82 protein-coding genes and 26 pseudogenes (1 of these 108 running past the window's edge) are annotated in these 115,343 nt (G+C 75.6%); 81 read left to right on the top strand and 27 right to left on the bottom strand.

Annotated elements, in window-relative coordinates:
- The 9 genes and pseudogenes from trmD to BJF88_RS16100 form a co-directional block, all read left to right on the top strand.
- Positions 1–294 (top strand): annotated as a pseudogene (gene trmD, locus BJF88_RS16140) (tRNA (guanosine(37)-N1)-methyltransferase TrmD); it begins 569 nt to the left of the window's first position.
- Between the two features lie 227 nt (positions 295–521).
- Positions 522–881, top strand: a complete 360-nt coding sequence (rplS, locus tag BJF88_RS16135; protein WP_069387031.1) for a 50S ribosomal protein L19 — start codon at positions 522–524, stop codon at positions 879–881.
- 136 nt (positions 882–1,017) lie between these two features.
- Entirely contained in the window at positions 1,018–1,845 is an 828-nt protein-coding gene (gene lepB, locus BJF88_RS16130; protein WP_255372102.1) for a signal peptidase I, read from the top strand.
- Positions 1,842–2,867, top strand: coding sequence for a ribonuclease HII (locus BJF88_RS23890; RefSeq protein ID WP_369824649.1), 1,026 nt, complete (start codon positions 1,842–1,844; stop codon positions 2,865–2,867). The genes lepB and BJF88_RS23890 overlap by 4 nt, the downstream gene beginning before the upstream one ends.
- A 37-nt stretch (positions 2,868–2,904) precedes the next feature.
- Positions 2,905–3,204, top strand: coding sequence for a DUF2469 domain-containing protein (locus tag BJF88_RS16120; protein ID WP_024840525.1), 300 nt, complete (start codon positions 2,905–2,907; stop codon positions 3,202–3,204).
- A gap of 148 nt (positions 3,205–3,352) precedes the next feature.
- Positions 3,353–3,712 (top strand): YraN family protein, encoded by a 360-nt coding sequence (locus BJF88_RS16115; protein ID WP_075829526.1) that lies wholly within the window; start codon positions 3,353–3,355, stop codon positions 3,710–3,712.
- Positions 3,712–5,247: a YifB family Mg chelatase-like AAA ATPase gene (locus BJF88_RS16110; RefSeq protein ID WP_075829525.1), complete on the top strand. Its 1,536-nt coding sequence runs from the start codon at positions 3,712–3,714 to the stop codon at positions 5,245–5,247. Before BJF88_RS16115 ends, BJF88_RS16110 begins: the two co-directional genes overlap by 1 nt.
- On the top strand, positions 5,240–6,580 hold the full coding sequence (gene dprA / locus BJF88_RS16105) for a DNA-processing protein DprA (RefSeq protein WP_075829524.1): 1,341 nt from the start codon (positions 5,240–5,242) through the stop codon (positions 6,578–6,580). Before BJF88_RS16110 ends, dprA begins: the two co-directional genes overlap by 8 nt.
- Positions 6,581–6,785: 205 nt before the next feature.
- A complete protein-coding gene (locus tag BJF88_RS16100) occupies positions 6,786–7,682 on the top strand; it encodes a tyrosine-type recombinase/integrase (RefSeq protein WP_075829554.1) in 897 nt (298 codons plus the stop codon).
- A gap of 62 nt (positions 7,683–7,744) precedes the next feature.
- Here BJF88_RS16100 and BJF88_RS16095 read toward each other — a convergent pair whose 3' ends face one another.
- Positions 7,745–8,407: a murein hydrolase activator EnvC gene (locus BJF88_RS16095; protein WP_083649214.1), complete on the bottom strand. Its 663-nt coding sequence runs from the start codon at positions 8,405–8,407 to the stop codon at positions 7,745–7,747.
- Positions 8,408–8,903: 496 nt separating this feature from the next.
- On the opposite strand from BJF88_RS16095, the gene rpsB reads away from it, so the two are divergent.
- From rpsB to BJF88_RS16040, 12 genes and pseudogenes are all read left to right on the top strand, one after another.
- The gene (gene rpsB, locus BJF88_RS16090; protein ID WP_075829523.1) at positions 8,904–9,863 is read left to right on the top strand and encodes a 30S ribosomal protein S2; all 960 of its coding nucleotides are present in this window, start codon (positions 8,904–8,906) and stop codon (positions 9,861–9,863) included.
- A gap of 122 nt (positions 9,864–9,985) precedes the next feature.
- The gene (gene tsf / locus BJF88_RS16085) at positions 9,986–10,825 is read left to right on the top strand and encodes a translation elongation factor Ts (RefSeq protein WP_075829522.1); all 840 of its coding nucleotides are present in this window, start codon (positions 9,986–9,988) and stop codon (positions 10,823–10,825) included.
- A gap of 169 nt (positions 10,826–10,994) precedes the next feature.
- A complete protein-coding gene (gene pyrH / locus BJF88_RS16080) occupies positions 10,995–11,750 on the top strand; it encodes a UMP kinase (protein WP_075829521.1) in 756 nt (251 codons plus the stop codon).
- A gap of 40 nt (positions 11,751–11,790) precedes the next feature.
- A complete protein-coding gene (gene frr, locus BJF88_RS16075; RefSeq protein ID WP_075829520.1) occupies positions 11,791–12,348 on the top strand; it encodes a ribosome recycling factor in 558 nt (185 codons plus the stop codon).
- A 109-nt stretch (positions 12,349–12,457) separates the two neighbouring features.
- Positions 12,458–13,270, top strand: coding sequence for a phosphatidate cytidylyltransferase (locus tag BJF88_RS16070; RefSeq protein WP_075829519.1), 813 nt, complete (start codon positions 12,458–12,460; stop codon positions 13,268–13,270).
- A 160-nt stretch (positions 13,271–13,430) separates the two neighbouring features.
- A pseudogene (gene rlmN, locus BJF88_RS16065) lies at positions 13,431–14,521 on the top strand (23S rRNA (adenine(2503)-C(2))-methyltransferase RlmN).
- The gene (locus tag BJF88_RS16060; RefSeq protein WP_075829518.1) at positions 14,518–15,069 is read left to right on the top strand and encodes a DivIVA domain-containing protein; all 552 of its coding nucleotides are present in this window, start codon (positions 14,518–14,520) and stop codon (positions 15,067–15,069) included. The pseudogene rlmN and the gene BJF88_RS16060 overlap by 4 nt, the downstream one beginning before the upstream one ends.
- Before the next feature lie 40 nt (positions 15,070–15,109).
- Positions 15,110–16,309, top strand: a pseudogene (dxr, locus tag BJF88_RS16055) (1-deoxy-D-xylulose-5-phosphate reductoisomerase).
- An 84-nt stretch (positions 16,310–16,393) separates the two neighbouring features.
- The gene (locus BJF88_RS16050) at positions 16,394–17,263 is read left to right on the top strand and encodes an RIP metalloprotease (RefSeq protein ID WP_369824648.1); all 870 of its coding nucleotides are present in this window, start codon (positions 16,394–16,396) and stop codon (positions 17,261–17,263) included.
- Entirely contained in the window at positions 17,260–17,700 is a 441-nt protein-coding gene (locus tag BJF88_RS23885) for a site-2 protease family protein (protein ID WP_369824647.1), read from the top strand. Before BJF88_RS16050 ends, BJF88_RS23885 begins: the two co-directional genes overlap by 4 nt.
- Before the next feature lie 162 nt (positions 17,701–17,862).
- A complete protein-coding gene (gene ispG, locus BJF88_RS16045) occupies positions 17,863–19,002 on the top strand; it encodes a flavodoxin-dependent (E)-4-hydroxy-3-methylbut-2-enyl-diphosphate synthase (protein ID WP_187346240.1) in 1,140 nt (379 codons plus the stop codon).
- A 5-nt stretch (positions 19,003–19,007) separates the two neighbouring features.
- A complete protein-coding gene (locus BJF88_RS16040) occupies positions 19,008–19,934 on the top strand; it encodes a DUF4081 domain-containing GNAT family N-acetyltransferase (protein ID WP_222844029.1) in 927 nt (308 codons plus the stop codon).
- A gap of 48 nt (positions 19,935–19,982) precedes the next feature.
- On the opposite strand, the gene BJF88_RS16035 is transcribed toward BJF88_RS16040, so the two are convergent.
- Positions 19,983–20,897, bottom strand: coding sequence for an Fpg/Nei family DNA glycosylase (locus tag BJF88_RS16035; RefSeq protein ID WP_075829516.1), 915 nt, complete (start codon positions 20,895–20,897; stop codon positions 19,983–19,985).
- Positions 20,898–20,930: 33 nt separating this feature from the next.
- Between BJF88_RS16035 and BJF88_RS16030 the strand changes: the two genes are divergently transcribed.
- Entirely contained in the window at positions 20,931–22,814 is a 1,884-nt protein-coding gene (locus BJF88_RS16030) for a proline--tRNA ligase (RefSeq protein WP_075829515.1), read from the top strand.
- Between the two features lie 13 nt (positions 22,815–22,827).
- On the opposite strand, the gene BJF88_RS16025 is transcribed toward BJF88_RS16030, so the two are convergent.
- The gene (locus BJF88_RS16025; protein WP_075829514.1) at positions 22,828–23,949 is read right to left on the bottom strand and encodes a DUF4439 domain-containing protein; all 1,122 of its coding nucleotides are present in this window, start codon (positions 23,947–23,949) and stop codon (positions 22,828–22,830) included.
- Positions 23,950–23,965: 16 nt separating this feature from the next.
- Between BJF88_RS16025 and rimP the strand changes: the two are divergent.
- The 15 genes and pseudogenes from rimP to BJF88_RS15955 form a co-directional block, all read left to right on the top strand.
- Positions 23,966–24,370, top strand: a pseudogene (gene rimP / locus BJF88_RS23880) (ribosome maturation factor RimP); the annotation flags it as partial.
- Between the two features lie 169 nt (positions 24,371–24,539).
- Positions 24,540–24,662 (top strand): hypothetical protein, encoded by a 123-nt coding sequence (locus tag BJF88_RS22535; protein ID WP_255372101.1) that lies wholly within the window; start codon positions 24,540–24,542, stop codon positions 24,660–24,662.
- A gap of 2 nt (positions 24,663–24,664) precedes the next feature.
- Positions 24,665–25,743, top strand: a pseudogene (gene nusA, locus BJF88_RS16015) (transcription termination factor NusA).
- 80 nt (positions 25,744–25,823) lie between these two features.
- The gene (locus BJF88_RS16010; RefSeq protein WP_075829513.1) at positions 25,824–26,141 is read left to right on the top strand and encodes a YlxR family protein; all 318 of its coding nucleotides are present in this window, start codon (positions 25,824–25,826) and stop codon (positions 26,139–26,141) included.
- A gap of 171 nt (positions 26,142–26,312) precedes the next feature.
- Positions 26,313–29,146 (top strand): annotated as a pseudogene (gene infB / locus BJF88_RS16005) (translation initiation factor IF-2).
- Between the two features lie 271 nt (positions 29,147–29,417).
- The gene (gene rbfA / locus BJF88_RS16000; protein WP_075829512.1) at positions 29,418–29,858 is read left to right on the top strand and encodes a 30S ribosome-binding factor RbfA; all 441 of its coding nucleotides are present in this window, start codon (positions 29,418–29,420) and stop codon (positions 29,856–29,858) included.
- Positions 29,842–30,827, top strand: a pseudogene (gene truB / locus BJF88_RS15995) (tRNA pseudouridine(55) synthase TruB). The gene rbfA and the pseudogene truB overlap by 17 nt, the downstream one beginning before the upstream one ends.
- A gap of 90 nt (positions 30,828–30,917) precedes the next feature.
- Entirely contained in the window at positions 30,918–31,928 is a 1,011-nt protein-coding gene (locus tag BJF88_RS15990; RefSeq protein WP_075829551.1) for a bifunctional riboflavin kinase/FAD synthetase, read from the top strand.
- Positions 31,925–32,632, top strand: coding sequence for an ABC transporter ATP-binding protein (locus tag BJF88_RS15985; RefSeq protein ID WP_075829511.1), 708 nt, complete (start codon positions 31,925–31,927; stop codon positions 32,630–32,632). Before BJF88_RS15990 ends, BJF88_RS15985 begins: the two co-directional genes overlap by 4 nt.
- Positions 32,629–34,209, top strand: coding sequence for a DUF6297 family protein (locus tag BJF88_RS15980; protein ID WP_075829510.1), 1,581 nt, complete (start codon positions 32,629–32,631; stop codon positions 34,207–34,209). Before BJF88_RS15985 ends, BJF88_RS15980 begins: the two co-directional genes overlap by 4 nt.
- A gap of 124 nt (positions 34,210–34,333) precedes the next feature.
- Positions 34,334–34,603, top strand: a complete 270-nt coding sequence (gene rpsO, locus BJF88_RS15975; RefSeq protein WP_075829509.1) for a 30S ribosomal protein S15 — start codon at positions 34,334–34,336, stop codon at positions 34,601–34,603.
- A 268-nt stretch (positions 34,604–34,871) separates the two neighbouring features.
- Positions 34,872–37,115 carry a polyribonucleotide nucleotidyltransferase gene (locus BJF88_RS15970; protein ID WP_075829508.1) on the top strand — a complete coding sequence of 748 codons (2,244 nt, stop codon included), beginning with the start codon at positions 34,872–34,874 and terminating at the stop codon, positions 37,113–37,115.
- Position 37,116: 1 nt separating this feature from the next.
- Positions 37,117–38,448, top strand: a complete 1,332-nt coding sequence (locus BJF88_RS15965) for a pitrilysin family protein (protein ID WP_075829550.1) — start codon at positions 37,117–37,119, stop codon at positions 38,446–38,448.
- Positions 38,449–38,622: 174 nt separating this feature from the next.
- Positions 38,623–39,378, top strand: coding sequence for a 4-hydroxy-tetrahydrodipicolinate reductase (gene dapB, locus BJF88_RS15960; RefSeq protein WP_369824652.1), 756 nt, complete (start codon positions 38,623–38,625; stop codon positions 39,376–39,378).
- Between the two features lie 82 nt (positions 39,379–39,460).
- On the top strand, positions 39,461–39,898 hold the full coding sequence (locus BJF88_RS15955; protein ID WP_255372100.1) for a tetratricopeptide repeat protein: 438 nt from the start codon (positions 39,461–39,463) through the stop codon (positions 39,896–39,898).
- 54 nt (positions 39,899–39,952) lie between these two features.
- Here BJF88_RS15955 and BJF88_RS15950 read toward each other — a convergent pair whose 3' ends face one another.
- The 4 genes and pseudogenes from BJF88_RS15950 to BJF88_RS15935 all read right to left on the bottom strand — a co-directional run bounded on the left by BJF88_RS15950 (position 39,953) and on the right by BJF88_RS15935 (position 43,140).
- Positions 39,953–40,462, bottom strand: coding sequence for a GNAT family N-acetyltransferase (locus BJF88_RS15950; RefSeq protein WP_075829548.1), 510 nt, complete (start codon positions 40,460–40,462; stop codon positions 39,953–39,955).
- A 29-nt stretch (positions 40,463–40,491) separates the two neighbouring features.
- A complete protein-coding gene (locus tag BJF88_RS15945) occupies positions 40,492–40,812 on the bottom strand; it encodes an AzlD domain-containing protein (RefSeq protein ID WP_075829547.1) in 321 nt (106 codons plus the stop codon).
- A 28-nt stretch (positions 40,813–40,840) separates the two neighbouring features.
- Positions 40,841–41,504: pseudogene (locus BJF88_RS15940) on the bottom strand (AzlC family ABC transporter permease); the annotation flags it as partial.
- 153 nt (positions 41,505–41,657) lie between these two features.
- Positions 41,658–43,140, bottom strand: a pseudogene (locus BJF88_RS15935) (NAD-dependent succinate-semialdehyde dehydrogenase).
- A gap of 107 nt (positions 43,141–43,247) precedes the next feature.
- On the opposite strand from BJF88_RS15935, the gene dapA reads away from it, so the two are divergent.
- The 3 genes from dapA to BJF88_RS15920 are packed head-to-tail and all read left to right on the top strand — an operon-like array spanning position 43,248 to position 46,716.
- Entirely contained in the window at positions 43,248–44,183 is a 936-nt protein-coding gene (dapA, locus tag BJF88_RS15930) for a 4-hydroxy-tetrahydrodipicolinate synthase (RefSeq protein ID WP_075829506.1), read from the top strand.
- Between the two features lie 50 nt (positions 44,184–44,233).
- Positions 44,234–45,919 carry a ribonuclease J gene (locus tag BJF88_RS15925; RefSeq protein WP_075829505.1) on the top strand — a complete coding sequence of 562 codons (1,686 nt, stop codon included), beginning with the start codon at positions 44,234–44,236 and terminating at the stop codon, positions 45,917–45,919.
- 8 nt (positions 45,920–45,927) lie between these two features.
- Entirely contained in the window at positions 45,928–46,716 is a 789-nt protein-coding gene (locus BJF88_RS15920; RefSeq protein WP_075829504.1) for a DUF4328 domain-containing protein, read from the top strand.
- On the opposite strand, the gene BJF88_RS15915 is transcribed toward BJF88_RS15920, so the two are convergent.
- Together BJF88_RS15915 and BJF88_RS23875 are read right to left on the bottom strand one after the other, a co-directional pair.
- Positions 46,697–47,290 (bottom strand): TetR/AcrR family transcriptional regulator, encoded by a 594-nt coding sequence (locus BJF88_RS15915; protein WP_075829503.1) that lies wholly within the window; start codon positions 47,288–47,290, stop codon positions 46,697–46,699. The genes BJF88_RS15920 and BJF88_RS15915 overlap by 20 nt on opposite strands.
- A gap of 72 nt (positions 47,291–47,362) precedes the next feature.
- Positions 47,363–47,551, bottom strand: coding sequence for a hypothetical protein (locus BJF88_RS23875; protein WP_369824645.1), 189 nt, complete (start codon positions 47,549–47,551; stop codon positions 47,363–47,365).
- A 92-nt stretch (positions 47,552–47,643) separates the two neighbouring features.
- On the opposite strand from BJF88_RS23875, the gene BJF88_RS23870 reads away from it, so the two are divergent.
- Positions 47,644–47,802: a hypothetical protein gene (locus BJF88_RS23870; RefSeq protein WP_369824644.1), complete on the top strand. Its 159-nt coding sequence runs from the start codon at positions 47,644–47,646 to the stop codon at positions 47,800–47,802.
- On the opposite strand, the gene BJF88_RS15905 is transcribed toward BJF88_RS23870, so the two are convergent.
- Positions 47,771–48,646, bottom strand: coding sequence for an MBL fold metallo-hydrolase (locus tag BJF88_RS15905; protein ID WP_075829546.1), 876 nt, complete (start codon positions 48,644–48,646; stop codon positions 47,771–47,773). The genes BJF88_RS23870 and BJF88_RS15905 overlap by 32 nt on opposite strands.
- Positions 48,647–48,770: 124 nt before the next feature.
- On the opposite strand from BJF88_RS15905, the pseudogene BJF88_RS15900 reads away from it, so the two are divergent.
- From BJF88_RS15900 to BJF88_RS15885, 4 genes and pseudogenes are all read left to right on the top strand, one after another.
- A pseudogene (locus BJF88_RS15900) lies at positions 48,771–51,633 on the top strand (DNA translocase FtsK 4TM domain-containing protein).
- Between the two features lie 81 nt (positions 51,634–51,714).
- A complete protein-coding gene (pgsA, locus tag BJF88_RS15895; RefSeq protein WP_075829502.1) occupies positions 51,715–52,329 on the top strand; it encodes a CDP-diacylglycerol--glycerol-3-phosphate 3-phosphatidyltransferase in 615 nt (204 codons plus the stop codon).
- A complete protein-coding gene (locus BJF88_RS15890) occupies positions 52,326–52,838 on the top strand; it encodes a CinA family protein (RefSeq protein WP_075829501.1) in 513 nt (170 codons plus the stop codon). The genes pgsA and BJF88_RS15890 overlap by 4 nt, the downstream gene beginning before the upstream one ends.
- A gap of 364 nt (positions 52,839–53,202) precedes the next feature.
- On the top strand, positions 53,203–53,544 hold the full coding sequence (locus BJF88_RS15885) for a helix-turn-helix domain-containing protein (RefSeq protein ID WP_075829500.1): 342 nt from the start codon (positions 53,203–53,205) through the stop codon (positions 53,542–53,544).
- Between the two features lie 6 nt (positions 53,545–53,550).
- Here the strand turns inward: BJF88_RS15885 and BJF88_RS15880 are convergent, their stop codons facing one another.
- Positions 53,551–54,384 carry a DNA-formamidopyrimidine glycosylase family protein gene (locus BJF88_RS15880; protein WP_075829499.1) on the bottom strand — a complete coding sequence of 278 codons (834 nt, stop codon included), beginning with the start codon at positions 54,382–54,384 and terminating at the stop codon, positions 53,551–53,553.
- Between the two features lie 65 nt (positions 54,385–54,449).
- Positions 54,450–59,443: pseudogene (locus BJF88_RS15875) on the bottom strand (DEAD/DEAH box helicase); the annotation flags it as partial.
- Between the two features lie 224 nt (positions 59,444–59,667).
- Between BJF88_RS15875 and BJF88_RS15870 the strand changes: the two are divergent.
- The 5 genes and pseudogenes from BJF88_RS15870 (at position 59,668) to BJF88_RS22530 (ending at position 65,136) form a co-directional block, all read left to right on the top strand.
- A complete protein-coding gene (locus BJF88_RS15870) occupies positions 59,668–59,901 on the top strand; it encodes a DUF3046 domain-containing protein (RefSeq protein ID WP_075829498.1) in 234 nt (77 codons plus the stop codon).
- A gap of 53 nt (positions 59,902–59,954) precedes the next feature.
- On the top strand, positions 59,955–62,294 hold the full coding sequence (locus tag BJF88_RS15865) for an alkaline phosphatase family protein (RefSeq protein WP_075829497.1): 2,340 nt from the start codon (positions 59,955–59,957) through the stop codon (positions 62,292–62,294).
- 8 nt (positions 62,295–62,302) lie between these two features.
- Positions 62,303–63,118: an MBL fold metallo-hydrolase gene (locus BJF88_RS15860; RefSeq protein WP_369824643.1), complete on the top strand. Its 816-nt coding sequence runs from the start codon at positions 62,303–62,305 to the stop codon at positions 63,116–63,118.
- 299 nt (positions 63,119–63,417) lie between these two features.
- Positions 63,418–64,535 (top strand): annotated as a pseudogene (gene recA, locus BJF88_RS15855) (recombinase RecA).
- The gene (locus BJF88_RS22530) at positions 64,477–65,136 is read left to right on the top strand and encodes a regulatory protein RecX (RefSeq protein ID WP_255372104.1); all 660 of its coding nucleotides are present in this window, start codon (positions 64,477–64,479) and stop codon (positions 65,134–65,136) included. The pseudogene recA and the gene BJF88_RS22530 overlap by 59 nt, the downstream one beginning before the upstream one ends.
- A 28-nt stretch (positions 65,137–65,164) precedes the next feature.
- Here BJF88_RS22530 and BJF88_RS15845 read toward each other — a convergent pair.
- The 4 genes and pseudogenes from BJF88_RS15845 to BJF88_RS15830 all read right to left on the bottom strand — a co-directional run bounded on the left by BJF88_RS15845 (position 65,165) and on the right by BJF88_RS15830 (position 68,629).
- Positions 65,165–66,074 (bottom strand): annotated as a pseudogene (locus BJF88_RS15845) (amino acid ABC transporter permease).
- Positions 66,071–66,760 (bottom strand): amino acid ABC transporter permease, encoded by a 690-nt coding sequence (locus tag BJF88_RS15840; protein WP_075829494.1) that lies wholly within the window; start codon positions 66,758–66,760, stop codon positions 66,071–66,073. The pseudogene BJF88_RS15845 and the gene BJF88_RS15840 overlap by 4 nt, the downstream one beginning before the upstream one ends.
- Positions 66,761–66,855: 95 nt before the next feature.
- A complete protein-coding gene (locus tag BJF88_RS15835; RefSeq protein WP_075829493.1) occupies positions 66,856–67,725 on the bottom strand; it encodes a glutamate ABC transporter substrate-binding protein in 870 nt (289 codons plus the stop codon).
- Between the two features lie 79 nt (positions 67,726–67,804).
- Positions 67,805–68,629, bottom strand: coding sequence for an amino acid ABC transporter ATP-binding protein (locus tag BJF88_RS15830; RefSeq protein WP_083649209.1), 825 nt, complete (start codon positions 68,627–68,629; stop codon positions 67,805–67,807).
- Between the two features lie 102 nt (positions 68,630–68,731).
- Here BJF88_RS15830 and miaB point away from each other — a divergent pair.
- Positions 68,732–70,403 (top strand): annotated as a pseudogene (miaB, locus tag BJF88_RS15825) (tRNA (N6-isopentenyl adenosine(37)-C2)-methylthiotransferase MiaB).
- A gap of 41 nt (positions 70,404–70,444) precedes the next feature.
- Here miaB and BJF88_RS15820 read toward each other — a convergent pair.
- Together BJF88_RS15820 and BJF88_RS15815 are read right to left on the bottom strand one after the other, a co-directional pair.
- Positions 70,445–70,957 carry a YbjN domain-containing protein gene (locus BJF88_RS15820; protein WP_075829492.1) on the bottom strand — a complete coding sequence of 171 codons (513 nt, stop codon included), beginning with the start codon at positions 70,955–70,957 and terminating at the stop codon, positions 70,445–70,447.
- Entirely contained in the window at positions 70,954–71,541 is a 588-nt protein-coding gene (locus tag BJF88_RS15815) for a YbjN domain-containing protein (protein ID WP_083649208.1), read from the bottom strand. Before BJF88_RS15815 ends, BJF88_RS15820 begins: the two co-directional genes overlap by 4 nt.
- Before the next feature lie 247 nt (positions 71,542–71,788).
- On the opposite strand from BJF88_RS15815, the gene BJF88_RS15810 reads away from it, so the two are divergent.
- From BJF88_RS15810 to dapF, 3 genes are read left to right on the top strand one after another with little or no spacing between them, the layout of a single operon-like run.
- Positions 71,789–72,274: a hypothetical protein gene (locus BJF88_RS15810; protein ID WP_075829491.1), complete on the top strand. Its 486-nt coding sequence runs from the start codon at positions 71,789–71,791 to the stop codon at positions 72,272–72,274.
- A 10-nt stretch (positions 72,275–72,284) separates the two neighbouring features.
- Positions 72,285–73,313 (top strand): tRNA (adenosine(37)-N6)-dimethylallyltransferase MiaA, encoded by a 1,029-nt coding sequence (gene miaA, locus BJF88_RS15805; RefSeq protein WP_075829490.1) that lies wholly within the window; start codon positions 72,285–72,287, stop codon positions 73,311–73,313.
- Positions 73,310–74,359 carry a diaminopimelate epimerase gene (gene dapF / locus BJF88_RS15800; RefSeq protein ID WP_083649207.1) on the top strand — a complete coding sequence of 350 codons (1,050 nt, stop codon included), beginning with the start codon at positions 73,310–73,312 and terminating at the stop codon, positions 74,357–74,359. Before miaA ends, dapF begins: the two co-directional genes overlap by 4 nt.
- A 47-nt stretch (positions 74,360–74,406) precedes the next feature.
- On the opposite strand, the pseudogene BJF88_RS15795 reads toward dapF, so the two are convergent.
- Positions 74,407–75,064, bottom strand: a pseudogene (locus BJF88_RS15795) (class I SAM-dependent methyltransferase).
- Between the two features lie 128 nt (positions 75,065–75,192).
- Between BJF88_RS15795 and hflX the strand changes: the two are divergent.
- From hflX to BJF88_RS15780, 3 genes and pseudogenes are all read left to right on the top strand, one after another.
- A pseudogene (hflX, locus tag BJF88_RS15790) lies at positions 75,193–76,739 on the top strand (GTPase HflX).
- A 119-nt stretch (positions 76,740–76,858) separates the two neighbouring features.
- Positions 76,859–78,981, top strand: a pseudogene (locus BJF88_RS15785) (ATP-dependent DNA helicase).
- Between the two features lie 26 nt (positions 78,982–79,007).
- Positions 79,008–80,030, top strand: a complete 1,023-nt coding sequence (locus BJF88_RS15780) for an L-lactate dehydrogenase (protein WP_083649206.1) — start codon at positions 79,008–79,010, stop codon at positions 80,028–80,030.
- Positions 80,031–80,147: 117 nt separating this feature from the next.
- Here the strand turns inward: BJF88_RS15780 and lexA are convergent, their stop codons facing one another.
- Positions 80,148–80,888 (bottom strand): transcriptional repressor LexA, encoded by a 741-nt coding sequence (gene lexA / locus BJF88_RS15775; RefSeq protein WP_075829542.1) that lies wholly within the window; start codon positions 80,886–80,888, stop codon positions 80,148–80,150.
- A gap of 356 nt (positions 80,889–81,244) precedes the next feature.
- On the opposite strand from lexA, the gene BJF88_RS15770 reads away from it, so the two are divergent.
- Together BJF88_RS15770 and nrdR are read left to right on the top strand one after the other, a co-directional pair.
- On the top strand, positions 81,245–81,610 hold the full coding sequence (locus BJF88_RS15770) for a LysM peptidoglycan-binding domain-containing protein (RefSeq protein WP_083649205.1): 366 nt from the start codon (positions 81,245–81,247) through the stop codon (positions 81,608–81,610).
- 417 nt (positions 81,611–82,027) lie between these two features.
- Complete coding sequence (nrdR, locus tag BJF88_RS15765; protein WP_075829489.1) at positions 82,028–82,627, top strand: transcriptional regulator NrdR; 600 nt, start codon at positions 82,028–82,030, stop codon at positions 82,625–82,627.
- Between the two features lie 102 nt (positions 82,628–82,729).
- Here nrdR and BJF88_RS15760 read toward each other — a convergent pair whose 3' ends face one another.
- A complete protein-coding gene (locus BJF88_RS15760) occupies positions 82,730–83,704 on the bottom strand; it encodes an aldo/keto reductase (protein ID WP_369824651.1) in 975 nt (324 codons plus the stop codon).
- Positions 83,705–83,837: 133 nt separating this feature from the next.
- Here BJF88_RS15760 and BJF88_RS15755 point away from each other — a divergent pair, with 133 nt between their 5' ends.
- A complete protein-coding gene (locus tag BJF88_RS15755; protein ID WP_369824641.1) occupies positions 83,838–84,101 on the top strand; it encodes a DUF5302 domain-containing protein in 264 nt (87 codons plus the stop codon).
- Positions 84,102–84,171: 70 nt separating this feature from the next.
- Here BJF88_RS15755 and serA read toward each other — a convergent pair whose 3' ends face one another.
- Together serA and BJF88_RS15745 are read right to left on the bottom strand one after the other, a co-directional pair.
- Positions 84,172–85,371 carry a phosphoglycerate dehydrogenase gene (gene serA, locus BJF88_RS15750; RefSeq protein ID WP_075829486.1) on the bottom strand — a complete coding sequence of 400 codons (1,200 nt, stop codon included), beginning with the start codon at positions 85,369–85,371 and terminating at the stop codon, positions 84,172–84,174.
- A gap of 81 nt (positions 85,372–85,452) precedes the next feature.
- A complete protein-coding gene (locus BJF88_RS15745) occupies positions 85,453–87,756 on the bottom strand; it encodes an AAA family ATPase (RefSeq protein WP_083649204.1) in 2,304 nt (767 codons plus the stop codon).
- Between the two features lie 181 nt (positions 87,757–87,937).
- On the opposite strand from BJF88_RS15745, the gene BJF88_RS15740 reads away from it, so the two are divergent.
- From BJF88_RS15740 to BJF88_RS15705, 6 genes and pseudogenes are all read left to right on the top strand, one after another.
- Positions 87,938–89,188 (top strand): PP2C family protein-serine/threonine phosphatase, encoded by a 1,251-nt coding sequence (locus tag BJF88_RS15740; RefSeq protein WP_075829540.1) that lies wholly within the window; start codon positions 87,938–87,940, stop codon positions 89,186–89,188.
- A pseudogene (locus BJF88_RS23865) lies at positions 89,176–90,546 on the top strand (histidine kinase dimerization/phospho-acceptor domain-containing protein); the annotation flags it as partial. The gene BJF88_RS15740 and the pseudogene BJF88_RS23865, both read left to right, overlap by 13 nt.
- A complete protein-coding gene (locus BJF88_RS22520; RefSeq protein WP_255372103.1) occupies positions 90,528–90,836 on the top strand; it encodes an ATP-binding protein in 309 nt (102 codons plus the stop codon). The pseudogene BJF88_RS23865 and the gene BJF88_RS22520, both read left to right, overlap by 19 nt.
- Complete coding sequence (locus BJF88_RS15715; RefSeq protein WP_069387933.1) at positions 90,833–91,273, top strand: response regulator; 441 nt, start codon at positions 90,833–90,835, stop codon at positions 91,271–91,273. Before BJF88_RS22520 ends, BJF88_RS15715 begins: the two co-directional genes overlap by 4 nt.
- 132 nt (positions 91,274–91,405) lie before the next feature.
- Positions 91,406–92,331: pseudogene (locus tag BJF88_RS15710) on the top strand (PAC2 family protein).
- A gap of 348 nt (positions 92,332–92,679) precedes the next feature.
- Positions 92,680–92,883 carry a cold-shock protein gene (locus tag BJF88_RS15705; protein WP_069387931.1) on the top strand — a complete coding sequence of 68 codons (204 nt, stop codon included), beginning with the start codon at positions 92,680–92,682 and terminating at the stop codon, positions 92,881–92,883.
- 135 nt (positions 92,884–93,018) lie between these two features.
- On the opposite strand, the gene BJF88_RS15700 is transcribed toward BJF88_RS15705, so the two are convergent.
- Entirely contained in the window at positions 93,019–93,846 is an 828-nt protein-coding gene (locus BJF88_RS15700) for a spermidine synthase (protein ID WP_369824640.1), read from the bottom strand.
- 249 nt (positions 93,847–94,095) lie between these two features.
- On the opposite strand from BJF88_RS15700, the gene BJF88_RS15695 reads away from it, so the two are divergent.
- The 3 genes and pseudogenes from BJF88_RS15695 (at position 94,096) to BJF88_RS15685 (ending at position 96,298) form a co-directional block, all read left to right on the top strand.
- A complete protein-coding gene (locus tag BJF88_RS15695; RefSeq protein ID WP_158068961.1) occupies positions 94,096–94,569 on the top strand; it encodes an SAV_6107 family HEPN domain-containing protein in 474 nt (157 codons plus the stop codon).
- Between the two features lie 37 nt (positions 94,570–94,606).
- Positions 94,607–95,862: pseudogene (locus BJF88_RS15690) on the top strand (DNA polymerase IV).
- Between the two features lie 37 nt (positions 95,863–95,899).
- Positions 95,900–96,298 (top strand): DUF3040 domain-containing protein, encoded by a 399-nt coding sequence (locus BJF88_RS15685; protein WP_075829538.1) that lies wholly within the window; start codon positions 95,900–95,902, stop codon positions 96,296–96,298.
- A gap of 216 nt (positions 96,299–96,514) precedes the next feature.
- Here the strand turns inward: BJF88_RS15685 and BJF88_RS15680 are convergent, their stop codons facing one another.
- From BJF88_RS15680 to BJF88_RS15670, 3 genes and pseudogenes are all read right to left on the bottom strand, one after another.
- Complete coding sequence (locus BJF88_RS15680; RefSeq protein ID WP_139316111.1) at positions 96,515–98,545, bottom strand: DUF3488 and transglutaminase-like domain-containing protein; 2,031 nt, start codon at positions 98,543–98,545, stop codon at positions 96,515–96,517.
- The gene (locus BJF88_RS15675) at positions 98,542–99,876 is read right to left on the bottom strand and encodes a DUF58 domain-containing protein (RefSeq protein ID WP_255372099.1); all 1,335 of its coding nucleotides are present in this window, start codon (positions 99,874–99,876) and stop codon (positions 98,542–98,544) included. Before BJF88_RS15675 ends, BJF88_RS15680 begins: the two co-directional genes overlap by 4 nt.
- A 1-nt stretch (position 99,877) precedes the next feature.
- Positions 99,878–100,803 (bottom strand): annotated as a pseudogene (locus tag BJF88_RS15670) (AAA family ATPase).
- 448 nt (positions 100,804–101,251) lie between these two features.
- Between BJF88_RS15670 and mraZ the strand changes: the two are divergent.
- From mraZ to murC, 12 genes and pseudogenes are all read left to right on the top strand, one after another.
- Complete coding sequence (gene mraZ / locus BJF88_RS15665; protein ID WP_075829536.1) at positions 101,252–101,686, top strand: division/cell wall cluster transcriptional repressor MraZ; 435 nt, start codon at positions 101,252–101,254, stop codon at positions 101,684–101,686.
- 186 nt (positions 101,687–101,872) lie between these two features.
- On the top strand, positions 101,873–102,907 hold the full coding sequence (rsmH, locus tag BJF88_RS15660; protein WP_075829482.1) for a 16S rRNA (cytosine(1402)-N(4))-methyltransferase RsmH: 1,035 nt from the start codon (positions 101,873–101,875) through the stop codon (positions 102,905–102,907).
- On the top strand, positions 102,904–103,362 hold the full coding sequence (locus tag BJF88_RS19285; protein ID WP_075829481.1) for a hypothetical protein: 459 nt from the start codon (positions 102,904–102,906) through the stop codon (positions 103,360–103,362). The genes rsmH and BJF88_RS19285 overlap by 4 nt, the downstream gene beginning before the upstream one ends.
- A gap of 374 nt (positions 103,363–103,736) precedes the next feature.
- A complete protein-coding gene (locus BJF88_RS15650; RefSeq protein WP_255372098.1) occupies positions 103,737–105,458 on the top strand; it encodes a penicillin-binding protein 2 in 1,722 nt (573 codons plus the stop codon).
- Between the two features lie 103 nt (positions 105,459–105,561).
- A pseudogene (locus tag BJF88_RS15645) lies at positions 105,562–107,243 on the top strand (UDP-N-acetylmuramoyl-L-alanyl-D-glutamate--2,6-diaminopimelate ligase).
- A pseudogene (gene murF, locus BJF88_RS15640) lies at positions 107,240–108,678 on the top strand (UDP-N-acetylmuramoyl-tripeptide--D-alanyl-D-alanine ligase). Before BJF88_RS15645 ends, murF begins: the two co-directional pseudogenes overlap by 4 nt.
- Positions 108,675–109,757, top strand: a complete 1,083-nt coding sequence (gene mraY, locus BJF88_RS15635; RefSeq protein ID WP_075829535.1) for a phospho-N-acetylmuramoyl-pentapeptide-transferase — start codon at positions 108,675–108,677, stop codon at positions 109,755–109,757. Before murF ends, mraY begins: the two are co-directional and overlap by 4 nt.
- Positions 109,757–111,204: pseudogene (gene murD, locus BJF88_RS15630) on the top strand (UDP-N-acetylmuramoyl-L-alanine--D-glutamate ligase). Before mraY ends, murD begins: the two are co-directional and overlap by 1 nt.
- A 208-nt stretch (positions 111,205–111,412) precedes the next feature.
- Positions 111,413–112,368: pseudogene (locus BJF88_RS15625) on the top strand (FtsW/RodA/SpoVE family cell cycle protein); the annotation flags it as partial.
- A gap of 15 nt (positions 112,369–112,383) precedes the next feature.
- Positions 112,384–112,533, top strand: coding sequence for a hypothetical protein (locus tag BJF88_RS23860; RefSeq protein ID WP_369824653.1), 150 nt, complete (start codon positions 112,384–112,386; stop codon positions 112,531–112,533).
- A 172-nt stretch (positions 112,534–112,705) separates the two neighbouring features.
- A pseudogene (gene murG, locus BJF88_RS15620) lies at positions 112,706–113,838 on the top strand (undecaprenyldiphospho-muramoylpentapeptide beta-N-acetylglucosaminyltransferase).
- Entirely contained in the window at positions 113,835–115,217 is a 1,383-nt protein-coding gene (gene murC, locus BJF88_RS15615) for a UDP-N-acetylmuramate--L-alanine ligase (protein ID WP_075829479.1), read from the top strand. The pseudogene murG and the gene murC overlap by 4 nt, the downstream one beginning before the upstream one ends.
- The last annotated feature ends 126 nt before the right edge of the window (positions 115,218–115,343 follow it).

Genomic DNA, 115,343 nt, shown 5'->3' with positions numbered 1-115,343 from the left:
CCGGAGTCCCTCGTCGAGGAGTCGCACGGCGCGGCCGGGCTGCTGGAGTACCCCGTCTACACGAAGCCGCCCGCCTGGGCGGACCTCGAGGTGCCGGACGTGCTGCTGTCCGGCCACCACGCGCGGATCCACCGCTGGCGCCGCGACGAGGCCCTGCGTCGCACGGCCGCCCGCCGCCCGGACATGGTCCGCGCGCTCGACGCCGCGACGCTCGACGCGCACGACGTCGACGTGCTCGCGGAGGCGGGGTGGCAGGTCCGCGACGGGCGCCTGGAGCTCGCCGACCGCGACTGACGCCGTGCGCCGGCGCCGCCGGGAGGGCCGCCGCGCCGGTGTGGCAGAATGAGTCCTCGGTGTGCGCCGATTCCCGGTCTCTGCCACAGGGGACGACCGGGAGCCGTAGGCGCGCCGACCGGCCCGGCGCGACGCGCCGGCAGGGTCGTGCACCGTCCTGACGAGAACCGCCCGGCACGACCGGGCACGAGCACGCGTCCGACCTGTGGCGGGCGAGGAGAAGCACCATGCACACGCTGGACAGCGTCGACGCGGCATCGCTGCGCACCGACGTCCCGGACTTCCGCCCCGGTGACACGCTGAAGGTCAACGTCAAGGTCGTCGAGGGCAACCGCTCCCGCGTCCAGGCCTTCCAGGGCGTCGTCATCGCGCGCCAGGGCCACGGCGTCCGCGAGACCTTCACGGTCCGCAAGATCAGCTTCGGCGTCGGCGTCGAGCGCACGTTCCCGGTGCACTCGCCCACGATCGAGTCCGTCGAGGTCGTCACCCGCGGCGACGTCCGCCGGGCGAAGCTGTACTACCTGCGCGCGCTGCGCGGCAAGAAGGCGAAGATCAAGGAGAAGCGCGAGACCGCGCCCGCTCGCTGATCGACCCTGTGCGCACGGGCGGCCGTCCCCTCCGGGGCGGCCGCCCGTCGTCGTCCGGGCGGGCCGCCGCCGACGGCCCGCCCGACACCCGTCCCTCGTTTTCCCGGATGCACCTCGAAGATGGCATGGTGAACGCGTGACCGACAGCGCCTCCTCCAGCGGCTCGCGACCCGACGCCCGCCCCCCGCGCGCGTCCGCGGCAGCCGTCGACGCCTCCGCGGGGGACGACGTCCCCGGCGAGGAGCGTCCGGCGGGGCCGCCCGAGCGCCCCGCCGGGCGGACGTCGCGCGCCCGCAAGCCGTCGCTGCTGCGCGAGACGGCGATCATCGTCGTGAGCGCGCTGGTCCTGTCGCTGCTCATCAAGACCTTCCTCGTGCAGGCCTTCTTCATCCCGAGCGCCTCGATGGAGGACACGCTCGTCGAGGGGGACCGCGTCATGGTGTCCCGGCTCGTCCCCGGCGCGTTCGACGTCCACCGTGGTGACGTCGTCGTCTTCAAGGACCCGGGAGGCTGGCTGCCGCCCGCTCCGCCGCAGGACCAGAGCCCGTTCGCCGAGGCGGTCCGCACCGCCCTGACGTTCGTGGGCCTGCTCCCGCAGGACACCGGCGAGCACCTCATCAAGCGCGTCGTCGGGGTCCCCGGCGACCACGTCGTGTGCTGCGACGCCGAAGGACGCGTGAGCGTCAACGGCGAGCCCGTCGACGAGACGTACATCAAGCCCGGCTCGGTCCCGAGCCAGGACCCGTTCGACCGGACCGTGCCGGACGACATGCTGTTCGTCATGGGCGACAACCGGCAGAACTCGCAGGACTCGCGCTACAACACCGGCAAGCCCGGGGGCGGCTACGTCCCGATGGGCAACGTGGTCGGCACCGCCTTCGTCAAGGTCTGGCCGCTCTCGCACGCCGAGCTTCTGCGCAACCCCGGTGACGTGTTCGCCGACGTGCCCGCGGACGAGCCGTGACCCTCCCGGTCGTGGACGCCGGCGGTGCCGGGGACCGCGACGCTCCGCGGCGTGCCGGGCGTGACGCCCGCGCGGCGGCGCGCACGCCGGTCCGGCGACGGCGTCCCGACCTGCGCCAGGAGCGTGCGCTGCTGCGCGGGGGCGCACGCGTGGTCGCCGGGATGGACGAGGTCGGCCGCGGCGCGCTCGCGGGCCCCGTGTCGGTGGGGGTGGTCGTCGTCGACCTGACCACGAGGCCGTGCCCGCCCGGCCTGACCGACTCCAAGCTGCTCACCGCCGCGGCGCGCGAGGCGCTCGTCCCGCTCGCCCGGTCCTGGTGCCTCGCCTGGGCGGTCGGGCACGCGGGGCCCGCCGAGATCGACGCGCACGGCATCGTCGGCGCCCTCCGCCTCGCGGGCAGACGAGCCCTCGCGCAGGTACGACGCACCGTCGGGGACGTCGACGCGGTGCTGCTCGACGGCAAGCACGACTGGCTGAGCCGCCCGGCCGCCGTCGACCTCTTCGAGGCGTTCGACCTCGACCCGCACGGCGACGACCGCCTGCTCGAACCGCACGTGCGGACCCTGGTCAAGGCCGACCTGCAGTGCGCGTCCGTCGCCGCGGCGAGCGTGCTCGCGAAGACCGAGCGCGACGGGCTGATGACCAACCTGGCGCGGCAGTACTCCGCGTTCGGCTGGGACCAGAACAAGGGCTACGGCGCGGCGAACCACGTCGCGGCGCTGCGCGAGCACGGCCCCACGCCGCAGCACCGGCGCAGCTGGCGGCTGCCCGGCAGCCACGACGGTGCCGACGGTGCCGACGGCACTCTCGGCGACGGGGGCGCGCCCGACCGGCGCGACGTCCTGGTGCTCCAGGACGCGGTGGCGATGACGGCGCTCGACGAGGCCGCGCTCGACGAGGCCGCGCTGGACGAGGCCGCGCTGGACGAGGCCGCGCCGGACGAGGTCGGGCACGACGGGTCGGCCTCGTCCGAGGTGGCCCTCGACCTCAGGCTCGACGCCGTGGCGGCGCACCGCGGCTGAGCCACGGCTCGCGGCCTCGATGGTCCATGATGGGAGCGTGAGTGCCGAAGACCTCGAGAACTACGAGACCGAGATGGAGCTCGCGCTGTACCGCGAGTACCGCGACGTGGTGGGTCTGTTCTCGTACGTGGTGGAGACCGAACGCCGCTTCTACCTGGCGAACCAGGTCGACCTCCAGGTGCGCTCGGCCGCGGGCGAAGTCTACTTCGAGCTGCGCCTCGCGGACGCGTGGGTCTGGGACGTCTACCGGTCGGCACGGTTCGTGAAGTCGGTGCGTGTGGTGACGTTCAAGGACGTCAACGTCGAGGAGCTCGCGAAGGCCGAGCTCCAGCTCTGAGGCCGCGGCGCCTCTGAGGCTCTGCGCCGCCGCACGGGTGCGCTGGCCGTGCACAGGCACGGCCGCCGGGGGTCTCGTCCCCAGCCGCGCGACGGCGCGTGGCGGGAGCGTCCGGCGTGGGCGCACCGTGGGCCGCGGAGGTGAGCCCATGGGAGCGAAGGACGCCGTCGGGCGGTACGGGGAGAGGGTGGCCGCGGCCCACCTGGTCGAGGCGGGGTGGACCGTGCTCGACCGCAACTGGCGCGGGCACGACGGCGAGCTCGACGTCGTCGCGCTCGACGGGGACGTGCTCGTCGCCGTCGAGGTCAAGACGCGCCGAGGCACCGCCTACGGGCACCCGGCGCAGGCCGTGACGCCGGCGAAGCTGGCGCGGCTGCGCCGGCTCACCGGCCAGTGGCTCGCGACGCACGACGTGGGCGCGCGCTCGGTGCGCATCGACGTGGTGGCGGTCGTCGTGCCGCGTGCCGGCGCCGCGCAGGTCGAGCACCTCGCGGGGGTGAGCGCCTGATGGCCCTCGGTACCACGCGCGCCGTCGCGCTCGTCGGCCTGACCGGTCACGTCGTCGAGGTCCAGGCGCACATCGCGGCCTCCGTCCCGGGGTTCGTCCTCGTGGGTCTGCCGGACACGGCGCTCAGCGAGTCGCGCGACCGCGTGCGCGCGGCCGTCGCGTCGTCGGGCCTGACGTGGCCGCAGCGCAAGATCACCGTCAACCTCTCACCCGCCGCGCTGCCGAAGTCCGGGACGACGTTCGACCTCGCGATCGCGGTCGCGACGCTCGCCGGCGCCGGGATCCTCGGCACCTCCGACGTCGAGCGCGTCGTGCACCTGGGGGAGCTCGGTCTCGACGGCAGGCTGCAGCCGGTGCGAGGGGTCCTCCCGGCGGTGGCGGCGGCGGTCGACGCGGGGTTCCCCGACGTCGTGGTGCCGGCGGCCGACGAGCCGGAGGCGCGGCTGGTGCCCGGCGCGCGGGTCGTCGGGGCCGTCGACCTCGCCGACGTCGCGCGGCTCCACGGGGCCGACCTCGAGCGACCTGCGGGGCACGTGGCGGTCCCGGCCGCGCGGCCGTCCGCCGTCGTGCGTCGCGACGGCGACCTCGTCGACGTGCTCGGCCAGGACGAGGCGCGCCACGCGCTCGAGGTGGCGGCGGCCGGCGGCCACCACCTCCTCCTCGTCGGGGCACCTGGTGCCGGGAAGACGATGCTCGCCTCCCGCCTGCCCGGGATCCTGCCCGACCTCACGGAGAGCGAGGCCGTCGAGGTCACGGCGGTGCACTCGGTCGCCGGCGTCTTCGACCCCGGGGCGGGGCTGGTGCGCCGCCCTCCGTTCGAGGACCCGCACCACACCGCCACGCCCGCGGCCATCGTCGGGGGCGGCAGCGGTCTGCCGAGGCCGGGAGCGGCGTCGCGCGCGCACCGGGGCGTGCTGTTCCTCGACGAGGCGCCCGAGTTCGGGGCGCGCGTGCTGCAGACGCTGCGCCAGCCGCTCGAGCACGGCGAGCTGGTGATCCACCGCGCCGGAGGCACCGCGCGGTACCCGGCCCGCTTCCAGCTCGTCCTCGCCGCGAACCCGTGCCCCTGCGGCAGGGCCGTGGGCAAGGGGCTGGACTGCACGTGCAGCGCCGTCGCGCAGCGGCGGTACTTCGGCCGCCTCTCGGGGCCGCTGCTCGACCGCGTCGACGTCCAGGTCGAGGTGCGTCCGGTCTCGCGGGTCGAGCGCGCGAACGGTGCGCGCCCCGAGTCGAGCGCCGCCGTGGCCGCACGCGTCCGCGCCGCGCGGGAGGCGGCCGCCGCCCGCCTCGCCGGGACGGGCTGGCGCACGAACGCCGAGGTCCCGGGCACGTGGCTGCGGGACCGGCTGGGGCCGGACCCCGCGCTGCTGCGCGACGTCGACACCGCGCTCGACCGTGGGTCCCTGAGCCTGCGCGGCGCCGACCGCGTGCTGCGCCTCGCCTGGACGGTCGCGGACCTCGCCGGTCGCGCGGCGCCGTCACGGGCCGACATCGGCCAGGGTCTCGCGCTGCGCACGCGGGGTCACCGTGGCTGACCGGGTGGTCGCCCCGGGGTCCCACCCGGAGCCGGTCTTCGACGTCGCCGACGACCGGCTCGCCCGCGCGGCGTGGTGCCGGATCGCCGAGCCCGGGGACGAGGTCGCCGGCGCACTGGTGCGCGCCCTCGGGGCGGCGGAGGCGCTCGCGTGGGTCTACGACGCCGTGCGGGAACCGGCGGCGGCGCGCAGCACGCTCGCCCACCTCGGGGAGCAGGCCCGGCCGCCCGGCGCGCCGGCGGAGCGCCCCGCACCGGGCCGACGCGCGGTGCTCGCCGGCGTCCTCCCGATGGAGCCGGAGCGCGAGCGGCAGGGTCCGGTGCCGCGGGTCCTGCGCGCCCTCGGCCGGTGGGCGCCGCGCCTCGAGGGCCTGGATCCCCGGCGCGAGCTGCACGTGCTCGAGCGGCTCGGTGGCGCCTTCCTCGTGCCCGGCGACCCGGGATGGCCGGCACGGGTCGACGACCTCGGCCCGGCGGCACCGCTCGGGCTCTGGGTCCGGGGAGCGCCCGACCTCGCGGCCGCGTCCCGTCGGTCGGTCGCCGTGGTCGGTGCCCGCGCCTGCACCGACTACGGGCGGCACGTCACCGGCGAGCTCGCGACCGGGCTCGCCGGACGCGGCTTCACGGTCGTGTCCGGCGGGGCGTACGGGATCGACGCCATGGCGCACCGGGGTGCGCTCGCCGCCGACGGTCCCACCGTCGCGTTCCTCGCCGGGGGCGTCGACCGCCTGTACCCCGCCGGGAACGTCGAGCTGCTGCGTACGGTGACGGCGTCCGGCGGTGCCGTGGTGTCCGAGGTGCCGCCGGGATCCGTGCCCAGCCGCGTCCGGTTCCTGCTGCGCAACCGGCTCATCGCGGCGTTCTCCGGGGCGACGGTCGTCGTGGAGGCGGCGTGGCGGTCGGGGTCCCTGAGCACGGCGGCGCGCGCAGCGGAGCTCTCGCGGCCCGTCGGCGTCGTGCCCGGCCCGGTGACGTCGATGGCGTCGTCAGGCTGCCACCGGCTGCTGCGCGACGGGACCGCCGTCTGCGTGACGGACGCGGCCGAGGTCGCGGAGCTCGCGGGAGAGCTGGGGCGGGACGCGCTCCAGCCCGGGCCGCCGCCCGACGGGGAACGGGCAGCGCCGCACGACGGCCTCGACGAGGTCGAGACGAGGGCGTGGGACGCGTTGCCGCTGCGCGTCGGCCGGCCGGTCGGGTCGGTCGCGCGCACCGCCGGTCTCGCCGTGCCCGAGACGCTCGGAGCGCTCGGCCGGCTCGAGCTGTCGGGCCACGCCGAGCGCGTGGCGGGCGGATGGCGCCGGGTCGTCCCCCCGGAGGGGGCCGGCAGTGCGTGACGGGGCGGGTCGGCCACCGGGCCGCCCCGCGCCCGGAGCGCCTGCGGGGGCCCGCGGGCCGTGCACGGCACACTGGGACGTGGACCACCGGAGGCGACCTGCGACGCAGGGGAGGACGGACCCGCAGGACGCGGCCACGGGCGGGGCCACGGCCCCGGGCGGGGCCACGACGGAGGCCGAGGCCGCGCCGGGGGTGCCGGCGCCGCTGGCCGTCGCCCTGGACGACTTCGCCGCCCACCTCGCGGTGGACCGGGGGGTGTCGGAGCACACCGTGCGCGCCTATGCCGGTGACGTCGCCGACCTGCTCCGGCACGCGGCCGCCGAGGGCGCTGCGACGCTCGACGCCGTCCGGCTCTCCACGCTCCGCTCGTGGCTCACCGAGCTCTCCGAGCGGGGGCTCGCCCGCGCCACGCTCGCGCGCCGCGGCGCTGCGGCGCGCGCCTTCTTCGACTGGGCCCGCACCACGGGGCGCGTCGCGGCCGACCCGTCGGCGCGCCTCGCGAGCCCCCGGGTGCCACGGACGCTGCCGACCGTCCTCGCCGTCGACGCGGCCGCACGGCTGCTGGACGCCGCGCGCGCCGCCGCCGACGACGGGACGCCCGCGCGCCTGCGGGAGTGGGCCGCGGCCGAGCTGCTGTACGGGGCGGGGATCCGCGTCGGAGAGCTCTCGGGGGTCGACGTGGACGACGTCGACCTCGACGGGCGGACCGTGCGGGTGCTCGGCAAGGGGGACAAGGACCGCGTCGTGCCGTTCGGGGTCCCCGCCGCGCGCGCGGTGCGGAGGTGGCTCGAGGCGGGCCGCCCCGCCGTCGTCACCGCTCGGTCCGGCGCGGCGCTGCTCGTCGGCGACCGCGGTGGCCGCTGGGGGCCGCGGCAGGTGCGCGACGCGGTGCACCGGCTCGCGGCGGCGGCGGGGGTCGAGGACGTCGCGCCCCACGACCTGCGCCACAGCGCCGCCACGCACCTGCTCGCCGGCGGGTCCGACCTGCGCAGCGTCCAGGAGATCCTCGGGCACTCCTCGCTCGCGACGACGCAGCGCTACACGCACGTGACCGCGGAGCGGTTGCGCAGCTCGTTCGAGCAGGCGTTCCCGCGCGCCTGAGCCGGACGGCGCGCCTGCGCCGGTGGTCCCGGGCGCGCGGTCGGCACGGGTCAGGGCGCCCCTCAGCCGAGGGGCAGGAGCACGATCGGGGACCGGTCACCGAGCAGCCCGAGCGGGTCGAGGTAGCGCTCGCCGCGACGCACGCCCCAGTGGACGCACGTGCGCGCGCAGTGCCCGCCGCGGTGGGACGACGTCGGCCCGCCCGGCACCACCTCGACGGTCCCGACCGGCGTCCCGCGGCCCACGCGCGCTCCCGGGCCGACGGTCCCCGTGACGGGTTCCACCGAGGTGCGCAGCCCGTCGTCGTGCAGCACCACGAGCACGTCGCGCCCGGCGACCGGGCCGGCGAACGTGACGACGCCGGGCGCGGGGGAGCGCACGACCTCGCCCGGGGTCGCGGCGAGGTCGACGCCGCGGTGTCCCGCGAGCCAGTCCTGCGCCGGGGGGTCGAACGGGGCGAGGACGCCGAGGGCGTCGTCCGGGCGTTCCAGCGGCGGGACCCAGCCCGCGGGGTCCTCGCGCAGCCGGCCGGGGGAGAACCCGTCCGCCGGTGCCCGCAGGGGGCGGTCGCCGTGCGCCGGTGGTCCGGCCGCGCCGGCGGCCGTGGCGGGAGGGCCCGCGTGGACGCCGACCAGGGCCGGGACCACGACGCAGAGCGCGAGCGCGGTCGACCGGACGGAGGGGCGTGCCGAGCTGCGGTCGGCCACGGCGGCGGGCGTCGTCATGCCCGGCAGCGTGCCGTGCGGGCGGCCGAGCGTGCACGCGCCGACGACCCGGCTGTGGACGACGGGAGGAGCCGACGGACGTCGGCCCGAGGCTGTGGTCGAGGGTGTCGCCGCGAGGCACGCCGTCCCGCGCCTCGCAGCGTCGGCCGTGCCCCGGCGGTCGGGTAGACTGGTCGACGCGATCGGCACGGCCACCAGCCGCCTCGTTCGTCGCTCGGCGCTCCGGCGTCCGGAGGCGGCGGGACGACGGGCCGGACCGGTCGACTTCGCGCGCCACGCTCCCGCTTCCCGTCCCGGTCCGCCGGGATCCTGCGGGCCGCGTCCGGCGTCGGTCCCGCCCGCACCCCGTGCGAGCGGGCGTCGGCACGGGTGGCGCCAGGGGTGCGTTCCGCCGTGGACCGCACCGACAACCGCAGTCGCGGCCCGCCTCGCGAGGGGGCCGCCGGAGCGCGCGTGCACCGGGAGGATCCCGGGCCGCGCGGTGAAAGGACGTGTCATGGCCGTCGTGACCATGCGCCAGCTCCTCGAGAGCGGTGTCCACTTCGGGCACCAGACCCGCCGTTGGAACCCGAAGATGAAGCGCTTCATCTTCACGGAGCGCAACGGCATCTACATCGTCGACCTCCAGCAGTCGCTGTCCTACATCGACCGCGCCTACGACTTCGTCAAGGAGACCGTCGCGCACGGCGGCACGATCCTGTTCGTCGGCACGAAGAAGCAGGCCCAGGAGCCCGTGGCCGAGCAGGCGTCGCGCGTCGGCATGCCGTACGTGAACCACCGCTGGCTCGGCGGCATGCTCACCAACTTCACGACGGTCCACAAGCGCCTGCAGCGCCTCAAGGAGCTCGAGGAGATCGACTTCGACGACGTCGCCGGCTCGGGGCTCACCAAGAAGGAGCTCCTCGTCCTGCGCCGCGAGAAGGACAAGCTCGCGCGCACGCTCGGCGGCATCCGCGACATGGCGAAGGTGCCCTCCGCCGTGTGGATCGTCGACACGAACAAGGAGCACCTCGCGGTCGACGAGGCGCGCAAGCTCAACATCCCGATCGTCGCGATCCTGGACACCAACTGCGACCCCGACGTCGTGGACTACAAGATCCCCGGCAACGACGACGCCATCCGCTCCGTCACGCTGCTGACGCGCGTGATCGCCGACGCCGCCGCCGAGGGCCTCATGCAGCGCCACTCGGGCCGTTCGGGCGCCGAGGCCGGTGCCGCGACCGACGCCGAGCCGCTCGCCGAGTGGGAGCGCGAGCTCCTCGAGGGCGCCGAGCAGCAGCTCGAGACGCAGGAGCAGCCGGCGGAGGCCGCGCCGACCCAGGGCGCGACCGGCGCCGAGGAGGCCGTCGCCCCCGGTGCGGACGCGGCCCCCGCGGTCGACGCCGCGGCCGAGGCGGCCGGCGAGCCGACGACCGAGCAGGCGGAGACGGCCGAGAAGACCGAGCAGGCCGAGTGAGGACGTGGGGTGCGCGGCGGGCGAGCCCGCCGCGCACCCCACGCCGCGCCCGGGTCCCCGGAGGGGCCCGGAGCCCGCACCCAGCACGACCCGTGACGAACCACGAGTGAGGATCCTCCACCATGGCGAACTACACCGCCGCTGACATCAAGGCGCTGCGCGAGCGCACCGGCGCCGGCATGCTCGACGTCAAGAAGGCGCTCGACGAGGCCAACGGCGACTCCGACAAGGCGCTCGAGATCATCCGCGTCAAGGGCCTGAAGGGCGTCGCCAAGCGCGAGGGCCGTTCCACGTCCGAGGGCCTCGTGGCCGTGGACATCCGCGACGCCGAGGGCGGTCAGGTCGCCACGCTCGTCGAGCTCAACTCCGAGACCGACTTCGTGGCGAAGAACGAGACCTTCATCAACCTGGCCGACCGCGTGCTCAAGGCGGCCGCCGCCGCCGGTGCGCGCGACGCCGACGCCGCGCTCGCCGCGGACGCCGACGGCGAGACCGTCCAGGAGGTCATCGACAACACCGCCGCGACGCTCGGCGAGAAGATCGTCCTGCGCCGCGTGACGCGCGTCGCGGGCGAGCGCGTCACCGCCTACCTGCACCGCACCGCGCGCGACCTGCCGCCGTCGATCGGCGTCGTCGTCGCGACCGACGCGGCCGGCGAGGCCGTCGCGAAGGACGTCGCGCAGCACGTGGCCGCGATGTCGCCGCAGTACCTGTCGCGCGACGACGTCCCGGCCGAGACGGTGGAGAACGAGCGCCGCATCGCCGAGGAGACCTCGCGCAACGAGGGCAAGCCGGAGGCCGCGCTGCCGAAGATCATCGAGGGCCGGCTCGGGGGCTTCTTCAAGGACGTCGTCCTCGTCGACCAGCCGCTCGCGAAGGACCCGAAGAAGACGGTCGGCCAGGTCGTGTCCGAGGCCGGTGGCTCGATCACCGAGTTCGTGCGCTTCCGCGTCGGAGCCTGACGCTCGTCCGGCCCGGCCCTCCCGCCGTCAGGCGGGACGGCCGGGCCGAGCCGCACCCGGGCGCCCTCGCGCCCGGGTGCGGACCAGGACCCCAGGAGCAGTCGGCCCCGCGAGCGCGGGGCGCTGCGCACCGGCCGTGGCCGGGTGACGACGAAGGACAGGTGGCGACATGACGACAGGCGAGCCGACCAGCACGACGGTGACCGGTGCGGGCGCGCCCGCGCGCCGCGTGCTCCTCAAGCTGTCCGGGGAGACGTTCGGCGGCGGCCAGATCGGGCTCGCGCCCGACGTCGTGCAGCGTGTCGCCCAGGAGATCGCCGCGGCCGTCGAGCAGGGCGTGCAGGTCGCCATCGTCGTCGGGGGAGGGAACTTCTTCCGCGGCGCCGAGCTCTCCCAGCGCGGCCTGGACCGGGCGCGCGCGGACTACATGGGCATGCTCGGCACGGTCATGAACTGCCTCGCCCTCCAGGACTTCCTCGAGCAGGCCGGCGTGACGACGCGGGTGCAGACCGCCATCACCATGGGCCAGGTCGCGGAGCCGTACATCCCGCTGCGGGCGATCCGCCACCTCGAGAAGGGGCGCGTCGTCATCTTCGGCGCGGGCGCCGGCATGCCGTACTTCTCGACGGACACGGTCTCCGTGCAGCGCGCCCTCGAGACGCACTGCCAGGAGGTCCTCATGGGCAAGAACGGCGTGGACGGCGTCTACACGGCGGATCCCCGCAAGGACCCGGCCGCCGTGCGGCTCGACCACCTCACGTACACCGACGCCCTCGTCAACGACCTCGGCGTCATGGACGCCACCGCCATGAGCCTGTGCCGGGACAACGACGTGCGCATGCGCGTCTTCGGCATGGGCGAGCCGGGGAACGTCACCCGCGCCCTCGTCGGCGAGAATATTGGCACACTGGTCACCGCGGACTGACGAGCAGCTCGCAGGACCGACGAGACGTAAGGAGCACTGGGTGATCGACGAGACCCTCCTCGAGGCCGAGGAGAAGATGGACAAGGCGGTCGAGGTGGCCAAGGAGGACTTCGCCGCCATCCGCACCGGCCGGGCCAACCCCGCGATGTTCAACAAGATCACGGTCGACTACTACGGTGCCCCGACCCCGCTCCAGCAGCTGGCGTCCTTCCAGACGCCCGAGGCGCGGACGGTCATCGTCGCGCCGTTCGACAAGAGCGCGATGACGGCCATCGAGAAGGCGCTGCGCGACTCCGACCTGGGCGTGAACCCGTCGAACGACGGCAACATCATCCGCGTCGTGCTGCCCGCGCTGACGGAGGAGCGTCGCCGCGACTTCGTCAAGCTCGCCAAGCAGAAGGCCGAGGACTCCCGCGTGTCGATCCGCAACGTGCGGCGCCGGGCCAAGGAGGAGCTCGACCGCATCGTGCGCGACGGAGAGGCCGGCGAGGACGAGGTCACACGCGCCGAGAAGGAGCTCGAGGGCCTGACGAAGCAGCACGTGGACCAGGTGGACGCCCTCCTGGCCGGCAAGGAGAGCGAGCTGCTCGAGGTCTGAGGCTCTCTCGGACCCGGGCGCACCAGCCGATGTCAGAACTCCACCCCGCCGCCGGCGACCCCGCGGACGGCCGCGCGGTCGGCCCGGAGCCCGACGGCACGCCGGTCCCGTGCGCACGGCGCGCGCCGGGCGCAACCTGCCCGTCGCGATCGCCGTGGGTCTCGGCCTGCTCGTCGTCGTGGCCGCGAGCCTGGCCTTCCGGCCCGAGCCGTTCGTCGCCCTCGCGGTGCTCGCCGTGGGAGCCGCGGTGTGGGAGCTGGGCAAGGCCCTGCAGCGCCGCGACCTGCACGTCCCGGTGCTCCCTCTGCTCGTCGGTACCGCGGGCATCCTCGTCTCGTCGTACTACTCCGGTCCCGAGGCGCTGCTCGTCTCGTTCATGCTCACGGTCGCCGGCGTCGTCGTGTGGCGCGTCATCGACGGCTCGGGCACGGCCGCGGTGCGCGACGCCGCGGCCGGCACGTTCGCCGCGGCCTACCTGCCGTTCATGGCCGGGTTCGTCATGCTCCTGCTCGCGCAGGACGACGGGCGCGTGCGCGTCCTGCTCTTCATCCTCCTCGCGGTCGCCAACGACGTCGGCGGGTACGTCGCCGGCGTCCTCTTCGGCCGCCACCCGCTCGCGCCGTCGGTCAGCCCGAAGAAGTCGTGGGAGGGCCTCGCCGGCTCGTTCGTCCTCGCCACGGCCGTGGGCGTCGTCGGCGTCGTGATCGGCCTCGGGGCGAGCCCGCTCCTGGGTGTCGCGCTCGGCGTGCTCACGCCGCTCACGGCGACCGTCGGCGACCTCGCCGAGTCCATGATCAAGCGGGACCTAGAATTGAAGGACATGGGGTCGCTCCTGCCGGGCCACGGGGGCATCCTCGACCGGCTCGACTCCATGCTCCTCACCGCGCCGTTCGTCTACGTGCTGCTCACCGTGGCAGCGTGACGGCGCCCCGCCCCCCCCACGCTTGGACCCTCCCATGACCGTGCGACCGACCGTCCGACAGAACGCCCCCGCGGCAGACCGCCCGGCAGACCGCCCGGGTGCGACGCAGGCCGCGCGCTCCGTGCGCCCGTCGGTGGAGTCGACCCCGCTCCCGCTCGTCATGTCGGCGCCGCGCCGCGGGAAGCCCCCGCGCCACTTCGCCGACCTCGCGCCCGACGAGGTGCGCGACGCGGTCGTCGAGCTCGGCGAGAAGCCGTTCCGCGCGAAGCAGCTCGCGACGCACTACTACGCGCACCTCACGCGCGACCCCGAGGCGATGACCGACCTGCCGAAGGCGTCGCGGGACGCGCTCGCGCAGGCGCTCTTCCCGCCGCTGCTCACGCCGGCCCGGCGCATGGAGGCCGACGGCGGCACGACCGTCAAGACGCTGTGGCACCTGTTCGACGGCGCGAAGGTCGAGTCGGTGCTCATGCGCTACCCGCAGCGCACGACGCTGTGCGTCTCGAGCCAGGCGGGCTGCGGCATGGCGTGCCCGTTCTGCGCGACGGGGCAGCTCGGGCTCACCCGCAACCTCTCCGTGGCGGAGATCGTCGAGCAGGTGCGCGCCGCCGCGCGCTCCCTCGCCGACGGTGAGGTCCCCGGCGGCCCGGCGCGCCTGAACAACCTCGTGTTCATGGGCATGGGGGAGCCGCTCGCCAACTACAAGGCGGTCATGGGGACCGTGCGCCGTCTCGTCGCGCCCGCCCCCGACGGCCTCGGCATGTCCGCGCGCAACATCACCGTGTCGACGGTCGGGCTCGTCCCCGCGATGCGCAAGCTCGCCGACGAGGGCATCCCGGTGACGCTCGCCCTGTCCCTGCACGCACCGGACGACGACCTGCGCGGCGAGCTGGTGCCGATCAACACGCGCTGGAGCGTCGACGAGGCGCTCGACGCGGCCCGGCACTACTCGAGGTCACGGGCCGGCGCGTGAGCATCGAGTACGCCCTGATCAAGGACATGAACGACCACGCGTGGCGGGCGGACCTCCTGGGCGAGAAGCTCAATGCACGCGGCCACGGCTGGGTGCACGTCAACCCGATCCCGCTCAACCCGACGCCCGGGTCGATCTGGACCGCCAGCGACCCTGCCGTCGAGGCGGAGTTCGTGGCACGATTGCGCGGGCACGGCATCCCGACGACGGTCCGTGACACCCGCGGCAGCGACATCGACGGCGCCTGCGGGCAGCTCGCTGCAGAGGAGGACGAGTGAGTTCGCTGTTCACGACGGTCTCGAGGACCCGCAACGGGTACGACCCCGAGGAGGTCGACGACTTCTTCGAGCACGCGCGCGACGTCTACGAGGGTCGCGCCTCGGACCGCCTGACGAGCACGGAGATCCAGACGTCCGTGTTCGACCTGGTGCGCGGCGGCTACGACACGCACGAGGTGGACGCCGCGCTCGACCGGCTCGAGGGGGCGTTCATCGCCCGGCAGCGCGCCGAGTACGTCGCGGCCCACGGACAGCAGGCCTGGATGAACGCGCTCGCCGAGCGGGCCCGCACGCTGTACGGGCGGCTCGGCCGGCCGGACGGCGAGAAGTTCGCCCCGGCGGAGCGGGGCAGGCCCGCGTACGACATGGACGACGTCGACGACCTGTGCGACCGGCTCGTCGCCTACTTCGACAGGCAGGTGCCGATCACCGCCGCCGAGATCCGCGCCGCCACGTTCAAGCGGGTGCGCGGCCGCGACGGGTACGCCGAGGGTCCGGTGGACGCCTTCTTCTCGCGCGCCGTCGAGGTGCTGCTCGGCGTCGAGTGAGGCTCCCGACAGGTCTGGCACGCACGGCGCACCTGGGATGATGGGACCCGTGCACGACCACCCCGAACCTCGCACCCTGACGATCCTCGGCTCGACCGGGTCGATCGGCACGCAGGCGATCGACGTCGTCCGTGCGCACCCCGGGCGGTTCCGGGTCGAGGCGCTGTCCGCGGGAGGCGGTGACGTCGACCTCCTCGCGCGGCAGGCGGCCGATCTCGGCGTCCACGCGGTCGCCGTCGCGGACGCCGGCCGGGCGCGCGCCCTCGAGCGGGCGCTCGCCGACGCGTGCGCCGGGCGGTCCGGCGCCCGGCCGTGCTCGCGGGACCGGACGCCGCCACGGAGCTCGCCGGGCGGGGGAGCGACGTCGTGCTCAACGGCATCACGGGCTCCGTCGGCCTCGGCCCGACGCTCGCGGCGCTGCGCGGCGGCTCGACGCTCGCGCTCGCGAACAAGGAGTCGCTCGTGGCGGGCGGCGCGCTCGTGCGCGCCGCGCAGCAGCGCGCCGACCAGATCGTGCCGGTCGACTCCGAGCACTCGGCCATCGCGCAGTGCCTGCGCTCGGCGCGCGCGCGAGGTGCGCCGCCTGGTGCTCACCGCGTCCGGGGGCCCGTTCCGCGGCTGGGCGCCCGACGCCGTGAAGGCCGCGACGGTCGACCAGGCGCTCGCCCACCCCACGTGGGCGATGGGGCCGGTGGTGACGGTCAACTCGGCGAGCCTCATGAACAAGGGCCTCGAGCTCGTCGAGGCGCACCTGCTGTTCGACGTCCCGGTCGACGACATCGTCGTCGTGGTGCACCCGCAGTCCGTCGTGCACTCGATGGTCGAGTTCGTCGACGGCTCGACGATCGCGCAGGCGTCGCCCCCGGACATGCGCCTGCCCATCGCGCTCGGCCTGAGCTGGCCGGACCGCCTCGACGTCGTGACCCCGCCGTGCGACTGGACGCAGGCCGCGTCGTGGACCTTCGAGCCGCTCGACGACGCCGCGTTCCCGGCCGTCGGGCTCGCGCGGGCCGCGGTCGCCGCGAGCGCGACGCACCCCGCGGTCTACAACGCCGCCAACGAGCAGGCCGTCGCGGCGTTCCTCAGCGGACGCGCAGGTTTCGGTGACATCGTCAGCACCGTCGAGAGCGTGCTGGGCGCCCACGAGGGAACGCACCGCGACGCCGTCACGTTGGACGACGTGTCGGGGGCGGAGCAGTGGGCGCGCACGCGCGCCGACGAGCTGCTCGTCCGGCGCTGACCGGCAGGCACGGTCCACCGACCGCTCCGGCGACCGCACCGCACCACCTGACCGCACCACCCGTGACACTGTGAGGACGGAACCATGGCGACGCTGATCGGGATCCTCGTGGTCGTGCTCGGCATCATCGTCTCGATCGCGCTGCACGAGGTGGGCCACATGGTCCCCGCGAAGCGGTTCGGCGTGCGCGTCAGCCAGTACATGGTCGGCTTCGGGCCGACCCTGTGGTCGCGCCGCAAGGGCGAGACGGAGTACGGCCTCAAGGCGATCCCGCTCGGCGGGTACGTCCGGCTCGTGGGCATGTTCCCGCCCGCTCCGGCCGGCGCGCGGCCCCGCGGCAACGGGTTCTTCGCCCAGGTCGTCGCGGACGCGCGCGACGCGAGCGCCGAGGAGGTCCGGCCGGGGGAGGAGCACCGCGCCTTCTACAACCTCTCGGCGCCCAAGAAGGTCGTCGTGATGCTCGGCGGCCCGTTCATGAACCTCCTCATCGCGTTCGTGCTCATGCTCGTGGTGTTCGTCGGCATCGGGCTCCCCGCCGCCACGACGACGGTCGCGAGCGTCACGCCGTGCGTCACGGACACCGTGACGGCGCAGGCCGGGTGCGAGAGCGGGGACCCCGAGTCGCCCGCGGCGGCCGCCGGCTTGCAGCCCGGTGACGAGGTGGTCGCGTTCGACGGTGCCCCGGTCACGTCCTGGGACCAGCTCTCCGGCACGATCCGCGGCGCCGCGGGCACCACGGTCCCGCTCGTCGTCGAGCGCGACGGCGAGCAGGTCGACCTGCAGGTGACGCCGGTCGAGGTCGAGCGGCAGGTGGTCGCCGAGGACGGCACGGCCGTCGTCGACGAGGCGGGCGACCCGGTCACCGAGCCGGTGGGCTACCTGGGCTTCTCACCGACGGTCGAGCGCCGGTCGGTCGGCGCCGGCACCGCCGTCGAGCGACGTGGCAGCAGGTGAGCGGCACGGCCGGGATCATCGTCACGCTCCCCGTCAAGGTCGCCGAGGCGGCCCAGGCGGCGTTCACCGACGCGCCTCGCGAGCAGGACTCCGTGATGAGCGTCGTGGGCGTGGGTCGCGTCGCCGTCGACGTGGCGGGGGCCGACAACCCGGTGCTCGACCGCGTCGTCACGATGCTCCTGCTGCTCGCCGCGCTCAACGTCGCGCTGTTCGTCTTCAACCTCATCCCGCTGCTGCCGCTCGACGGCGGCCACGTCGTCAACGCCGTGTACGAGGGCGCGAAGCGCACCGTCGCGCGCGTGCGCGGCCTGCCGCGGCCGGGGCCGGCGGACGTCGCGCGCATGATGCCCGTGGCGTACGTGATGTTCGTCGTGCTGGTCGGCGTCGGCGCGCTGCTCATCCTCGCCGACATCGTCGACCCCGTCCGTCTCACCTAGCGGCACGCCTGCGCGAGCCTGCCGCGGCGCGCCGTGCTCGTGGAGGCACCGCGAAGATGTGCCGGACCCACGGGGAAGGTGACGCCTCCGACGGTCTCGACGTGCGGTACCCGGGGTCGTGCAGGGGATACTGGTGACGTGAGCGTACCCATCAGCCTCGGAATGCCCGCCGCCCCGCCGCCGGTCCTCGCGCCGCGCCGCACGACCCGCAAGATCAAGGTCGGGAAGGTCGAGGTCGGCGGCGACGCCCCGATCAGCGTCCAGTCGATGACGACGACGCCGACCACCGACATCAACGCGACCCTGCAGCAGATCGCCGAGCTCACGGCCTCCGGCTGCGACATCGTGCGGGTCGCGGTGCCGAGCGCGGACGACGCCGAGGCGCTGCCGGCCATCGCGAAGAAGTCCCAGATCCCCGTCATCGCGGACATCCACTTCCAGCCCAAGTACGTCTACGCGGCGATCGACGCCGGCTGCGCCGCCGTGCGCGTCAACCCCGGCAACATCCGCAAGTTCGACGACCAGGTCAAGCAGATCGCGCGCGCCGCGTCCGACGCGGGCGTCTCCCTGCGCATCGGCGTCAACGCCGGCTCGCTCGACCCGCGCCTGCTCGCGAAGTACGGCAAGGCCACGCCCGAGGCGCTCGTCGAGTCGGCGGTGTGGGAGGCGTCGCTGTTCGAGGAGCACGACTTCCACGACTTCAAGATCTCCGTCAAGCACAACGACCCCGTCGTCATGGTGCGCGCCTACGAGCTGCTCTCCCAGGCGGGCGACTGGCCCCTGCACCTCGGCGTGACCGAGGCCGGGCCGGCGTTCCAGGGCACCATCAAGTCGGCGACCGCGTTCGGCGCGCTGCTGAGCCAGGGCATCGGCGACACGATCCGCGTCTCCCTCTCGGCGCCGCCGGTCGAGGAGGTCAAGGTCGGCAACCAGATCCTCCAGTCGCTCAACCTGCGCCCGCGCAAGCTCGAGATCGTCTCGTGCCCCTCGTGCGGCCGCGCGCAGGTCGACGTCTACTCGCTGGCCGACAAGGTGACCGCGGGCCTCGAGGGCATGGAGGTCCCGCTGCGCGTCGCCGTCATGGGCTGCGTCGTCAACGGCCCGGGCGAGGCCCGCGAGGCCGATCTCGGCGTGGCCTCCGGCAACGGCAAGGGCCAGATCTTCGTCAAGGGCGAGGTCGTCAAGACGGTGCCCGAGGCGCTCATCGTGGAGACGCTCATCGAGGAGGCCATGCGCATCGCCGAGACGATGACGCCCGAGAACGACGCGCAGGCCGGGTCCCCGGTCGTCACCGTCGGCTGACGGGCGTGTCCCGCTGGCGCCGCTCGGTCCCGGCCCTGCGGACGTGGGCCGAGGCCGAGGCGCGCGAGCTCGACGACACGGACGTGACCGAGGCGCTCGTCGTCTGCGCGGCGGACCCGGTCGCGTCGGCCCTCGCCGCGGCGCGCTTCGAGGTGGCGGCGCGTCTCGGCCTGCGCGCCGCGGGCGGGCAGGCGTGGGGCTTCCCCGCGGACGGACCGCTCGAGGCGGTCTGCTGGGCCGGCGCCAACCTGGTGCCGGTCGTCCCGGCGTCGCTCGGGGAGGCCGGCCGGCGCGCCGCGGTCGCCGGCTTCGCCGCCCTCGCGCGCCGCGCCGGACGCCGGTCCTCGTCGGTCGTGGGGGAGCGCGACGCCGTGCTGGCGCTCTGGGCGACGCTCGCGGAGACGTGGCCCGCGCCGCGCGAGGTCCGCGCGGAGCAGCCGTCGCTCGCGATCGACCGTGCGCCCGCCGTGGAGCCCGACCCGGGGGTGCGCCGCTCGGTGCTCGCCGAGGTCCCCGTCGTGCTGCCCGCGTGCGTGCGGATGTTCACCGAGGAGGTCGGCTACTCGCCGGTGGAGGGCGGCGGCCGGGCGTACGAGGAGCGCGTGCGCTCGCTCGTGGCCGCGGGGCGTTCCTTCGTCCGCCTGGAGGGGTCGGGGACGGGCGCGCACGTCGCGTTCAAGGCCGAGCTCGGTGCGGTGACGGGGCGGGTCGCCCAGGTCCAGGGCGTGTGGGTCGACCCGCGCTACCGCGGGCGGGGACTGGCGGCGCCGGGCATGGCGGCGGTCGTCCAGCTCGCGCGCGCGGCCGCGGACCCGGCCGCGGCGGCCCCGATCGTGTCGCTGTACGTCAACGACTACAACGTGCGGGCGCTCGCGACGTACCGGAGGGTCGGCTTCGAACGGGTCGGCACGTACGCCACGGTGCTGTTCTGAGCCACCGTGCTGTCCTGACCGGTGTGCCGACCGTGGCGGTCGGCACGCTCACCGGAGCAGGCGCGAGAGCCGGCGGTCGGCGAGCACCTGGCCGCCGGTCTGGCACGTGGCGCAGTACTGCAGGCTGCGGTCGGCGAAGCTCACCTCGCGCACCGTGTCGCCGCACACGGGGCACGGCTGCCCGGTGCGCCCGTGCACGCGCATCCCGGCGCGCTTGGCGTCCTTGAGCTCGGCCGCCGGCCGGCCCGACGCCGCGGCGACCGCGCCGGACAGCACCTCGCCCACGGCGGCGTGCACGCGGGCGACCTCGTCGGGCGTGAACGAGCGCGTGAGCTTGAACGGGCTCGTCCGGGCGGCGTGGAGGATGTCGTCGGAGTACGCGTTGCCGATCCCGGCGATCGACGACTGGTCGCGCAGGAGTCCTTTCACCTGCTGGTTGCGCGCGGCCATGAGGCCGGCGAGGACCTCGGGCGTGAAGGCCGGGTCGAGCGGCTCGACGCCCAGCGTGGCGATCGCCGTCACCTCGGCCGGGTCGCGCACCACGTGCACCGCGAGGCGCTTGCGCGTGCCGGCCTCCGTGAGGTCGAAGCCGGAGCCGTCGTCGAACCGGACCCGCAGCGCGAGCGCGGCCACCTTCCCCCCGCCCCCGCCGCCGAGGCGGGGGCGCACGGGCGTCGTCGACGCCTTCTCCGACCATCGCAGCCACCCGCCACGGGCGAGGTGGAAGACCAGGTGCAGCGCGTCGTCGCGCACGTCCGACGACGGCGCCGGCGCGACGACGAGGTCGAGCCACTTGCCGTGCCGGCGGGCGCCCGCGACCGTGCCGCCGACGAGCGCGCCCACCGGCGGGTCGAAGGTCTTGAGCGCTGCGATCTGGGCCACGTCGGCGGCGACGACGGTCCGTCCCGTCGCCCGGTCGTCGAGGAACCGGACGAGGGCCTCCACCTCGGGCAGCTCGGGCATGGGGCCATCCTCCCCGCCGGTAGGGTTGGGCGCATGTCTTCCGTCACGTCCGGGGAGTCGCCCGCGTCCCTCGCGGTCGCCCGCCCCGCCGACCTCCTGCGCCTGTCCACCCTGTTCGTCCGGACGCTGCGCGAGGACCCTGCCGACGCCGAGGTCGCGAGCCACCGGCTGCTCGTGCGCGCGGGCTACATCCGCCGCGCGGCGCCCGGCATCTACACCTGGCTCCCGCTCGGTCTGCGCGTGCTGCGCAAGGTGGAGGCCGTCGTCCGGGAGGAGATGGCCGCCGCCGGCGCGCAGGAGGTGCACTTCCCGGCGCTGCTGCCCAAGGAGCCGTACGAGGCGACGGGCCGCTGGACGGAGTACGGGCCGAACATCTTCCGGCTGAAGGACCGCAAGGAGGCGGACTACCTCCTCGCGCCCACGCACGAGGAGATGTTCACCCTCCTCGTCAAGGACCTGTACTCGTCGTACAAGGACCTGCCGCTGACGATCTACCAGATCCAGACCAAGTACCGCGACGAGGCCCGGCCGCGCGCCGGCCTCATCCGCGGGCGCGAGTTCGTCATGAAGGACGCGTACTCGTTCGACGTCACCGACGAGGGCCTCGAGCGCTCGTACGAGGCGCAGCGCGCCGCGTACCGGCGCATCTTCGAGCGCCTGGGGCTCGAGTACGTCGTCGTCGCGGCGACGTCGGGTGCCATGGGCGGGTCGCGCTCGGAGGAGTTCCTCACCCCGACGGCGATCGGCGAGGACACGTTCGTCCGCTCGCCGGGCGGCTACGCGGCGAACGTCGAGGCGGTCGTCACGCCGGTCCCCGAGGCCGTCGACTACGCCGACGCGCCGGCCGCCCACGTCGAGGACACGCCGGGCACCCCGACGATCGACTCGCTCGTCGCGTTCGCCAACGCGCACCACCCGCGCGCCGACCGGCCCTGGACCGCGGCGGACACGCTGAAGAACGTCGTGCTCGCGCTGACCCACCCGGACGGACGGCGCGAGGTCGTCGTCGTCGGCCTCCCGGGCGACCGCGAGGTCGACCTCAAGCGCGTCGGCGCGGCGTTCGAGCCGGCCGAGGTGGAGCCGGCGACCGACGCGGACTTCGCCGCACACCCCGAGCTCGTCAAGGGCTACATCGGGCCGGGCGTGCTGGGCCCCAACGCGCACCGTGAGCCGCCCCTGCCCGGCGACGCGCCCGAGGTGGCCGCGCAGGGCGAGCCGGTGCGCCACTCGGTGCGCTACCTGCTCGACCCGCGGGTCGTCGCCGGCACGCGCTGGATCACCGGCGCGGACGCCGACGGCCGGCACGTGTTCGACCTCGTCGCGGAGCGCGACTTCGCCGCCGACGGCACGGTCGAGGCCGCCGAGGTGCGCGCCGGTGACGAGGCGCCCGACGGCTCGGGCCCGCTCGAGCTCGCGCGCGGCATCGAGATCGGCCACATCTTCGCGCTCGGGCGCAAGTACGCGCAGGCGCTCGGGCTCACGGTGCTCGACGAGAACGGCAAGCAGGTCGTCGTGACGATGGGCTCCTACGGCATCGGCGTCACGCGCGTGCTCGCGGCGCTCGCCGAGGCCAACCACGACGACGCGGGGCTGGCCTGGCCCGCGCACGTCGCCCCCGCGCACCTGCACGTCGTCGCGACGGGCAAGGACGCGGCGGTCTTCGACGAGGCCGAGCGGCTCGCGACGGAGCTCGTCACGCGCGGTGTCGAGGTGGTGTACGACGACCGCCCGAAGGTGTCGCCCGGCGTGAAGTTCAAGGACGCGGAGCTGCTCGGCGTCCCGCTGCTGCTCGTCGTGGGCCGCGGGCTCGCGGACGGCGTCGTCGAGGTGCGCCCGCGCGCCGACGAGGCCGTGCAGGTGCCCGTCGCGGACGCGGTGGACGAGGTCGTGCGGCGCGTGGAGACCCTCCTGGGCTGATCCCCGGCGACGCTCAGGAGCCGGCCGGCGCGGCCCCGGCCTGCTCGGGCAGACCGGGGAAGGCCGCGAGGGGCGCGCCCCATGCGAGCGCACCCTGCCAGGAGTCGACGAGCAGCACGAGGACCTCGCCGCGCGACGTCGGCGCGGACGTCGCCACGAGCGACGCGTACGACTGCGCCAGCTCGGACTCGAGGCGCTGGGCGAGCGCGGCGGTGTCCTCGTCCTCGGGCAGCTCGTAGGCGACGCGGCGCGGGTCCTGGTCCGTGCCGTCCGTCCCGGCGGCGCGCGCCCACGCCTCGGCGCGCGCCCGGTGCTGCGCCGCGCGGGCCACGGCGGCCGCGCGGACGTCGCCGTCGGCCTGGGCGCCGCGCACCTCGTAGGCGTACCCCGCGGCGTCCTCGGCCGCGACGAGCGTCGCGAGGTCCGCGGCCCCGACGCCGGTGGGTGCCGCGCCGACCAGGGCGGTCCCCAGGGTCAGCTCGGCCGCCGCGTCCGAGCCGGTGGCGGCCGCCAGGCGCTGCGCGGACACGTGCTCCGACGTCGCGACCGAGGCGAGCAGGCGGGCGAGGCCCGGGTCGCGTGCCGCGTCCGCCGACGCCCGGGTCCGCTGCGCCGCGCCGACGAGCGCGGCGACCACGTCGTCCGTGGTCGGCCCGGCGTCGGACGCCTCCTCGTCGGGCGCATCCTCGGTGTCGGGCGCCTCCTCGGCGTCCGCTCCCGCGTCCCGGGCGCCCTCCGCGACCGCCGCGGCGTCGGCCGGGGTCGTCGTCACCTCCGTGGGGGACCCGGCCGTGGCGCCCGCGGTCTCGCCCGGGTCCGGGAGGCCGGAGTCGTAGACGCCGCCGAGCGCGTCCACGTGCTCTCGTGCGAAGGCCGCGATCTCGTCGACCAGCGCCCGCACCGCGGGGTCGGCGGCGGACGGCGCCACCTCGTCCGCGAGGCCCGCCACCGTCAGGGCGTCGTCGACCGCGGTGCGGCGCACGACCTCGCGCGCACCGGGGCTGGGCTCCGTGGGGGCCGGCGTCTCGAGCCGCACGCCGCACCCGGCGAGGACCGCGGCGACCACGACGAGGACGGCCGCGAGGGCCGCGCGGGCGGGGTGGGCGGCGTCCGCCGCGGTCGCGTGGGGTCTCATCGGGGGCGATGATGTCATGCCCGGGGCCCGCGAGTCGTTACGCTGGTCCCTGGTCAGCAGGCAGCACAACAACACACCGGTCGTATCCGTGCCCGGCGTGGGAGCGGACGGGAGTCGAGTCATGGCAGGGCAGGCGGGCGGACGGTCCGGGAAGGGGCCCGACGGCGGGGCCGCCGAGGCGCTCCGGGAGGGCGTGCGGCGCGGGATCGAGCCGGTGGTGCGCGACGCGGGGCTGTTCCTGGAGGACGTCTCGGTCTCGCGTGCAGGGGCGCGCTCCGTGGTGCGCGTGGTGGTGGACCTGCCCGAGGACGCCTCGGGAAGCCTCGACCTCGACACGGTGGCCGAGGTCTCGCGACCGATCTCCGCCGTCCTCGACGACGTCGACGTGCTGCCCGGGGCGTACACGCTCGAGGTGTCGACGCCGGGCACGGACCGCGCGCTCACGGAGCGGCGGCACTTCCGTCGGGCACGCGGGCGCTCGTGCGCCTCGTCCTCGCGGACGGCGGCACGGTCGAGGGCCGGCTGCGCGACGTCGACGACGCCCTGCACCTCGAGGTCGCGGGCCCCGGGGGTCCGCGCAGGAGCGCGTGGTGGCGCTGGACGACGTCGTGCGCGGCCAGGTGCAGGTCGAGCTCCGTCGCGCCCTGGCCGCCGACCTGCCCGAGCTGGACGACCCGACCGCCGGTGGCGGTCCCGACGCCGAGGAGGCCTGACGATGGACATCGACATGAGCACGCTGCGGCTGCTCGAGCGCGAGAGGGACATCAGCCTCGACGTGCTCGTCGCGGCGATCGAGCAGGCCCTGCTCTCGGCGTACCACCGCACGCCCGACGCGTACGCCCGCGCGCGCGTCGAGCTGGACCGCCGGTCCGGGCACGTGACCGTGTGGGCGCGCGAGGAGCTGCCCGCACCCCCCACCGACGACGAGGACGCGCCGCGCGGCCCGGTCGAGTACGGGCCCGAGTTCGACCACACGCCGGCGGACTTCGGGCGGATCGCGACGTCGACGGCGCGCCAGGTGATCGTCCAGCGGCTGCGCGACGCCGAGGACGACCAGATCCTCGGCACGTTCCGCGGCAAGGAGGGCGAGGTCCTCGCGGGCGTCATCCAGCAGGGCCGGGACCCGCGCGTCGTGCTCGTCGACGTCGGCGGCACCGAGGCGGTGCTGCCGCCGCACGAGCAGGTACCGACGGAGGAGTACGTGCACGGCGAGCGCCTGCGCGCCTACGTGCTCGAGGTGGCGCGGGGAATGAAGGGCGCGCAGATCACGTTGAGCCGGACGCACCCGAACCTCGTGCGCAAGCTCTTCGAGCTCGAGGTGCCGGAGGTCGCCGAGGGCGCCGTGGAGATCACGGCGATCGCGCGCGAGGCCGGTCACCGGACGAAGGTCGCGGTGCGCTCGACGGTCCCCGGTCTGGGGGCCAAGGGCGCGTGCATCGGCCGATGGGCTCCCGCGTGCGGGCCGTCATGGCCGAGCTGCACGGGGAGAAGATCGACATCGTCGACCACAGCGACGACCCGGCGCGGTTCGTCGCGAACGCCCTGTCGCCGGCGCGCGTGTCCTCGGTCACCGTGGTCGACGCGGAGGCCCGCGCCGCCCGTGTCGTGGTGCCGGACTTCCAGCTCTCGCTCGCGATCGGCAAGGAGGGGCAGAACGCCCGCCTGGCCGCCAAGCTGACGGGCTGGCGCATCGACATCCGCTCGGACGAGGGCGGCCCGGAGGCCGGGACGACGGCCGAGCCGGGTGCCGTGGGCGGTGCCGCTCCCGCCGGTCGCGGGCCCGTCGACCGGTAGCGCGCCGGGTGGTACGGTCACGCACGACGGGGCAGCGCGCTAGACTGTCCACGACCGGGCCGCGTGCCCGCACGCCGACCATGCCCCCGGACACCCACCCCGACCCGCGCACCGCGGGGACGGGTCCCGTCCGGACGTGCGTCGGCTGCCGGGAACGCGACCTGAGGTCCGTCCTCCTCCGTCTGGTCGTCGACCGGTCCGGCACGAGCACCGACGAGCCCCGGCTCGTGGTCGACGCCGGTCGGTCGCTGCCGGGCCGCGGCGCGTGGCTCCACGCGTCTGCGCGGTGCCTCGAGGCGGCGGAACGCCGGCGGGCCGTCCCGCGGGCCCTGCGCGTGGCAGGGCCGCTCGACCTCACCGCCGTCCGTGCCGCGGTCGAGCCGGGCGGGGAAGCATGAACGACCGTCACGACCGAGACCTCGGATCCTCCGTGGTCGCCGGCCGCACTGCACGACACGTCGACAAGGAAGCGGGTCAGAAGCCGATGGGCACCCGATGAGTCCCCTGCGATGAGCACCCAGCACTAACGACGGTCCTCCCTGTCCGGGGCGGGCCGAGACAGGAGAGTTGTGGCAAAGGTCCGCGTCTACGAGCTCGCGAAGGAGCTCGGGGTGGAGAGCAAGACCATCATGACCAAGCTGACGGAGCTCGGTGAGTTCGTCCGCTCGGCATCCTCGACCATCGAGCCACCGGTGGTCCGCAAGCTGCGCGACGCCTTCCCGGCGGGCGGCGGTGCGCCGGCGTCCAAGCCGGCGGCGCCCAAGGCCGGCGCCCCGAAGGCGGCCGCGCCGAAGCCTGCCCCGAAGGCGGAGCCGCGCCCGGCGGCGCCGGCTCCCGAGAGCCCCGCACCCGCGGAGCGAGCGCCCGAGGCACCGGCGGCCGAGGCCCCCGCGCCGTCGGCTCCCGCGCCGAAGCCTGCGCCGGAGCAGCCTGCTGCGCAGGCGCCGACCCCCGGCGAGGCGCAGAAGCCCACCGCGTCGCCCAAGCCCGGCGGCGGCACGAACGCGCCCGCGCCGCGGCCGGGTGCCCGTCCGGCGCCCCGCGCCCCGGGAACAACCCGTTCGCGTCCAGCCAGGGCATGCCCCGGCAGGGTGGCCCGCGCCCCGGCGGTGGCCGTCCGGGCGCGCCGCGCCCGGGCAACAACCCGTTCGCGTCCAGCCAGGGCATGCCCCGGCCGGGCTCGCGCCCCGAGCGGTCCGACGCCGCGGGGTCGGGCGAGCGCTCGGGCGGGCCGCGCCCCGGCGGCCCGTCCCGCACCGCGTCCTGGTGGCGCGCGCCGAACCCCGGCATGATGCCGGGCCGCACCTCGGTCGGTCGTCCCGGTGAGCGTCCCGCTCCCGGCGGACGCGGCGGTGGCGGCGGCGGCGGTCGGCGGCGGCTTCGGCGGTCGCCCCGGCGGCGGTGCCCCGGGCGGCGGCTTCGCCGGTCGCCCCGGCGGCGGCGGTCGCGGTGGTGCCGGTCGCGGGTCGACGCAGGGTGCCTTCGGGCGCGCCGGCGGTCGCCCGGTCCGGGGCCGCAAGTCCAAGCGCGCGAAGCGCCAGGAGTTCGAGCAGATGCAGGCGCCGTCGCTCGGCGGCGTGCAGGTCCCCCGCGGCAACGGCTCGACCGTCGTGCGGCTGCGGCACGGCTCGTCGCTGAACGACTTCGCGGACAAGATCGACGCGAACCCCGCGAGCCTCGTGACGGTGCTGTTCCACCTCGGTGAGATGGCCACGGCGACGCAGTCGCTCGACGAGGACACGTTCGGCACGCTCGCGTCCGAGCTCGGCTACGTCATCGAGATGGTCTCGGCCGAGGAGGAGGACCGCGAGCTGCTCGGGTCCTTCGACATCGACCTGGACGCCGAGCTCGAGGCCGAGAGCGACGACGAGCTCATGGCCCGCCCGCCGGTCGTGACCGTCATGGGTCACGTCGACCACGGAAAGACCAAGCTGCTCGACGCGATCCGCTCCACCGACGTGGTCGCCGGGGAGGCCGGCGGCATCACGCAGCACATCGGCGCCTACCAGGTGCGTCACGAGCACGAGGGCAACGACCGCGCCATCACCTTCATCGACACCCCGGGTCACGAGGCGTTCACCGCCATGCGTGCCCGCGGTGCGCAGGTGACGGACATCGCGATCCTCGTCGTGGCCGCCGACGACGGCGTCATGCCGCAGACCATCGAGCGCTCAACCACGCCCAGGCGGCCGACGTGCCGATCGTCGTCGCGGTGAACAAGGTGGACAAGGAGGGGGCCAACCCCGACAAGATCCGCCAGCAGCTCACCGAGTACAACCTCGTGGCCGAGGAGTACGGCGGCGACACGATGTTCGTCGAGGTCTCCGCCAAGCAGCGCATGGGCATCGACGACCTCCTCGAGGCCGTCCTGCTCACCGCCGACGCCTCGCTCGACCTGCGTGCCAACCCCGACAAGGACGCACGCGGCGTCGCGATCGAGGCCAACCTGGACAAGGGTCGCGGCGCCGTCGCGACCGTCCTCGTCCAGTCCGGCACGCTGCGCGTCGGGGACGCGATCGTCGCCGGCACGGCCCACGGCCGCGTCCGGGCGATGTTCGACGAGCACGGCACGGCCGTGACCGAGGCAGGCCCCGCCCGCCCGGTCCTCGTGCTGGGTCTCGCGTCCGTGCCGAGCGCGGGCGACACGTTCCTCGTGGCGCCCGACGAGCGCACGGCGCGCCAGATCGCCGAGAAGCGCGAGGCCGCCGAGCGTGCCGCCCTCCTGGCCAAGCGCCGCAAGCGCATCAGCCTCGAGGACTTCACGCAGGCGCTCCAGCAGGGCAAGGTCGAGACCCTCAACCTCGTCCTCAAGGGCGACGTGTCCGGTGCCGTCGAGGCGCTCGAGGACGCGCTGCTCAAGATCGACGTCGGCGAGGAGGTCCAGCTGCGCGTCATCCACCGCGGCGTGGGTGCCATCACGCAGAACGACGTCAACCTCGCCACCGTCGACAACGCGGTGATCATCGGCTTCAACGTGAAGTTCGGCGAGCGCGTCGAGGAGCTGGCGGACCGCGAGGGCGTCGAGGTCAAGTTCTACTCGGTCATCTACCAGGCGATCGACGACGTCGAGGCCGCGCTCAAGGGCATGCTCAAGCCGGAGTACGAGGAGGCCCAGCTGGGCACCGCGGAGATCCGCGAGATCTTCCGCTCCTCGAAGTTCGGCAACATCGCCGGGTCGATCGTCCGGTCCGGCGAGATCCGCCGCAACGCCAAGGCGCGCGTCCTGCGCGACGGCAACGTCGTGGGGGACAACCTCACGGTCGAGTCGCTCAAGCGCTTCAAGGACGACGCGACCGAGGTCCGCGAGGGCTACGAGTGCGGTATCGGGCTCGGGTCCTTCAACGACCTGCAGGTCGGCGACACGATCGAGACGTGGGAGATGCGGGAGAAGCCGCGATCCTGACGTGATCGGTGACCGGGGGTGGGCGGCTTCGCTCGCCCCCGGTCGTCGTCTCGCGGCCCGGTCACCTCCGGGCCGTGCCTCCGCAGGGCGGCGGCGGGTCTACCATCCGCCCGCTCGTCCCTCGCGGGCTCCCGCCAGACCCGCCACGACCCGCCGCCGCCCTGCTGCGGCCCGGCCCGCGTCGTCCACACGCACGGGTCCCGGGCCACATTCCGGCGTACGGTCGTCGGAGCTGCAGCCGGTTCCCGTCCCGGCACGAAAGGAAGAAGCCATGGTCGACCACCCTCGGGCGAGGAAGCTCGCCGACCGGATCAAGGTCATCGTCGCGCAGATGCTCGACAGCCGGATCAAGGACCCGCGGCTCGGGTTCGTCACCGTGACGGACGTGCGCGTGACCGGGGACCTGCAGAACGCGTCCGTGTTCTACACGGTCTACGGCTCGGACGAGGAGCGCGCCGGCACGGCCGCCGCGCTGGAGAGCGCCAAGGGGCTCATCCGGTCCGAGGTCGGCAAGCAGACCGGCATCCGGCTCACGCCGACGATCGAGTTCCACCTCGACGCCGTGCCCGAGACGGCCGCGCACCTCGACGCCGCGCTCGTCGAGGCCCGGCGACGGGACGCCGAGCTCGCCGCGCTGCGCGAGGGCAAGGCGTACGCGGGAGAGGCGGACCCGTACCGCGCGCCCGAGCAGGGCGATGAGCCCCAAGACTGACCGGACCGACCGTCCCGCCGCCCCCCGGCGCCCCACGGCGCCGGACGGGCTGCTCGTCGTCGACAAGCCCGGCGGCTGGACCAGCCACGACGTCGTCGGACGCACCCGCCGGCTCGCCGGGACGCGCAAGGTCGGCCACGCCGGGACGCTCGACCCCATGGCGACGGGCGTGCTCGTCCTCGGGGTCGGCCGCGCGACCCGGCTGCTGACGTACCTCGTCGGGGCCGACAAGGAGTACACCGCGACGGTCCGGCTCGGCGTCGCGACCACCACAGACGACGCCGAGGGCGAGGTGACCTCGCGCGCCGACGCGTCCGGCGTCGCGCGGGCCGCGCTCGACGCGGAGGTGGCGCGGCTGACGGGCGACATCCAGCAGGTCCCGAGCACGGTGAGCGCGATCAAGGTCGACGGGAAGCGCGCCTACGCGCGCGCCCGCGCCGGCGAGGAGGTCGAGCTCGCCGCGCGCCCGTGACCGTCTCCCGGTTCGACGTGCACGACGTGCGCGCCGTGCCGCCCGGCACCGACGGCGTGCCCGGCGACGCGCCCGGGGCCCTCGACGTCGACGTCACCGTGGTCTGCTCCTCGGGCACGTACGTGCGCGCCCTCGCGCGCGACCTCGGCGCCGCGCTCGGTACCGGAGGGCACCTCACGGCCCTGCGCCGCACGCGCGTCGGCGGCTACGGCCTCGACCTCGCGGTCACCCTCGAGGACGCGGAGGCGCAGGCCGACCGCGACGGCGTCCTCGCGACCGTGCCCCTCGCGACCGCCGCGCGCGCCGCGTTCGCGGTGCGGGAGCTCACGGCCGCCGAGGCCGCGGCGCTGTCCTACGGGCAGTGGGTGTCGCCCTCCGGGCAGCCCGGCGCCGTCGCGGCGATCGGGCCCGGCGGCGAGCTCGTCGCGCTCGTCGAGGACACGCGGCGCCGCGGCGAGGACCTCGCGCGCCCGGTGCTCGTCCTCGCCCCGGCCTGACGCGCCGTGGCAGTCTTGTCCCGCGCGACCGCCGCCGTCGCCCGGTGCGACCCGCCGGACCCCCACCACGACCACCTCGAGGAGCTCTGCGTGCACCTGTGGACGGACCTGAGCCAGGTTCCCCCGGGATACGGCCCGACGGTCGTGACCATCGGCAACTTCGACGGCGTCCACCGCGGTCACGTGCAGGTGCTCGGCCGCATCGTCGAGCTCGCCCGTGCGCGCGAGTCCCACGCGGTCGCGGTGACGTTCCACCCCCACCCCGCCGCCGTGCACCGGCCCGACGACGCCCCCGAGCTGATCACGGGCATCGCCGACCGGGTGGAGCTCCTCGGCGCCACCGGGCTCGACGCGGTGCTGCTCGTCGACTACACGCTCGACTTCGCGCGCCAGACCCCCGAGGAGTTCGTCCGCACCTACCTCGTCGACGGGCTCCGGGTCGGCACCGTCGTGGTGGGGCACGACGTGCGCTTCGGCCGGGACAACGCCGGCACGCTCGCGACGATGGAGGAGCTGGGGGAGCGGTACGGCTTCGAGGTCGTCGCGATCGACGACGTCGGCCAGCACCAGGGCGTGCCCGTCACCGACGACGACGAGGCCGGCGGCCACCACGACGCGCGGTGGTCGTCCACGGGCGTGCGTGCGCTGCTCGCCGCCGGGGACGTGCGCGAGGCCACCCGGATCCTCGGTCGCCACCACCGCGTGCGCGGCACGGTCGTGCACGGCGACGCGCGCGGGCGCGAGCTGGGGTACCCGACCGCCAACCTCGGTGGCATCTCCGGCATGGTCCCGGCGGACGGCGTCTACGCCGGCTGGCTCGTGCGGCCGCAGCTCGCCGGCGCCGACCCCCGCCACGCCGACGTCCGCCTGCCGGCCGCGATCTCCATCGGGACCAACCCGACGTTCGACGGCCAGGAGCGCCGCGTCGAGGCGTACGTGCTCGACCGCACCGACCTGGACCTGTACGACGAGGAGGTCGTCCTCGAGCTCGTCGACCGGCTACGGCCCACGCTGCGGTTCGACGGGATCGAGCCGCTCGTCGCCCAGATGCGCGACGACGTCGAGCGCGCCCGTGCGACGCTCGCCGGCGCGCCGGCGTGACCGGGGCGGGCCTCGCACCGGGGGCGGCGGCCGTCGTCGCCCGGCGACTGCGCGTCGGCTACGGCGAGGCGCCCGTGTGCGCGCCGGTCGACCTCGCCGTCGCGCCGGGGGAGGTGCTCGCCGTCGTGGGGCCGAACGGCAGCGGGAAGTCCACCGTCCTGCGCACGCTCCTGGGCCGGCTCGCGCCGCTCGGCGGCACGGTCGAGATGCTGGGCCGCCCCGTCGACGAGCGCGAGCGCGCGTTCCGCGCGCGCGTCGCGGGCGTGGGCGACGACGACGCGTACTTCCCCGGCCTGAGCGTCCGCGAGCACCTCGTGCTCCTCGCGCGCGGCCACGGCGTCGCCGAGGCGGGACGGGTCGTCGACGGCGTGCTCGACCGGTTCGGCATCGCCGCGCGCGCCGACGCCGCGCCCACCGAGCTGTCCTCCGGCCAGCGCCGGCGCCTCCTGCTCTGCGCGGCGTTCGTGCGCCCGCGCGACGTGCTCGTGCTCGACGAGCCCGAGCAGCGCCTCGACCCGGGCACCCGGAGGTCCGTCGCCGACCTGATCGCCGCCGAGGCCGCGCGCGGCGTCGCCGTGGTGCTCGCGACGCACGACCCCGAGGTGGCGACGCGCGCGGGCGCGCGCGGCCTGCTCGTGGGCGACGAGGCCTGCACCGACGTCGAGCGCGAAGACCTGGGCGACGTCCTCGCCGCCGTGCGATGAGCGCTCCCGCCGCCGCACGACCGCGCACGGACCCCGACGAGCAGCTCACGGGGCGCGAGCTGCGCCGCCTCACCGCGCGCGTCGCGGCCTCGCACGCGGGCCGCGGCGCGGTCCAGGTCGTCACGGACGTCGCCTACGTGGTGGTCTCCGTCCTGCTCGCCGCCGGGCTCGTGCTCGGGGTCGTCTCGGCGGTGGGCGACGCGGTCGCGATGGACCAGGGCTGGACGGTCGGGGGATCGGAGGGCGCCTGGCGGGGCGGTGGGACGCCGCCGTCGCCCGGTCTCCTGCAGGCGCTCCTCGCACTCGTCGCCGTCGCGCTCGTCGGCTCCGCGGCGGCCCGTCTCGGACCGGCCGGGGTCGGGACGGCGGGCGTCCACTGGTGGGTCTCCACGCCGGCGGACCGCCGCGGGCTGCTGCTGCCGTCCGTCGCGGCGGGTGCGGGCGGGGGAGCGCTCGCCGGAGGTGTCGGCACCGCGCTCGCGGGCCTCGCCGCCGGGGCGGACGGGCGCTCCGTGCTGCTCGGCGCGCTGCTCGGCACCGCCGCAGGGGCCGTCGTCGTCGCCGTCGCCGGGCTGCTCCAGCCGCGCCCGTCCGGGCCGCGCGCCCTCGGGGCCGTGAGCGACGTGCTCGTCGCCGCCGTCCCCGTGCTGGGGGTCGTGCTCGTCGGGTCCGGCGCCGAGCTGCGCCCGCCCGGCACGTGGCCGGCCGCCGCGACCGCGGTCGCGGCGGGGCTCGGGACGGCCGCCGTGGTGCTCGTGGCGCGGTGGGCCGCACGCGTCGACCGGCTCCCCCTGCCCGCGCTGCTCGGTCGCAGCGGCGCGGTCGACCGGCTGTCGGCCGCGCTCCTCTCCGTGGACACGCGGGACCTGGGCCGCGCGCTCGACGCGGGCGGGCGGCCCCTCCGCCCGCGCCGTGCTCACGCCTTCCGGCGCGTGCGCGGCCCGCGGGGCGCGCTCGTCGCCGCGGACGCGGTGCTGCTCGCCCGCACGCCGTCGTCGTGGGCCCAGCTCGTCGGGCTGGCCGCGCTCCTCGTGCTCGCGCACGACGTGCCGGCGCTCGCGGCCGGGCCGGGGCTGGCGCTGACCGTTCTCGCGGTCGGGACGCGCGCGGCGCGGCTCGGTGCGGCCGGCGCGGGCATGGCGGAGATGGTCCCGGCGCTCGACGCGTCCCTCCCGCTCTCCGCGCGGGCGGTCCGGGCGGCGCGGACGGTCCTGCCGGCGCTCAGCGGCGCGGCGTGCGTCGCGGTCGGTCTCGTGCCGCTCGCGCTCGCGACCGGCTCGGCCTGGTGGGTGGTGCTCGGCGCGCTCGTCGGCGTGGGGTGCGGAGCGGGCGCGCTGCGCGGGATGCTGCGCCCCGAGCCCGACTGGTCCGGCCCGCTGCTCGCGACCCCTGCCGGCGCGGTGCCGGTCGACGCCGCCGCCGTGGCGCGCCAGGGGCCCGACCTCGTGCTGCTGACGGCCCTGCCGTTCGCCGTCGCGGCGCTCCTGGGCGTCGTCACGCCGGCGCTCGTGGTGGCCCAGGCGCTCGTCGCGCTCCTGGCCTGCGTCGTGGCCGCGCAGCCACCGCGACGCCGCTGAGGCCGGGCCCGGGGCGCGCGCGCCCCGCCTGGTAGGATCGATGCGCCGTCTGGACGGCCGCGGACCCAGAGAGCCCGGGACCACCGACCCGGAGCGCCGCGCAACGAACCCCTGAAGGAGAGCCGTGCCGCTCGACACTGCCACGAAGCAGCGCATCATCACCGAGTACGCGACCAGCGAGGGCGACACCGGCTCGCCCGAGGTCCAGATCGCGCTGCTCTCGCAGCGCATCCGTGACCTGACGGAGCACCTCAAGGAGCACAAGCACGACCACCACAGCCGTCGTGGCCTGCTCCTGCTCGTCGGCCAGCGTCGCCGCCTGCTCGGCTACCTGCAGAAGGTCGACATCAACCGCTACCGCAGCCTCATCGAGCGCATCGGTCTGCGTCGCTGACACCACGCCGCCGGCCCGGTCCCCGCAGGGCCGGGCTGGTCCGGTGTGACGTACCCGTAAGCAAGACACACCCACCGCGCCGCCGGCCCCTCGTTCGGTCCTCGGTAGTGGCCCACGGACCCGTGCCCGTCACGGAAGCCGTGGACCTCGATCGAAGACCGCCGAGCGTCGAGCGCGTCCGGTGCCCCGCACGCCCGGCGTGCGCGGGCGCGGGACCGGAACCCTCGACAGGGCGACCGGGCGGCACTTCGAGAAAGGGAGGGCACCCGTGGAGGGTCCCGAGATCCAGTTCGCCGAGGCGACGATCGACAACGGTCGCTTCGGCACCCGCACCGTCCGGTTCGAGACCGGACGCCTCGCGCGTCAGGCCGCCGGCTCCGTCGCCGCGTACCTCGACGACGAGACGATGCTCCTGTCCGCCACGTCGGCGGGCAAGCACCCCAAGGACCAGTTCGACTTCTTCCCGCTGACGGTGGACGTCGAGGAGCGGATGTACGCCGCGGGCCGCATCCCCGGCTCGTTCTTCCGCCGCGAGGGCCGCCCCTCGACGGACGCGATCCTCGCGTGCCGCCTCATCGACCGCCCGCTGCGCCCGCTCTTCGTCAAGGGCCTGCGCAACGAGGTCCAGGTCGTCATCACCGTGCTCGCCATCCACCCGGACGACGCGTACGACACGCTCGCGATCAACGCCGCCTCGGCGTCGACGCAGATCTCGGGCCTGCCGTTCTCCGGCCCGGTCGGCGCGGTGCGCATCGCGCTCGTCGACGGCCAGTGGGTCGCGTTCCCCAAGTACTCCGACAAGGAGCGCGCGGTCTTCGACATGGTCGTGGCCGGCCGTGCGGTCGGTGACGACGTGGCGATCGCCATGATCGAGGCCGAGGCCACCGACAACGCGTGGGGCCTCGTCAAGGACGAGGGCGCCACCGCCCCGACCGAGGAGATCGTCGCCGAGGGCATCGAGGCGGCGAAGCCGTTCATCAAGGCGCTGTGCGACGCGCAGTCGGCCCTGGCGGCCCAGTCGGCGAAGCAGGTCCAGGAGTTCCCGGTCTTCCTGGACTACCAGGACGACGCGTTCGCGGCGGTCGAGGCCGAGGTCACGACGGACCTGCGCGACGCGCTCGCGATCGCGGACAAGCAGGACCGCGAGAACCGTCTCGACGAGATCAAGAACGAGATGGTCGGCAAGCTCCAGGCTGGCTTTGACGGCCGCGAGAAGGAGCTCTCGGCGGCCTACCGCTCGCTGCAGAAGAAGCTCGTGCGGCAGCGCGTCCTCACGGACGGCGTGCGCATCGACGGCCGCGGCCTCGCGGACATCCGCACGCTCTCGGCCGAGGTCGAGGTCCTCCCGCGCGTGCACGGCTCGGCGCTGTTCGAGCGCGGCGAGACCCAGATCATGGGCGTCACCACGCTGAACATGCTCCGCATGGAGCAGCAGATCGACTCGCTCGGTCCGGAGACGCGTAAGCGCTACATGCACAACTACAACTTCCCGCCCTACTCGACCGGCGAGACCGGCCGCGTGGGCAGCCCGAAGCGCCGCGAGATCGGCCACGGCGCGCTCGCCGAGCGCGCGCTCGTGCCGGTGCTGCCGAGCCGCGAGGAGTTCCCCTACGCGATCCGTCAGGTGTCCGAGGCGCTCGGCTCCAACGGCTCGACGTCCATGGGCTCGGTCTGCGCCTCGACGCTGTCGCTGCTCAACGCGGGTGTGCCGCTGCGCGCGCCCGTCGCGGGCATCGCGATGGGTCTCATCTCCGACACCGTCGAGGGGGAGACGCGCTACGCCGCCCTCACCGACATCCTCGGGGCCGAGGACGCGTTCGGCGACATGGACTTCAAGGTCGCCGGCACGCGCGAGTTCGTCACGGCCATCCAGCTCGACACGAAGCTCGACGGCATCCCGGCGTCGGTCCTCGCCGGTGCGCTGACCCAGGCCCGCGACGCGCGCCTGACGATCCTCGACGTCATCGCCGAGGCCATCGACGTGCCCGACGAGATGTCCCCGAACGCGCCGCGCGTCATCACGGTGAAGGTCCCGGTCGACAAGATCGGCGAGGTCATCGGTCCCAAGGGCAAGATGATCAACCAGATCCAGGAGGAGACGGGCGCGGACATCTCCATCGAGGACGACGGCACCGTCTACATCGGCGCCACCGACGGCCCGTCGGCCGAGGCCGCGCGCGCCGCGATCAACGCGATCGCGAACCCGCACGTGCCGGAGGTCGGCGAGCGCTTCGTCGGCACGGTCGTCAAGACGACGTCGTTCGGTGCGTTTGTCTCGCTGTCCCCGGGCAAGGACGGTCTGCTGCACATCAGCCAGATCCGCAAGCTCGTGGGCGGCAAGCGCGTCGAGAACGTCGAGGACGTGCTCTCCGTCGGCCAGAAGGTCCAGGTCGAGATCGGCGAGATCGACCCGCGCGGCAAGCTGTCGCTGCACGCGGTCGTCGAGGACGGCGCGGAGGACTCCGAGGGTGCGGCGGCGGACGCCGCCGCGACGGAGCCGGCCGAGGCCTGACGTGACCTGGCACCTCCCGCTCGTCCCCGCCGGCGAGCCCGGTGCCGAGCTGACCGCCGGGCAGGACGCTGCGACGATCCGTCGCAGCGTCCTGCCCGGCGGGGTCCGCGTGCTCACCGAGACCATGCCGGGCCTGCGCTCGGCCACGATGGGCGCGTGGGTCGGCGTCGGCTCGCGCGACGAGACCGACGGGCACTTCGGCTCCACGCACTTCCTCGAGCACCTGCTGTTCAAGGGCACGGCGCGCCGCTCGGCGATGGACATCGCCGAGGCGTTCGACGCCGTCGGCGGCGAGGCCAACGCCGCGACCGGCAAGGAGCACACGTGCTACTACGCGCGCGTGCTCGACACCGATCTGCCCATGGCGGTCGACGTCATCACGGACATGGTGACGTCCGCGCGGCTCGACCCTGCGGAGCTCGAGACCGAGCGCGGCGTCATCCTCGAAGAGCTGGCGATGAACGACGACGACCCGTCGGACGTCGTGCACGAGCAGTTCGCCGCCGCCGTGCTCGCGGGGCACCCGCTCGGGCGCCCCATCGGGGGCACCCCTGACACCATCACCGCCGTCCCGCGCGACGCCGTCTGGGAGCACTATCGGTGGCACTACCGGCCGGAGACGCTCGTCGTCGCGGCCGCGGGCGGCGTCGACCACGACGTGCTCGTGGACCAGGTCGTCCGCGCGCTGCGCGACGGCGGCTGGTCCCTCGATGCGTCCGCCGCGCCCCGTCCCCGCCGCGACCCGCACGACCCCGCGCTCGAGGGCGTGGGAGCCGACGGCGTCGAGCTCACCGTCCGCCGTGCGGTCGAGCAGGCGAACGTGATCATCGGGGGCACCGGGCTCGCGGCCACGGACGACCGGCGCTTCGTCCTGTCGGTCCTCAGCGCGGCCCTGGGCGGCGGCATGAGCTCGCGCCTGTTCCAGGAGATCCGCGAGCGGCGCGGGCTCGCGTACTCGACGTACTCGTTCGCGTCCGGGCACGGCGGGACCGGCACGTTCGGCCTCTACGCCGGCTGCGCGCCGGTGAAGGTCGACGAGGTCACCGCGCTGCTGCACGGCGAGCTCGACCGCCTCGCGGACGAGGGCATCACGCAGGCCGAGCTCGACCGCAGCATCGGCCAGCTCGCGGGCGGGCTGGTGCTCGGTCTCGAGGACTCCGGCTCCCGCATGAGCCGGCTCGGCAAGGCGGAGCTCGTCTACGGCGAGCTGCTGAGCCTCGAGGAGTCGCTGACGGCGATCCGCGAGGTCACCACGGACGACGTGCGCAAGCTCGCGGGCGAGCTCGCGTCGCGCCCGCGCTCGGTGGTCCGCGTCGGGCCGTTCGGCGACTGACGGCGCGACCCTCCTCGACGGCCGTCCCGGGAACGGGGCGGCGTCGTCGTCCCGTTCCCCGTGGCGACCCGTCCCCGTGGCCCTCCCGATAGGCTGGCGCCCGTGACCTCGCACGACGACGCCCCGCAGCCCACTGCCACCGAGCCCGCCGCGCGGCCCCCCGCCGCGGCGCCGATCCGGGTGGCGGTGCTCGGGGCCGCCGGGCGCATGGGGTCCACCGTCTGCGCGGCGGTCGACGACGCCGCGGACCTCGAGCTCGTGGCCCGCCTCGACGCGGGCGACGAGGTGTCCGCGGACACGCTCGGTGGCGCGCACGTCGCCGTCGACTTCACCGTGCCGGGCGCGACCGAGGCGAACGTCCACGCGCTCGTCGATGCGGGCGTCCACGCCGTCGTCGGCACCACCGGCTGGACGGACGCCAGCCGTGGGCGCGTCGCGGACCACCTCGCCCGCGCCGCCGAGCAGGGCCGGCCCGGCATCGGGGTCCTCATCGCCCCGAACTTCGGGCTCTCGGCCGTGCTGGCGATGAGGTTCGCCGCGACCGCGGCGCGCTACTTCGAGTCCGCCGAGGTGATCGAGCTGCACCACCCGCAGAAGGTCGACGCGCCGTCGGGCACGGCCCGCCACACCGCCGCGGCGATCGCCGCCGCCCGCGCCGACGCCGGGCTCGCGGCCGCGCCGGACGCCACGGAGACGGGGTGGGAGGCACGCGGCGCGGACGTCGACGGCGTGCGGGTGCACGCCGTGCGCCTGCGGGGGCTCGTCGCCCACGAGGAGATCCTCCTCGGGAACCCCGGTGAGCAGCTCGTGATCCGCCAGGACTCGTTCGACCGGGTGTCGTTCATGCCCGGGGTGCTGCTCGCCGTGCGCGAGGTCGGCACCCGGCCGGGGCTGACGGTCGGCCTCGAGAACGTCCTGGACCTCGCGTGAGCGCAGCCGACGGTCCGGACCACGACGGGCGCGGCGAGAGCTCCGCGGCGCCCGGCGCCCGTGGAAGGGGATCGCCGGGGCGTTGCTCGTCACGGCGCTGCTCGCGCTGTACGTGTGGGCGGTCGCCGGGCGGGCGGTCGCGCTGGTGCGCACGGGCGAGCCGGTCGCCGTCGGGATCGGGGCCGCGGTCCTCGTGCTGCCGGTCCTCGTGATCGGGCTGGTCGCGCGGGAGATGCGGCTGGCCGTCACGGTCCAGCGCATGGCGGACGAGCTCGCCGCGTCGGGCCGGCTCCCCGCGGACGACCTGCCGCGCTCGCCCGGCGGCCGGATCGACCGCGCGGCCGCGGACGCGGCGTTCGGCCCGTACCGTGACGCCGTCGAGGCGGACCCCGAGAGCTGGGCGGCGTGGTACCACCTCGCGTTCGCGTACGACGCGTCGGGGGACCGGCGCCGGGCGCGCGAGGCGCTGCGCAGGGCGGCCGGCCTGTACCGGGCGGCGCACCGGTCCTCGGCGCGCTGACGGCCGTCGCCGTGCGGCGCCCGCCGGCGTCCGGGCGCGCGACGAGCAGGGATCTCAGATCTCGGCGACCCACCGGCGCTCGACGACGTCGCGCGGCCCGGTCGCCAGGGTGCGGGTCCGGCCGTCGGGGCCGAGCCCCGAACCGCCGAGGAACGCCTCGCGCGCCGTGTCCCCGTCGAGCACCCACGTGACGACCTCGTCGGCCCCGTCGCGGCGCAGGCGGTCGACCGCGGCGGACAGCAGCCGTGAGCCGTGGCCGCCGCGCTGGTGGCCCGGCTCCACCTCGAGCGCGACGAGCTGACCGGGCGCGACGGCGGCGAAGCCGACGACGTCCGCGCCGGCGCACGCGACGAGCACCGCGAAGCCCGGGCCGGGGGGCGAGGAGATCGCCGCGGCCCACTGCTCGCGCATCCGGACGCCGTCGAGCGCGTCGAGGACGTCGGCGCCGAGCACGTCGTCGTGGGCGGTGCGCCAGGCGCGGACCTGGATCGCGGTCATCGCGACGTCGTCGCCGGGCACGGCGGGCCGCACCGAGACGTCGGCGGTCTCGCGGAAGAGGCTCACGGCGACCAGCCTACGTCCGCCCGGCGTGCTCAGCCCCAGCCGAGCGCGCGCAGCCCGGCGGCGGTGACGGCGGCGAGCACGACGACGACGACGAACGGCGCGCGCAGCGCGAGGGCCACGGCGGCGACCGCGACGGCGGGCAGGCGCGCGTCGACGGCGAGGGCACGTCCGTCGCCGAGGGTCTGCACCGTGACGAGGGCGGCGAGCAGGGCCGCGGTGACGAGTGCCGCCGTCCGCGCCACGCGCTCGTTTGCGAGCCAGTGCTGAGGCACGAGATGGCCGGCGAGCTTGAGCGCGAAGCAGACCGCGGACGCGGCGAGCACGACGGACCAGACGGTGGTGGGGGACATCAGGCTCCTTCCGGGCGCTGCGCGCGCGACGTCGCCCGTCGACCTGTCCCACGACGACGGCGGCCGCGGCCGCGGCGAGCACCGGGACGCCCGGTGGGGCGAGCGGGATGAGCGCGGCCGACACGACGACCGCGGCGGCGGTCGCCGCCTGGACGGCGCGCGCCGCGAGACGGGGCCAGAGGAGGGCCAGGAACGCGGCGGCCGCGGCGGCGTCGAGACCCCACGCGCGCGGGTCGCCCAGCGCGTCGCCGGCGAGCGCGCCGACGAGCGTCATGAGGTTCCACAGCACGAAGACGCCGGCGCCCGTCGCCCAGAAGCCCGCGCGGGCCGCGCGCCGCGAGCGCTGCGCCGTGGCGACGGCCGCGGACTCGTCGATCGTCAGCTGCGCCGCCCCGACCTTCTGCCACGCGCGCAGGGCGAGGAGCGGGCCGAGCTGCGCGCCGTACAGGGCGTTGCGCGCGCCGAGCAGTCCCGCCGTGGCGACGGCGGCGCGGCCGTCCCGCCGGAGCCCACGATGCCGACGAGCGCGAACTGCGACCCGCCGGAGAACATGAGCAGCTCAACGCCATGGTCTGGGCGACGTCGAGACCGGCCACGACCGACAGCGCCCCGAACGACACGCCGTACAGGCCCGTCGCGACCGAGACGGACACGGCCTGGCGGACCGCGGCGCGCGTCTCGGCCTCGACCACGGTCTCGACGGCGTCGACCACCTCGCCGGCGGGGTCGTGCGCGGTGTCGTCCGGCGACGAGCCGTCGCGCGGCGCGTCGGCGGGTGCGGGCACGGGCGTCAGGCTACCAACGCACTCCCTGACGCCCTTCCTGACGCCCTCCCGGACGTGCTCTCAGAGCGCGACGTACACGGTCTCCTGGAACTCCTCGAGGCCCGCCTCGCCGCCCTCGCGGCCCAGCCCGGACTGCTTGACGCCGCCGAAGGGCGCGCTCGCGTCGGAGACCATGCCGCGGTTGACGCCGATCATGCCCGCCTCGACCTCCTCCGAGACGCGCACCGCCCGGTCGAGCGACCTCGTGTACGCGTACGCCGCGAGCCCGTACTCGGTGGCGTTCGCGAGCTCGATGCCCTCGTCTCTCGCCGAACGCGACGACGGGGGCGACCGGGCCGAAGATCTCCTCGGTGACCACGCGCGCGTCGGGGTCGACGCCCGACAGCACGGTGGGGGCGTAGAAGTGGCCGACGTCGCGCACGCGCTCGGCGCCGATGAGCACCTGCGCGCCGCCGTCGACGGCGGCGTCGACCAGCTCCGCCACGCCGTCGACCGCCTTCGCCTCGATGAGCGGGCCCACCCGCACGCCGTCCTCGAAGCCGGGCCCGACGCGCAGCTCGGAGAAGGCGTCGGCGAGCCGCCGGGCGAACTCGCGGGCGACGCCGTCCTGGACGAGGAAGCGGTTCGCGGCGACGCAGCTCTGCCCGGCGTTGCGCAGCTTCGCGACCACGGCGCCCTCGACGGCCGCGTCCAGGTCGGCGTCGTCGAACACGACGAACGGCGCGTTGCCGCCGAGCTCCATGGAGGTGCGCAGCACCTGCTGCGCCGCCCCCTGGAGCAGCGTGCGCCCGACGGCCGTCGACCCGGTGAACGAGAGCTTGCGCAGGCGCGGGTCGGCCATCAGCGGCTCGCTGATCTCGGACGCGCGCGAGGACGGCACGAGGTTGACCACGCCCGTCGGCAGCCCGCGGTCGGCGAGCTCGGAGCGGATGACCTCCGCGACGAGCGCCGTGGTCAGCGGCGTCAGGCGCGCGGGCTTGATCACCACGGGGCACCCGGCGGCGAGCGCGGGCCCGATCTTGCGGGTCGCCATCGCGATGGGGAAGTTCCACGGCGTGACGAGCAGCGCCGGCCCGACGGGGCGGCGGTGCACGAGCTGCCGGTTCCCGCCCGCGGGGGCCGTGCGCACGAGGCCCTCGGCGCGCACCGCCTGCTCGGCGTACCAGCGCAGGAAGTCGGCGCCGTAGAGCACCTCGGCGCGCGCCTCGGCGCGCGGCTTGCCGCACTCGGCGGTGATGAGCGCGGCGACGTCGTCGGCCCGCGCGACGAGCCGCTCGTACACCGCGCGCAGCACCTCCGCGCGCTCTCGCGGCGGGGTGGCGCGCCACGCGGGGGCGGCGCGGTGGGCGGCGTCGAGCGCGCGCAGGGCGTCCTCGCGCCCGCCGTCGGCGACGTCGAACAAGGACTCCTCGGTCGCCGGGTCCTCCACCTCGAACGTGGCGCCGCCCGCGGCGGGCCCCCAGTGGCCGTCGACGAGCAGGCCGGTGGGGACGTGCGCGACCAGCGCGGGGGACAGGTGCGACGCGGCGGCGGGGCGAGACATGCTCCGAGTATCGCCCTGCCCGGCGAGCGGTCGCACGCGGGCCGGGCGCCCGCCGGCCTGCCCGCGCAGCCGTCGGGGGCGGACCGGCGGCACGGTAGTTTGTGCACATGGTCCTTCCCGCCACGCCTGCGCGGCCCTTCGGCGCCGTCCTCACCGCCATGGTCACGCCCATGAGGCCCGACGGCACGGTGGACCTCGCGGCGGCGGCGCGGCTGGCGACACGGCTCGTCGACGACGGCAACGACGGCCTCGTGCTCAGCGGCACGACGGGCGAGTCGCCGACGACGCACGCGCCCGAGAAGGCCGAGCTCGTGCGCGCGGTCGTCGACGCCGTCGGCGACCGCGCGGCCGTCCTGGCCGGCGCGGGGTCGAACGACACCGAGCACGCGATCCGCATGGCGGTCCAGGCGGCGGAGGCGGGCGCGGACGGGCTGCTCGTCGTGTCGCCCTACTACTCGCGGCCGAGCCAGGACGGCCTGTACCGGCACGTCGCCGCGGTCGCGGACGCGACGCCGCTGCCGGTGATGCTCTACGACGTCCCGGCCCGCACCGGCGTGCGGATCAGCGCCGCGACGTACGGGCGCGTGGCGGCGCACGAGCGCGTCGTCGCGACGAAGGACGCGACCGGCGACGTCTACGCCGCCGCCAAGCTCGCCGCGTCCACCGGGCTCGCGTTCTACAGCGGGGACGACGGGCTGCTGCTGCCGTTCCTCGCGCACGGCGGCGCCGGCATCGTCTCGGTGGCCGCGCACGCGGTCGGCGGGCGGTTCGCCGAGGTCGTGCGCCGCTTCGACGCGGGCGACCACGCGGGCGCGCTGGAGACCTTCCTCACCACGACGCCCGTGATCGACGCGGTCAACGGCGGGGGCTTCCAGGCCGTCATGGCCAAGGCCGTCGTCGAGGTCCTCGGCGTCACCGACAACCGCCACCTGCGCCTGCCCAACGTCGCGGCGAGCGAGGAGGAGTCCGCCCTGGTGCGCGACGCGCTCGCCGCCGCCGGGCTCCTGCCCGTCGCCGCGACCCCCGCGACCCCGGCGCCGTAGCGGCGCCCCCACGACACCGTCCCACCGGCTCAGCCACGACAGGAGGCCCCGTGAGCCACCCCCACCCCGAACTCTCCCTGCCCCCCGCCCTCCCCGCCGGAGGGCTGCGCGTCGTGGCCCTCGGCGGGCTCGGCGAGGTCGGGCGCAACATGGCCGTGCTGGAGTACGACGGCCGCCTGCTCGTCATCGACTGCGGGGTGCTCTTCCCCGAGGACGACCAGCCCGGCGTCGACCTCATCCTGCCGGACTTCGACTACATCCGGGACCGCCTCGACGACATCGAGGCGATCGTGCTCACCCACGGCCACGAGGACCACATCGGCGCCGTGCCCTACCTGCTGCGCCTGCGCCGCGACATCCCGCTCGTCGGCTCGCAGCTCACGCTCGCGTTCGTCGAGGCGAAGCTCAAGGAGCACCGCATCTCGCCCGTCACGCTCGCGGTCAAGGAGGGCCAGGTCGAGCAGCTCGGGGTGTTCGGGTGCGAGTTCGTCGCCGTCAACCACTCGATCCCCGACGCGCTCGCCGTCGCGGTGACGACGGGCGCCGGCACGGTGCTGCACACGGGCGACTTCAAGATGGACCAGCTCCCGCTCGACGGGCGCATCACCGACCTGCGCGCGTTCGCCCGGCTCGGCGAGCGCGGCGTCGACCTGTTCATGGTCGACTCGACGAACGCCGAGGTCCCCGGGTTCGTCACGCCCGAGGTCGAGATCGGCCCGGTGCTCGACAACGTGTTCGCCGCGTCCGAGAAGCGCATCATCGTGGCGTCGTTCTCCTCGCACGTGCACCGCGTGCAGCAGGTGCTCAACGCCGCGCACCACCACGGCCGCCGCGTCGCGCTCGTGGGCCGCTCGATGGTCCGCAACATGTCGATCGCCGCCGAGCTCGGCTACCTCGACGTGCCCCCCGGCGTGCTCATCGACCTCAAGAAGGTCGACTCGCTGCGCGACGACGAGATCGTGCTCATGTGCACCGGCTCGCAGGGCGAGCCCATGGCCGCGCTGTCGCGCATGGCGAACGGTGCCCACCAGGTGCAGGTCGGGCACGGCGACACCGTGATCCTCGCGTCCTCCCTCATCCCCGGCAACGAGAACGCCGTCTTCCGCATCATCAACGGCCTGACGCGCCTCGGCGCGCGCGTCGTGCACGGCGGCAACGCCAAGGTGCACGTCTCCGGGCACGCGAGCGCCGGTGAGCTGCTCTACTGCTACAACGTCCTGCGGCCGAGGAACGTCATGCCGGTGCACGGCGAGGTGCGTCACCTCGTCGCCAACGGGGCGCTCGCGGTGCGCACCGGGGTCCCGGCCGACCGCGTCGTGCTGGCCGAGGACGGCGTCGTCGTCGACCTCGTCGACGGCCGGGCGTCGGTCGTGGGCGCGGTCCCGTGCGGCTACGTCTACGTCGACGGCTCGAGCGTCGGCGAGATCACCGACGCGGAGCTCAAGGACCGGCGCATCCTCGGCGAGGAGGGGTTCGTCTCGGTGTTCGCCGTCGTGGACTCCGCGACCGGCAAGGTGCTCGCGGGCCCGCAGATCCTCGCGCGGGGCTTCGCCGAGGACGACGCGGTGTTCGAGGACATCCGCCCCGACGTCGTGCGGGCGCTCGAGGAGGCGATCGCGGGAGGCGCGACCGACACGCACCAGCTCCAGCAGGTCATGCGCCGTGTGATCGGGCGGTGGGTGTCGAACCGCCTGCGCCGCCGTCCGATGATCGTCCCCGTGGTCGTCGAGGCGTAGGGCCCGCGGTGTCGCAGCACGACCCTTCCCAGGCCCACCCTCCGCACCAGCAGGTCCCGACGGGCCCGCCGCCGCCCGCGTACGGCCAGCACGCCCCGCCGCCGCCCGCGTACGGGCGGTACGCCCCGCTGCCCACCGGGTACGCGAACCCGGGCGCACCGTGGGGCGGTCCCGGGCCGTCCCTGCGGGTGCCGTCCGGGCTCGCGACGGCGACGGTCGTCCTCACCGTCGCCGTGACGGTCGTGCAGGTGCTCTCGTGGCTGACCTCGTTCGGCGCGGCGGACGAGTACGCGCGGGCGGCGCGGCTCGGCGTCCCGAGCGTGGAGGTGTTCACGGCCTACGACACGGTCGCGCTGCTCCTCCTGCCGCTCCAGCTCGCCGCGGCCGTCGTCACGTGCGTCTGGCTGTGGACGAGCCGCCGCATCGCCGAGACCGTGGCACCCGGGTGGCACCACGCGCGCAGCAGGGTGTGGGTCTGGCTCGGCTGGTTAGTCCCGGTGGTGGCGTACTGGTTCCCCTACCAGGTGGTGCGCGACGTGCGCGGCGCGACGACGACCGTCCCGCGCGCGGGCCTGGGCTGGTGGTGGGCGGGGTGGCTCGTCTACCTCGTCGCGACGAACGTCACCGCCCAGGTGTCGGCGAGCGCGTCGAGCCGTTCGGGCGACGTCTTCTCCACGCTGCCCGTGGTCGAGACGCTCGGCACCGCGGGTGCGGTCGTCGCCGTCGTGCTCTGGGTGAGGACCGTCCGCGAGATCACCGCGGGTCAGCGCGCCGCCCTCAGCCCTGCGTCGTGGTGACGAGCCCACGGCCGACGGCGCCCGTCGCGGCCGCGTAGCGCGCGGCCCGGGCGCCGTCGTCGCCGGGCACGAGCCCGGCGAGCTCGAGCGACACGAGCCCGTGCACGAGGCCCCAGAGGCCGAGCGCGACGTCCCGCGCGGTGTCGAGGGGAGCCTCGGGGGCGAGCCGCCGGACGGCGTCGCGCAGCGTGACGAACGTCGCCTGCTCGACGGAGTCCGGCGCGTCGGCCGCCGGGCGCACGCCACGACCGAACATCACCGCGTAGAAGTGCGGGTCGGCGAGCGCGAAGTCGCGGTACGCGCGCGCCAGCGCGGCGAGGTCGGCGGCGGGGTCGGTGGTGCGCGCGACCGCGTCGAGGTGGCCGGCGAACCGCCGGAAGCCTTCCGCGGAGACCGCCGCGACGAGCTCGTCGCGACTGCCGAACAGCGCGTACACCGCCGACGCGCTCGTGCCGGCGTCCGCGGCGACGGACCGGACGGTGACCGCGGACTCGCCGTGCTCGGAGATGGTGCGCGACGCGACGTCGAGGAGCCGCCCGCGCAGGGCGGCGTCGTGCACGCGGGGTCGGGCCATGGCGGGAAGTCTACGGCCTTGACGCGGACACCGTAACGCTGTTCTATAACGGTGTTCGCAATCGTGCTCCCGTCATCCGGTCCCGGAGTGCTGGAGGTCACCGTGCTCGAGCTCACCGACGCCGCCCGCGTCACGGCGGGGGTCGTCCTGCTCACCGTCGTCGGCATCGAGTCGGGCGGCGCCTTCCTCCTCAAGGTGGTCACGGGGCGCGTCGCCGCGACACCGTTCCAGACGGCGTTCTTCCGCGCCGGTCACGCCCACGCCGGCGTCCTCGTGATCCTCGGCCTGCTCTGCCTGCTCCTCGCCGAGCGACCGCGCTCACCGGGTTCTGGCGCTGGCTCGCCGCCACGGGCGTGCTCGTCGCCGCGATCCTCATGCCCGCGGGGTTCTTCCTGTCCGCGACCGGCACCGGCCGCGAGTCGCCGAACGGCGCGGTGGTCCTGCTGCCCGCCGGGGCGGTCGTCCTCGCCGCCGCGGTCGTCACCCTCGCCGTGGGCCTGCTTGCCGGCTGAGGAGCGCGTCGAGCTGCTCGGCGTGCCAGTCGGCGACGTACCCGTGCAGCCGGTCGTCGGCGACCTCGCGGCCCGGGCCTGCGACGGCGTGCTCGAGCGCGTCGAGGTAGGCCCGGTCCGCGGCGAGCCGTGCGGCGAGCGCGCCCTCGCCGCGCGCGGGGCTGCCGTGCCCCGGCACCAGGACGTGGGCGCCGCGCGCCGCGTCCTCGATCAGGTCGAGCGCGGCGCGGTAGGTGCCCAGGGGGTCCGACGACGCCACGTCGACGAGCGGCACCTCGACGTCGGAGAGCATGTCGCCGGCGATCACCGCGCCGCGCACGACGAGCGCGGCGTGACCCCGCGCGTGGGCGTCGTGCGCGACGACGCGCGGACGGTCGGGCCCGTTCGCGTCCGGTCGCTCGGGCCAGGGGAGGGACGTCGCCCCCGCGGGGAGCGGGTCGAGCGCACCGACGAGCGCGGGGTCGTGCCCCGGCGCGTCGGCCTCGGCCGCGGCGCGGGCCGCGTCGCGGTCGTGGGCGGCCGCGACCGCCGCCCGTGCGGTCGCCCAGCGCGGGACGTGCCCGAGCGCCGGGTGCCACAGCACGTGGTCCCAGTGCGGGTGCGTGGAGAACCCGGCGGTCACGCGCCAGCCCCGGGCGCGCACGGTCGCGGCGAGGGCGGCGAGCTCGGCGACGCTCACGCCGGGATCGACGACCAGCGCGGTGCCGTCGGGGCCGACGACGACCGTCGACGTCGTCGCCCACAGCCCCGCGGTCGCGACGTGCACGCCCGGGGCGACCTCGACGAGCTCGCGCCCGCCGGGGCTCTCCGCGGCGCCCGCCGGCGCACGGTCCTCGCGGTCCACGTCGTCCCTCCCGTGCGTCTCGTCCGGTCCCCGCCGGGCCGCGCCCGCCGGTCCCGCCGCCGGGCCGGACACGCGACCTCGGCTCCGCGCCCGCGCCGTCCGTCCCGGGTAGGTTAGGACCACTATGGCGACCCGCACGCCCCCGCAGGCACGTCGGACCGCGAGCAACCGCACGGCAGCGCCCCGCACGGCGCGCGGCGGTGCGACCGCGGCCCGCGGCTCGTCGCGCTCCGGCGGCGGCCGTCCGGCGTCCGGCGCGAGGCGTGCGCCGGCCGGCCGGCCCCCGGCCCGGCCGCCGTGGCCTATCCGCGCGCTGCGCGGCGTGTGGCTCGGCGCGGCGCACGGCGTTGGGGCGCTGACCCGGACGATCGGCAAGGGAGCGAAGGACCTGGACCCCGCACATCGGCGCGACGGCGTCGCGTTCCTCCTGCTCGCCCTCGCGGTCGTCGTCGCGGCCCGCGAGTGGTGGGGCATCTCCGGCGCGTTCGGGCGGGCCGTGCACGGCGTCGTCGCGGGCACGTTCGGCCTCGCCGGTGTCGCGGTGCCCGTGCTGCTGCTCTGGCTCGCGGTGCGCATCATGCGCCACCCGGAGCGCGCGCAGGCGAACTCGCGCGTCGCCATCGGGCTCACGCTCGTCGTCGTCTCCGTCTGCTCGCTCGTCCACCTGGCGGAGGACCTGCCCGCCCCGCGCGACGGCTTCGCCGCCGTCCAGGACGCGGGCGGGATCGTCGGGTACCTCGCCGCGACACCCGTCGCGACCGGCCTCACCGTCTGGTTCGCCGTGCCGATCTTCCTGCTGCTCGGCTTCTTCGGCCTGCTCGTCGTGACGGCCACGCCCGTGCACCGCATCCCGAGCCGGCTCCAGGCCGTGTACGACACGCTCACCGGCAACCACCGCACCGGCGGTGCGGACGCGGAGGACGCCGACGGGCTCGCGCTCGCCGAGGGCGTCTCGCGCCACGACGGCACGGACGAGGAGCCCGGCGGTCGGCGCCGTGGGCGCAAGCCCCGTCGGACGAAGGCGCAGCGTGCCGCGGAGGCGGCCGAGCTCGAGAAGCCCGAGGGCGGTTTCGCCGGCGACGAGGCGTTCGAGACCGCCGCGTTCCTCGACCGCGAGGAGTCCGCACCGCGCCGGCAGCGCGGCCGCCGGTCCGGCGACGCGCCCGCCGCCCAGCCCGACTGGGCTCCCACCGGCTCGCCCGCCACCGGGCCGACCGAGGCGGTCCCCGCGCTCGGTCAGGGCGCCGCGCAGGACACGGCGGCCGCCGGGCTCGGCGCCGTCGCGCCCGCGCCGGACGACGGGGCCGCGCCGGTGCCCCCGCCGCCGAACACGCCCGTGCCGCGCGGTGTGCAGCCCATGCTCGAGGGCGACACCGTCTACCTCCTGCCGAACGAGGACTCGCTGGTCAAGGGCGCACCGCACAAGGTGCGCTCCGCAGCGAACGACCGGGTCGTCGACGCCCTCACGCAGACGTTCGAGCAGTTCGAGATCGACGCCAAGGTCACGGGATTCACGCGCGGCCCCACGGTCACGCGGTACGAGGTCGAGGTCGGGCCCAAGGTCAAGGTCGAGCGCATCACGTCGCTGTCGAACAACATCGCCTACGCCGTCGCGAGCGCGGACGTCCGCATCCTCGCGCCGATCCCGGGGAAGTCCGCGATCGGCATCGAGATCCCGAACACCGACCGCGAGACGGTCGTGCTCGGGGACGTGCTGCGGTCCTCGGCCGCGCGCCGCACCGAGCACCCCATGGTCATGGGCGTCGGCAAGGACGTCGAGGGCGGCTACGTCGTCGCGAACCTCGCGAAGATGCCCCACATCCTCGTCGCGGGGGCCACCGGCGCCGGCAAGTCGAGCTTCATCAACTCGATGATCACGTCGATCCTCATGCGTTCCACGCCGGAGCAGGTGCGCCTCGTCCTCGTCGACCCCAAGCGCGTCGAGCTGACGATCTACGAGGGCATCCCGCACCTCATCACCCCCATCATCACCAACCCGAAGAAGGCGGCCGAGGCGCTCGAGTGGGTCGTGCGCGAGATGGACGCGCGCTACGACGACCTCGCCGCTTCGGCTTCAAGCACATCGACGACTTCAACGCCGCGGTGCGCTCCGGCAAGGTCAAGCCGCTGCCGGGCTCCGAGCGCAAGATCGCGACGTACCCGTACCTGCTCGTGGTCGTCGACGAGCTCGCCGACCTCATGATGGTCGCCCCCCGCGACGTCGAGGCGTCGATCCAGCGCATCACCCAGCTCGCGCGCGCCGCCGGGATCCACCTCGTGCTGGCGACGCAGCGACCGTCCGTCGACGTCGTCACCGGTCTCATCAAGGCGAACGTGCCGTCCCGCCTGGCGTTCGCCACGTCGTCGCTCGCCGACTCGCGCGTCGTGCTGGACCAGCCCGGCGCCGAGAAGCTCATCGGCCAGGGCGACGCGCTGTTCCTGCCGATGGGCGCGGCCAAGCCGATGCGCGTCCAGGGGGCCTGGGTCTCGGAGTCGGAGGTCCACTCCGTCGTCGAGCACGTGAAGTCGCAGCTCAAGCCCGTGTACCGCGAGGACGTCACGCAGACCGCGGCGAAGAAGCAGATCGACGAGGACATCGGCGACGACCTCGACCTGCTGCTGCAGGCCGCGGAGCTGGTCGTGACGTCGCAGTTCGGCTCCACCTCGATGCTCCAGCGCAAGCTGCGCGTCGGCTTCGCCAAGGCGGCCGACTCATGGACCTGCTGGAGTCGCGCGAGATCGTCGGACCGTCCGAGGGTTCCAAGGCGCGCGAGGTGCTCGTGACGCCCGAGGAGCTGCCGGCCGCGCTCGCGCTCATCCGCGGGGAGCCCGCCCAGGAGGTCTTCGACGGGCAGGCGGAGCAGTCGTCGGCGAGCACCCCGCCGGCGGGCGGTGGTCACGACTACGGCGAGGGCACGGACGGGCACATGCCCCCGGTCGCGCAGGAGTACCACGACGGCGCGGACGTCGAGTCCGGCTGGCGCTGACGGCGGACCGGACGCACTCCGGGCAGGATGACGCGGCGCGCGACGACGGGCGCACGCCGGGTCACCCTCTAGGCTGGAGACGTGGTCACCGCCGTCCCCTCCCCGTGGAACTCCGCGAACGTCGTCACCATGGTGCGGATCCTCCTCGTCCCGTTCTTCGCGTGGGCGCTCCTCGTCGACGGCGGGGAGTCGGTCACGTGGCGTCTCGTCGCGACGGGACTGTTCGCGGTCGCCGCGATGTCGGACCGGCTCGACGGCTACCTGGCACGGCGCTACGACCTCGTCACCGACCTGGGCAAGCTGCTCGACCCGATCGCCGACAAGCTGCTCGTCGGCACCGCGCTCGTGCTCCTCGCGTGGCCGCTCGGCGAGCTGCCGTGGTGGGTCCCGGTCGTCATCCTCGCGCGCGAGCTCGGCATCACCCTCATGCGTCTCGCGGTGCTCAAGTACGCGGTGATGCCCGCCTCGCGCGGGGGCAAGCTGAAGACGGTGCTCCAGTCGGTCGCGATCACGCTCTTCCTGCTGCCGCTGTCGGAGCTGCCCGACTGGCTCGGCGTCGTCGCCTGGGTCGTGCTCGCGGCGGCGGTCGTCGTCACGGTGGTCACGGGGCTGGAGTACGCGTACCAGGGCTGGCGGCTGCGCCAGCGCGCACTGCGGGCCGAGCGGGTCACCGCGGGCGAGTCGCACGCGCCGTGACCACGGCCGCGCGCCTCGTCGACGCACTGGTGCGTCGCGGGTGGACGGTGGGGGTGGCCGAGTCGCTGACGGGCGGGCTCGTCGCGGCGGCGCTCGTCGACGTCCCCGGCGCCTCGCGCGTCCTGCGCGGGGGAGTGGTCGCGTACGCGTCGGACGTGAAGGCGTCCGTGCTCGGTGTCGACCCCGGTCTGCTCGTGCAGCGCGGCGCGGTGGACCCGGACGTCGCGGCGCAGATGGCCGCGGGCGTCGTGCGCGCGCTGCGGGCCGACGTCGGCGTCGCGACGACGGGCGTCGCGGGCCCGGACCCCCAGGACGGGCACCCGCCCGGGCTCGTGCACGTCGCGGTCCGCACGCCCGAGGGCACGGCGGGTCGGACGCTGCACCTGGACGGCGGGCGGGACGCCGTGCGCCGCGCGAGCGCGCACGCCGCGCTGGTGCTCGCCCTGCGGCTCGTGGAGGACGACGACGAGGGCGCCGACGTGCTCCCGCGTGCGGCGCCGAGCGGCTGAGCCACGGCCTCGCGCAGGCCGTGCGTGACGCCGGCGCGTCCGTACCGTGGAGGCCCGATGGATGTCGGGCGCGTGGCGCGCGGGCGTCCGACGCGGGAACAACGCCCTCCGACGGCGCGTTGGACAGCACGTGATCGCCAACAGGACCGCCGCACGGCCGGCCGGCCGCCTCGACGTCGCTCCGCAGGCACGCCCCGGGCGCCGCCCCGGGGACCCGAGCGGGCCGGCGGCGGGGTACGGTAGGACGACCCCCGCCGTCGGGGGACGGAGCAGTACCAGCACGAAGAGTTCGAAGAGTTTGCGCACCCCGGTGGTAGCCCGGCAGGCTCCCGCCAGCGCACAGGACACGGAAGGGGGTCGCCAGATGATTGTTCTTCGACGTGAGATCGGGGACGTGCTGCGAGACGCTCGTCAGCGTCAGGGGCGCACCCTGCGAGAGGTGTCCTCCGCCGCGCGGGTCTCGCTCGGGTACCTGAGCGAGGTCGAGCGTGGCCAGAAGGAAGCGTCGTCCGAGCTCCTCGGGTCCATCTGCGAGGCGCTCGACATCCCGCTGTCGCTCGTCCTGCGCGAGGTCAGCGACCGCGTCGCCGTCGCCGAGGGCCTGCTCATCCCGGACACGATCCCCGCGGACTTCGCGACGGCCGTGCTCGGGCGCCAGAACCCCGAGGGGACGACGCGCCGCGAGGACCTGCAGCCGGTCGGCTGACGGTCCTCACCCGGGCGGCCGCTGGCACCCGGGGCACCAGAAGATCGGACGGTCGTACGGCGGGTCGTTCGCCGAACCGACCTCGACGGGCGTGCTGCACGTGCGGCACGCCCGTCCTGCGCGTCCGTGGACGCGCCGTTCGTAGCCGGCCCGCGGGTCGAAGCCGTGGCGCACGGTGCGGGCCATGAGCTCGCGGGCGGCGACGAGGATGCCGGGGAGGTCCGGGACGTCGCGCACCGGGGTCCAGGGCCACACGCCGCGGGCGTGCAGGGACTCCGCCGTCCAGATCGTGCCCAGCCCCGCGACGGTGCGCTGGTCGAGCAGGGCCTCGGCGACGGGCACGCCCGTCGCGACGCGCTCGGGCTTGTGCCGCGGCCCGAGGCCGCCCGCGGCGTCGTCCGCGCGCAGCCGCTCGACGGCGTCGGTCAGGCCCGTCTCGAGGAAGGCGTCGCCGAGGACGTCGGGACCGAGGTGACCGACGAGGCGGTGCTCGTCGACCGTGCGCAGGACGTGCAGCATGCCGATGCGCACGCCGACCGCCGTCCACCAGGCGTTCGCCAGCACGACCCGCACCGTCGGGCCGGCGCCCCGGGCGGAGGCCGTGCCGGTGCGGGCGACGTGCCACTCGCCCTCCATGCGCAGGTGCGTGTGCAGGGACCAGCCGTCGTCCAGCCGCGTGAACAGGTGCTTGCCGTAGGGCACGTTCGCGAGCACCGTCCGCCCCACGAGGTCCGTCTCGGCCGCGGAGGGCCATCGCAGCTCGGAGCGCACGAGCTCGCGCCCGGCCAGCGCCTCGTCCAGCCGGGCCGCCGTCAGCCGGACCACGTCACCCTCGGGCACGGCTCACCGCCCTCGCTCGTGCGGGCACGTGGGGCACGTCCGGGCACGTCCGGGGTGGGTCGTCCTCATGCGGCGCGCAGCCCGCGCGGCGTCGCGCGGAAGCCCGCGTCGAGCAGGGCGCGCGCCGTCTCGTCCGCCGGGGTGCTGGCGGTGCCCGCCCCGGCGAGCGCGTCGACGCCGTCGATGCGCTGGACGACGACCTTGCCCAGCCGCCCGGCACGGACCGCGTCGGCGAGCGCGGCGCACGCCTCGACGAGCCGTGGACCGTCGACGAAGGACAGCACGGAGCGGCCGCCGCGCTCGACGTACAGCGCGAGGTCTCCCTCGCTGAGCACGACGACCGCACCGGCCTTGCGTCCCGGCCGGTGTCCGCGCGTGCCCTCCTCGCCGGTCGCGGGCGCCGCGCCCGTCGTCGTCCCCCCGGCGGTCCGGGCGGGCCAGGCGAGCGCGGCGCCGTAGGGGTTCGCGGGGTCGGTCGCGGCGAGCACGAGCGTGCCCGGGCGGGTCCCGGTGCGCGCGGTGGCGCCGGGTCCGGCGTCGAGCGCGCGCTCGCGGTCCTGCCCGTCCGTGCGGAGCTGGTCGACGGCACCGGGCAGCGCGAACTGCGACCCGCCGAGGTGCTCGACGAAGTACCCGCGGCGCGCGGCGCCCGTCGCCTCGAGCTCCGTGAGCACGCGGTACACGTTGCGGAAGGAGCCCGCGACGCCCTCCGCCGGGGCGACGGCGCGCGTGAGCACGCCGTGCCGGTCCAGCAGCACGCGCGCGAGGGCGTGGGCGCGGCGCGTCGGGTCGGGCTCGCGCGCGGGCAGCGCCGACCACCGCCCGCCGCCCCCGCGCAGCGTCGTGTCCGCGGTGGCCGGGGGGCGCAGGCCGGCGAAGCGCGAGCGCGCCATCGGTCGCGCCCGCGCGGGGGAGCGCGGGGCGCGGTGCGCGCCGCCCGCGGCGCCGAGACGGGACCGCAGCGCGCCGAGGCCGTCGTTCGTGACGTGGCCCGACCACACGAGCTCCCACAGGGCGTCGAGCGTCGGCCCGATCTCCGCGCCGGCGCGCTCGGCCAGCGCCGACAGGAAGTAGCCGCCGGAGCCGCGCAGGAGGTCGAGGAGGGCCAGCGGCAGCTCCTCCTCGGGCGCCGGCGCCTCGTCGGGCAGCGTCAGCGGTGCCCACTCGGCCAGGTGGAGGCTGACGAGCCCGTCGCCACCGCCCGAACCGGGGAGCGCGGAGTGCCCGCACCACACGACCTCGCCCGCCGTGGTCAGCTCGTCGAGCATCGTCGGCGTGTAGTCGGTGACGCGGGCCGGGAGCACCAGCGTCTCGAGGGCTGACGCGGGCACGGCTGCACCGGAGAGCTGCTCGACGACGCGCAGCACACCGTCCGTGCCGCGCAGCCCGCCCAGCGCTGCCACCGCGGCAGGAACACGCCGAGCGTCTCCGACGCACCGGTTCGACCTCGGCGCGCAGCGCCGCGAGCGACCGGCGCCGGAGCACGCGCAGCACCTCGCGTCGCACCAGTCGTCGCCCGTCCCGCCGATCGCCTCGGGGCGCAGCCGGCCGCGCACCACGAGGCGCGCGGCCTCGAGACGCTCGAGCGCGTGCACGACCACCGCGACGCCGAGCCCGAGGCGCGCCGCGAGGTCGGGTGCGGTGAACGGGCCGCGGGTGCGGGCGTGCCGGCGCACCAGGTCGCCGAGCGGGTCGGGCACGGGCTCGGTGAACACCTCGGGGATGCCGACGGGCAGGGCGACGCCGAGCGCGTCGCGCAGCCGGCCCGCGTCCTCGACGACCGCCCACTGCCGTGCGCGCTCGTCGGGCACGCCGGCCAGACGCACGGCGATCACGCGGCGCGCGGCCTCGAGCTCGCGCAGCCACTCGCCGACCGCCGGGCGCACGTCGGTGCGGGTGCGGGCCGCGAGCTCGTCCTCGGTGAGCGGGCCGAGCCGGCGCAGGACGTCCCACAGGTCCTCCGCGTGCCGGGCCTGACGCTCCGTGACGAGCGCCCCGAGCTCGGCCTCCGTGCGCTCGATCGCGGCCGGGTCGAGCAGGTCGGCGAGCTGTGCGGTCACCCCGTCACCACCGAGCAGCTCGGCGAGCAGCGTGGGGTCGAGGGAGAGCGCCGCCGCGCGGCGCTCGGCCAGCGGGGCGTCGCCGTCGTACAGGAACTGCGCGGTGTACCCGAACAGCAGGGACTGCGCGAACGGCGACGGCGTGGGCGTCGTCACCTCGACGAGGCGGACGCGCCCGTGCTCGAGGTCGCGCATGAGCGCGGCGAGCGCCTCGACGTCGAAGTCGTCCTGCAGGCACTCGCGCGCGGCCTCGAGCACGATCGGGAACTCGGGGTACTGCGACGCGACCGACAGCAGCTGGGCCGAGCGCTGGCGCTGCTGCCACAGCGGCTGGCGGCGGTCGGGCCGGCGGCGGGGCAGCAGGAGCGCACGGGCGGCGGCCTCGCGGAAGCGGGACGCGAACATCACCGACCCGCCCAGCTCGGTGCGCACCGCGTCGAGCACCTCGTCGGCGTCGACGAGGAGGTCCTCGACCGGCACCGGGACGTCGCGGCCGGCGCGAGGGCCGTCGTCGGTGTCCGCGCCCGCCGCGTCGAGCCACGAGTCACCCGTGTCCGGCAGCCGCAGGACGATCCCGTCGTCGGCGTGCATGGCCGCCGCGTCGACGCCGTACCGCTCGCGCAGGCGCGCCGCGAGCACCAGCGCCCACGGCGCGTGCACCTTCGCCCCGTACGGCGAGTGCACGACGACGCGCCAGTCGCCGAGCTCGTCGCGGAACCGTTCGACCACGACCGTCCGGTCGTCGGGCACGCGACCGGTCGCCGCGCGCTGCTCGTCGAGGTAGGCGACGAGGTTGTCCGCCGCCCACGCGTCGAGCCCCGCCTGCGCGAGCCTCTCGCGCGCGGCGTCGCCGTCCCGCGCGACGAGCGCGTCCGTCTCGCGCACCCACGCCCCGAGCACCCGGCCCAGCTCGGCCGGCCGGCCGGGGGAGTCGCCCTTCCAGAACGGGAGCCGGCCCGGGATGCCCGGTGCGGGCGTGACGAGCACGCGGTCGGGCGTGATGTCCTCGATCCGCCACGTGCTCGACCCGAGCGTGAACGTGTCGCCCACGCGCGACTCGTAGACCATCTCCTCGTCGAGCTCGCCGACCCGCTTGCCACCGCGCGATGCGCGCTCGCGCGCGGTCCCGTCGCCGCCGCCGTCCGCACCGTCCCCCGTGGCCGTGGCCGTGGCCGCGGCGTCGGTGGCGAGGAAGACCCCGTAGAGCCCGCGGTCAGGGATGGTGCCGCCGCTCGTGGCCGCCAGGCGCAGCGCGCCGGGGCGGCCCGTGAGCCGGCCCGACGCGCGGTCCCACACGACGCGCGCGCGCAGCTCGCCGAAGTCCTCGCTCGGGTAGCGGCCCGCGAGCATGTCGAGGACCGCGTGCAGCGACGCGTCCCCGAGGTGCGCGTACGGCGCGCTGCGGCGCACCACCGCCGCGAGCTCGTCCACCGTCCACGGGTCCACCGCGACCATCGCCACGACCTGCTGCGCGAGCACGTCGAGCGGGTTGGACAGCACGTGCAGCTCCTCGATGCCCCCGGTGCGCATGCGCTCCGCCACCACGGCCGACGGCACGAGGTCGCCCCGGTGCGTCGGGAACACCACGCCCCGCGAGACCGCGCCGACCTGGTGCCCGGCGCGGCCGATGCGCTGCAGACCGGAGGCGACCGACGGCGGGGCGCCGACCTGGACGACGAGGTCGACGGCGCCCATGTCGATGCCGAGCTCGAGGCTCGACGTCGCGACCACCGCGGGCAGGCGCCCGTCCTTGAGCTCCGTCTCGGTGCGGGTGCGCTCGGCGCGGCTCATCGACCCGTGGTGGGCGCGCGCGATGACGGGCTCCACCCCGGAGCTCGCGCCCGACTGCGCCTGCACCTGGCGGCGGTGACCGTCCCGGGGTCGAGCACGTCCTCGCCCTGCCGCTCGGCCCACAGCTCGTTCATGCGCGCCGTCAGCCGCTCGGCGCCGCGCCGCGAGTTCGTGAACACGAGCGTCGAGCGGTGCCCCGACACCAGGTCCACGACGCGCTCCTCGACGTGCGGCCACACCGACGGGCGTGCGGGCCGGGCGAGGTCCGACCCGGTCGGCCGGGACGTCGCCGGACCGGACAGGTCCCGCTCGCCCGGGGGCAGCGGGACGAGTCCCGGCAGCCCGTCCGGGCCCGTCGGCGCGGTGCCGGAGAGGGCGGCCGCGCCCGTCCCCGGGCCGGTTGCCTCGCCGGTTGCCTCGCCGGTTGCCTCGCCGGTCGCCGCTCCGTCGTGCGGCTGCGCGCCCCGCGCCGGGGCGGACAGGTCGGCGAGGTCGGGCACGGGCACGACCACGTCGACCTCGATGCGCTTCGCGGCGGGCGGCTGCACGACGACGACTCGCGCCCGCCCTCCGACGCCGGGCGGTTCCCGCCGAGGAAGGACGCGACCGCCTCGACGGGACGGACGGTCGCCGACAGCCCGACGCGCTGCGCGGGCGGGCGCTCGTTCGCCTCCAGCAGCGCGTCCAGCCGCTCGAGGGACACCGCGAGGTGCGCGCCGCGCTTCGTGCCCGCGACCGCGTGGATCTCGTCGACGACGACCGTCTCGACGCCGGCGAGGCCTGCGCGCGCCTGCGACGTGAGCACGAGGAAGAGCGACTCCGGCGTCGTGATGAGGATGTCCGGCGGGTGCGTGGCGAGCCGGCGCCGCTCGGACGTCGGCGTGTCGCCCGTGCGCGTGCCCACGACGACGTCGGGCACCTCGCCCCCGAGCCGGGCCGCGGCCTGGCGGATCCCGGCGAGCGGCGAGCGCAGGTTGCGCTCGACGTCCGCCGCGAGGGCCTTGAGCGGCGAGACGTACACGACGCGCAGGCGCTGCTCGCGCTCGGGGACGGGGGTCGTCATGATGCGGTCGAGCGACCACAGGAACGCGGCGAGCGTCTTGCCCGACCCGGTCGGTGCCACGACGAGCGCGTGCCGGTCCCCGGACACCGCCTCCCACGCACCGGCCTGCGCCGCCGTCGGCGCGTCGAACGCGCCCGCGAACCACGCGCGCGTGGGCGCGGCGAAGCGCGCGAGCGGGTCGGTCCCCGCGGCACCGGGCGAGGTGCCGGGGGAGCCGGCGGCGGGGCTCCCGGGAGAGGAGGCGGGCGGGGCGGGCGTCACCGGGCCATTCTCGCCGCGGCCGCCCACACCCGCCCGGGCACCTCGGTGGCGGGGTCCGGACCGGCGGGCGCGTGCGCCGTGCGCCGGCGCACGTGGCAGGCTGGTGCCGTGCGCTACCGCGAGTTCTGGGAGCTGGTCGACGAGGTCTTCGGCGACGCCTACGGGCGCACGCTCGCGCGCGACCAGGTGCTCACGGAGCTGGGCGACCGCACGGCCGCCCGGGCGATCGACGACGGCGTCGAGCCGCGCGTCGTGTGGCACGCCCTGTGCGACGCGCTCGACGTCCCCGACGCGCAGCGCTGGGGGCGCGACGAGCACCGGCAGGCCCCGCCCGCCCGCTGAGGCGTGCGCGGCGGTCCCGCGCACCGGGGCCGTGCGTCGCGCATCATGGGGCCATGACCGACGCACGACGCGCGACCGGGCGGACGGTCCCGGTCGTGACCGCGGCGGACGTGCGCGGCGCCCTGTGGTCGCTCGTGTCCACCGCGGCCGGGCTCGGGATCGCGGCGTGGGTCGTGCCCGGCGCGGAGGTCACGGCCTTCGCGGCGCTCCTGCTCGCGGCGCTCGCGGTGGGGGTCGGCGACGTCGTCCTGCGCCCGCTCCTGCGCCGGGTGGCGGCACGCCTGGGGGTCGTCGGCGCTCTCGTGTCCGGCGTCGCGGCGCAGGTGCTCGTCGCGGGGGCCGCGCTGACCTACCTGCCCGGCCTGCGCACGTCGTCCTGGGCGACGGTGCTCGCGGTCCTCGTCGTCGCGGGAGTCGTGATGGCGCTCGGGCGGTGGGCGGTCGGCGCGAGCGACAACGAGTACGTGCTGGGCGACCTGCTGCGCCGCGCTCGGCGCCAGGCCGGCGGGCCGCACGCGGTCCCGGTCCCCGCGGACCCGTCCGGGACGGGCACGGGCGGCGGGACGCCCGGTCCCGACGGGCGGCCGGCGGGGATGCTCGTGGTGGTGCTCGACGGCGTCGCGCGCCCCACGCTGGACTACGCCCTGCAGGCGGGGCTCGTGCCGACGCTCGCGCGCTGGCTCGGCAGCGGCAGCCACCGGCTCGCGACGTGGTGGGCACGGGTCCCGGCGACGACGCCCGCGAGCACGGTCGGGATCCTGCACGGGACGACGGAGCACGTGCCGGCGTTCCGGTGGTGGTCGCGCGAGCTCGGGCGGCTCGTCGTGACGAACCGGCCCGCGGACGCCGCCGCGGTCGAGGCGCGGTCGGGCGACGGCGCGGGCCTGCTCGCCGGCGGCGGGGCCGCGGTCTCGACGATGTTCTCCGGCGACGCGACGACGACCCTGCTGGTGATGAGCCGCGCGTCCGCGGGACTCGGCCCGGGACAGCCGTTCGTCCGCTTCTTCGCGGGGCCGTTCGTGCTCGTCCGCGCGGTCGTCGGCGCGACGGGCGAGCTCGTCAAGGAGCTGTACCAGGGCTGGCAGCAGGCGGTGCGCGGCGTGCGCCCGCGCGTGCCGCGGCTCGGCTGGTACCCGGTCCTGCGCGCCGGGACGAACGTCGTGCTGCGCGACCTCAGCACGACGCTCGTCGCCGAGCAGCTCGTGCGCGGCGCCCCGGTCGTGTGCGTCGACCTCGTCGACTACGACGAGATCGCCCACCACGCCGGGCCGCTGCGCCCGGAGTCGTTGCGCGCCCTCGAGGGCCTCGACCGCGTCGTCGGGCTGTGGGAGCAGGTGGCCGCCGTCGCGCCGCGCCGCTACGAGGTGGTCGTGCTCTCCGACCACGGGCAGTCGCTCGGCGCGACCTTCGAGCAGGTCGTCGGGCGCACGTTCCTCGCGGAGGTGCGCCGCCTCATGGCGCCGGGCGCCGCCGGGCCGGACGAGCGTCGTGACGCGGACGGTGCGGTGCGGCCCGGGGCGGGCGGGCCGCCCGTGCCGGGCGCGGCCGGGCGGGCGCGACCCGCCGGACGTCGTCGGCCCGCGGCGCCGGACACGGAGGAGTGGGGCCCCGCGAACGCGGCGCTGCACGCGTTGCGCGGCCCCGCCCGTGGCCCGGACGACGCGGGCCGGATGATGGTCGGCCCGGACCGGACGGAGCGCGAGCCCCGCGCGGCCAGGGCGCACGACGAGCTGCCCGAGGTGGCCGTCGTGGGGTCGGGGAACCTCGGCATGGTGTGGTTCCCGCGCGAGGCCCGCCGGCTGACCGGGGACGAGGTCCGCGACCGCTGGCCCGCCCTCCTGGACGGCCTGCTGGCGAACCCGGCGGTCGGGGTCGTCGTCGTCCACGAGCGGCCCGCGGCACGCCCGGCCGGGACCGTGGTGGCGCACGGACCCGGCGGGACCCGCGACCTCGTCACGGGCGAGGTCGACGGGGACGACCCGCTCGCGCCCTACGGCGTGCGGGCGGCGCCGGACCTGCTGCGCGTCGCGCGGCTCGCCGACGCCGGCGACCTCGTCCTCCTCTCGCGCGTCGACGACGTCGGCATGGTCCACGCGTTCGAGGGCCTGGTCGGTTCGCACGGCGGCCTCGGCGGGGCGCAGAACGCGGCGGTGCTCGTGCACCCCGCCCGCCTGCACGTCCCGGACGACGAGCTCGAGGACGTCGACGGGGAGCCCGTGCTCGTGGGCGCCGAGGCGGTGCACCGCCGGCTCGTCGCGTGGCTCGAGGACCTGGGGGTCCGCGCTCCGGGATTACCGGACGGCGCGGCGGCGACCGCGCAGGACCGGCCGGACGGGGACGCCCGGCCGGGCGAGGCCGTGGCGACCGAGCCGCCGGGGGAGACGGGACGGTGAGGCTGCGCGTGACCTGGCTCGGGCACTCGACGGTGGTCCTCGACGTCGAGGGCGGGCCGCGTGTGCGACTCGTGACCGACCCGCTCCTGCAGCGCCACGCCGGGCTGCTGCGCCGGCGGGGCGAGCGCCCCGCGCCGGCGTGGCGCGACGCGGACGCCGTCCTGCTCTCCCACCTGCACCACGACCACGCCGAGCTCGGGTCCCTGCGGCTCCTGCCGCAGGTGCCCGTCCTCACGGCGCCCGCCAACGCGCGGTGGCTGCGCACGAAGGGGCTGCGCGGGGTCGGGCTCGGCGACGCGTGGTACCCGGTGGGCGGCGACGCCGCGGTGGACGGCGGTGCGGACGGCACGGGCGCCCCCGTGGCCGAGGTGCGGCTGGTGCACGCGGTGCACGGGCACCGGCCGATGCCGCACCGGCCGAACGCGGCGAACGGTCACCTCGTGCGCGTCGGTGCGGCCGGGGGGTCCGACGTCGGCACCCGGGTCTGGGTCGTGGGCGACACGGAGCACTACCCGGGGATGGTGCACCTGCCGCGGCTCGCCGACGGCCCGGTCGACGTCGCGCTCGTGCCCGTCGGCGGCTGGGGGCCGCGTCTCTCGGCCGGCCACCTCGGCCCGATGCAGGCCGCGCGCGTGTGCGCGGAGGTGGGCGTGCGCGTGGCCGTCCCCGTGCACTGGGGGACGCTGCACGCGCCGGGCGGTCGGCACGTGCCGCGCGGCTGGATGGACCACGCGGGCGCGGCCTTCGAGGCCGCGGCGCAGCGGCACGCCCCGGGCACGCGTGTCGTCGTCCTGCGTCCGGGGGAGTCGTGGTCGACGGCGTGAGGCCTCGGTGACGCCGGGGTGCGCGGCGCCGCGGCGGTCGCGACGACACGCCGACCCGCGCACGGGTGTCGAACAGGTGTTCGGCTAGAGTTGTGCACAGGTGCCGCCGCCGCGTCCCGCCTCCGGGCCCGACGGCGTCGGTCCACAGGTCCGCGGGCCGCCCGCGGCGCGTGTCGGTGGCTGCCCGTAGCGTCGGGCACGACGAACGACAGACCTGAACCCGCCGGGCCGAGCGGCCCCGGCGACCGAAGCACGGCGTCCGGCCACCACCGGGTGCCCCGTCCACGAAGGTGACCGACATGCCTGCACCCGCAGACCGCGAGAAGGCGCTCGAGGCGGCTCTCGCCCAGATCGACCGGAGCTTCGGCAAGAACTCCGTGATGCGGCTCGGCGACGAGGGTCGCGCGCCCGTCGACGTGATCCCCACCGGCTCCATCGCGCTCGACGTGGCGCTCGGCATCGGCGGCCTCCCGCGCGGCCGCGTCGTCGAGGTGTACGGCCCCGAGTCGTCCGGCAAGACGACGGTCGCGCTGCACGCCGTCGCGAGCGCGCAGCGCGCGGGCGGCATCGCCGCGTTCGTCGACGCTGAGCACGCGCTCGACCCGGAGTACGCGAAGAAGCTCGGCGTCGACACCGACGCGCTGCTCGTGTCCCAGCCGGACACGGGGGAGCAGGCGCTCGAGATCGCGGACATGCTCATCCGCTCCGGCGCGCTCGACATCATCGTCATCGACTCCGTCGCGGCGCTCGTGCCCAAGGCCGAGATCGAGGGCGAGATGGGCGACAGCCACGTCGGCCTCCAGGCGCGCCTCATGTCGCAGGCGCTGCGCAAGATCACCGGTGCGCTCAGCGCGTCGGGGACCACGGCGATCTTCATCAACCAGCTCCGCGAGAAGATCGGCGTCTTCTTCGGCTCGCCGGAGACCACGACGGGTGGCAAGGCGCTGAAGTTCTACGCCTCCGTCCGGCTCGACATCCGCCGCATCGAGACCCTCAAGGAGGGCACCGAGCCGGTCGCAACCGCACCCGCGTCAAGGTCGTCAAGAACAAGATGGCCCCGCCGTTCAAGCAGGCCGAGTTCGACATCCTCTACGGCGTGGGCATCTCGCGCGAGGGTGGCCTCATCGACATGGGCGTGGAGCACGGGTTCGTGCGCAAGTCCGGCTCGTGGTTCACCTACGACGGCGACCAGCTCGGCCAGGGCAAGGAGAACGCGCGCGGGTTCCTGCGCGACAACCCGGACCTTGCGAACGAGCTCGAGAAGCGCATCAAGGAGAAGCTCGGCGTCGGGGCCAAGGTCGACGCGCCGGCCGCGCCGGCCGCGGACGCGACGGCACCGGCCGACACCGCGGCCGTCCCTGCCGCAGCGAAGGCACCTGCCGCCGCGGCGGCGAGGGGGAAGAAGTCGCCGTTCTGACGAGCGACGGCCAGCCACGCGGGCGCCGGGCGGGGGGCACGTCCCCCGGCCGGCGCCCGCGCCCGTCCCTGCACGAGCTCGTCGAGAGCGGCGAGATCTCGGACGCGAGCTCGCGGAGCGCGCCCGGGAGACGCTGCTGCGCACGCTCACCGCGGCGCCGAAGAGCCGTGCCGAGCTCGCGCAGTCGCTCGGCCGCAAGGGCTACCCCGAGCGGGTGGTCGAGCCGCTCCTCGACCGGTTCGAGGACGTCGGCCTGGTCGACGACGCGTCCTACGCCGAGATGCTCGTGCGGACGCGGCACGGCGAGCGCGGTCTCTCCCGGCGCGCGATCGCGACGGAGCTGCGCCGACGGGGCCTGGACGACGAGACGGCCGCCGCCGCGCTCGGGCAGGTCGACGACGACTCCGAGGCCGAGGCGGCGCACGAGCTGGCGCGGGCACGCCTGCGCCGCACCGCCGGGCTCGACCGGGACGTGCGGATCCGCCGCGCCGTGGGCGCGCTCGCCCGCAAGGGCTACTCGCCGTCGCTCGCGTTCGAGGTCGTGCAGCGCGAGCTCGACCGCGAGGAGGGCGGCGACGGCGGAGCCGACGGGCCGTGGTGACGGTCCGTCGGCGTCGGCCGTCCCGGCGCTAGCGACCCCGGCCGTCGGCCTCGCCCGCGGCCGTGACCACCTGCCCGCCCTCGGCGGGGACCGTCGGGTTGCCCTCTCCGGGCCCCGCGGCCGTGGCCCCGGCCGTGCGGCCCTTGAGGAACCGCGAGAGCCACTGCGCCAGGCTGGTCAGCGCGAAGTTGATGACGATGAACACGACCGCGGCCACCGTGAGCGACTGCAGGTTGTTGCCGTTGCCGTTGCCGAAGATCTGCGCGGCCCGCAGCAGCTCGGAGTACACGATGATCTGCCCCAGCGCCGTGTCCTTGAGGACGACGACGAGCTGCGAGACGAGCGCGGGCAGCATCGCGATGAGTGCCTGCGGGAGCTGGATGGAGCGCAGGGTCTGACCGCGCGTGAGCCCGACCGCCAGCCCGGCCTCGCTCTGGCCGCGGGGCAGGTTGCCGACGCCCGAGCGCACGAGCTCGGCGATGACCGACCCGTTGTAGAGGACGAGTGCCAGCACGACGGCGAGGAACGACGGGTTGGGCACGTCGCGAAGCCGAAGAGCAGCCAGAAGAAGATCATGAGGAGCAGCACCGGCACGGCGCGGAAGAACTCGACGACGACGCCGGACAGCCACCGCAGCACGCGCAGGTGGGACAGCCGCCCGGAGCCGAAGAGCAGACCGAACGCGATCGCCCCCACGATCGCGAAGCCGGCGGCGCGCAGCGTGTTCCGCAGACCGGGCAGGTAGTAGTTCTCCCAGGCGTTCGCGGTGAACACCGGGCCCCACAGGTCCCAGGAGAGCTGCCCCTTGCGCTCCAGCTCCAGGAGGACGAGCGCCGCGATGCCCAGGACGACGAGCGCGCCGACGACGTTGCCGATCGCGATGTTGCGCCGCGCGCGCGGCCCAGGGGCTCGAAGAGGACGGACTGCTGGGAGCTCATCGGCGCACCGCCAGTCGGGTCGAGAGGGACGTCGTGAGCAGGCCGATCGGGATGACGAGGATGACGAACCCGATCGCGAAGATGAAGAAGATGCCGAAGATCACGCTCGAGTTGTTCTCGATCATCTCCCGCATCAGGGTCGCGGTCTCGGTCGAGACGCTCGCGGCGACGGCGACGGTCGAGTTCTTCAGCAGGGCGATGAGCGTGTTGCCCAGGGGCGCGATCGCTCCGCGGAACGCCTGGGGGAGGATGATCAGGCGGGCGGCCGGGAGGAACGGCAGCCCGATCGCGCGCGCCGCCTCGGCCTGGCCGAGCGGGACCGTGTTCACGCCCGAGCGGATCGCCTCGCACACGAACGCCGCGTGGTAGATCGTGAGGCCCACGACCGCGAACCGGAAGAAGTTCGTCGCGAAGTCCTGCGCGAGGCTGATCTGCAGCTGGGTCCAGATGCCGAGGACCATGAACGTCATGATGATCGTCAGCGGCGTGTTGCGGAGCACGTTGACGTACGCGGCGCCGGCCCACTGCAGGCTCACGATGGGCGAGATCCGCATGAGCGCGAGCACGGTGCCGAGGACGAGCGAGAGGATCGCGGCCCAGAACGTCAGCTGGATGTTGACCCAGAACGCGCCGACGATGTCGTACTGGCTGAAGAGCTCGGCGATCTGGGACAGGTAGTCACCCACGGTTCATCTCTTCCTCCGGGCGGCGTGCAGCGGCAGCGGCCGCGACGGGCAGGCGAGGGGAGCGGCGCGGTGCGCCGCTCCCCTCGGGGCGTCGGTCAGGCGCAGGCGTCGACCGACGGCGGGTTCTCGCTCGCGTTCGGCGTGTACCCGGTGCCCTCGGTGTTGGCCGTCACGAACTCCTCCCAGGAGCCGTCCTCGATCATCTGCTCGATCGCGGCGTTGACGTCCTCGCAGACGTCGTTGTCCTGCGGCAGGCCCACGCCGTACCGCTCCGTGGAGAACGGCGCGCCGACGACCTTGACCTGGCCCTGGTTCGCGGGCTGGGCGGCGAGGCCGGCGAGGATGATGTCGTCGGTCGTCACCGCGTCCACCTGGCCGGCGGTGAGGGCGGTGACGCACTCGGCGTAGCCCGGCCGCTCGAGGAGCTGCACGCCCGCGGCGTACTCGTCCTTGATGCGCTGCGCGGACGTCGATCCCGTGACGGAGCACAGGTTCTTGCCCTCGAGCGACTCGGGGCCGGTGATGTCGGTGTTGTCCTCGGCGACGAGCAGGTCCTGGCCGGCGACGAAGTACGGACCCGCGAAGGCCACGGACTCCTTGCGCTCGTCGGTGATCGAGTACGTCGCGAAGATCATGTCGACCTGGTTGGTCTGGAGCATCGTCTCGCGCTGCGCGGACGGTGCCTCGACCCACTCGATCTGGTCCTCGGAGTACCCGAGCTGCTCGGCGACGTAGGTCGCGACGTCGACGTCGAAGCCGGTGTACTCGCTGCCGTCCTGGTACCCGAGACCGGGCTGGTCGTACTTGATGCCGATGCGGATGGTGTCCCCCGCGTCGTTGGTGTCGGCCTGCTCGGGGTCGGTCGTCGTGCTGTCCGCCCCGATCTCGCTGCTGTCGCCGCACGCGGCGAGTGTGAGAGCCGTCAGCGCGGCCAGGACGGCGGCACCTGCGTGTCGTGTGCGCATCGTTCGTACCCTTCGTGAGAGGTGGTCGCCTGCCGAGGAGTGCTCGGGGACGGCGCCCGGGGGTGGGGGCTGGAGGACGTCAGTGGGTGAGGATCTTGGACAGGAAGTCCTTGGCGCGCTCGCTGCGCGGCGCCGTGAAGAACTCCTCCGGGTGGGCCTCCTCGACGATCTGCCCGTCGCTCATGAACACGACGCGGTTCCCGGCCTTGCGCGCGAACCCCATCTCGTGCGTGACGACGATCATCGTCATGCCCTCGCGGGCGAGGGCGACCATGACGTCGAGGACCTCGTTGATCATCTCCGGGTCGAGCGCCGAGGTCGGCTCGTCGAACAGCATGACCTTCGGGCGCATCGCGAGCGCGCGGGCGATGGCGACGCGCTGCTGCTGCCCGCCCGAGAGCTGCGCCGGCATCTTCTCCGCCTGGTTCTTCACGCCGACCCGGTCGAGCAGCGCGAGCGCGCGCTCCTTCGCGTCCTTCGACTTCTCCCGGCGCACCTTGACCGGCCCGAGGGTCACGTTGTCGAGGATCGTCTTGTGGGCGAAGAGGTTGAACGCCTGGAAGACCATGCCGACGTCGGCCCGCAGCCGCGCCAGCGCCTTGCCCTCCTCGGGCAGCGGCTGTCCGTCGATCCGGATCTCGCCCGCGTCGATCGTCTCGAGGCGGTTGATCGCGCGGCACAGCGTCGACTTCCCGGACCCCGAGGGGCCGATCACCACGAGGACCTCGCCGCGGCGCACCGTGAGGTCGATGTCGCGCAGCACGTGCAGGTCGCCGAAGTGCTTGTTCACGCCGTGCAGCTCGACGAGGGGTTCTCCGAGGTCGGGGGAGCTCGCGGACGCGTCGGGGTGGGCGTCCTGCGCGCTCCCGCGCGCGTCGGACGGCGATGGGGTCTCGTCGGCCATCCCTGGACCATAAGACCAGTGTGTTGCGGCGTGCCACCCGATCGGGCAACAGTCGGGCAACAGTTCCGTAACACGCGCGGGCGCGCCGTACCCTGGACGGTGATGTCCACGATCGCCCCCGCACCAGCGCCAGCAGCCGCCCCCGCCCCCGGCGCCGTCGTGCCGACCGCGCCGGCGCCGACGGCGAGGCCCGCACCTACGTCGTGCGCACGCTCGGCTGCCAGATGAACGTCCACGACTCCGAGCACATGGCCGGCATGCTCGAGCAGGCCGGCTACACGCGCGCGAGCGCGGAGGACGAGGCGGCGAACCGTGCGGACGTCGTCGTCATCAACACCTGCGCGGTGCGCGAGAACGCGGCGACGCGCCTGTACGGCAACCTCGGCCAGCTCGCGTCGGTCAAGGCGCAGCGCCCCGGCATGCAGATCGCGGTCGGCGGGTGCCTCGCGCAGAAGGACCGCGGCACGATCGTCGACAAGGCGCCGTGGGTCGACGTCGTCTTCGGCACGCACAACCTCGACGCGCTCCCGGTCCTCCTCGAGCGCGCGCGGCACAACGAGGCCGCGCAGGTCGAGATCGCGGAGTCGCTGCAGGTCTTCCCGTCCACGCTGCCGACCCGGCGCGAGTCCGTCTACGCCGGGTGGGTGTCCATCAGCGTCGGGTGCAACAACACGTGCACGTTCTGCATCGTGCCGCACCTGCGGGGCAAGGAGCGCGACCGCCGTCCCGGCGAGGTGCTCGCGGAGGTGGGGGCGCTCGTCGAGGCCGGGGCCATCGAGGTCACGCTGCTCGGCCAGAACGTCAACAGCTACGGCGTCGAGTTCGGCGACCGCGGGGCCTTCGCCAAGCTGCTGCGCGCGTGCGGGACCGTCGAGGGCCTGGAGCGCGTGCGCTTCACCTCGCCGCACCCGGCCGCGTTCACCGACGACGTGATCGCCGCGATGGCGCAGACGCCGAACGTCATGCCGCAGCTGCACATGCCCCTGCAGTCGGGGTCCGACCGCGTGCTGCGCGCCATGCGCCGTTCGTACCGGTCCGAGCGGTTCCTCGGCATCCTCGACCGTGTGCGCGCCGCGATGCCCGACGCCGCGATCACCACGGACGTGATCGTCGGCTTCCCCGGCGAGACCGAGGAGGACTTCGCCGAGACCCTGCGCGTCGTCGAGGCGTCCCGGTTCGCCTCCGCCTTCCTGTTCCAGTACTCGCCGCGGCCGGGCACGCCCGCCGCGACGATGGAGGGACAGCTGCCCAAGGAGGTCGTCCAGGAGCGCTTCGAGCGGCTCCAGGCGCTGCAGGAGCGGATCGCCGCCGAGGAGTCCGCGCGCCAGGTCGGTCGCACGATCGAGGTGCTCGTCGGCGAGGGCGCCGGCAGGAAGGACGGCGCGACCCACCGCGTCACCGGTCGCGCCCCCGACAACCGGCTCGTGCACCTCGCCCTGCCCGCGGGCGTGGCGCTCGGCGCGCCCGACCTGGAGGAGGCGTCCGCGCCGCACGCGCCGCGGACGACCCACGGCTCGCGGACGTGCCCGACGCGCGGCTCCCGCGCCCGGGCGACGTGGTGACCGTCGCGGTCACGCGGTCCGCGCCGCACCACCTCATCGCCGACTCGGCGCTCGCGGGCGGCCCGTTCACGGTGCGTCGCACCCGGTCGGGGGACGCGTGGGCCGCGCGCGAGCGGGCGCTGCTCGGCGGTGCGGACGACCACGGGCACTCCCACGGCGGCGCGTCGCCGGCCGGTCCGGTCGTGCTCGGTCTGCCGTCCGTGCGCCGCTGAGCCCGCGCGTCCGTGCGCCGCTGAGCCCGCGCGGCGGGTGGTCAGTCCTCCACGACCCCCGGCGGCAGGTGCGCGGCGATCGCGTGGAAGAGCTGCACCGCGGTCCCCAGCCCGCAGGAGACGGTCTGCGCGAGCTGCGCGTCGCTCGCGCCGTGCTCGAAGTCGACCGACACCTCCGCGTACACCGCGAGCCGGCCGGCCTCCTCGCGCAGGTAGACCTTCGGCCAGATGCGCTCGCGGTTCCAGTCGTTGACGGCCTGGAGGGTGGGCAGGCGCGCCTCGACGGGCAGCGTGGTGGACCAGCGCCCGCGGACCTGCACGATCTCGGAGCGCTCGCCGAGCAGGAGGAACCAGAACCGGTGGCCGTCCCAGGTGCCGGTGATGTCGCCGTCGTCGTCGACGCGGAAGTGGTAGCCGCGCCGCGTCAGGTGGTCGCCGACCCGCGACATCGACAGCGGCCGGGGCACGTCGCGAGGGCTCCCGGCCGGCTCGGGAGGCTTGGGGCGACGGTTGCCGAAGAGGCGGGCGAACCAGCCGGTGCGCGCCGAGCTCACGGTGCCTGCCTCGCCGGGTCGGGGTAGAACTCGTCGAGCGCGTCGAAGAACATCGACCCGGTGCTGAGGCCGCACTGCAGGAGCTGGTCCAGCTGGTCGTCCGTGACGCCGTGCTCGAGGTCGACCGTCATCTCGGTGAACACCTGGATCATGCCGTTGTCGCGCACGCGCGTGTACGTCTTGGGCCAGATGCGGTCCGCGTTCCACTCGTTGCAGAACTCGAGCACCTCCTCCAGGCGCTCGATCGCGAGGTCGCGGTTCCACTGGCCCCGCACCTGGAGGATCTCGTCGCTCTTGCCGAAGAGCAGGAAGTAGAACAGGCGTCCGTGCCACAGCCCGCCGACGTCGCCGTCGGAGTCCACGAAGTAGCTGTACCCGCAGTCGGTGATCCACTCGACGACGCGGTCCAGGGCCAGCGGGGTCGGCACGCGCCGGTCCTCCGTCACGACCTGGCCGAGCTCGCGCTCGAGCAGCTCCTCGACCTGGGACCGCAGCGCCTCGTCCCCGTCGGCCCCGCCGCCCGACGCGTCGCGCCCGTGGCCCTCCTCCCGCCGGTCGTCGTCGCGCCCACCGAAGAACCTCACCGTCCCACCGTACTCGCGACCGGTGCGCGGCGTCGCGCCGCCCGGGCGGACCCAACGGCCCCGCGCTCGTCGGGCCCACGTCTCGCTACCGTGGGCCCGTGACCCTGCGCGCCGTCGTCCTGCCCGCCACGCCGCTGCTCGTGCCCGGCGCGGCGGGCGCCGCCGAGGGCCTGCGCGAGGCGCGCGCGGAGGTCCTCGCGGCGCTGCGCGCGACCGCGGCCGGCGACGGCGCGGTCACCGTCGTGGCGTGGGACCGGACGCGGCGTCGCACGCCGCGACCGGCGTGCCGGCCGCGGGACCGGCTCGGGCGTCGCTCGCCGCGGCCGGGATCGCCGACGTCCGGGTGGCGCCCGCGTGGCGCGCGGCGCTCGCGCAGGACGAGGCCGGAGCGGCGCGCACGGCCGGGACCGGCGCGTCGGTCGCGCTCCTCGCGCTCGGCGCGGCCGGGCGCACCGGCGCGGTGGACGTCGTCGAGCTCGGCCCCGACGCCGCGGCGGACGCGTCCCGCGATCTCGGGCGCCGCCTGCGCGACGGCGGGGGTGCGCTCGTCGTCGCCGACGACCCCCGCTGCCCGGCGCTCGCCGCCGTGCTCGAGGGCTACGTGGACCGGGGCTGGCGCCACGGGCGGGCGGTGCGGCCCGGCCCGGACGGCACGAGCACCGTCGAGGTCGGGTGGTTCGCGGCGGACGTCGGCGCGGAGGCGGGCGCGGGGCACCGCCCGCCGTCCGGGTAGCGTTCCGCCCGTGAGCGCTGAGCAGGACCGCGGACCCGACGCCGCGACCGCCGTCGTCGTCGCGGTGGTGGGCCCGACCGCGACGGGCAAGTCGGACCTGGCCCTCGACCTCGCCGAGCGGCTGGGCACCGCGCAGGCACCGGCCGAGGTCGTCAACGCCGACGCGTACCAGCTCTACCGCGGGATGGACGTGGGCACGGCGAAGGTCCCGGCGGCCGAGCGGCGCGGCGTCGTGCACCACCTCCTCGACGTGCTCGACCCGGCCCAGGACGCCTCGGTGGCGCGCTTCCAGGAGGACGCCCGGCGCGTGCTCGACGAGATCGCCGCCCGCGGGGCGCGGGCCGTCGTCGTCGGCGGTTCCGGGCTGTACGTGCGCGCGCTCCTCGACGACATGCGCTTCCCCGGGACGGACCCCGCCGTGCGCGCCGCGCTCGAGCACCGCGCGGAGCGCGAGGGCACGCGCGCGCTGCACGACGAGCTGGCCCGGCTCGACCCGGCGGCCGCGGCGAGCATCGGCCCGGCGAACGCGCGGCGCGTCGTGCGGGCGCTCGAGGTCATCGAGCTCACCGGCGAGCCGTTCACCGCGAACCTGCCGCGCCAGGAGTACGTGCGGCCGACCCTGCAGATCGGCCTCGACTGCGACCGGGCCGTGCTCGACGCGCGCGTCGCCGGACGCGTCGAGCGCATGTGGGCGGGCGGGCTCGTCGACGAGGTGCGCCGGCTCGACGCCGCGGGCATGGGCCGGACGGCCCGTCGCGCCGTGGGGTACGCCGAGGTGCTCGCGCACCTGCACGGGCAGGTCACCGAGGACGCCGCGCACGAGGCCGTCGCCGCGAACACGCGCCGGCTCGCGCGCAAGCAGATGGGCTGGTTCGGACGCGACCCGCGCGTGCACTGGCTCGACGCGCAGTCGCCGACGCTCGCCGAGGACGCGCTCGCGCTCGTCCGCGCCGCCGACACCGGTGCCCTGCGCCCCCCCGTGACGGACCCGTACGAGGCCGAGGACGGCGCTCCCGTCCGCCGTAGGCTGGGCTCATGACGCGCACCCGGTTCACCAAGGGTCACGGGACCCGCAACGACTTCGTGCTCCTCGCGGACACGACCGGCGAGCTGGACCTCACCCCCGAGCTCGTCCGGGCGCTCGCGGACCGGCGTGGCGGCGTCGGGGGCGACGGCGTGATCCGCCTGGTGCCGACGGCGCTCGTGCCCGAGTCCCGCGAGGTGCTCGCGGAGGACCCGCACGCCATCTGGTTCATGGACTACCGCAACGCCGACGGGTCCGTCGCGGAGATGTGCGGCAACGGGGTGCGCGTCTTCGCGGCGTTCGCGGAGCGGCTCGGTCTCGTGAGCTTCGCGGGCGGCACCGAGGTGCCCGTCGGGACGCGGGCCGGCGTCAAGCGCGTCCGCAAGGAGGACGACGGCTGGTTCGCCGTCGACATGGGCCGCTGGTTCCTGCCCGGGGGACGGGACGCGCTGCGCGACGGGTACGACGCGACCGTCGTCGTGCGCGGCTGGGACGTCCCGCGGCCGGCCCTGAGCCTGGACCTCGGGAACCCGCACACCGTGCTGGCGCTCGCCCACGACGCCCTCCTCGACGACGCCGACCTCACCGGTGCCCCGGTCGTCGACCCGGTGCCGTCCCGCGGCACCAACGTCGAGCTCGTCGTCCCCCTCGGCGAGACCGTGGCCGAGGACGGCAGCGTCGTCGGGCGCGTGCGCATGCGCGTCCACGAGCGCGGCGTGGGGGAGACCCCGTCGTGCGGCACCGGGGCGTGCGCGGCGGCCCTCGCGGTGCGCGTGTGGGGCGGCCAGGACGCGCCCGACACCTGGCTGGTCGACGTGCCGGGAGGGACCGTCCGCGTCCGGGCGCTCGCCGGGGACCACGTGGAGCTCGCCGGTCCTGCGGAGCTCACCTTCAGCGGCGAGGTCGACCTGACGGCGCTCGTGGTCCCGGACGGCCCCGCGCGGGTCGGGGAGGCACCCGACGAGACCTCACCGCCCTCGGGCGCACCGGCCTCGGACGGACCCTCCGCGGCCGCACCGGCGCCCGAGCCGGGCTCGAGCACCGCGACCGCCGCGCGGTAGCCCGAGCGCGTCCGGCGCGGTGGCCCGAGCGCAGGGTCGGCGACCGGTCAGACGGTGGGCGCCGCGACCTCGAGCACCCGGAAGCCCTTGGCGCTCGCGGTGCGCTCGACGCGCACGCCCGGCATCGCCGGCGCGAGGTGCTCGACGAGCCAGCGCTGGAGCGAGTCGCGCCGAGGTTGCGCTGCACCACGAGGTGCGCGCTCGCCCCGGGCGCAGGCGCGGCAGCCAGCGCAGCAGCATCGCGTGGAGCACGTCCTTGCCGACGCGGATCGGGGGGTTCGACCACAGCGCGGCGAGGGCGACGTCGTCGGGCACGTCGTCGGGCGTGACGGCGCGGACGCCGGTCAGTCCCAGCCGCTCGGCGTTGCGGCGCACGAGGTCGAGCGCGCGCTCGTTGACGTCCACCGCCCAGACCGTCGCCGCGGGCGCCTCGAGCGCCATGGTGAGCGCCACCGGCCCCCAGCCGCAGCCGAGGTCGAGCAGGTGCGCACCGGCGCCCGTCGCGTGCGCGGCGTCGAGGACGGGGCCCAGCGGCGGCACCGTGCGCAGCAGCACCTGCGTGCCGAGGTCCAGGCGCCCGGGGGAGAAGACGCCGGACGCCACCTCGACCTCGACGTCGCGGCCGGCGAGCCGGACGGCGAGCGTGCGGCGCTCCGCCGCCGAGGCGGGCCGCGCGGTGAAGTAGTGTTCCGGCTCGTCGCTCACGAGGCGTGATCCTACGGCGCGCGCCCGCCCCGCTCGGCGCAAAGCGCTGGCTCCGGGACGAAATCCCGTGCCACGCTTGTTGCACCACCAGGACGCAGGACGCGCCCGGAACCGACGGAAGGCGGCACATGACCCAGACCCCGGCGAACACCACGACGGCTCACGGAGAGCCGGCCGACGTGCCGCGGGACCTCGCGAGCGACGTCGTGGCGCGGGTGCTCGCTCGGGCCGGGACGGCGCGCGCCGAGGGCGGCACGGTCCACGCCGAGCACGACGGCGAGCAGCTCGACCTCGCGGAGCGCAGCGCGCTGCGGCGCGTCGCCGGCCTGTCGACGGAGCTCCAGGACGTCACGGAGGTCGAGTACCGGCAGCTGCGCCTGGAGAAGGTCGTGCTCGTCGGGCTCTGGAGCCCCGGCACCGACCCCCGCGAGGACGGCGCCGCCCGGACCGCGCAGGAGGCCGAGGTCTCGCTGCGCGAGCTCGCCGCCCTCTCCGAGACCGCCGGGTCCCAGGTGCTCGACGGCGTCATCCAGAAGCGTGCGAAGCCCGACCCCGGCACCTACCTCGGGTCGGGCAAGGCCGAGGAGCTGGCCGACGTCGTCGCCGCGAGCGGTGCCGACACGGTCGTGGTCGACGGCGAGCTGGCGCCCTCCCAGCGGCGTGCGCTCGAGGACATCGTCAAGGTCAAGGTCGTCGACCGCACGGCACTGATCCTCGACATCTTCGCCCAGCACGCGAAGTCCCGGGAGGGCAAGGCGCAGGTCGAGCTCGCGCAGCTCGAGTACCTCCTGCCGCGCCTGCGCGGCTGGGGCGAGTCGATGTCGCGGCAGGCCGGCGGCCAGGTCGGCGGCGCCGGCGCGGGCATGGGCTCGCGCGGCCCCGGCGAGACGAAGATCGAGCTCGACCGCCGCCGCATCCGCAACCGGATGGCCAAGCTGCGTCGCGAGATCGCCGCCATGGCGCCGGGTCGCGAGACCAAGCGGTCCTCGCGACGCCGGCACGCCGTCCCGTCGGTCGCGATCGCCGGCTACACCAACGCCGGCAAGTCGAGCCTGCTCAACGCGATCACCGGGGCCGGGGTGCTCGTCGAGAACGCCCTGTTCGCGACGCTGGACCCGACCGTCCGGCGCACCCGGACCGAGGACGGCCGCGTGTACACGCTCGCCGACACCGTCGGCTTCGTGCGCGCGCTGCCGCACCAGCTCGTCGAGGCGTTCCGGTCCACGCTCGAGGAGGTCGGCGACGCGACCTGCTCCTGCACGTCGTCGACGCGTCGCACCCCGACCCCGAGGGGCAGATCGCCGCGGTGCGGCACGTGCTCGCCGGCATCCCCGGCGTCGAGGACGTCCCCGAGGTGGTCGTGCTCAACAAGGCGGACGTTGCGGACCCCGAGGTGGTCGACCGCATCCGCCGCCGGGAGCGCCGCACGGTCATCGTGTCCGCGCACACCGGTGCGGGCGTCGAGGAGCTGCGCGCGCTCATCGCCCGCGAGCTGCCGCGCCCCGACGTGGCGATCGACGTCGTCGTGCCGTACAGCCGGGGCGACCTCGTGCACCGCGTGCACACCGAGGGCGAGATCGACCACGAGGAGCACACGGCCGACGGCACGGTGCTGCGCGGCCGCGTCGCGGAGGCGCTCGCGGCCGAGCTCGCGGGGGCGTCCGTCCGCGGCTGAGGCGCCGGGACCGCGTCGCCGCGTCCCGCCCGACGGCAGCGTCCCGCACGGCGACGAGAGCCGTCCACAGGGCCGCGCCACCACCCCGGGGCGTGGGCGTGCGACCGTAGACTCGGTCGGTGCCCCCCGTCCCGCCCGCCGCGTCCCGTCCCGCTGCCGCCGACACGAGCGAGGCCGGCGCCCCTGCCCCGCGCGACGCGGCGTCCGGCGCCGGGGTGCCGGACGTCGACGCGCTGCTCGACTCGCCGTCGGGAGGCTCGGGGGCGCGCGGCGCGACGGGCAGCACGCCATGGCGCGCGCCGTCGCCGGCTCGATCGGGAGCGGCGAGCACCTCGTCGTCCAGGCCGGCACGGGTACCGGGAAGTCGCTCGGGTACCTCGTGCCGGCGGTCCGGCACGCCGTCGCGACCGACGAGCGCGTGGTGGTCTCGACGGCGACGCTTGCGCTGCAGCGCCAGGTCATCACGCGCGACCTGCCGCTCGTCGCCGAGTCGGTGGGCGACCGGCTGCCGCGACCGGCGACCATCGCGCTCCTCAAGGGGTGGCACAACTACCTGTGCCTGCACAAGATCGCGGGCGGGTACCCGACGGACGAGCCGACGCTGTTCGACCTGCCCGGGGAGTCGGCCGGCGCGGTGGACCACCCGCCCGCGCGCGGCGAGGGTGCTGCCGTCTCGCTCGGGGAGCAGGTCCTGCGACTGCGCGAGTGGGCCGAGCAGACACCCACGGGGGACCGGGACGACCTCGTGCCCGGCGTGAGCGACAAGGCGTGGCGTCAGGTGTCGGTCACCGCGCTCGAGTGCCTCGGGCAGCGGTGCCCCCTGCTCGCGGAGTGCTTCCCCGAGCGGGCGCGGGCGGCGGCGCGCGAGGCCGACGTCGTCGTGACGAACCACGCGATGCTGGGCATCGCCGCGATGGGCTCGCCCGGCGTCCTGCCGGAGCACGACGTGCTCGTCGTCGACGAGGCGCACGAGCTCGCCGACCGGGTGACGGCGGCGGCGACCGTGGACCTCTCGGTCCCCGCGATCGAGGGCGCCGCCCGCCTCGCCCGGCGGCACGGCGGCGTGACGACCGAGGCGCTCGACGCGGCCTCGGCGGCGTTCGGCAGCGTCGTCGGCGCCCTGCCCGCGGAGCGCTTCCCCGAGGGCCTGCCGGACGGCGCGCGCACGGCGGTCGCCGCCGTGCGCGACGCGGCCCGCGAGGTCCTCACGCGGCTCAAGCCCGAGACGGGCGCGACGAGGCCGGCGACTCCCGACACCGGGATGAAGATGGCCCAGTCGGCCGTGCTCCAGCTGTTCGAGGTGGCCGAGCGCATGGCCGCCGACCCGACCGGCCACGACGTCCTGTGGTGCTCACGCCCTGGCGAGGGTGCGTGGTCGTCGCCGGACCGCTTCGGCGAGGGCGCCAGTCGCCTGCACGCCGCGCCGCTCGGTGTCTCTGGCCTCATCCGGGCGCACCTCCTGGCGGAGCGCACCGGCGTCTTCACGTCGGCGACGCTCGCCCTCGGCGGGACGTTCGACGCGGTGGCGCGCACGTTCGGGCTGGGCGGCCCGGCCGCGGAGGAGGACAGCCCGCCGTGGCGCGGCCTCGACGTCGGCAGCCCGTTCGACTACGCGCGGCAGGGGATCCTCTACGTCGCCAAGCACCTGCCGACGCCGGGTCGCGAGTCCGCGACCGAGCACCAGCTCGACGAGATCGCCGCGCTGGTCGAGGCGGCCGGCGGTCGGACCCTCGGGCTGTTCTCCTCCCGGCGCGCGGCGGTCGCCGCGGCCGAGGCGATGCGTGAACGGCTCGACGTGCCGGTGCTGTGCCAGGGCGACGACCAGCTCCCGACCCTCGTCCGCCAGTTCGCCGACGACCCCGCGACGTGCCTCTTCGGCACCCTCTCGCTGTGGCAGGGCGTGGACGTCCCGGGACCGTCGTGCCAGCTCGTGCTCATCGACCGGATCCCCTTCCCGCGCCCGGACGACCCGGTGCGCTCGGCGCGTTCGCGCGCCGTCGAGGCGGCCGGCGGCAACGGGTTCATGCAGGTCTCCGCCACGCATGCCGCGCTCCTGCTCGCGCAGGGTGCCGGGCGTCTGGTGCGCTCGACGAGCGACCGCGGCGTGGTCGCGGTACTCGACCCCCGCCTCGTGACCGCACGCTACGGCACGTTCCTCACGCGGTCGATGCCCGGGTTCTGGCAGACGACCGACCGCGAGGTCGCCACCGCTGCGCTGCGGCGCCTGGTCGCCCTAGGCTGACCCCGGAGCGACGAGACGGAGGCACGATGACGAGCACGGCACCGCAGGACCGCGACGGGGCGCAGCCCGGCGCACCGGGGGCCCGGCCCGGGGGCACCGGGTCGCGGACGACGAAGCTCGCGATCGTCGGTGCCGGAGCCGTCGGGTCGACGCTCGCCTACGCGGCCCTCATGCGCGGCGCCGCACGTACCGTCGCGATGCTCGACGTGAACCGCGCCAAGGTCGAGGCCGAGGTGCTCGACCTGCAGCACGGGATCCAGTTCATGCCGATGGCGCACGTGGAGGGCTCCGACGACGTCGCCGTGTGCGCCGGGGCCGACGTGGTCGTCGTGACGGCCGGCGCGAAGCAGAAGCCGGGGCAGACGCGGCTCGACCTCGCCGGCACGACCATCGGCCTCATGCGGTCGATCCTGCCCGGGCTCGTGGAGGTCGCACCCGACGCGGTCTACGTCATGGTGACCAACCCCGTCGACATCGTCACGTACGCGGCGCTGAAGATCTCCGGTCTGCCGCCGCAGCGCCTCGTCGGCAGCGGCACGGTCCTGGACTCCTCCCGGCTGCGCTTCCTCGTCGCGCAGCAGTGCGGCGTCGCGGTGCAGAACGTGCACGCCTACGTCGCGGGTGAGCACGGCGACACCGAGATCCCGCTGTGGAGCTCCGCGACCGTCGGCGGCGTCCCGCTGCTCGAGTGGTCCGGTCTCGCCGGGCGCGGCGGTCTGACCGAGGACGTCCGGGACCGCATCGCCCGCGAGGTCGTGGAGTCGGCGTACCGGATCATCGAGGGAAAGGGCGCGACGAACTACGCCGTCGGGCTCGCGGGGACGCGCATCATCGAGGCCGTCCTCGGCGACGAGCACCGCATCCTGCCCGTCTCGACGCTGCTCGACGGCGACCACGGCATCGAGGACGTGTGCCTGTCGCTGCCGACCCTCGTGGACCGGCGCGGCGCCGTCGAGCGCGTCGAGGTCCCGCTGGCCGCCGACGAGCTGGCGGGGCTCCGGGCGTCCGCGGACTCGTTGCGCGCCGCAGCCCGACGCTTCGGTCTCTAGCCGCGAGCCGCGAGCCGCGAGCCGCGCGCCGCGAGCCGTCAGGTGCGAGGCGAGGCGCGGTGGTGCGCGCTGCGGGGCTGCGCGTGAGCCGGGTCCGGTCCAGCCCGCCGGGAGCCCTCAGAGGCTGCGCAGCACCGACACGACGCGGCCGAGCACCTGCGCCTCGTCGCCGAGGATGGGCTCGTACGCCGCGTTGTGAGGCAGGAGCCAGACGTGGCCGTCGGTGCGCTTGAACGTCTTCACTGTGGCCTCGCCGTCGATCATCGCCGCGACGATCTCACCGTTCTCGGCGACGTTCTGGCGGCGCACGACGACCCAGTCGCCGTCGCAGATCGCGGCGTCGACCATCGAGTCGCCCTGGACCTTGAGCAGGAAGAGCTCGCCGTCCCCCACGAGCTGGCGGGGCAGCGGGAAGACGTCCTCGACGACCTGCTCCGCGAGGATCGGCCCGCCCGCCGCGATGCGGCCGACGACGGGGACGAACGACGGGGCAGGGTGCGCGTCGTCGTGCGCCGGTACGGGCGGCGCGACGACCGTCGCGAGGAGTGAGGACGAGGAACGGCGTGCGTCCTCGGGCTGCACCACCTCGATCGCGCGCGGCCGGTTCGGGTCGCGGCGCAGGAAGCCCTTGCGCTCCAGCGTGGTGAGCTGGTGCTTGACCGAGGACGGGCTCGTCAGGCCGACGGCCTCGCCGATCTCGCGCATGCTCGGCGGGTAGCCGCGCTGCTCGACGCACGAGCGGATCGTCTCCAGGACGAGACGCTGGCGCGGCGTCAACCCGTCGCCGCCGGTGGCGCCGTCGGGCAGCTCGCGCACCTCGGCGAGCCCGTCGCTCGTGTCCCTGCCTCGTGCCGCCATCGTCGTCTCCACCCTCGTCGCGCCACCCTCGTCGCGCCGCCGTCGCCGTGCGGCCCGCCGGCCGCTCGGCGCACGCGCGGCCGTCCTGGTCCGTGGCGCCCCGCCGACGGACATGTCCGGCGAAGCGACCTGTCCCCAGGCTAGGGGAGAGCGGCACCGGAATCAAACACCTGTTCGAGGATCTCTCGACTGTGTCGGCGCGACGTGGTAGACATTCGTACAGGTGTTCTACATACAGGTGTTCTACGTACAGGTGTTCGACCTCGCGAGGGTCGACGAGAAGGTGTGCGCGGCGCCGGAGCGACCGGGGAAGGCGCTCCGGTGCCGCGGGCAGGACGGGGGTCGAGATGAGCAGCATGACGACGACGTGGGTCGGACCCGTGGCGGGTCGAGCGACGCGCGGCGCGGGTGCGAGTGCGCGGCCGGCCACCGGCCGGCTCCGGCTGACCCGTCGCGGGCGCGTGGTGCTGGTGCTGCTCGTCGCGGTGGTGGCGTTCCTCGGCGCGCGGGTGGGTGCAGCCGTGGCCGGGGGGCCGGCCGAGCCGGTCGAGGTGCGTGTCCACGTCGTCGCGGCGGGGGAGACGCTGTGGAGCCACGCGCAACGGCTCGCCGCGCCGGGGGAGGACGTCCGCGACGTCGTCGCGGACATCGTCGAGCTCAACGGCCTGTCCTCGTCGGGCCTGGCCGAGGGGCAGCGTCTGCTGCTGCCCGTGGGCGGCTGACCGGCCCGTGGGCGGCTGCACCCCGCCTCGTGCGCACGGCGCGGCGCGGCCTGCCCGCGCGCACGTCCGCGCGCTCGGCGTGCGCGTGCTCGTCGGGGGTTGCGCTGGCGCTTAGGAGGTCCTAAGTTAGTCGTACCTCACTCGCCGGGCTGGGGGGCCGGGCAGGAGGTGAGGACCCGCGGTACGTCGCGGCTCCTGAGCACGTCGCCGCGCGCGAGGCGAGTCGCGCGCGAGATGGGGACGGGGGCGTCCCGACGGGGGCGACCGGTGACGGTCGCCCCCGTTCTGCTGCCGCAGAGCACGAGTGCGCGGTCGTCCCGCGCGGCGTGTTGCGTCGCCGCGGCATGACCGCATACTTTCGGTCGCGCCCCGCCGGGCTCGAGCGCCGGCGCGGCGCCCCTGCTCGAGGAGACCGTCATGCACTGCCCCTTCTGCCGCCACGCGGACTCCCGCGTCGTCGACTCCCGGACCTCCGACGACGGCGCGTCGATCCGACGGCGCCGGCAGTGCCCCCAGTGCCAGCGTCGCTTCACCACCATCGAGACGGCGAGCCTGTCCGTGGTCAAGCGGTCCGGCGTGACCGAGCCGTTCTCGCGCGAGAAGATCGTCAACGGTGTGCGCAAGGCCTGCCAGGGGCGTCCCGTCAACGAGGACGACCTCGCGCTCCTGGCCCAGCGCGTGGAGGAGACCATCCGGGCGAGCGGCAGCGCCGAGCTGGACGCCTACGAGATCGGCCTCGCGATCCTCGGCCCTCTCCGTGAGCTCGACGAGGTCGCCTACCTCCGCTTCGCGAGCGTCTACCAGGCGTTCGACTCGCTCGAGGACTTCGAGAGCGCCATCACGTCGTTGCGCGTGGACCGCGCCGAACGGGCGGAGTCGCGAGCGAGCGCGTCGGAGGCGGCGGCGGTCAGGGAGGTCGCCGGGGGCGGCGAGCCGGAGGGCGACGGGGCGGGCGGCGGGACCGGCGGCGCCCCGGGCACCGGCCCGGCCCCCGAGGGCGCGCCGACGGGCCGGTGAGCGTCCGGGCGTCGTGCCTGCCGGCGGGCGCGCCGCCGGCGCGGAGCCGAGGAACCGACGCGACACCGGGTCGCGGCCCTCAGGCGGCGCCCGGCGCCGCCCTCACAGGTCGCTCGAGCGGGAGGCCCAGAGGTTGATCCCGGTGTCGCGCGGGATCGCCTCGACGGCGGCGATCTCCTCGTCGGACAGCGGAGGGTCCTCGAGGGCCGCGAGGCTGTCGTCGAGCTGTCCCACCGAGCGCGCGCCGACGAGCACGGTCGTGATCCGTGGGTCGCGCGCCGCCCAGGCGATCGCCGTCCGGGCGAGCGGGCGTCCCTGGGCCCGGGCCAACGCGTCGAGCCGGCGCACGTGCTCGAGGTTCTGCGGCGAGAGGAACTCCGGACGCAGCGGTCCGCCACGGGCGGCGCGCGAGCCCTCCGGCGTGCCGCGCAGGTACCGGTCCGTGAGCATGCCCTGAGCCAGCGGCGAGAACGCGACGACGCCCATGCCCGACTCGTGCGCGACCTCGAGCACGCTGCGTCCCGAGGCGTCGGGCTCCTCGATCCACCGGTTGAGCATCGAGTACGACACCTGCGTCACGACGAGGTCGAGACCGACCTCCGCCGCGACGGCCAGCGCCTCGCGCGTGCGGCGTGCGGAGTACGACGAGATGCCGGCGTACCGGGCGCGGCCCGAGCGCACCGCCGTCGCGAGCGCACCGATCGTCTCGTCGAGGGGCGTCGTCGGGTCGAAGCGGTGGCTGTAGAAGATGTCGACGTGGTCGAGCCCGAGCCGGCGCAGCGACGCGTCGAGCGAGGACAGGAGGTACTTGCGCGAGCCGCCCTCACCGTACGGGCCCGGCCCCATGCGGTACCCGGCCTTGGTCGTGACGACCAGCTCGTCGCGCAGGGGTCGCAGCTCGCGCGCGAGCAGCCGGCCCAGGGTCTCCTCGGCGGCCCCGCCCGGAGGGCCGTAGTTGTTGGCGAGGTCGAGGTGCGTCACGCCGCGGTCCACCGCGTGCAGCACGATCTCGCGCTGGGTCGCGACCGGGTCGGCGTGGCCGAAGTTCTGCCACAGGCCCAGCGACACGACGGGCAGCGTGAGGCCGCTGCGCCCCAACCGGCGGTGAGGCGGTCGGGGACCGGTGGACGGCGGGTGCGCGGAGGCTGTCACGCGACACGACGCTACCCGAGCGCGGCGCCCGTTATTGCGCTGGCGCCGCACCGGACGCGTGGGGCACGCTGAGCGGGCGGTGGACGGCCCGTCGAGGGCCGGCCACCGACCACCGAGCGAAGGAGACGGCCATGCGTCCGACGAGCAGCGACCTACCCCGACCGGGCCCAGCGAGGAGGCCCGGGCGAAGTTCCGCGAGGCGCTGGACCGGAAGAACGCCGCGCGGCACCGCAGCGCCGACGGCGGGACGAACACCGGCGCCGTGCACGGCTCGGAGACCGCCGGTCCCGTGCAGCGCACGTTCCGGCGCAAGTCCGGCTGACGCCGGGGCCGTGGCCGGCCGGGCCCTGCCCGGTCCGGCGCCCGCGTCGCCCGCCGAAGCCCGCGGCCTGTCAGTCCAGGACGCGCAGCGCGATCGTCTGCTCCATGGCGGCGAGCGCCTCGACGACGGCGGACTCGACCCGCGACCCGACGTCGGTCACGACGTACCCGAGGTCCCCGCGGGTCGCGAGAAGCTGGCCCTCGATGTTCGTCCCGTGCTCGGCGAGCGTCGCGTTGACCGCGGCGAGCACGCCGGGCGTGTTGCGGTGCAGGTGCGTGATGCGGGTGATCCCCGTCGTCTGCTCCAGCGCGAGGTTGGGCAGGTTGACGCTGAGCGTGGTGGAGCCGGTCGTGAGGTAGTCACGGAGCTTGGTCGAGACGAACTGCCCGATCGCCTCCTGCGCCTCCTCGGTCGATCCGCCGATGTGCGGCGTGAGGATGACGTTGGGCAGCCCGCGCAGCTCGGAGTGGAACGCGTCGCCCTTGCGCTTGGGCTCCTCCGGGAAGACGTCGACGGCCGCGCCCGCGACGTGGCCCGCGAGGATCGACTCGCGCAGCGCGTCGTAGTCGACGACGAAGCCCCGCGAGAGGTTGAGGAAGATCGCGCCCGGTCGCATGCGCGCGAACTGCTTCGCGCCGAACATCCCCGCGTTCCCCGTGCGCCCGTCGACGTGCAGCGTCACGACGTCGGCGGTCTCGAGGAGCTCGTCGAGCGTGTCCATGCGGCGCGCGTTGCCGAGCGAGAGCTTCTCGGCGGTGTCGTAGAACACCACCGACATGCCGAGGTTCTCCGCGACGACCGAGAGCTGGGTGCCGATGTTGCCGTACCCGACGATGCCGAGCGTGCGGCCGCGCACCTCGTGCGCACCCGTCGCCGACTTGTCCCACACGCCGTCGTGCAGGGCCCGGTCGCGCTCGGTGAGCCGGCGCGTGAGGGCGATGATCTCGGCGAGCGCGAGCTCCACGACGGACCGGGTGTTCTGGAACGGGGCGTTGAACACGGCCACGCCCTGCGAGGCGGCCGCCCGCAGGTCGATCTGGTTCGTGCCGATGCAGAACGCGCCGAGCGCGACGAGGTCGGGCGCGTTCTCGAGCACGTGCGCGGTGACGTTCGTCTTGGACCGGATGCCCAGCAGGTGGACGCCCTGGAGAGCCTCGACGAGCTCGGACTCGTCGAGGGCGCCGGTGCGGACGGTGACGTCGATCCCCGCGGCCTCGAGGTTCGAGGCGGCGAGCGGGTGGAGGTTCTCGAGGAGGAGGGCGCGTAGCACGGCACCATGGTGCGCCTCGTCCGCGTCGTGGGCCAAACGGGTCTTGACCCCTGGACGCGCGCGGCCGCAGGGCGGCCGCGGTCAGGCGGTGGGCACCGCGAGACCTTCCGGCAGCGCCCCGGCGTGCACGACGACGAGCCGCTGCGTCGGGCGCGTCATCGCGACGTAGAGGTCGGAGGCACCGGACTCCCCGGCCGCCACCTCCGCGGGCTCGACGAGGACGACCGCGTCGAACTCCAGCCCCTTGGCGGCGACGGCGTCGAGGACGACGACGGGAGCGTCGGGGTCGTCGTCGGCGAGCCCCAGCGCGCCGCGCACGGCTGCCGCGGTCCCGGGCGCGGTGACCACCGCCACGCGACCCGCGCCGCCCGTGACGAACTCCGCGCGCGCCGCGGCGGCCTCGCGGCGGACCGCGTCCAGGAGCGCGTCGCGCGCCGAGCCCTCGGCGGCGACGGCGGGCACGACGCGCAACGATCCCTCCACCTCGCGTGCCGACGTCAGCGGCGAGACGGGCAGCCCGGCGTGGACGGCGACCTGCCGGGCGGTGTCCGCCACGGCGGCCGGCGTGCGGTAGTTCACCGTGAGCTCGGCAAGGCGCCAGCCGTCGCGCAGCACGGGGTCGAGCGCCGCGGCCCACGACCGCGCGCCCGCGAGGGACGACGTCTGGGCGACGTCACCGACGATCGTGAACGAGCGCGTCGGGCACCGCCGCACGAGCATGCGCCACGCCATCGCCGACAGCTCCTGCGCCTCGTCCACGACCACGTGCCCGTAGGTCCAGCTCCGGTCCTGCGCGGCGCGCTCGGCGGTCGTCAGGCGGGGACCGGTGGCGGCGAACCGCCCGGCCAGCACCTCGGCGTCCACGAGGCCGCCGCCCGCGCCCGAGGACTCGAGCACCTGACGCGCGTACTCGAGGTCCTGCGCGCGCTGCGCGGCCTGGGCCGCGGCGTCCGCCCTCGACGCCTGGTCGTCCTCGCCGAGCAGCTCGGCCGCCTCGTCGAGCAGGGGCACGTCGGCCGGGGTCCACGGCGCCCCCTTCGGACGGGCGAGCAGACGCCGCTCGTGCGCGGACAGCTCCGGCGCCGCCTCGGCGAGCCGGTGCGGCTTGACGTACAGGTCCTCCACGAGCCGCTCGGGGGTGATGGGCAGCCAGGCGAGGTTCAGGGCCACGCGCACGTCGCGGTGCGCCCGCAGGTCCTCGAGCACGAGTGCGCGGTCCTCGCCGGCGAGCGGCTCGCCGAGCGCGGCCGCGTACTGGTCGGCCAGGCGCGCCAGCATGTCGCGCACGAACGTCACGCGGGCGAGGTTGTGGGGCTTGTGCGTCCGGCGCGCCTTCGCGATCGCGTCGCGCACGTCGCGCCGCCGCACGACGAGGTCCCGCCCGTCGAGGCGGACGGGCACGTCCGCCGCGGGCACGCGCTCGCGGGCCCGGACGGCGCGCCGGACCGCCCGCGCCATGACGGCACGCCCCTTGACGCGCGCGACGTGCGGGTCCTCGTCGCCGTCCGCGACGACCCCGGGGAGCAGGTCCGCGACCGTCGTGCTCACGACGCCCGTCTCGCCGAGCGACGGCAGCACCTGGTCGATGTAGCGCAGGAAGGAGTGGCTGGGGCCGACCAGCAGCACACCCGAGCGCTCGAGCACGCGCCGGTGGGCGTACAGCAGGTAGGCGGCGCGGTGGAGCGCGACGGCCGTCTTGCCCGTCCCCGGCCCGCCCTGGACGACGAGGGCCCCGCCCAGGCCCGAGCGGATGATCGTGTCCTGCTCCGCCTGGATCGTCGCCACGATGTCGCCCATGCGCCCCGTGCGCCCCGCGGCCATCGCCGCGAGCAGCGCGCCCTCGCCCGACAGCGTCGAGGCGGACACCTCCTCGCTCGCGTCGAGGTCGAGCAGCTCGTCCTCGACACCGGTCACGCTCCTGCGCCGGGTCACGAGGTGCCGCCGGCGGACCACGCCGTCGGGCCGGGCGGCGGTGGCGCGGTAGAACGCCTGCGCCGCCGGGGCGCGCCAGTCGGTGAGCAGCGACGAGTGCTCGGCGTCCGTGAGGCCGATGCGCCCGACGTAGCGACGCGTGCCGTCGTCGAGGTCGAGACGCCCGAACGCGAGGCGGTCCTCCACCGCGTCGAGCTGCGCGACGCGGTCCTCGTAGAGCGTCGCGAAGGCGTCGCGCTCGCTGCGGTTCTGCGGCGAGCCCGAGGGCCCCGAGCGCCGGACGCGGTCCAGCCGCGCGCGGGCGGCTGCGCGCAGCTCGTCCAGGCGCGCGTAGAGGGTGTCCACGACCTCCTGCTCGAGCCTGAGCTCCTCCGAACGTCCCACGCTGTCCCTTCGTCGCGGTCCCGGGGGACCGTGCCCCGCGTCGCGCCGGGCGGCGGCGCGGCCGTCCATTATGGCGCACGGGACGGGAGCCTCCACCGGCCCCGGACGGCGTGCGGCTAGGATCGGGGGCCATGGCGACCAGAGGGGAGCGCTCGTCGTGACCGCGGCGGACCCGCGCGCTCCCGTCCCGGGCCCTGCGCACCGTGCCGACACGGGGGGCGCGGGGCGCGCGCCGCTGCCCGCTCTCGTGATGTCGACCGACGTCCTGCGCATCCTGCTCGTCGAGGACGACGACGGGGACGCGATCCTCGTCGAGGAGCTCCTGTCGGACGCCAGCCTCAAGGTCGAGCTGCACCGCGCCACCACCCTTGACCACGCCCTCGACCTGCTCCCGGACCGCTCCGTGGACTGCGTGCTGCTCGACCTCGGCCTGCCGGACTCGGTGGGCCTGTCGGCGGTCGAGCGGCTGCGGGCCGGGTCGAGCCCGCCTGCGCTCGTGGTCCTCACAGGCCACTCGGGCATCGACCTCGGCGTGCAGGCCGTCGCGGCGGGCGCCGACGACTACCTCGTCAAGGGGGAGGTCGACGGCGACCTGCTCGGCAGGTCCGTCCGCTACGCCGTCCAGCGACGCAAGGCGGAGGAGCAGCAGCGCGCCCTGTACCGCAGCGAGGTGCGCGCGGCCGAGACGAGACGTCTGGAGCGCGCCCTCCTGCCGACGCCGCTCGTGGGGGACGAGCGCCTCTCCGTCATGGTGGGGTACGTCCCGGGCGGCAACGGGCTGCTCGGCGGCGACTTCTACGACGCCGTGGAACGGCCCGACGGCTCGGTCCTGTGCGTCATCGGCGACGTCGCGGGCCACGGCCCCGACGAGGCGGCGCTCGGCGCGACCCTGCGCACGGCCTGGCGCACGATCGTGCTGACGGACGCGGAGCCCGCGGCCGTCCTCCCGCTCCTCGAGCGCGTCCTCGTCCTCGAACGTGCGCGCCCCGAGGTCTTCGTCACCCTCTGCCAGGTCGTCATCGACCCGCATCGTCGGTACGCCGACGTCTACCTCGCCGGCCACCTCGCGCCGCTGCTCCTGCGCGACGCCGCGTCCGAGATCGCGGCGACCGCCCGCGGGCGCGCGCTCGGCATCCCGGTCGACGGCGGCTGGGCGCCGCAGCGCGTCGAGCTCGGCGACCGGTGGGCGCTCGTGCTCTACACGGACGGCCTCGTCGAGGCCACCCTCGCGCAGCCCGGCGCCGGCCACGCCGACCCCTCCGCCGCGCACCGACCCGCCCGCCCGGACCGGCTGGGCACCGACGGGCTGCGCCGCACCGTCGACGTGGCGCTCGCCGACGGCACCGAGGGGATCGTCGAACGGGTCATCCGCCGCGTCCGCGACCTGCACGGCGGCCCCCTCGCGGACGACGCGGCGCTGCTCGTCGTCGGGCGCTCCGACGACGGCGGGCCGGGGGAGCGCACCGCGACGCTCGCCGACTCCGACGAGTGGTCGCGGTGAGCGCCGCGGCCGCCACGGACCGGGTGCCGGCGGGGACGCTGCGTCGCCGGCTCGGCGCCGCCCTCGTCGGCGCGGGCCTCGTCGTCCTCCTCGTCCTCGCGACGTCCGCCTTCGCGCTCTCGCGCGTGCTCGCGCTCCAGGAGGAGGTCACCGGCCCGTACTTCGAGGCGGTCACCACGGGCGACACGGTGTCCTACGCGCTGGTCGACGCGGAGTCCTCGGTGCGCGCGTACGTGCGCAACGGGGACCCGACCGCGCTGGAGTCGCTGCGCCGCGCCCTCGGGAGCGAGGAGCACCCCGTCGTCCCCGACCTCACCGCCATCGACGGGTTCGAGCCGGAGCCGGCGCTCGTCGCCGCCGGCGACGAGGCGCGCGCCGCCGTCGATGCCTGGCTCGACGACTACGCCGTGCCCGCGATCACCGCGGTCGCCGAGGAGGGCGTCGGCTCGGTCCGCGCCGTCGACCGCGCACGGGGGGCAGAGCTCTTCGCGCAGGCGCGGCTCGCCACCTCCGCCTACGTGGACGAGGTGCGGTCCGAGCGCCAGGACCGCCTCGACGCGCTCGAACGCTGGGACCGCGTGCTGTTCGGGAGCGTCCTGGTCCTCGTCGCGGCGGCGCTCGCGGTCGGCGCCGTCCTGTGGGTCTTCCTCAAGCGGTGGGTGACCGAGCCCCTCGCGGGCCTCGCCCACCGCGTCCGGCGCGTGAGCTCCGGACACCTCGACGAACCCGTCGAGACCACCGGGCCGGCGGAGATCGCCGACCTGGCGCGCGACGTCGAGCAGATGCGCGTCGCGCTCGTCGGCCAGGTGGCCGAGATCCGCGCCTCGCACGAGGAGGCCGCGCGCTCGCACGAGCTGCTCGCGGAGCAGGCGGAGGAGCTGGAGCGCTCGAACCGCGACCTCGAGCAGTTCGCCTACGTCGCCTCGCACGACCTGCAGGAGCCGCTGCGCAAGGTCGCGAGCTTCACCCAGCTGCTCAAGAAGAGGTACGGCGGCCAGCTCGACGAGCGGGCGGACCAGTACATCGACTTCGCCGTCGACGGGGCCAAGCGCATGCAGCGCCTCATCCAGGACCTCCTCGGGTTCTCCCGCGTCGGGCGCACCGGGACCGAGCGCGTCGACGTCGACCTCGAGCAGGCGCTCGCGACCGTGCTCGGCGACCTCTCCGAGACCCTCGAGTCGTCGGGCGCGACCGTGACGCACGACCCGCTGCCCGTCGTCGTCGGCGAGCGCGCGCTCCTGCACCAGCTGCTGGCGAACCTCGTGGGGAACGCCGTGAAGTTCCGGCACCCCGACCGCGCGCCCCGCGTGCACGTCGGGGTGCTGGCCCACGCCACCCACTGGGAGCTGTCGGTCGCCGACAACGGCATCGGGATCGACCCCGAGTACGCGGAGCGGGTGTTCGTGATCTTCCAGCGCCTGCACGCGAAGGACGTGTACGAGGGACCGGCATCGGCCTCGCGCTGTGCAAGCGCATCGTCGAGTACCACGGCGGCCGCATCTGGATCGAGCCCCGCGCGGACGGCGAGGAGGGCACGACGATCCGCCTCACGCTCGCGCACGCGTACACCTACGCCGAGGTCGGCTACGCTCGCACCGACCACGAGCCCCCCGGCGGGACGCGCGACGACGAGGAGATCACCGCATGAGCCACGGCACGAAGCCGATCGACGTCCTGCTCGTCGAGGACGACCCGGGCGACGTGCTCATGACGCGCGAGGCGTTCGAGGACCACAAGGTCACGAACCGCCTGTCGGTCGTCTCCGACGGCGTCAGCGCGCTGGAGTTCCTGCGCAAGGAGGGCGAGCACGCCGGCGCCCCGACCCCGGACCTCATCCTCCTCGACCTCAACCTGCCGCGCATGGACGGCCGCGAGGTCCTCGCGGCGCTCAAGGCCGACGAGGCGCTGCGCAAGATCCCGGTCGTCGTGCTCACGACGTCCGAGGCCGAGGAGGACGTCGTGCGCAGCTACTCGCTGCACGCGAACGCGTACGTGACCAAGCCGGTGGACTTCGACCGCTTCATCGACGTCGTCCGCCAGATCGACGACTTCTTCGTCTCGGTGGTGCGGCTTCCCGGTCGCTGAGACGCGCCGGCACCGCGGCTCGCGACGGCCGCCGTCGCCGGGAAGGATCCGTGGGTGCGGCGCGTTGTCGACGACAGGCCCTCCGGCCGTGGACGGTCGCCGGACGGGCAGCAGACGTGACGAGGAGGAAGCATGCTGGATCCTCGGGGGATCTACGAGCTCGACGAGGACGCCGTCGCGCGCCTGTGGCCGAGCCCGCCGGAGCCCGGTGCGGGCCCGGCCCTGCTGCACGCGGTCGCCGGGTTCGTCGACGCGGGCAGTGCGGGGGAGGTCGCCGTCGAGCACCTGCTGGAGATCGGTGAGGTCACGCGTGTCGTGACGTTCGACGCCGACCAGCTGCTCGACTACCGCTCCAAGCGCGCGACGATGACCTTCAGCACGGACCGCTGGTCCGACTACGACGAGCCCCACCTGGTGATCGACCACGTGCGCGACGCCGAGGGCACCGGGTTCCTGCTGCTGCACGGCGCGGAGCCCGACGTCCAGTGGGAGCGCGTCGTGGCCGCGGTCCAGGACGTGGTCGAGCGGCTCGGCGTCTCGCTGACCGTCGGCTTCCACGGGATCCCGATGGGCATCCCGCACACCCGACCGCTCTCGGTGACCGCCCACGCGACCCGCACGGAGCTCCTCGGCGAGCACTCGTCCTGGTTCGGCACCGTGAAGGTGCGGCGAGCCTCGCGGCGCTCCTCGAGCTGCGGCTCGGCCGCGCCGGTCACGACGCCGTGGGGTACACCGTGCATGTGCCGCACTACCTCGCGCAGTCGTCGTACCCGCCGGCCGCCGTCGTGGCCCTCGACCACGTCCAGCGGCTCACGGGTCTCGACCTCGCGACCGGGGGGCTGGCCGGTGCGGCGCAGGAGGCGACCGCCGAGGTCGAGCGGCAGGTCCAGGACTCGGAGGAGGTCGCCGCGGTGGTGCACGCCCTGGAGGAGCAGTACGACGCGTTCGCGCGCGCCGTGGGGCGCACGAGCCTGCTCGCGGAGTCCGCACCGATCCCGACGGCGGAGGAGCTCGGCGACGAGTTCGAGCGGTTCCTGGCCCAGCAGTCCGGGGACTGAGCGCACCCGGCGCCGAGCGCCCGGGAGCGGGCGTCGCCCTCCCGGTGGTGCCGTCGCGCGCCGACCCGACCGGTGGTGCGGCTCTCGTGGAGCGCCGTCCTGTGCGGGTATGTCCGGAAAAATAGCCACGAGACGTCGCCGTCCTCCGTGGCGTAGCACACAGTGTCCGTGCCAGACTGGCACCCGTTGCAGTGGCGTGCTCGCGCACGACCCGGTGGCGAGCACCGTTCCGGCCCCGCCCGGCTGGTCCACCGGCGAAGGACGTGGGACGCGGCACTGCGGCGCACGGGGTGGACGAAGGGTCCGCTCGCTGGTGTCCCCGGATGGACAGAAGGTCAGAGGAACAGCATGGCGCAGGGTTCTGTGAAGTGGTTCAACGCCGAGAAGGGCTACGGCTTCATCGCGCAGGACGGCGGCGGTGCCGACGTCTTCGTGCACTACTCGGCGATCGAGACGCAGGGGTACCGCACGCTCGACGAGGCGCAGCGGGTCGAGTTCGAGATCACGCAGGGCCCCAAGGGCCCGCAGGCGGAGAACGTCCGCCCGCTCTGACGGCCGCGCCCGGCGCCCCCGCGGGCGCCTGCGGTCGCCGCGCAGGAGCCGCGTCCCGACCCCGGGGCGCGGCTCTCGTGCTGTCCGGATCACGATCCGCGGGGCCCGGGATCCGGGCTCCGGGCGCGGACCCGATCAGGCGGCGGGGCCGTGGGCGGGTGCGCCGGCCGCGCCGGTGCGCGTCCGCAGAAGATCCTCGGGCGGGTCCTCGAACGGTGCTGCCGAGCCGGTGAACGTGTCGAGCTCCGGGCCGACGAGGACGCGGGCCGGCACCGGGAGGCTGCGCGACGCGCGCGCCAGGGCCGCGGAGCCGAGGTCCGGGCCGTCGGCTCCGGGACGGACGGCGACGAGCACGACGTTGCCGTAGCGGCGTCCCTTGAGCTGCGCCGGCTCGGCGAGCGCGGCGACGCGTGGCGCGTCGTCGCCGTCCGCCACCTCCCCGTCGTCGGTCGCGGCCACGGCGGCGAGGGTCGCGAGCTCGCGGCGCGCGGCGGTCAGGGGAGGTCGGTCGGCGCAGTTGACGAGGTAGGTGCCCCCGGGACGCAGCACGCGCCGTACGTCGCGCGCGGTGCCGGTCGTGACGAGGTGCGCGGGCGTCGCGTCGCCGGCGAACACGTCACGCACCACCACGTCGAAGGACGCGTCCGGGAAGGTCGTCACGGCGTGCCGCGCGTCGTCCGCCCGCAGCCGCAGCCGGGGCGAGCGCGGGAGGTCGAACCACTGGCGCACGAGCTCGAGCAGCCGGGCGTCGAGGTCGACGCCCACCTGGGCCGAGCCGGGCCGGGTGTGCTCGACCCACCGCGCCAGGCTGCACCCCGCGGCCCCCAGGTGCAGCACGCGTAGCGGCCCGTCCGGGAGGAGGTCGACCACGGCCGCCATCTGCTGCATGTACTCGAACGCGAGGAAGCCGGGGTCGTCGAGGTCGACGTGGGAGCTCGGGACGCCGTTGACGTGCAGCGTCATGGCGCGAGGTCGGTCGGGGTCGCGTTCCAGGCGCGCTGAGCCGGTGCTGGTCGGGACCTCGTCGGCGGGCAGGTCGTCGTCGCGGCGTGCCGCACGGGACCCGCGGCGCCGGGGTGTGGGTGGCTCGGCGGACGCTGTGCGGGAGGTCCGGGGGGCGCGACGAGCCATGGCTCCACCGTACGCGGTACGGGGCGCCGGGACGTGACACGGGTCGAACAGGTGTTCGATAGTGGATCCAGGAGGTGCACCATGGCGCGGAACCCAGCGACAGGTACGGCGGCGGGCACGGGCGGGCACGGGCGGCCCGGTGCGGCGCTGGTCCCGGCGGACGTCCGGCGTCTTCTCGCGCGTGCGGACGCCGAGCTGGTCGCCGCCGCGCTCGCGGGCGACGCCGCCGAGCGGTTCGTGCGCGCGCACCTGGGGGCGCTGCGTGCGGCGGCGGCCGTCGTGGCGCTGCGCGGGCACGCGGAGCGCCGAGGTCGTGCCCGGCCGGTCTGGGACCAGCTCGCCGACGCCGAGCCGTCGCTCGCGGCCTGGTCCGTGTACTTCGCCGGGGGAGCGCGGGTGCGCGCCGCCGTCGACGCGGGGCGGGCGGACGTGGACCCGCGCCGCGCGGACGAGCTCATGGCCTGCGCGGAGGACTTCCGCGACGAGGTCGCGATGCTGGTCGACCCGGACGCCGCGTTCGTCCGCGTCCCCGGCCTGCGCACGGTCGCGTCATGAGCCGTCCGCCGCGCCGGGCGCGGACCGGGGGGCAGGGATGAGCCGCGGCCCGCGGGCCGCCGTCCGCCGGGACTGGGGCGACGACGAGGACGGCTGCTCGATCCTCCACGTCGACATGGACGCGTTCTTCGCGTCGGTGGAGCTCGCCCGCCGGCCCGAGCTGCGGGGCCGGCCGGTCGTCGTCGGCGGTGCGGACCGTGGCGTCGTCCTCGCCGCGACCTACGAGGCGCGCGCGTTCGGGGTGCACTCGGCGATGCCGATGGCGGTGGCCCGCCGGGCGTGCCCGCAGGCGGTCGTCGTGCGCCCGGACCATCGGCGCTACCTCGAGGTGTCCCGGTCGGTGATGGGGATGCTCGGCGAGATCACGGCCCTCGTCGAGCAGGTGAGCGTCGACGAGGCGTTCCTCGACGTCAGCGGTGCGCGGCGCCGGCTCGGCCCGCCGACCGTGATCGGCGCCGCGCTGCGTCGTCGGGTCCTCGCCGAGCACGGCGTCACCTGCTCGGTGGGGATCGCCACGACGAAGTTCGTCGCGAAGCTCGCCTCGACCCACGCCAAGCCGGACGGCATGCTGCTCGTGCCCGCCGGCTCGACCGTCGCGTTCCTGCGGACCCTGCCGGTCGGCGCGCTCTGGGGGGTCGGGGAGCGCACGGAGGGCGCGCTCGCCCGGTGGGGCATCCGCACCGTGGCCGAGCTCGCGGACACCGACGTCGCGGTGCTGCAGGCCGCGGTCGGGAAGGTGTCCGGTGCGCACCTGCACGATCTCGCCTGGGGCCGCGACCCCCGGCCCGTGCAACCGCGCCGGGCGGAGCGCTCCATCGGCGCGGAGACGACGTTCGAGCACGACCTGCGGGACCTGGACGTCGTGCAGCGCGCGTGCTCGAGCTCGCGGACCGGTGCGCGTCGCGGCTTCGTCACCAGGGTCTGGTCTCCCGGACGGTGAGCGTGAAGGTGCGCACGAGCGACTTCCGCACGGTGACCCGGGCCCGCACGCTCGGCGCCCCGACGGACGTGGCGCGGGAGATCTACCTCGTCGCGCGCGAGCTCGTGGCGTCCGTCGACCTGCACGGGCTCGCCGTGCGGCTCGTCGGGGTGCGTGCGGAGGGGCTCGCCCCGCGCTCGGGGGCCCTCGTGCAGCCGACGCTGGAGGAGGCCGTGGGCGAGCACGGCCACGCGCGGCGCCGTGCCGAGGAGGCCGTGGACGCCGTCCGGGGCAGGTTCGGGGTGAGATCGATCGCGATGGGACCGCGCGGGACCCGCTCGACTACCACCCCCGCAGATGTCGAACTATCCTGAGGGTGACACTCGACCACCGCGAAGAAACGGGGTGCTCATGCCTCTGTCTGAGTACGAGCAGCGGGTATTGGAGCAGATGGAGCGAGCGCTCACCTCGGACGACCCGCGGCTGGCGAACACGTTCCACGCACCGCGTCGGCGCTCGGTGCTGCGCTACGTCCTCGCCGGAGCGGGCGTGGTCGGCGGCCTGCTGCTCCTCGTCCTGGGTGCGGCCACGTCGCAGACCTGGCTCGGGGTCGTGGGCTTCGTGCTCATGTTCGCGGGCGTGGTGCTCGTGTTCCAGTCCCCGCGCGGTGCGCGCAAGGGCCCCGTCGGGACCGTCGGCGCCGACGGTCGCGTGCGGCCCTCCGCCCCGAAGAAGCAGGCGGCCCGCCAGCCGTTCCTCAGCCGGCTCGAAGAGCGGTGGGAGCGGCGACGCGAGCAGGGCGGTCGCTGAGCGCACGCTCCACCCCGGCCACCGCGGTCTCGACGAGCGTTCGCAGGCCCGCGGCTCGGGGGACCGCGCCGGGGGCGTAGCGCTCCGTCTCGAGCGCGGTGCAGAGCCCGACGAGCGCCTCGACCGTCTCGTCGTCCAGGCCCGCGCCGGAGCGGGCGTGCACGGTCGAGGCGACGACGGCCGGAACTCCTCGCGGCGTCGTCGACGACGGCCACGTCACCTCGAGCGCCGCGAGCCGTCGCACCAGGTCGCGCCAGGCGTCCTCGGCGTCGTGGATCGCGTGGTCCCGCGTCCGACGGCGGAGCACCAGCCAGGCGGCGGCACCGACGAGCAGGACCACCGTGAGGCCGGCGACGAGCAGCACGGCGCCCCGGTGTCGTCGGCGCCGACCGACGCGGACCCGTCGCCCTCGAAGGTGGGCGCGGGCGAGACGGGTGCTGACGGTTCCGGCTCGGCACCCGGGGTGAGCGCGTCGTCCGGGGCCAGGAAGCCCGGGGTCGCGGTGTTGCCGGTCGGCGTCGCCCAGCGCGGGGCCGGACCGGTCTGCTGCGCGGGCGTCGGCTCGAACCGCACCCAGCCGAGGCCCGCGAAGTACAGCTCCGGCCACGCGTGCGAGTCGCGGCCCGTGACGCGGTAGACGCCGTCGCCCTCGCTCTGGCCGGGCAGGAAGCCCACGCCCAGCCGTGCCGGGATGCCGAGCGTGCGCGCCATCATGGTCATCGACGTCGCGAACTGCACGCAGTAGCCCGTGCGGTGCTGCAGGAAGTCCCACACCGCGTCCCCCGACTCGCCGGGCGGGACCTGGGTCGAGTACGTGAAGGTCGACGTGTCGCGGAAGAAGGTCTGCAGCGCGAGCGCCTGGTCGTACCGCGAGGGCGCGCCCTCCACGACCTGGGCGGCGAGGTCGCGGATCTCCTGCTCGTGCTCCGACGCCGGGACGTCCACGTAGTTCGGGTCGTCCGGGTCGCCGCCCGCCGCCGACCGGAGCGCCTCGGCGTCGAGCGCGCGGGGGTAGGCCGTCACCGCGTACGTCGTCCCGGCGTCCGTCGCCCGGTCGCCGACGACCTCGTCGCGGACGGCGTCGTAGCGCCAGTCGCCGGCCGCGTCGAGGGTGCGGGGCTCGGTGGGCAGCGGGAGCTTCGTGTCCCGCAGCGACTCGAGCGTCAGCTCCAGCCGGGTGGGCGTCTCGCGGGGCGCGTCCTGCGGCCACAGGAGCGTGTCGCCGTCCTCGACCGGCTCGCCGTCGCGGTCGTCGCCCCGCCGCCAGTTCGTGCCGTCGAACCCGGTCAGCGTGAACACGCGCAGCGGGCCGACGTCGTCGCCGTCGGTGCGGTAGCGCAGGACCACCTCGTCGGATCGCTCCGCGAGGTCGCGGCGCATGTCGAGGTCCGCGGAGAGCCGCACCGTGCTGCCCGTCGAGGAGAACAGGCGCGACCACGACGAGGACGCCACCTCGGGCAGCGTCGCGCTCGCCGAGCCGACGCCGAGGGCGACGACGGCGACGGCGAGGGCCGTCCCCACGGCCGTCGCGGCGCGCGCGCCGACCGCCGGCCCGCGGTGGCGGGCACCGTGGTGCGCGACGGCGCGCGGCGCCGCGCGGTGCGGGTTGTCGACGGCGAGCAGCGCCACGAGCGCGGTGACGGTGAGGACGAAGGCGACCGGCGGCACGTCGCCGACGAGGACCAGCCCGGGGATCCACAGCGCCAGGAGGGGGACGCCCACGCCGGCGCCCAGACGCAGTCCTCCCGCCATGAGGTCGGCCACGAGGAAGACGAGGACGGCGCCCCCGACGGCGAGCAGCTCGACGGGGAGGCTGGGGTCGATGGGTGCGACCTCCGCGAGGGTCAGCTCGCGCGCGGTCTGCAGGCGGGTGACCAGGCGCTCGACGTTCGACAGCCCGATGAGCGCGGAGAAGCGGTCGGTCGGCCCGCCGTACAGCCCGAGCAGCGCCCACGCGCCGACCACGAGCCCGGCGGCCGAGGGGAGCAGGGCGGCGGGCGGGGCGAGCGGCTCGCCACGACGCGTGGAGGACCGCTCGAGCGCGTAGCGGGACAGGCCGGTGACCAGGGCGAGCACGAGCAGCGTGCGCACCGCCGTCCGGGTCCACTCGCCCGGTCCGATGACGGTCCCGAGCGCGTAGGTGGAGGCGGCGACGGCGACGGTGACGCAGAGCGTCGTCCCGAGCACGCGTGCCGCGAGCCCGGCGTGGTCCGCGCCGGGTCCTCCCGCCCTCCGGTCGGTCGTCATCGCGCGCCCTCCACGAGCCGGGTCCACGCGCGCTCGACCGGTGTGCCGGCCTCGACCGGCTCGACGTGCCACCCGGTCGCTCGCAGCGCCGTCACGGTGTCGTGCGCCTCCGCCTGGTGCGCCGACGAGCGCGGGAGGACGACGAGGGCCCAGTGCAGCATGTCGCCCGCGAGCGATCCGACGGTGTGCCGCGCCACGGCGCCGAGCGGGCCGAGGACCGCGACGGTGATCTCGCCGGGCCGGCGACCGGTGCGCAGCGCCTCCGCGGTCGCGGCCGCCGCCCGGTCGGTCTCGGACAGCCCGTGGTGGCCCCGGAGGTCGACGGTGGCGTCGAGGACGTCCGCGGGGCCCTCCCCGGCGCGGTTCGTCGTGTAGCCGGAGGTGTCGATCACGGGGGCGAGGGACGTCGGGACGAGCCGGACGGGGTGTCCCGCCTGCAGGAGCGAGACACCGACGGACGCGGCCGTCTCGACCGCCCACTCGCCGTCCGCGAGGGCGTGCCCGCCCCGCGCGACGTCGGGGTGCGGCAGGAGCCCGCGGTCGAGCAGGACGGTGACGGGCGGCAGGCTCGCGCTCTCGTCGGCGCGGACCATGAGCTGACCGTGCCGGGCGGCGCTGGCCCAGTGGACGCGCCGCGGGTCGTCGCCCGTGACGTAGTCGCGCAGCACGGAGTCGTCGCTCGAGGACAGGCGCGCTCCTGTCGTCGACCGCTCCTGCTCGCCGAACGCGCGCGTGCCCCGCACGGGCAGGGACACGGTGCGTGGCCAGACGGCCACCGACGTCGGCTCGCCGAGCTCCTGGGTCGCGCTGACGAGACCGAAGGCGTCGACGCGCGTGACGAGGAGCGGCCCGAGGGGCCAGCGGCCGCGGCGCAGGGGGCGCAGCGCGTACCGCACGGCGACGTGGTCCTCGCGCGTGGTGACCTGCGCCCGCAACGACCCCTGGTCGGACAGCTCGTGGGCGGCCTGCTCGCTGATCCGCAGGCGTGCGAGCATGCTCGCCCCGGCGGCGGTGCGGCGGGCGGCCTCCACGGTGAGCCGCGCCGACGTGACCTGGCCCCGCGTCGCGGGGTTCGGCTGCACGCGCCGGGACACGCGCAGCGCCCCGCGCCCGCGGTCGACGCGGCGCAGGACCATCCAGGCCCAGGCGGCTCCCACGACGAGGACGCCGGCGGCCCCGAGCCCCACGACGTCGGGCAGGCCGAGCGTGACGCCGGTGGCGACGAGGACGGCGCCGGCGACGAGCAGGGCCGCTCCGCGACGGGTCAGGCGCGCGCGGGCGAGCCGGCGGCGCAGGCCGCGCAGCCGCGTCAGGCCGGGGAGGGCGCGCACGTCAACGCCGCTCGGTCGCGTCCCGGGCGGGGATCGGCGTCTGCGCGACGATCGACGACACGACGGCGGGGGCGTCGTGGCCGGCGAGCCGGGCCTCGGTCGTGATGACGAGGCGGTGCGCCAGGACGGGCACCGCCAGGTACTGGACGTCGTCCGGCAGGACGTGGTCACGGCCGGCCATCGCGGCGACGGCCTTGGCGGCCCTCAGCAGCTGCAGCGACGTGCGCGGCGAGGCGCCGAGCCGCAGCGCCGCGTGCCGCCGCGTCGCGGTGACCAGGTCGACCACGTAGCGCTTGACGGACGGGGAGGCGTAGACGGACCGCACGGCGCGGGCGAAGCGGGGGATGGAGGCGCCGTCCGTGACGGGCGTGAGGCGGGCGAGCGGGTCGTCCGCCTCCTGCCGCTCGAGCATCTCGAGCTCGGCGTCGACGTCGGGGTAGCCGACGGTGAGACGGGCCATGAACCGGTCGCGCTGCGCCTCCGGCAGCGGGTAGGTGCCCTCCATCTCGACCGGGTTCTGCGTGGCCACGACGAGGAACGGCCGCGGCAGGAGGTGCGTGGTGCCGTCGACGGTGGTCTGGCCCTCCTCCATGCACTCGAGCAGAGCGGACTGCGTCTTGGGGGAGGCCCGGTTGATCTCGTCGCCGATGACGATGTTGGCGAACACCGGCCCGGGGCGGAACTCGAACTCGTGGTTCGCCGCACGGTAGATGTTGACGCCGGTGAGGTCGCTGGGCAGCAGGTCGGGCGTGAACTGGATGCGCCCCACGTGACAGTCGATCGTGCGTGCGAGCGCTTGGCGAGCGTCGTCTTGCCGACGCCGGGCACGTCCTCGAGGAGCAGGTGGCCCTGCGCGAGGAGGACCGCGACCGTCACCGTGACGAGGTCGGGACGGCCCGTGACGACGGACTCGATCCCCGAGCGCATCCGCGCGGTGGTCTCGACGAGCTCGTCCAGCGCGGCCGGTTCGCGCTCGTCGGGCGTCGCGACAGGGGCGATGTCGGGGAGCACGGGTGACCTCCGTCGTCGGTGGCGCGGGGCTGCGGCCGAGGACCGCAGGTGCCACGAGCCTAGTTGACGCCGCCACCGGTGCCCGACCAGGTCCTCCACCTTCCTCCACCCCGGGGGCCGGTCGGGGCGTGCACGAGGTCGGCGGACGCGGCGGACGACGCGCGGCGCACGCGGGTGGACCGGCTCCCTCCACGTCCCTCCACCGGGGGTGACCTGCGCAGATCCTGCGAACAGGGGTGAAGTTTCCGCGTTTCACCAGGAGCGGTGGAGGGTTGTGGAGTACCGTGGAGGAACTGGGAGCAGGAGGGGAGGTGCCAGGTGCATGTCCGGCTTCGCGGACGAGGTGCTCGGCGGTTCCTCCGGCCTGCTCCTCGGGACCTTCACACCTCGTCTGGACGACAAGGGGAGGCTCATCCTCCCCGCGAAGTTCAGGCCCCGGCTGGCGCCGGGGCTCGTCATGACGCGGGGACAGGAGCGATGCCTGTTCCTCCTGCCGATGGACGAGTTCCGGCGCATGTACGACCAGATCCGGCAGGCGCCGGTGACGAGCAAGCAGGCGCGCGACTACCTGCGCGTGTTCCTGTCGGGGGCGAGCGACGAGATCCCGGACAAGCAGGGCCGGGTCTCGATCCCCGCGCCCCTGCGGGCGTACGCGGGCCTGGACCGCGACGTCGCGGTGATCGGCGCGGGCACCCGCGTCGAGATCTGGGACGCCGAGGCCTGGGAGACGTACCTCGCGGAGCAGGAGAGCGCCTACTCGGACACCGCCGAGGAGGTGTTCCCGGACCTGCGCTTCTAGGACGGTCACGGGCCCCGTCCGGTGAGGTCTCCTCCCGCCCGGTCTGGCGCACTTCCCCGGTGCCAGAAAGGACGCGGAGGGAGACCTGACCGGACGGCCCCGGCCGCGAGCACGACGGCGGGCCGCACGACAGGCACGCACCACCACCACGGCGCAGCAGGCGTCAGGAGCACAGGAGGAGGACCGATGAGCACGACGCCCGACGACGCCGCCGAGCGGCACGTGCCGGTGCTCCTCCAGCGCTGCGTCGACCTCCTGGCGCCGGCGCTGGCCGAGCCGGGGTCGGTCCTCGTGGACTGCACGCTGGGCATGGGCGGGCACACGGAGGCGGTCCTCGAGCAGGTCCCGACCGCGCGCGTCGTCGGCATCGACCGCGACCCGCACGCGATCGAGCGCGCGTCGCGCCGCCTCGCGCGCTTCGGCGACCGGTTCCGCGCCGTGCACGCCGTCTACGACGAGGTCGCCGACGTCGTCGCGGAGGCGGTCGGGTCGCCCGTGCAGGGCGTGCTCATGGACCTCGGCGTCTCGTCGCTGCAGATCGACGAGCGCGACCGGGGCTTCTCCTACGCGCACGACGCCCCGCTCGACATGCGGATGGACCCGACCGGGGGCCGCACCGCCGCGGACGTCCTCAACACGTACGACGAGCGCGCGCTCACGCGCGTCCTGCGGGAGTACGGCGAGGAGCGGTTCGCCCAGCGCATCGCCCGTGCCGTGGTGCGCCGGCGCGAGGAACGTCCGTGGACGCGCAGCGCCGAGCTCGTCGACCTCGTCCGGGCCTCGATCCCCGCCGCCACGCGCACGACCGGTGGCAACCCCGCGAAGCGGACGTTCCAGGCGCTGCGCATCGAGGTGAACGGCGAGCTCGAGGTGCTCGCCCGGGCGGTCCCGGCGGCGGTGGACGCGCTCGCGGTCGGCGGGCGGATCGTCGTCGAGTCGTACCACTCGCTCGAGGACCGCCTCGTCAAGCGCGAGCTCGCGGCCGGCGCGACGGTGAGCGCGCCGGCGGGCCTTCCTGTCGTGCCCGAGTCCGACCAGCCGTACCTGCGGCTCCTGACCCGCGGCGCCGAGGAGGCGCCGCCGGACGAGCGCGAGAGCAACCCGCGGTCGGCCTCCGTCCGGCTGCGGGCCGCCGAACGCGTGCGCCCCACGCCCGCCCACCGACGACCACGCACCACCAGCACGAACCGACCGGACCGACCGGGGGAGAGAACACCATGAGCGCACTGAGGTCCACGGCGGCCGCCCGACCGCTGCCGCGCACCGGGCGCCCCGGAGCGACGCCCGCACCCCGTCCCACGCTGACCGCGCTCCCCGGCGGCGCGACCGAGCGCGGCGCCCGCTCCCGCCTCGAGCTGGTCCGGGCCCCGCTCCACGCGCGCTCGCGCGTCCCGTTCCTCGTCGTCTGCATGTCGGTGCTCGGTCTGGCGCTCCTGTGTGCTCTCCTGGTCAACACGACGATGGCGCAGAACTCCTACGAGATGTCGGGGCTGCGGCGGGAGGTGGGCCAGGTGGAGCAGGACACGCAGCGGCTGCAGGCGCTCGTGCGCGACCAGGAGGCGGCGCTGCACGACACGGCGCGCAGGTACGGCATGGTCGAGTCGCCGGCGCCGGGCATGATCCGGCTGGCCGACGGCGCCGTGGTGCTCGGCGCCGAGGAGGGGGCCGGGCAGTGACGGCCAGGGGCGCCGACGGCGGCAGGGGGCCGCGGGCCACGGCCTCCGGTTCCCGCGGCGACCGCACGTCTCCCCGGGGTGCCGCCGGGGGCGTGTCGCCGCGCGCTGCCGCCCCGCGCACCTCGTCGACAGCGCGCACCTCGTCGACACCCCGCACCCCGTCAGCGCCGCGTGCGGCGTCGGCACCGCGATCGGCGTCGGCTCCGCGCACCACCTCCAGCCGCGCCGCGGCACCGCGGTCCGGCACGAGCCGGGCCGTACCGTTCGGGAGCGGCGCGGCCGCCCCGCCGGCGCGCGGCGGCGGGACCCCGCCCCGCGGGCCGGCGCGTCCCGCGCCCGAGCCGGGACGCCCCGAGCAGCGCCAGCGCTGGCTCATGGGCGTCGCGACGCTCGTCGTCCTGCTCTTCGTCGCGCAGCTGGTCAACGTCCAGGTCATCCAGGGTCCCACGCTCGCGGGCGAGGCGCGCGACGACCGGCTGCGCAGCTCGACGACGCTCGCGCACCGTGGCGACATCACGGACGCGGACGGCGTCGTGCTCGCCACGTCCGTCGACCGCTACACCATCGGCGCCGACCGCACCGCGATCCAGTCCTTCACGCCGGGCAGCCGCACGCTGGCCGACGGGACGCCGCTCGAGGCGGGCGGCGCCGCCGGCGTCGCGAAGCTGCTCGCGCCGGTCCTCGGCGAGTCCGCGCCGGACCTCGCGGCGCGGCTCAACGGCGAGGGGTACGTCGTCCTCGCCAAGGAGGTCACGCCCGAGGTCCAGCGGGAGATCGCCGAGCTGCGTCTGTCCGCCTACATCCGGGCCGACGCGACCAGCGAGCGCAGCTACCCCGCCGCGACCGTCGCGGGCAACCTCGTCGGCTACGTGGACGCGGAGCAGACCGGCATGGGCGGGATCGAGGCCGCGTACGACGACGCCCTCGCCGGCACGCCCGGCTCGCGGGAGTGCGAGGCCGGTCGCGGAGGCGAGCTCATCCCCACCGGGCACTGCGAGACCGTCGCGGCGGTGCCGGGGGAGGACGTGCGCCTCACCGTGGAGCGCGACGTGCAGTGGAAGGCCCAGGACTCCGTGGACCGCGCCGTGCGCGAGTCCGGCGCCGACTTCGGCATCGCCGTCGTGCAGGACACCCGGACCGGCGCGATCCTCGCGCTCGCCGACTCCGGGACGGTCAACCCCAACGACCGGTCGACCGCCGCGGTCGCCCGCCCGAGCCGCGCGGTGTCCAACATCTTCGACCCCGGCTCCACCGGGAAGGTCGTCACGATGGCCGCGGCGCTCGAGGGCGGCTTCGCCGAGGCGGACACCCAGTTCGAGGTGCCGTACTCCTACACGACGCCGAACGGGCAGACGTTCAGCGACTCGCACGAGCACGGGCTGGAGCGGTTGACGCTCGCGGGCGTCCTCGCCGAGTCCTCGAACACCGGGACGGTCCAGGTCGGCGAGCGCATCCCGAAGCAGGTGCGCTACGACTACCTGCACAAGTTCGGCTTCGGCCAGCCCACGGGGCTCGGCCTGCCCGGGGAGTCGGCGGGCATCCTGCACCCCGCGGAGTCCTGGGACGGGCGCACCGAGTACGCGGTGCTCTTCGGCCAGAGCGTCTCGGTCAACGCGGTCCAGGCCGCGAGCGTGTTCTCGACCGTCGCGAACGGCGGGCTCCGCAGCGCGCCGCGGCTCGTCGCCGGCACGACGTCGCCCGACGGGACGTTCACCCCGGCCCCCGTCGAGGAGCCCCGGCGCGTGGTGTCGCAGGAGACCGCCGACACGGTGCTGCGGATGATGGAGTCGGTCGTCGAGGAGGGCACGGGCGCGGCGGCGGAGGTGCCCGGCTACCGGATCGCGGGCAAGACCGGGACCGCCGAGGCGGCCGGGGCCGACGGGCAGCTCTCGGGGATCATGGCCTCGTTCATCGGGGTGGCGCCCGCCGACGACCCGCGCTACACCGTGGGCGTCTTCCTCAAGAACCCCCGCACGTCCATCTACGGCGGCGTGGTCGCGGCCCCGGTCTTCAGCGAGATCATGGGCTTCACGCTCGAGCACCAGAACGTCGGGCCGAGCACCGAGCCGTACGTCCCGCTGCCCACGACGTGGTGATCGCCGGGTCCCGCCGGCGCGGTCGTGGTGAAGGTCCCGTGAAGCGCACCGCGACGCCCCCGGCGTGGCCGGGCGACGCGCACCGGCACGGTAGGTTCTTCACGTGACATCCCCGATCGACCGCATCCGTCCTGCCGCGGCCACCCGCCGCACGGTCGGGGACGCGGCGGTCCGGTTCGGTCTGCGGGTCGTGGGCGGCGCCGCGTCCTCGGATGCCGAGGCGGTCGAGGTCTGGTCCGTCGCCTCCGACGACCGCACGGCGGCCGACGGCGACCTCTTCGTCGCGCTGCCCGGAGCGCGCGCGCACGGGGCGCGGTTCGCTCCCGCCGCCGTCGAGCGCGGCGCCCGCGCCGTCCTCACCGACGAGCGTGGCGCGTCCTTGCTGAGCGAGGCGGAGGTGCAGGTGCCCGTCCTCGTCGCGGAGGACCCGCGGGCGCTGCTCGGCCCGCTCGCCGCGTGGGTGTACGGCGGCCCCGCCGAGCGCCTGACGACGTTCGGCGTGACGGGGACGAACGGCAAGACGACGACGACGTACCTGCTCGACCACGCCCTGCGCGCGCTCGGGTGGAAGGGCGGTCTCGTCGGCACCGTCGAGATGCGCTCGGGCGACCGGGTGCTGCCGAGCCGGCTCACGACCCCCGAGGCCGCGGACCTGCAGGCCATGCTCGCCGCCATGCGCGAGGACGGCGTCGACACCCTGGCGATGGAGGTCTCGTCGCACGCGCTCGCCCTGCACCGCGTCGACGGGCTCGTGTTCGACGTGGCGGGCTTCACGAACCTCAGCCAGGACCACCTGGACTTCCACGGCGACCTCCCGGCGTACTTCGAGGCCAAGGCGGCGCTGTTCACCCCCGAGCACGCGCGTCGCGGCGTCGTGGTCGTGGACGACGCCTGGGGCGAGCGGATGGCGGACGTCGCCCGCATCCCCGTCGCGACGCTGCGTGTCGCCGCACCCGACGGCCCGGTCCCCGGCGGTCCGGACGGGTCGGGCCGGCTGCGCGACGCCGACTGGACCGTCGTGGACGCCGTGCAGGAGCGTGACGGCGGCACGTCGTTCGCCGTGCGCCACCGCGACGGGCGACAGGTGCGCACGCTCACGTCGCTGCCCGGTCCGTTCAACGTGGCCAACGCGGCGCTCGCCGTGGCGATGGTGCTGGAGGCGGGGACCGACGCGCGCGACCTGGAGGACGCGCTCGCCGCCGCGGGCGGGCTGTCCCCGGCGGTGCCGGGGCGCATGGAGGTCGTCTCGACGGCGCCGCACGCGCCGCGCGTCGTCGTGGACTTCGCGCACAACCCCGACGCGCTCGCGCTGGCCCTCGAGGCGCTGCGCCCGACGACGCGCGGCCGCCTCGCCGTCGTGTTCGGCGCGACGGCGACCGCGACCGCGGCAAGCGGCCGACGATGGGTGCGGTGGCGGTCGACGGCGCGGACGTCGTCGTCGTGACCGACGACGACCCGCACGGCGAGGACCCGGCGGCCGTGCGCGCCGAGGTGCTGCCGGGCGCGCTCGCGGCGCGCGACGCGGCGCGGGGCGCTGCGGAGCCGCGCGACGTCGTCGTGCAGGAGGTCGCGCCGCGAGCACGCGCGATCCGCGAGACGATCGCGGCGGCGGGCCCCGACGACACGGTCCTCGTCGCGGGCCGTGGGCACGAGGTGTGGCAGGAGATCGCCGGCGTGGACCACGCGCTCGACGACCGCGTGGAGGCGCGGGCGGCGCTCGCCGCGCGCGCGGCGGGCGCCGGCCGGCACGAGACGACGCACGACCTGAAGGAGCACCACGCATGATCCAGCTCACTGCGGCCGACGTGGCCGCAGCGACGGGCGGTCGCCTGTCCGCCGACCCCGGTCTGCAGGTGGAGGGACCGGTCGTCGTCGACTCGCGCCGGGTCGTGCCGGGCGCGCTGTTCGTCGCGCTGCCGGGCGAGCGGGTCGACGGTCACGACTTCGCGGCGGGTGCGGTCGAGGCCGGTGCGGCGCTCGTGCTCGCCGCGCGCGAGCTCGAGGTGCCCTGCGTCGTGGTCGAGGACGTGCAGGCCGCGCTCGGTGAGCTGGCGCGCCACTCCTCGCGCGGCTGCGCGAGGACGGGGAGCTCCGTGTCGTCGCGGTCACCGGGTCGGTGGGCAAGACCACGACGAAGGACCTGATGGGCCAGCTGCTGCGGGCGCAGGGGCCCACGGTGGTGCCGCAGGGCTCGTTCAACAACGAGATCGGCCTGCCGCTCACGGTGCTCGAGGCCGACGCCTCGACGCGCTTCCTCGTCCTCGAGATGGGCGCGAGCGGCGTCGGGCACCTGACGTACCTCACGCGCATCGCGCCGCCGGACGTCTCGGTCGTGCTCACGGTCGGCAGCGCCCACCTCGGCGAGTTCGGCGGCATCGAGGGCGTGGCCCGCGCGAAGGCCGAGATCGTCACCGGGCTCGCGCCGGGCGGCACGGCGGTGCTCAACGCGGACGACCTGCGCGTCGTCGCGATGGCCGACGTCGCCCCCGGCGAGGTCGTCACGTTCGGCACCATCCCGGCGGCGGACGTGCGCGCCGAGGACCTGAGCGTCGACCGGGCCGGGCGCGCCGCGTTCACGCTCCGCGTGCGCGCACGGGGCGAGGAGGTGTCGCGTGCTCCCGTGTCCCTCGCGCTCGTCGGCGAGCACCACGTCACCAACGCGCTCGCCGCGGCGACCGCCGCGCTGCGCCTGGGCGTCGCGCTGCCGGACGTCGCGGCCCGGCTGTCCGACGCGCGCGCCGTCAGCCCGCACCGCATGCAGGTCACCGACCGCGCCGACGGCGTGACGGTGATCGACGACTCCTACAACGCCAACCCCGACTCGATGCGCGCGGCGCTCAAGGCCCTCGCGGTCGTCGCGGGGCGCGACCGCCGCTCGGTCGCCGTCCTCGGCGAGATGCTCGAGCTGGGCGACGACGCGCGTCGCGCCCACGAGGAGATCGGCCGGCTCGCGGTGCGGCTGAACATCAAGCTCCTCGTCGCGGTCGGCGAGGGCGCCGGGGGCATCCACGACGGCGCGGTCCAGGAGGGTTCCTGGGGCGAGGAGACGCTGCACGTGGCCGACGTCGACGCCGCCGCCGCGCTCCTGCGCGACGAGCTGCGCGAGGGCGACGTCGTGCTCGTGAAGGCCTCCAACGGCTCCGGCCTGTGGCGTCTCGGCGACGAGCTGGCGGCCGCGGGGGCCCCCGGCGCGAGCGGGACGCGCGGGGAGAGCGCATGATCGCGGTCATCGTCGCGGCGGGCGTGTCGCTGCTCGTCGCGCTGTTCGGCACGCCGCTGTTCATCCGCTTCCTCGTGCACCGCAACTACGGCCAGTTCGTGCGCCAGGACGGCCCGACGGCGCACTTCACCAAGCGCGGGACGCCCACCATGGGCGGCGTCGTCATCATCGGTGCGACGCTGCTCGGCTGGGCGGTGTCGTACGTGGTGTCCGGGAGGTTCCCGAGCGTCTCGGCGCTGCTCGTGCTCTTCCTCATGACGGGCCTGGGGCTCGTCGGCTTCCTCGACGACTTCACGAAGATCAAGAAGCAGCGCAGCCTCGGGCTCACCGCGCGCGCGAAGATCGTCGGGCAGGGCGCCGTCGGCATCACCTTCGCGGTCCTCGCGCTGCAGTTCCCGAACGAGCACGGGCGCACGCCCGCCTCGACGCGCATCTCGTTCCTGCGCGACACCAACATCGACCTCGCGTTCGCCGGTGCCACCGTGGGGCTGATCCTGTTCGTCATCTGGGCGAACTTCCTCATCACCGCCTGGTCGAACGCGGTCAACCTCACCGACGGGCTCGACGGCCTCGCGACGGGCGTGTCGCTCATCGTCTTCGGCACGTACATCCTCGTGGGGATCTGGCAGCTCAACCAGACGTGCCAGCGGCTCGCGTCGGCCGGGCCGCGGTGCTACGAGGTCCGCGACCCGCAGGACCTCGCGATCGTCGCCGCCGCCGTCATGGGTGCCTGCTTCGGGTTCCTGTGGTGGAACGCGAGCCCCGCGAAGATCTTCATGGGTGACACGGGGTCGCTCGCGCTCGGCGGCGCGCTGGCCGGCCTGTCGATCCTCTCGCGCACGGAGATCCTCGCCGCGATCATCGGCGGCCTCTTCGTCATCATCGTCGTGTCGGACATCATCCAGATCGGCTTCTTCAAGATGACCGGCCGCCGGGTGTTCAAGATGGCTCCGCTGCACCACCACTTCGAGCTGTCCGGCTGGGGCGAGGTGACGATCGTCATCCGGTTCTGGCTCATCGCCGGCCTGTTCGCGGCGCTCGGCATGGGCGTGTTCTACGCCGAGTGGGTGGTCGGGTAGTGCGTCACCGCCACGACCTCGCGGTCCCGCTCGAGGACGCCCGCGTCCTCGTCGCCGGCCTCGGCGTGTCCGGGCGGGCGGCCGCCGCCGCGCTGCGCCCCCGCGCGGGCGCCGTCGTCACGCTCGACGACCGCGCGGACGACGCCGACCTGCACGACGCCGCGGCCGTCGACCTGGGTGACGTCGACCTGGTCGTGGTCTCCCCGGGGTGGCCGCCGAGCCACCCGCTCCTCGCGCACGCGGGGGAGCGCGGCGTGCCCGTGTGGAGCGAGGTGGAGCTCGCCTGGCGGCTGCGCGTGCCCGGGCCGTCGGGCGAGCCCGCGCCGTGGCTCGCGCTGACCGGGACGAACGGCAAGACGACGACCGTGGAGATGCTCGAGACGATCCTGCGCACCGCGGGCCTGCGCGCGGCCGCGGTCGGCAACGTCGGCGCCCCGGTGGTCGAGGCCGTGCTCGACCCGACGCTCGAGGTCCTCGCCGTCGAGCTGTCGAGCTTCCAGCTGCACTTCACGCACACGACGTCCCCCGAGGCCGGTGCCGTGCTGAACGTCGCGCCCGACCACCTCGACTGGCACGGCGGGCTCGACGCCTACGCCGCCGACAAGGGCCGGGTCTACGAGGACGCCCGCGTCGCGTGCGTGTACAACGCGGCGGACGCGCGGACCGAGGCGCTCGTGCGCGAGGCCGACGTCGTCGAGGGCGCGCGCGCCGTGGGCTTCACGCTCGGCGCCCCGGCTCGGGGCCAGCTCGGCGTCGTCGAGGACGTGCTCGTGGACCGGGCGTTCCACGCACCGGCCGACGCGCGCGACCGGCACGCGACCGCCGCCGAGCTCGGCACGCTGGCCGACCTCGCGCACCTCGCAGGCCCCGACGGCCGCGTGCCCGCCCACGTCGTCGCCAACGCGCTCGCCGCGGCGGCCCTCGCGCGGGCGCACGGCGTCCCCGCGGTCGCCGTGCGCGACGGGCTGCGCGCGTTCCGCACGGGCGCGCACCGCATCCAGCAGGTCGCGGTCGTCGACGGCGTCGCGTACGTCGACGACTCGAGGCCACGAACGCGCACGCCGCGTCGGCGTCGCTCGCGGCGTTCGCCCCCGGCACCGTCGTGTGGGTCGCCGGGGGGCTCGCGAAGGGCGCCTCGTTCGACGAGCTCGTCGCCGCGCGGGCCGACCGCCTGCGGGCGGTGGTGCTCATCGGTGAGGACGCCGAGCCGTTCGCGGGTGCACTGGCCCGACACGCGCCGGATATCCCCGTGGTGCGTGTCGACCCTGGCGACACTGGGACCGTGATGCCCCGCGCCGTCGACTCCGCCCGCCGTCTCGCCCGCCCCGGCGACACCGTGCTGCTCGCGCCCGCCGGGGCCTCGATGGACCAGTTCCGCTCCTACGCCGCGCGCGGGGACGCGTTCGCCGACGCGGCCCGGGCCCTGCCCGAGCACGGGTCGCCGTGACGCAGACCGTGGGCGCCGGGGAACGGCCGCGCGCGGCACGTCGCGCGCTGCGTCCGGGCGCGCGAGCGCGCGCGTCCCGCGCGGCAGCGGCGCGGCGACGCCGCAGCCGCCGGCCGAGCGGCAGTGGCTCGGGCAGTGGAACAGCACCGTGACGAGCTACTACCTGCTGGTCGGCGCCACCGGGCTCCTCACCGTCATCGGCCTGATCATGGTGTTCTCGAGCTCGGCCGTCACGGAGATCGCGGCCGGGAACTCGCCGTTCGCCGCGCTCGTGGGCCAGGGGAAGTTCGTCCTCATCGGCCTGCCCGTGCTGCTCGTCGCGGCGCGCCTGCCCGTGCGCTGGTACAAGGCGCTCGCCTGGCCGGCACTCCTCGTCTCCGTGGGGCTGCTCGTCGCCGTGCTGTTCGTCGGGGACAGCCGCGGCGGGAACACGAACTGGATCCCGCTCGGGTCGTTCTCGTTCCAGCCGTCGGAGATCGCCAAGCTCGCCCTCGCGCTGTGGCTCGGGCTCGTGCTCGGTCGCAAGCAGCACCTCCTCGGCCGGTGGTCGCACGTGATCGTCCCGGCGGTGCCGGGGGCACTCGCCGTCGTCGGCCTCGTGCTCGCGGGCCACGACCTCGGCACCGCTCTCGTCATCATGCTCCTCGTGGCGGGAGCGTTCCTCGTCTCCGGGGCGAGCACGCGCCTGCTCGCCCTCGGGGCGGCCGTGGCCGCGTTCGTCGTCGGGTACGGCTTCATCCTCAACCAGGACGGCGGGGACCGGCTGGGCCGGATCATGGCCACCTACGGCGAGTGCACGGACAGGCTCGGCGAGTGCTACCAGTCGCTGCACGGGCTCTGGGCGCTCGGCACGGGCGGGTTCATGGGCGTCGGCCTCGGCGCGAGCCGGGAGAAGTGGAGCTACCTGCCCGAGGCGCACAACGACTACATCTTCGCGGTCATCGGCGAGGAGCTCGGGCTGCTGGGCTCGCTCCTGGTCCTCGGGCTGTTCGTCGTCCTCGGCCTCGCGATGAGCCGCGTGGTGCGCCGCCACCCCGACCCGTTCGTCAAGATCGCCACCGCGGCGATCGCGTGTGGGTCGTCGGGCAGGCGTTCATCAACATCGGCGTCGTCATCGGGCTCCTTCCCGTCATCGGCGTCCCGCTCCCGCTCGTCTCCGCGGGCGGCACCGCGCTCATCATGACGATGGCGGCCCTCGGCGTGGTCATCTCCTTCGCGCGCTCCGAGCCCGGTGCGGCCGAGGCGCTCACCGCCCGGGGCAGCGCGGTGCGGCGGTCCCTCGCGGTCGTCGGCCGGGCCGCGCGGCCGCGCCGCCGCACCACCACCTGACCGGAGGGCAGGCGGCCGTCCACGGCCGTCGCCGAGGACCTGCACGACCGCCACCACGACGACATCCAGCAGACGACATCCAGCACGACGACATCCAGCACGACGACATCCAGCAGACGACCACGACGACCAGGACGCGGCACCGGCCGCACGGGAAGGGACGACGAGGCACGTGACGAACATCGGTGCGGTGGTGCTCGCGGGCGGCGGGACGGCGGGGCACGTGAACCCGCTGCTGGCCGTGGCGGACGAGCTGCGCTCGCGCGAGCCCGGCCTGGTCGTGACGGCGCTCGGCGTCGCCGGTGGCCTCGAGGACGACCTGGTGCCCGCGCGCGGGTACCCGCTGCGCCACGTGCCGCGCGTCCCGCTCCCGCGCCGGCCCAGCGCCGAGTGGCTCGACCTGCCGGGCCGCTTCCGCGCGGCGGTCGACGCGGCCGGCGCCGCGATCGACGAGACGGGTGCACGCGTCGTCGTCGGGTTCGGCGGCTACGTCTCGACACCCGCCTACGTCGCGGCGCACCGGCGCGGGGTGCCCGTCGTCGTGCACGAGCAGAACGCCCGCCCCGGTCTCGCCAACCGCGTCGGGGCACGGTGGGCCGCGCGCGTCGGCCTCACCTTCCCGGACACGCCGCTGCGGGGCGGCGTGGTCACCGGCCTTCCCCTGCGGCGCGAGATCGCCGACCTCGTCGCGGCCCGCGCGAGCGACGCGCGCGCGTGCGCGAGCAGGCCGCCGCGCGTCTCGGGCTCGACCCGGCCGCACGGACGCTCGTCGTCACGGGCGGGTCGCTCGGGGCCCGCAGCCTCAACGAGGCCGTCTCGGGCGCCGCCGCGGAGCTGCTCGCGGCCGGGGCCCAGGTGCTGCACCTCACGGGCAAGGGCAAGGACGGACCCGTGCGCGAGGCGGCCGCGCGGGCGGCGCGGCCGGGCGCCCCCGCCTACGACGTGCGCGAGTACCTCGCCGAGATGCAGCTCGCGCTCGCGGTCGCGGACCTCGTCGTGTGCCGCGCGGGGGCCGGCACCGTGAGCGAGCTCGCGGCGCTCGGCGTCCCTGCGGTCTACGTGCCGCTGCCGATCGGCAACGGCGAGCAGCGCCTCAACGCCGCGCCGGTGGTCGACGCCGGGGGCGGCCTGCTCGTCGACGACGCCGCGCTGGACGCCGCGTGGGTCGCGCGCGAGGTCCCGGCGCTCCTGCGCGACGGCGCCCGGCTCGGTGCCATGGCGACGGCCGCCGCGGGCGCCGGGGTCCGCGACGGCGCGGCCCGGGTCGCGGACCTCGTGGCGGACGCCGCCGGGGGGCGGCCGTGACCGGTCCCGCGGCGTCCGTGACCTCGCTCGACGCGCTCGGCACGGTCCACCTCGTCGGCGTCGGCGGGGCGGGCATGTCGGTCGTCGCGCGCCTGCTCGCCGCGCGCGGGGTCCCGGTGCAGGGCTCGGACGCGCGCGAGAGCGACACGCTCGCGGCGCTGCGCGCCGACGGCGTCCGCGTCTGGGCCGGCCACGACGCCGCGCACGTGGCCGGGGCGGACACCCTCGTCGTGTCGAGCGCGGTGCGCGAGACCAACCCCGAGCTCGCCGCGGCACGCGCCGCCGGCCTGCGCGTGCTGCACCGCTCCGAGGCGCTCGCCGCGCTGATGGCTCAGAGCCGCGCGGTGGCCGTCGCGGGGGCGCACGGCAAGACGACGACGTCGGCGATGCTCGCGACGGTCCTGCGCGGGGCCGGCCTGGACCCGTCGTTCGCGATCGGCAGCACGGTCGTCACGGCGGGCGGGCCCGTGGCGGGCGGGCACCTCGGCCGCGGGGACGTGCTCGTGGCCGAGGCGGACGAGTCGGACGGGTCGTTCCTCAACTACGCGCCCGACGTCGCCGTCGTGACGAACGTCGAGCCCGACCACCTCGACCACTACGGGTCGCGCGAGGCGTTCGAGCAGGCGTTCGTCGACTTCGCCGCGCGCGTCCGGCCGGGCGGCGTGCTCGTCGCGTGCGCCGACGACGCGGGCTCGCTCGCGCTCGCCCGCGCGCACGCCGCGCGCGGCGGTGCCGTCGTGACGTACGGCTCGAGCGCGGACGCGGACCTGCGCGTCCACGACGTGCGGCCTGAGGCGGACGGCGGCGTCGGCGCGACGCTCGAGGGCGCCGTCGCCGACCACGTCGTCGGACCGGCACGGCTGCGGCTGCGCGTGCCCGGCCGGCACAACGTGCTCAACGCGACCGCCGCGGTGGCGGCCGCGGTGCTGCTCGGCGTCGCGCCCGCCGACGCGGTGGGCGCGGCCCACGACTTCCTCGGCACGGGCCGCCGGTTCGAGGCACGCGGTACCGCGGGGGGCGTGCGCGTGGTGGACGACTACGCCCACCACCCGACCGAGATCGCGGCACTCCTCGCCGCCGCCCGGCCCGTGGCGGGGGACGGGCGCGTCGTCGTGCTGTTCCAGCCGCACCTGTACTCGCGCACGCGGGCCTTCGCGCGCGAGTTCGCCGACGCGCTGGGTGCGGCGGACCTCGTCGTCGTCACCGGCGTGTACGCCGCCCGTGAGGACCCGGACCCGACGGTCGGCGCCCGCACCGTCGCCGACCTCGTGCGGCCCGGCGTGGCGAGTGCCGTGGAGAACCGCCTCGAGGCGGCGCGCGTCGTCGCCGAGGCCGCCCGCCCCGGCGATCTCGTGCTCACGGTCGCGCCGGCGACGTGACCGAGCTCGGACCGGTCGTCCTGGACGTGCTCCGCGCTCGCACCCCAGGCGGGCGATCTCGTGCTCACGGTCGCGCCGGCGACGTGACCGAGCTCGGACCGGTCGTCCTGGACGTGCTCCGCGCTC

Source organism: Cellulosimicrobium sp. CUA-896, assembly GCF_001942335.1.
In the GTDB taxonomy this organism is placed as follows: Bacteria; Actinomycetota; Actinomycetes; order Actinomycetales; family Cellulomonadaceae; genus Cellulosimicrobium.
This window is presented reverse-complemented; position numbering and strand designations above follow the sequence as displayed.

Coding starts and splice junctions, on each gene's coding strand:
- BJF88_RS16095 (WP_083649214.1), bottom strand. CDS start 8,407: ATGACGACGCCCGCCGCCGTGGCCGACCGCAGCTCGGCACGCCCCTCC.
- BJF88_RS16115 (WP_075829526.1), top strand. CDS start 3,353: ATGGGAGCGAAGGACGCCGTCGGGCGGTACGGGGAGAGGGTGGCCGCG.
- BJF88_RS15705 (WP_069387931.1), top strand. CDS start 92,680: ATGGCGCAGGGTTCTGTGAAGTGGTTCAACGCCGAGAAGGGCTACGGC.
- rpsB (WP_075829523.1), top strand. CDS start 8,904: ATGGCCGTCGTGACCATGCGCCAGCTCCTCGAGAGCGGTGTCCACTTC.
- BJF88_RS15915 (WP_075829503.1), bottom strand. CDS start 47,290: ATGGCCCGACCCCGCGTGCACGACGCCGCCCTGCGCGGGCGGCTCCTC.
- BJF88_RS16035 (WP_075829516.1), bottom strand. CDS start 20,897: ATGCCCGAGCTGCCCGAGGTGGAGGCCCTCGTCCGGTTCCTCGACGAC.
- BJF88_RS15745 (WP_083649204.1), bottom strand. CDS start 87,756: ATGGACGGCCGCGCCGCCGCCCGGCGCGACGCGGGGCACGGTCCCCCG.
- BJF88_RS15740 (WP_075829540.1), top strand. CDS start 87,938: ATGTCGACCGACGTCCTGCGCATCCTGCTCGTCGAGGACGACGACGGG.
- BJF88_RS15780 (WP_083649206.1), top strand. CDS start 79,008: ATGACGAGCACGGCACCGCAGGACCGCGACGGGGCGCAGCCCGGCGCA.
- BJF88_RS15835 (WP_075829493.1), bottom strand. CDS start 67,725: ATGCGCACACGACACGCAGGTGCCGCCGTCCTGGCCGCGCTGACGGCT.
- BJF88_RS16030 (WP_075829515.1), top strand. CDS start 20,931: ATGTCTTCCGTCACGTCCGGGGAGTCGCCCGCGTCCCTCGCGGTCGCC.
- BJF88_RS15885 (WP_075829500.1), top strand. CDS start 53,203: ATGATTGTTCTTCGACGTGAGATCGGGGACGTGCTGCGAGACGCTCGT.
- BJF88_RS15945 (WP_075829547.1), bottom strand. CDS start 40,812: ATGTCCCCCACCACCGTCTGGTCCGTCGTGCTCGCCGCGTCCGCGGTC.
- BJF88_RS15715 (WP_069387933.1), top strand. CDS start 90,833: ATGAGCCACGGCACGAAGCCGATCGACGTCCTGCTCGTCGAGGACGAC.
- BJF88_RS16025 (WP_075829514.1), bottom strand. CDS start 23,949: ATGAGACCCCACGCGACCGCGGCGGACGCCGCCCACCCCGCCCGCGCG.
- dapA (WP_075829506.1), top strand. CDS start 43,248: ATGGTCCTTCCCGCCACGCCTGCGCGGCCCTTCGGCGCCGTCCTCACC.
- BJF88_RS19285 (WP_075829481.1), top strand. CDS start 102,904: ATGAGCGCACTGAGGTCCACGGCGGCCGCCCGACCGCTGCCGCGCACC.
- nrdR (WP_075829489.1), top strand. CDS start 82,028: ATGCACTGCCCCTTCTGCCGCCACGCGGACTCCCGCGTCGTCGACTCC.
- tsf (WP_075829522.1), top strand. CDS start 9,986: ATGGCGAACTACACCGCCGCTGACATCAAGGCGCTGCGCGAGCGCACC.
- ispG (WP_187346240.1), top strand. CDS start 17,863: ATGCCCGCCGCCCCGCCGCCGGTCCTCGCGCCGCGCCGCACGACCCGC.
- mraY (WP_075829535.1), top strand. CDS start 108,675: ATGATCGCGGTCATCGTCGCGGCGGGCGTGTCGCTGCTCGTCGCGCTG.
- BJF88_RS15695 (WP_158068961.1), top strand. CDS start 94,096: ATGGCGCGGAACCCAGCGACAGGTACGGCGGCGGGCACGGGCGGGCAC.
- rsmH (WP_075829482.1), top strand. CDS start 101,873: ATGAGCACGACGCCCGACGACGCCGCCGAGCGGCACGTGCCGGTGCTC.
- BJF88_RS15830 (WP_083649209.1), bottom strand. CDS start 68,629: ATGGCCGACGAGACCCCATCGCCGTCCGACGCGCGCGGGAGCGCGCAG.
- BJF88_RS15680 (WP_139316111.1), bottom strand. CDS start 98,545: ATGACGACCGACCGGAGGGCGGGAGGACCCGGCGCGGACCACGCCGGG.
- BJF88_RS15700 (WP_369824640.1), bottom strand. CDS start 93,846: ATGACGCTGCACGTCAACGGCGTCCCGAGCTCCCACGTCGACCTCGAC.
- BJF88_RS15650 (WP_255372098.1), top strand. CDS start 103,737: ATGGGCGTCGCGACGCTCGTCGTCCTGCTCTTCGTCGCGCAGCTGGTC.
- BJF88_RS15980 (WP_075829510.1), top strand. CDS start 32,629: ATGAGCGCTCCCGCCGCCGCACGACCGCGCACGGACCCCGACGAGCAG.
- pyrH (WP_075829521.1), top strand. CDS start 10,995: ATGACGACAGGCGAGCCGACCAGCACGACGGTGACCGGTGCGGGCGCG.
- BJF88_RS15770 (WP_083649205.1), top strand. CDS start 81,245: ATGACGACGACGTGGGTCGGACCCGTGGCGGGTCGAGCGACGCGCGGC.
- BJF88_RS16110 (WP_075829525.1), top strand. CDS start 3,712: ATGGCCCTCGGTACCACGCGCGCCGTCGCGCTCGTCGGCCTGACCGGT.
- BJF88_RS15685 (WP_075829538.1), top strand. CDS start 95,900: ATGCCTCTGTCTGAGTACGAGCAGCGGGTATTGGAGCAGATGGAGCGA.
- BJF88_RS16010 (WP_075829513.1), top strand. CDS start 25,824: ATGCCCCCGGACACCCACCCCGACCCGCGCACCGCGGGGACGGGTCCC.
- rbfA (WP_075829512.1), top strand. CDS start 29,418: ATGGTCGACCACCCTCGGGCGAGGAAGCTCGCCGACCGGATCAAGGTC.
- dapF (WP_083649207.1), top strand. CDS start 73,310: ATGACGCGCACCCGGTTCACCAAGGGTCACGGGACCCGCAACGACTTC.
- BJF88_RS16050 (WP_369824648.1), top strand. CDS start 16,394: ATGGCGACGCTGATCGGGATCCTCGTGGTCGTGCTCGGCATCATCGTC.
- BJF88_RS23860 (WP_369824653.1), top strand. CDS start 112,384: ATGACGATGGCGGCCCTCGGCGTGGTCATCTCCTTCGCGCGCTCCGAG.
- BJF88_RS15865 (WP_075829497.1), top strand. CDS start 59,955: ATGACCGACGCACGACGCGCGACCGGGCGGACGGTCCCGGTCGTGACC.
- lexA (WP_075829542.1), bottom strand. CDS start 80,888: ATGGCGGCACGAGGCAGGGACACGAGCGACGGGCTCGCCGAGGTGCGC.
- rplS (WP_069387031.1), top strand. CDS start 522: ATGCACACGCTGGACAGCGTCGACGCGGCATCGCTGCGCACCGACGTC.